We start from the raw sequence: 115,343 nt of genomic DNA on the forward strand, positions 1-115,343 counted from the left end.
TTCATAAAGTTCTGTCCAAGTCCACCGAACAGCTGTTTTACAACAATGATCGCAAAAGCACTGCCAAGGATCGGCATCCAGATCGGGATCTGGGGCGGCATGTTCAGTGCAAGCAGAAGTCCTGTTACAACTGCACTGAAATCAGTAGTTGTATTCTTTTTATGCATCAGTCGGTCATACAGCCATTCAAAAAACACACTGGATGCAACCGTCGCCAGCACTACAAGGAGTGCATGCACTCCAAAGTTCCAGATACCGAAAAGTGTTGTCGGCAGAAGTGCGATCACTACCAGCTGCATAATACGGCTGGTGGTCATTTTATCCCTGATATGGGGATTAGATGATACGTTATACATTTGTTCCATTGTTATTCCTCCCCCTATTTCTTTTTCTTGCGCTCTGCAAGAACCATTTTTCTCATAGATTTAATACTCTGAGTCAGAGGTCGTTTGGCCGGACAGATGTAACTGCAGCAGCCGCACTCGCAGCATTCCATACCATCCATTTTTTCGAAGCCTGCCATATCACCGTGTTCTGCAAGAGTTGCAAGGCGGGCCGGAACCACATGGCCCGGACAGACGCTTACACAACGTCCGCAATTGATACATGCAGTCTGGATCTGCTTCGCCTCGGAAACTGCGTCACGCTCCAGGAAAAGCAGGGAAGAAGTTGTCTTCGTACATGGAATATGAAGATCATACAGCGCAAATCCCATCATCGGTCCGCCGGAGATTGCTTTTGCGATCTTTTCCTTCAGTCCGCCTGCAGCATCTACCAGTTCAGACAGATCTGTGCCTGTAAGAACGGAAAAGTTCTTCGGTGTGCGGATTCCGTCTCCGGTAACCGTTACATTACGGCTGATGACCGGCTGTCCAAGGATCACTGCCTTATAAACAGAAGTGACGGTCTCTACGTTATCAACCACGCATCCTACGTCTGCCGGAAGCATAGTGGAATTGATCTCTCTGCCTGTTACCGCATAGATCAGTGTACGCTCACCACCCTGAGGGTATTTGGTCTTAAGCTCTTTTACTTCCATACGCTCTTTGCCTTTGATGGCTTCTTTCATCCTGGCAATACAATCCGGTTTGTTGTCCTCGATACAGATACATCCCACTGCCTTCGGGAAAGCTTTCAGGATTACTTCCAGACCACCAACAATACTTTCCGGTTCTTCCATCATCCTTCGGTAGTCACTGGTGATATAAGGCTCACATTCCGCACCGTTGACCAGGATATGATCGATCTTGTCGGGTTCCTTTGGTGAAAGCTTTACATGTGTCGGGAAACCTGCACCACCCTGACCAACAACTCCGCCTTCCTGAATCCTTTTCAGGATATCCTCCTTGGAAAGATCCGAAAGCTTTGCAGGTGCATATTCCACAGATTCGTACAGACCGTCATTCTCAATGATGATCGCATCACCCATGGCGCCTACTGCGGTCAGACGTTTCTCGATTCCCTTTACGGTTCCTGATACAGACGAGTGTATCGGTGCGGAAACAAATCCTCCTGCTTCTGCGATTTTCTGTCCTGCAAGCACATGATCACCTTTTTTTACGATCGGCTTGGCCGGAGCTCCGATGTGCTGAGAAACAAGAATTGCCAGATCTCCCTTCGGCAGATACTTCTCGACAGGACAGTTTTTTGACAAATCTTTGCCGTCATAAGGATGGATACCACCCCTGAAGGTTAAAAATGCCATAGATCTCATCTCCTCCTTTATTTTTGCAAGTACATGTACATGGTATTTCTGCGTTGCGCATATACTCTTTTTTAAAGTTGATTCTATGTTTCTGATTTTCCTTTTCTTATTTCATCCAAGACAAACAAGATCTATTTCGCTCCCATAAATCATTTCGCGAAACATTACCAGCGAACAGTAACAAAATAGCTTCTGCTTTGAGCAGGATATGTATGAAAGATTGAATCCAGACACGATCCTGTGATATACTTCGGTAGAAGATATTCACCAGCTCATAAAAAAGCTGTAATTTATGAAGCGATAATAGTCATTTTTTCACTGTCAATCCCCACATAAATCCAGTACCATTTCCTGTTTTTTATCATCAACTCTACTAATAACTATAACTCATTTCACTTTAAATTGCACTATTGAAAAGCAATTTTTTTGTGTATAATCAGATACAATCCATAAAGGAGAAAATTAACATGATCGTTAAAAAAATGCCGATTTTACAAGGGTTTCCAGACTTTGAGACTGTTAAAAAATTGACTAAAAATCATGGATTTTCAGAGCGTTTTGTACCGCTTTTCTATGATATTGAAACTACAGGACTATCACGAAATTCCACTTTTCTGTATCTGATCGGTGCTGTAGCCTACGAAGAAAACAACTGGCAGATGTACCAGTGGATGATTGAAAACGAAGAGGAAGAACCTGAACTTCTGAAAACATTTTCTGAATTCCTTCAGGATTTTTCATGTACGATCCAATATAACGGTGACAGCTTTGACCAGCCTTATCTGGATGCACGATATCAGATCCACGGACTCTCTTCCCCTTTTGCAAAGCTGCCTTCTCTGGACCTTTACCGGGAACTAAAGCCGCTCAAGGGACTTTTGAAGCTTTCACGGATGAATCAGCCTTCTATGGAATCATTTCTCGGTATCACTGAACGGAACTACTGTGATGGAGGTGCCTGCATCCGTCTTTACAAACAATTCGCTTCCGGAAAGAAACCGGAAGCGGCAGAGATCGTTATGGGACATAACCGGGAAGATCTTCTGGGACTTGGAAAAATTTTCTCCATGCTATCCTATCTTGCTCTTTTCAATGAAGATTACGAATCACTAAATTGTGAAATCCAAGACGATCAATTGGCCTTTACCATTAAAACTAATTACGATCTGCCTGTTAAATTTTCAAATCATAGTGAAGAATTCTACATAATTGGACAGAATAACTGTGTCCGTCTTCTTGTAAAGTCTCAAAATGGACGTTTAAAGCAATACTACTCCAATTATAAGGATTACGATTACATCCCTTCCGAAGACACTGCCATACCAAAAGCCTTAAGTGCCTGCATGGATAAAAAGCTCCGAAGGCCTGCCAAAAGGGACAACTGTTATACCTGGTTTCCTGTAACAGAAGCTTTTCTGCATGATCCTTTAAAACAGAAAATCTATCTGAAACACTGCCTGCCATATTATCTTTCTGTTCTTAAATAATATCTCTGTTACGCAATTCCAATCAAAAAAAGGCCGTCACAATAAATGTGACGGCCTCTGAAATTCAAAATATTCATCTGCTGTACAGCTTCTGAGAAATTACTCCTCTGTCTGCTCTGCAGAATTATCCTCGAGTGCTTTCATGCTGAGGCTGATCTTTCTGTCTTCGCCATTGAAATCAACAACCTTAGCCTCGATCTCCTGACCGATGGAAAGTACATCAGATGGTTTCGCAACGTGCTCTCTGGAGATCTGAGATACATGAAGAAGAGCATCTACTCCAGGTGCAAGCTCAACAAATGCACCGAAATCTGTCATGCGTGCAACTTTGCCCTTTACTACGTTTCCTACTGCGAAGTCCTCAGCAGCTGTAAGCCATGGGTTCTCCTCCGGGAATTTAAGGGAAAGTGCGATCTTGTCTCCGTTGATATCTTTGATAAGAACTGTAACTTTATCACCTACGTTGAATACCTTCTTCGGGTTCTCTACTCTGCCCCAGGACATCTCAGAGATGTGAAGAAGTCCGTCTGCTCCGCCGAGGTCGATGAATGCACCGAAATCTGTAACATTCTTAACAACACCCTCAACTTTATCGCCTACGTTGATCTTAGCAAGAAGCTCTTTCTGTTTCTCAGCTTTCTCAGCAAGAAGAAGCTGTTTGCGGTTACCGATGATACGGCGTCTTCTTGGGTTGAACTCTGTGATAACGAACTCGATCTCCTGATCTGCATATTTGGAAAGATCTTTCTCATATGTGTCAGATACAAGGCTTGCAGGAATGAATACTCTTGCTTCCTCAACATTGACACAAAGACCACCGTCAAGTACCTGTGTTACAGGAGCCTTCAGAACCTCCTGGTTCTCGAATGCCTCCTCAAGACGTTTGTTGCCTTTCTCTGCTGCAAGACGTTTGTAGGTAAGTGTAACCTGTCCTTCTCCGTCGTTTACTTTGAGAACCTTTGCTTCCATGGTATCGCCAGGTTTAACAACGTCTGTAAGCACAACGCTTGAATCGTTTGTGTACTCGTTCTTTGTGATGATACCGTCTGCTTTATAGCCGATATTCAGGATGATCTCATCATCTTTAACATCGATGACGGTACCCTGTACGATCTCTCCATTTCTGATTGTTTTTACGGAATCTTCCAGCATCTGTTCAAAACTTAACTCTGACATGTTCTTGAACCTCCTCAATAATTTTCTTTGGGGTGGAAGCCCCTGCTGTAATACCTACACAACTACTGCATTGGAACATTTCAGAATCCAAGTCTACAGGTGTTTGTATATAGTAAGTATTTCCACATTCCTTTTTACATATTTCAAACAGCTTTTGAGTATTGGAGCTATGTCGGCCACCTACGACCAGCATAGTGTCTACCTCTCCGGCTATCGCTTTAGCTTCTTTCTGCCGTTCTTCGGTAGCATTACAAATAGTGTTTAAAATATTTAAAATATTTAAAACATTATTATCATAACTCTTTTTGCGGAGAATTTCAACTAATTCTTGAAATTTGTTGTAATTAAATGTCGTCTGGGACACTACACATACTTCTTTTTCCGGAGAAATATTGAATTTTTCAGCATCCTCAGCATTTCTGATCACTGTATATGGTCCCTGACACCATCCGCAGATCCCCTGTACTTCCGGATGGCCCGGATCACCGATGATCACAATATGGGCACCTCTGGAGCTTTCTTTCTCAACGATCTTGTGGATCTTCAGCACAAAAGGACAGGTAACATCTACATATCCGAGACCATATTTTTTGATCGTGTTATAAACCTTGCGGCCTACTCCATGGGAACGGATCACAACAGTGCCGCCCTTCAGGCTGCAAAGATCCTTCTCACAGATCACAGCCACACCTTTTTTTTCGAGATCTGAGACAACCTCCTCATTATGGATGATCGGGCCTAGTGTATAAATCGGTGCTGCATCGGAACCGATCAGCTCATAAACACGGTCAACTGCTCTTTGTACGCCGAAACAGAAGCCGGCAGTTTCTGCAACTTTTACATTCATCCGTTCACCCTTTTTCTGTATACGGAAAGGATACTCTCAACCACTTCGTCAATTCCCATCTCAGATGAATCAACAAGAACAGCATCCTCTGCTTTTTTAAGCGGAGAAACCGCGCGGTTCATATCTCTCTCATCTCTGTCAACGATATCTTTCAGAATCTCATCCATATCGCAAGCTTCACCCTTCTCTGTAAGCTCCAGGTATCGTCTGCTGGCACGGGTCTTTGCACTTGCAGTCAGAAAGATCTTCACTTCCGCATTGGGAAGAATGGTGGTTCCGATATCTCTTCCGTCCATAACTACATTATTCTCGGCTGCAAGATTGCGTTGCAGCTTCAGAAGATGTGCACGCACCTCCGGATTTGCAGAGCTTACAGATGCCATATTTCCTACCTCTTCCTTACGGAGGAACGCAGTTACATTCTTTCCGTTAAGGATCACCTGCTGCTCACCATTCTCATAACGGATAGAGATATCCGCATCGTGACAGGCTTCAGAGATTTTTTCGTCACCGCTGATCCCTTTTTCCAGAAGATAAAGTGCCATGGCACGATACATTGCCCCTGTATCTACATAAATAAAGGACAGCTCCTTTGCCACTTTTTTTGCAATTGTGCTTTTTCCTGCACCTGCCGGTCCGTCAATTGCAATATTAATACCCATAATCAAATGCTCCCTTCCTCTTTTCTGTTATTCGATCGCCTGAGCTGCCGCATACGCTGTAGACCATGCGATCTGAAGATTATAGCCACCGGTCACTGCATCCAGATCCAGTACTTCACCTGTAAAATACAGATTTTTTATTTTTTTGGATTCCATTGTGGATGGCTGTATCTCTTTTACTGACACACCGCCTCTTGTGATGATCGCTTCCTTAAACTCTCCCATTCCCGTGATCGTAAACGGAAAAGCCTTGATCAGACGGCCAAAAGCCTGACGCTCTTCCCTGGAGATCTCATGTACCGGTTTTTCCCCGGGGATACCGCCAATTTCGATCATGATCGGAGTCAGAGAAGACGGAAAAAGAACACCGATCACATTTTTAAACTGCTTGTTATGATTTGCATCAAATTCACGCAGGATCCGGGCATCAAGCTGTTCTGCATCAAGCGCCGGCTTCAGATCCAGGAAAGCCTCCAAAGGCTCCTTTTCCAGCTTTTTGCCAATCTGGGCACTGGCGGAAAGGATCAGCGGTCCTGTCACTCCGAAATGAGTAAACATCATCTCGCCGAAATCTTTATAGAGAACTTTTTTGCCGGATTTTACTGTAAGCTCCACATTCCGAAGGGAAAGGCCCTGAAGTTTGGAAACATAATCTTCTTTTGCCACCAGTGGTACCAGTGATGGTGACTGGGAAACAACTTTATGTCCCGTCTCAGCAGCAAAACGATATCCATCTCCTGTGGAACCTGTGGACGGGTAGGAAAGCCCTCCTGTGGCAACTACCACAGTATCCGCTTCAAAAAAGGTACCGTCCGAAAGTAATACACCGGTAACTTTTTCATCCTGTGTACAAACTTCCTTTACCTCTGTATGAAGATGGATCTGCGCTCCGGCTTTTTTCAGTTCCCGCTCAAGCGCACGGATAATATCTGATGAATGATCCGATACCGGAAAAACCCGGTTTCCACGCTCTGTTTTCAGCGGCACTCCTGCCTTCTCAAAAAATTCCATCACATCTCTGCTTCCATAGGTGTAGAAAGCACTGTAAAGAAATTTGCGGTTTGACATCACTGCCGGAAAAAGTTCTTCGGTATCTGAATCATTGGTGACGTTGCACCGTCCCTTTCCGGTGATGAAAAGCTTTTTTCCGAGTTTCTCATTTTTTTCCAGTATGTGAACCTGGTGTCCTCTGCGCGCAGCATATACACCGCAGAGCATTCCGGCGGCACCGCCGCCTATGATCGCAACTTTGGACATTACCTGTTATCCTGCCTTTTTTATCTTTTTTATGCACAAAGGAGCCTGCATACAGCAAGCTCCTTTTCCTGTTTTGAAATGCATCTGCATTTCTATGTGTGCTTTATACCGGGTATGCGCCGTTCTTGGTATCTGCTACAGTCTCATCAACTTTTGTCTTCTGAGCCTGGCGATATTTAAAGAAGTCCATGGCAACCTGCGGGAACAGTGCATATGTGAGAACATCCTCATCCTGCTCCTTGTACTGTGCCATCTCGCTCTCAAGCTTATCAAGCTCATCCTCCAGAAGATCTGCCGGACGGCATGTGATCGGTTCAATATCTCCGATACATTTTTTCTGTACTTCCGGATTGAACGGTCTGGCTGTTGCGCCATACTTACCGCTTAACACGTCTTTTGTCTCTTTTGTGACAACCTTGTAACGCTCGCCCATGATCACGTTAAATACAGCCTGTGTACCAACGATCTGAGAGGACGGTGTAACAAGCGGTGGCTCACCAAGGTCTTTACGTACACGCGGAACTTCCTCAAGTACTTCGTAGAATTTATCCTCGGCATGCTGCTCTTTCAGCTGTGATGTCAGGTTGGAAAGCATTCCGCCTGGTACCTGATACAGAAGAGTCTTGATGTTTACACCAAGGTTCTTCGGATTGAGAAGACCTGTATCAAGAGCCTCATCACGCATCGGGCGGAAGTAGTCAGCGATCTCAGCGAGAAGCTGCTGATCAAATCCTGTATCATATGGTGTTCCCTTGAAGGTCTCAACCATAACCTCTGTTGCCGGCTGGGATGTTCCAAGAGCAAACGGAGACATTGCTGTGTCGATGATATCAACACCTGCCTCTACTGCCTTCATATATGTCATGGAAGCAACACCGGATGTATAGTGAGAATGAAGATCGATCGGGATCTTAACAGTCTCTTTGAGAGCCTGAACAAGCTCTGTAGCTTTGTACGGAACAAGAAGCCCTGCCATATCTTTGATACAGATGGAATCTGCCCCCATATCCTCGATACGTTTTGCAAGATCTGTCCAGTAATCAAGTGTGTAAGCATCACCAAGTGTGTAAGCCATTGCAACCTGTGCATGTGCTTTCTCCTTGTTTGCTGCTTTTACAGCTGTCTGAAGGTTACGAAGGTCATTCATACAGTCAAAGATACGGATGATATCGATACCGTTAGCTGCGGATTTCTGTACAAAATACTCTACTACATCATCTGCATATGGACGATATCCAAGGATGTTCTGTCCACGGAACAGCATCTGAAGCTTTGTGTTTTTGAAACCGTCACGAAGTTTACGAAGTCTTTCCCACGGATCCTCTTTCAGGAAACGTAAGGAAGCATCGAAAGTAGCACCGCCCCAGCACTCTACTGCATAGTAGCCGACTTTGTCAAGCTTCTCAATGATCGGAAGCATCTGCTCTGTGCTCATACGTGTAGCGATCAGGGACTGATGAGCGTCACGCAGGATCGTTTCCACAACTTTCACAGGTTTTTTCTCTATTTCTGCCATAATTATTCTCCTTACAAATTTTTATAAGACAATGGGTTAGACACCAAAGATCGCCATGAATGTACCGGCAGCAACCGCTGTACCGATAACACCAGCAACGTTCGGTCCCATCGCATGCATCAGCAGGAAGTTTGTAGGATCTGCCTCAGCACCAACCTTCTGGGATACACGGGCTGCCATAGGAACGGCAGAAACACCGGCTGATCCGATCAGAGGATTGATCTTTCCGTGAGTAACCTTGCAGAGAAGCTTACCAAGCATAACACCACCAAAAGTACCGCAGGCAAAGGCAACAAGACCAAGAACTACGATCTTCAGTGTATCTACGTTCAGGAACGCCTCAGCACTTGTGGAAGCACCTACAGATGTTCCGAGAAGGATTACTACGATGTACATAAGAGCGTTGGAAGCTGTTTCAGAAAGCTGTTTAACAACTCCGGACTCACGGAACAGGTTTCCGAGCATCAGCATACCAACAAGGGGAGCTGTTGTCGGAAGGATCAGGCAAACAACGATTGTGATAACGATCGGGAAAAGGATCTTCTCAAGTTTTGTAACAGGACGGAGCTGCGCCATTTTGATCTTACGCTCTTTCTCTGTTGTGAATGCCTTCATGATCGGAGGCTGGATGATCGGTACCAGGGACATATAGGAATATGCTGCCACTGCGATCGGTCCCATAAGAGAAGACTGTCCAAGCTTACCTGCAAGGAAAATGGAAGTCGGGCCGTCAGCACCACCAATGATAGAGATCGCTGCTGCTGCTTTACCATTAAATCCAAGGAAAATTGCAAGGAAGTATGCAAGGTAAATACCAAGCTGTGCAGCTGCTCCCATCAGGAAGCTGATCGGGTTTGCGATCAGCGGACCGAAGTCTGTCATCGCACCGACACCCAGGAAGATCAGTGAAGGAAGAATACTCCACTCATCCATTAAGTAAAAATAATGAAGAAGTCCGCCAACGCCATTGGATGAATCCTCAATGCTCAGCATAATGTCCGGATAAATATTTACCAGAAGCATACCAAAAGCGATCGGAACCAACAGCAGCGGCTCAAAACCATGTTTAATGGCAAGATATAAGAACACACATGCCACTGCGATCATCAGGTAGTTTCCCCAGGTAAGGTTGAAAAATGCTGTCTGATGGATCAGGTTTGACAGGGTATTTGTTACATAAGACATTTGTCTACCTCCTGTTTAGTTCATTGTTGCAAGAGTATCTCCATTTTCAACGGCAGCACCCTCTGCAACATCGATGCTGGCGATCGTTCCGTCCTGAGGAGCAACAACCGGGATCTCCATCTTCATGGACTCAACGATCACTACGCTGTCACCGGCTTTTACGCTCTGTCCAACAGATGCAACGATTTTTACAACTTTTCCAGGAACGGCTGCGGAAACTTTAACAGAACCTGCGCCTGCTGCCGGAGCTGCTGCCTTAGGAGCTGCTGCCGGAGCTGCCTTAGGAGCAGGAGCTGCTGCTTTTGGTGCTGCTGCAACTGGAGCTGCTGCGTTTCCGTTCTCTTCTACAGTAACTTCATATGCTGTTCCGTTAACAGTAATTGTATAACTCTTCATTTTAAAATCCTCCTAAATAATGATTATCTTTTTCTGCGGTTGACTTTGCGGATGGAACGTACTACGAATCCGTCTGTGCTTGTTTTGCCTTCAGAAGCAGCGATCGCTGCGGCGATCACGGCAATAAGCTCACCATCATCTGTCGCATCCTCAACAGCAGGCTCAGCAACTGGTGCTGCAACCGGAGCCGGTGCTGCGGCTGCCGGAGCCGGTGTGCTCTCTTTTTTCTTTCCTTCCACAAGTACGGGAATATATTTGAAAAGAGAGATCACGAAGATCAGGAATATCAGGATCACAAATACAGTTCCGAGACCCATCACTGTATTCATCGCTGCCTTCTCCATGTTCTGTGCCAGTGTATAATTCACATCAACTGTAAGAGAAGTCGGGGTTCCTGATTTATCAAATACATAAGTGAAATTCGCTTTGTTTTTCTCGAAGGATACCGGAACAACAACGGTATACTGATCATCGGAATACTCTACTGTGATATCTTTCTCATTGATATCACCTTTTTTCTCACCAAGCTCTTCTCTGGAGCCATCCCATGCACTTGCAGCACTCTGTGTGAAAGCATCCTCTGATTCCAGATATCCCTGGATATCATCCTCGGACATTGCGATGATCGCATCCGTCAGGCCCTTGGTTGTTGTGACAAGCTGACTCTTTACAGAATCATCAATCTCATCAGCAGCCCATGCAGTAGCTGTGCATCCGATCAGAAGTGCAGCTACGCAAAGAAGTGCCATGCAGACAGAAGAGATCTTTTTATAAAACTGTCTCATACGCTCACCTCACTTAGACTGTTCCATGCTTTTTGGATGGACGGTCTTCCCTTTTTGTGAACAGCATCTCAAAAGCACCGATTACATATTTTCTTGTATCTTCTGCTTTGATCACAGTATCCACATATCCTCTTGCTGCTGCAGATGCGATACCGTTCTGGAGTTCTTTGTACTCAGCTGCCTTCTCATTCAGTGTAGAAGCGTCAGCTCCCTCATACATGATCTTTGCTGCAAGGGAAGCATCCATCATACCGATCTCAGCTGTATCCCATGCATAAACCATATCTGCTCCGACAGATTTGCTGTTCATGGCAACGTATGCAGTTCCGTATGCTTTACCAATTACAACATTTACCTTCGGTACAGTCGCAGATGCAAAAGCATGTACCATCTCACCTACAGATTTAGCCATCATCTTCTCATTGCAGAGTGTAGCTTTAAATCCTGTTACATTAGTAAGAGTAAGTACCGGAATCTCAAAAGCATCACAGAATTTTACGAAGTCTGCTGCTTTTCTTGCACCTCTTGCAGAAAGAGTTCCGTCGGAAATCTCTGTCTTATTGCCATCAGCATCGTAAGATTCGCTTCTGTTTGCAACAGCGCCAACGGTAGCTCCGTTCAGACGAAGGAAGCCTGTTACGACATCCTGGCCGTAAGCTGCCTTTGTTTCAAAAAACTCACCATTATCAGCGATTCTTGAAAGTGCAATAGCTGTGTCGCCTGTGCAGCCTGCAATATCATCACATACTCTGTTCAGGTCATCTGTGCATTCCTTGAAGCTGTCATTGTCTTCATTATTCTCCGGAAGCATGCTGACCAGTGTACGGATCTGTCCAAGGATCTCCTCTTCTGTTCCGATGCCGTCAACAAGTCCTGTCTCCTCACTCTGGAACTGTGCGGAAGCTGAATCGCATTTTTCCACTCTGTTTCCTTCCAGTGCATTTGGAGTGTTTACAAACAGTCTGCCCTTCTTCTCCTCTACAAATGTAAAGTCTGTAAGAGCCGGTACAACTGCCATTCCACCGCCGCATGTTCCGAAAACAGCAGTGATCTGTGGAATAACACCGGATGCCAGTGTCTGTTTCAGATAGATCTCACCAAATGCCTCAAGTGCATCGGTAGCCTCCTGAAGACGAAGTCCCGCACAGTCTACAAGACCGATAACAGGTGCTCCAACTTTCAGAGCGAGATCATAAATTTTGGCGATCTTTTTGGCATGCATCTCACCAACTGTTCCGTTCAGTACAGATGCATCCTGGCTGTATACATACACCAGACTGCCGTCAATCACACCATATCCGGTGATCACACCGTCTGAAGGTGCTTTTTTTTCAGTCATGTTGAAATCTGTAGCTCTGGCTGTGACAGCCTGTCCGATCTCAACAAAACTGTTGGCGTCAAGCAGGGAATCGATCCTTGCAGCCGCTACGCTTTGTGTCGCATTACTCATTATACTATGCCCTCCATTTTTTTATTAATATAACCAAAAATTCAGCCGAGTATAATTGTACCTTTTTTTTGCAGAAAATTCAATACTTTTCGTCACGAACGTTAAAAAATTAACCCCTGACATATGCCAGGGGTCGCTAAATTAATGGAAATAATCCTTAAATACTTTATCCACATACCATTTATAGGTAATTCTGTCGATTTTGTCATCGGCGGTTGCAAGGCAGGAAAGGAGTTCTTTTCCGTTGAGCTTTGCATGGAGTGTACCGATCTTCTGGTTTTTCTGTATTGGTGCCGGTAGCTTATCCGGAAGCTCCGTTTCCCATGTGATCGTTTCTGTTTTTTTCAGAAGATATCTTTTCTCACGATCTTTTTCAGAAAGTACTGCGTGTATTTTCAGCATAACCTGTTTGGGAGGATATCCGGAACGATCGGACTTTTGCGGATATGGATCTTCTTTTCCCGGTGCTGCTTCTGTTACCGGGATCTCAGGCAGCTGCGGAAGCTCCGGCAGCATCACATACTGATAATTTTCCCTGCCATAGGAAAGAAGCTTCTTAGTATCGCTCCATTTATAATTTTTATTTCCGGGCCATCCGCATCCCAGAAGAGCCACGATAAATAATCGCTCGTCCTGTCGGACTGCGCAGACATAACAATATCCGGCATTTCCTGTAAATCCTGTTTTTCCTGAGATCACTCCTGTTTCCATATCCAGGAAAGCATTGGTATTATGTACCGAATAATGCTTTTTTCCTGAGATATCCGTGAAAGTATAATCTCTAGTCTGGGTAATATGGACAAATGTTGCATTTTTTATTGCATACGCCATGATCAAGGCAAGATCCCGGGCTGTTGTATGATGGATACCGCCTTCATCTTCTCCATCCAGACCATTGGGTGTAACAAAATGTGTGTCCTTACATCCCAGCTCTTTTGCTTTTTCATTCATCTTCTCTGCAAAACCTTCTACGGAGCCGCCGATATGTTCCGCGATGGCCACTGCGGAATCATTATGGCTTTTCAGCATCAGTGAATAGAGAAGATCCTCCAGATAAAACTGCTGTCCCTCCCGCATGCCAAGACGTGTCTGTGGCTGAGATGCCGCATTCCCGGAAACTTGTACGTAATCATCTCCCTTTGCCAGCTCCAGAGCAAGAATACAGGTCATTACCTTTGTGGTGCTGGCATTCGGCCGTCCTTTGTATGCTTCTTTTCCGTACAGCACACGGCCAGTCTCCCCATCCATAAGAACTGCAGAAAGTGCATATAGATTTTCGTCATCTGCCGCCTTTACCGGAAAGATCTGACAAATAATAAGGACCGCTGTCACCAGCACGACAGCGGCCATACGCCGTTTGCTCATAATGCATCACCCCGTACACTGTTCATATAACTGTTTACAGTAACTGTTATATTTAATTTTATGCGGGGATAGCATTCAGATATCACTTGTATCTATTGTCTGCCGGGATCGATCATCCGTTAAAGGTCAGATCCCATCTATCAGAAAGATGTCCTGGCCTGACTGCAAGTGCAGCAAGCTCTTCCAGCATATCCGGCGCCTTGGCAAGTGCCTCTTCCATCAGACTGTCCAGCTTAAGAAGCTCCTCCTTACAGTCGATCTCCGGCTCCGGGCTCATAAAAAATTCGGTAATAAACGCAGATCTTTTTTTTCCTACGGGGGAAAGGGCATGTTCCGAAAGGCGTCTCTTCCTTCCTCCATCATCACATACCAAAATACAGGTGAATATCTTCATCATTTTCAATGACAGATAAATGTTCCAGGTACGGATCGCCGGCAGTACCTGGTGTATCGTCCATGCACTGAGAAAACTGGCACGGATCCCATGCGACGGATAAAAACGCAATGGATCTTTGCCGGTTTCATACATCAGCATACGGTCAAATTCCTTCTCAAAGAGCGTATGTGAGATTTTCCCCTCGGCAGCTACCTGATTGACGTAAGGATGACAGGTAGAATCCAGGATATAATGACATCCGAAACCCAGCAGGTAAGCCATCAGTGCAGGATTTTTTTCCTCCCGGACCTTCGCCATGCCCTTTTCAAAGAATTCTCTTGCTTTCCGTCCATGCATCTGCACTCCGTACTGTGTCACCGGATTTTTGGATATAAAATAATAAAACAGGATATCCGGACCATGCTGTCCGTTCCGGTACAAATTTCCGTTGCTTCGGATCAGATGCTGTAATTTTGCGGAAAGTTTCCGGTAAACCCTTTTTCCAAAAAGATCATGTGCGTATGTTGTGGGCATTTTCGTCACTCCTCTTCTGTTTTCTGATCTGTCCGGCAGGTCCCGTAAACCGGCATCTGTCCGTGTTATTTGTTATACGTCCAGCTTCAGCTGGATCTCTTCCTCTGCTTCCGCCTTGAAATCCTCCAGCTGGACCGGATCCATTTCCGGAAGGTCTTCCAGCCCCTGGACACCAAAGCAGCGCAGAAATTCTTCGGTGGTTCCCAGGAGGATCGGGCGACCCGGAGCATCCAGACGTCCAAGTTCTCTCACCAGATCATAATCCATCAGTTTATTGATGGCATGATCACATTTTACCCCTCGAATCTTTTCAATCTCTGCTTTTGTAACGGGCTGTTTGTAGGCAATGATCGAAAGGGTTTCAAGCATAACGTCTGTCAGCGTGGGTTTCTTTGGCTGCGCTGCGATCCGGATAAGAGAATCATAGTATTCTTTTTTTGTACAAAGCTGAAAGGAGTTTTCGAGCTCTATGATCTGGATCCCCCGCTCTTCTTCCTGATAACGGATCATCATATTTCGAATGATATTTTCCGTTGTTGTCGGATCCTGACGGATCGCTCTGGCAATACGGGGTAATTCCACTGCTTCTCCCATTGCAAACAGGATGGCTTCGATTTCTCCTTCAATTCGTTTGATTTCCACTTATTGTCCTCATTCCTACTATATTATTCATCTGCGAACTCTGTCAGATTCTTCCATGTGTCCGGATCCGTGATAACTTCCACATGAATATCATCAAAAAGATCTTCCTGTTCTGCATGAACATGCCCCATTTTCATCAATTCCAGAATTGCCAGAAATGTCACGATCAGCTGTATTTTGGAATGCTGGTTTTCCATCAACCTGCGAAAGCTGAATTTCCGGTGAGCTTTTGCATATTCCTTCATTTCCAGCAATTTATCAGAAAGTGATATTTCCTCTTTTTCGATCCTTCCGAATTTACTTCGGATCGGGTCGATCTTATTTTCCTGTCTGCGGATCAAAGCCTGATAGATCGCACTCATCCGCTCCAGTGTCAGACCCCGGAGAAGTTCCTGGGGATCAGACGGTGGAGTATACTGCAGCACTTCTTCCGGAAGATCCTGTTTTCGGTAATAAACCCCTGCCGCATCTCCAAGCCTGTCCCGTAATTCATAGGACATATATTTGTACATCTTATATTCCAGCAGCTTCTGCACAAGCTCTGCTCTGGGGTCCTCCTCTTCTCCTTCCTCATTCACTTCTTTCGGAAGAAGCATTTTACATTTGATATCCAGAAGAGTAGCTGCCATGACAAGAAATTCACTCATGATCCCCAGATCTTCTTTTTCCATGGAATGCAGATATTCCATATACTGATCTGTGATTTCCACAATAGGAATATCATAGATATCGATCTTGTTTTTGTCGATCAGGTGAAGCAGAAGATCCAGAGGGCCTTCAAATACATTCAGCTTAACAGATAATGCCATAGGGTTTCCTCATTTCATTTTTTCGGAAGGTTTTATATCGATCACCAGCAGTTCCCTTGGATTATGGATCCGAAGGGGGATGGTATGTTCTCCAAGTCCGGCACTGACGATCATATGCTGATCCCCTTTGTGAAAGTCTCCGCAGCAAAACGGCGGGAGAAACAGATATTGAGGAGATGAAAGGCCGTAATGTTCGCTGAGACGGACAACGCCTCCGTGATAATGTCCGGACAGGATCAGATCCGCGCCCCATTCAAAATAGGTTTTTCCGTATTTTGGATTATGTGCCAGCAGGATCTGCATCCCTTTATCTTCAGGTTTTCCGACCATTTCTTCCATCACTTCTTTTTTCAGCTTCGGTGATCTTGGTTTGTGATAATATTCGATGGGAAGCTCCAATCCCCAGAAACAGAAGTGTTCTCCCTGCAGGACCATATCTTCACGTCCGTTCCTTAAAATATGCACACCGGCTTTTTTCAGTGCTCTTTCGTATTTTGCATAATATGGCCGGTATTCTTCGGAAAGGAACATTTTATATTCATGATTGCCAAGTGCATAATACACGGGAAAATCTCCGGCAAGCTCTGTCAGCAGCTTACATGCAGTTACCAGAGTATTCGTTTCTGTGCGTACAGCCATGTCGCCGGCAGAAAGGATCACGTCCGGGGCAAGTTTTCGGATCGTCTCTGTCAGCCGTATATTGTCTTTTCCGTAGGATATCCCGTGAAGATCCGCAAGAAGGATCATCCGCACGCCCTGTGGAGCATGGATCTTGTCCATATGGATCTCATATTGTTTGATTCTGAATTTTTTCATATTATTTTCCAAATCCGCAGTTCGGGAAAGTACAAACCGGACAGTTCAGACATAGTCCGCCTTCTCCCAGCGCGGCAATCTCCTCTGCCTTGATCTCATCATCTGCCATCACTCTGGGCAGGATCAGATCAAATACTGTTCTTTTTGCGTACATGACGCAGCCCGGAAGTCCAAGTACCGGTATGGATCTTCCGTTCCTCTCAAGATATGCCACAAGCAGCATAGCTCCCGGAAGTACAGGTGCTCCATAGGTTACGATCTTTGCTCCGGTATCCCGGATCCCGCCCGGAGTACGATCATCGGGATCTACACTCATTCCGCCGGTACAGATGATCAGATCTGCTCCTGCATCTGCGAAAGAAAGAATTGCCTTTGTGATCTCTTTCTTATCATCTCCCGGCATCACCTGGCCTGTCACTTCGGTCGGAAACCCGGAAAGCTTTTCCCGGAGTACCGGTGTGAAGGTATCCTGGATCAGTCCTTTTTTGATCTCACTTCCGGTTGTGACGATCCCTACTTTTTTCTGCTGGTAAGGGAGAATGTCAAAGATCGGAAGATTTCCTGCTGCCTTCTCTGCTGCATCCATTTTCTCTTTCTCGATCACAAGCGGAATGATCCTGGTTCCTGCAACCTTATCACCTTTTTTTATCGGAAAATCGCCATGTCTGGAAGCAATCATCATTTCTCCCAGAGAATTCACAGCCACAAGTGCATCTCGACGTATTTTCAGAATACCATCGATCTTTGATACCACCTCGATCTTACCTTCTTTGATCTCAGTTCCATGTACTTTGGAAGAGTTTCCGGCACAGATTTTGTAAAGGATCTCTGCAGCTTCATTTTCGTGAAGAATCCCCGGTTTTTTCTCCCACACAAAAAGGTGTTCTTTTCCTACAGAGAGCAGCAGTGGTATATCCTCTTCTTTCACTACATGCCCCTTTTTGAAAAGAACGCCTTTTTTCTCATCTTTTATGATCTGCGTGATATCATGGCACAGAATGTGTCCCACTGCATCTTCTGTTCTGATCTCTTTCATCCAAAATCCCTTCCCTGTTCTGCTATTTCTTCAATCCGTTGTATTATACATCCAGTCTGCCCTTTTTGTCAAAATATGTTGCAGGCATCACAAAAGAAATGCCTGACAGGTTCTTTCCAGCCAGTCATGGTATCCGGCCTTTTTTATTGTTTCCCCGTACAGGATATCCAGACTACCGATCTTTTTCCCATCCTGATAGTATTCCTGTGCCCCTGCTTTCTGCCCTTTTTTCACCGGCGCACTTTGTTCTTTGGGGAGGATCAACTTTTTCTTAACATTGTCAGGTTTCGTTCCATCTGTGCTGATATATCGGAATTTCCCTCTATATACAAGCGAAACCTGCTCTTTGACTCCTTTGCGGAGCTTCAGAGGTTTCAGTGGCTCCAGAGCATCATCCAGATACAATGTGCATTTAGAAAAGCCGTAATTTAAAAGAGCTGCTGCATCCCGGAATCTTGTTTTCGGGTCCGGTGCGGCCATTACTGAGGCGATCAGTGTGATCCCATTTCGTTCTGCCACAGCACTGAGACAGTATTTTGCAATACTGGTGCTGCCTGTTTTAAGTCCCATACACCCCTCATAGCTACGCAGCAGTTTATTTGTGTTGGTCAGTGTAAATTTCGAGGATCCTTTTCTGGTAACGTGTGTGATATCCTCCATCCAGACAGATGAATATGTAAGAACTTCCGGATATCTGCTGATGAGCTCCCTGCTCATAAGTGCAATGTCATAGGGAGTTGTATAATGCTCCTGTGATTCCGTCAGCCCGCAGCAATCCACAAAATGAGTGTTTTTCATTCCAAGATCCTTCGCCTTCTCGTTCATCTTCTCCACAAAGGCTTGTTCTGTTCCCGCAACATGCTCCGCCATAGCTACGCTGGCATCATTTCCGGAAGCGATCACAATACATTTGATCATGGTTTCTGCAGTCTGCTTTTCTCCTTCTTCCAGAAATACCTGAGACCCTCCCATGGATCTGGCATAAGCACTGGTGGTAATGCTATCCTCCAGATGCAGGGTTCCCTCACGGATAGCATCAAAGATCAGGATCAATGTCATGATCTTTGTAATACTGGCCGGGCTTCTTCGGGTGTCAGGATCCTTAGAATAGATCACGGTACCGGTTTCTTTTTCCATAAGGACTGCACCCGGCGCTTCGATCAGCTTCTGTGCTTTTCCACTATCTTCCGTTTCTCCCCTGACACCAACGGGTGTCAGAGCCAGGCATAAGACTAAAATACAGATTAAAAGACTTTCCGGAACACTTCTGTTCATAAGCTCACTCCTGCCGCAAACATCTCTGTTCTATTGTAAAAGCTTTCCTGAAAGATTATTCCTGAAATTCTGAAAAAGTATAGATTCCGGTCCGTATTCCTGTATCTTTCACTCTGCATCGCTTTGCTTTTTCAGTTCTTCGTCATACAGCTTAACACCTGTTTCACAATTTCCAGCAGCATATTTTCTTGCATAATTCGCTGCATCGATCGCCTCAGATGCATTGTTACATTCTTTGGTGATCAGATAAATCCCAGTGCGGACACAGAGCTCCATATCCGGATATTTCTCTTTCATCTGCCGTAAGAACTCCTGATTGGTCTTTAAAACAGATGTTTCCGGATCAACATCCATATCACATGGAGTGAAAAGGATAAAATGATCAGAGATCGCCCTGGTAAAATATACATCCATATCTGTTTTTAGAACGCCTATCACATACTCGGAAAACTGCCGCAGGATCTGATCTCCCACACGATATCCGTATTTTGCATTAATACGTTTAAATTTTTCAAAATCGGTATATATCACTGCATGTCCCGGCCCGTAACCTCCGATCAGCATTTTCTCCACATTTTCGCGAAATCTTGAAAAAGAAGACAATCCGGTAAGCTGATCCCGTCCGGATTCTGCAGCAATGCTACGATAAGCACTGTTAAATGCTTGGTTCTTGGCATAATGCGCGGAAATGATCTTGGTCACTTCTCCCAATAGCTTACGATCTTCTCTGGACCAGAGCCTTTTTTCCTGGCAGGTCACGTATGCAATGGCCCCTGTATAGCTTCCCTCACAGTACATGGCAGCACAGACTACGGTTTTTGCTCCGCACTGTAACACATTCTTTCTTCTCTGTTCCGAATATTCAGCCAGATCATTCTCCTGAATCACCACAGTACCATATTCATCATTGTGGCGAAACAATGTGATAAAATCACTTTTTGAGAAATGTATCTCATCTATCAAAAGCCTGTATTCTTCTTCCGAAACCCATTGAAAAACCCTGTTTATTTTCTGCTCTGCCACCTTGGTATGCAGGACTGTGATCCGGTTAAGCCGGAATTTCAGACCGATCACTTTCATCAGAAGTTCAATCGCTGCCTGAAAGCTGCTCATTTTTTCAAATATTTCAAATGCAGTAGAAACAATATCATTATGAAGATATCTGGCATCTATCTCAACACCCTCGTATAATTCCTGCTTTTCCTCTGTCTTATCCTCAAAACGTCTCAGATTATCACAGAAAGCATAGCGGTTTTTTCCATTTTTCTTTGCCTGGTAAAGTGCCCAGTCTGCATTTTCAAAGAGCTGCTGATATGTATATCCGGAAACATTTTCCGGAAGAAAGCAGATCCCCACACTGCAGGTTGCCAGATACGTGGTTCCCGGAAATTTAAGTTTCTGCACTTCCCGTATCAGTTTTCCTGCCTTTTTCATGATTGCTGCATGGCTGATATCCTTCAAAAGGATCACAAATTCATCGCCACCCAGACGCATGATCACATCATTAATGTCGAACAAAGCCACAAACAGCTCCGCAAAACGTTTCAGGACTTCATCACCGAACATATGTCCGTAAGTATCATTTACATTTTTAAAATAATCTACATCAAGCACCATCATCCCACATCCTGCATAGGGATTTCTAGATGCAAGGTATTCATCGATCAGTTCTTTTCCGAAAAAGCGGTTATACACTCCGGTCAGAGGATCTTTCTGGGCACGTTCCTCAAGAAATTCTTCCTGCAGCTTCTCCCTGGTGATATCTCTGGAGCTTCCTATGAAATAATGATATCCGGTATTTTTATCCTGTGCTATAAATCCCCGTACTGTCAGAAGACTCGCATTACCGTCTTTATTGATACACCGCACTTCTATCGTCCCGCCTTCCCGGGATGTCAGAAAATCCGTCAGGTACTTCCAGTCGTCTTTATAAACATTGCTGTATTTCTGTCCACTGGTCTTAAAATCCGTAATATTTTTTACAGGTCTCAGGTATTCATCCAAACGTTCATATATGTCCGTCTCCTGACAGTACTGAAAAAGCTTCAGTGTAGTATTTCGATAAATGCAAGCGTATTTTTCCAATGTATCCCGAATATCAAAAACGGGATTTTTTTCGTCTGTTTTCATCATCGACCTCCCAGAGAGTTCTTGAGTTCACAGTATTTGTAAAAAAGTATACCATATCTTTGGGTATATATGTAGTTTTTTTATTTCTTTTTACAGTTTGTTTTTTACTATATAAAATACGCAGCTAAGGGCAGGATTACTCCTGCCCCTCTGTATTTTTTTCAGGAAAATGATACGGGTATGGTATTTTTTATGCTGTCATTATGGGAATATCGATCATATCTGGATTTCTCATTTACAAAAGTCAGCGATGCATTTTTGTTTTGCATTGTCAGAGCAGCCGTACCGGAAGCAATCTTCCGGGGATCTGTACCATATGCAGGTGCAGCGCCTTTTATGATGCGGACATTCTCTGTATTTGCCCGTACATCTTTCAGATAGTAGCGTAGTACCGGTTTTTCCCAGACCGTATACTGCCCCAGCGGGATATTCCTGAGAGTGACCGATAATGTTGCATAGCCATTTTTATCGATTTCATAGCTTCCTCTGGTAAAGGTCACATAATCTTCATATCTGTGAGGATTTCCGGATAGATCCGTACCTTCTGCCACAAAGGAAAAGGTTGGATTTCCATGAGCCCAGGTAATATCCTCCTCTTTGATCTTTTTTATGATGGTGATATTTCCCAGCGGAAGTGTTACCGGAGTATTCTCTGCTTTCAGATCCACAGTATCCGTATCTGTATTTTCTTTTTTCTGGAAGATTACCTCCTTTTCGTATTTGCCTGTATAGTTTTCCGGATTTTTTGTTTCCACTACTTTGAACCTTCCCTGATTGTCATCTGTGAGCACCAGCTCTTCGGTAGAGTACCATCCGGTTTCTCCGTCAAACTTCAGGATGCTCTGCCCGCCCAGGTTATTCTGGTAAGTCTGCTTCCCTCTATTCCACTGAAGCACGGTAAATTCCGCATCTTCCAGAACTTCCCCTGTATAGATGTCTGTTTTTCTCAGACGGATCACCCCTTTATATTCCTTTTCCTTTTCATTGACAACTTCAAAGGAAAGGCGTGCATCCTTGTCTGTGATATCCACCGCTTCTTCCCAGCTTCCTGTATATCCGGGCGGAGTCTTTGTTTCCACGATCTTATATTTTCCCTCATTATCCGAAGTCTTTAAAAGTTCAACGCTTACATAAAGCTCACTTGAGCTATCATAATCCAGAAGAGTTCCTTTTTCTTTATAGGCCTTTTTGGCTGCACTGTATTCATAAAGTGTAAATTCCGCACCCTTCAGGACCTCACCGGTCTTCGCATCGATCTTACGAACCTCTATCCTTCGTTTTTCGTTCTGGTAGTTCACTGCTTCAAACAGGAATTCCTGCTTTTCTCCCGGCTTTTCCAGCGTAAAATTCTTCTGCCAGTTTCCGGTGTAATTGGGAGGAGCTTTTGTCTCACGCACACGGAATTTTCCCTGATTGTCTTCGGTATAATTAAATTTCCCGGAATTATAGGTACGTTTCTGTCCATCATAAGTCAGTTTTTTTAAGGTTACATAGCTTTTGCTTTTTTTACTCCACTGATACAGGGTGAATTCAGCTCCTGCCAGTGGATCACCGGTATTTCCGTCTTTCTTTCTGATGGATACTGTTCCGCTGATATCCATGATATCCGTTACGTTGACGGTTGTTGTCTTTCCACCGGTTACTATAAGATTTTTGATAACGGTGTTCAGCTTGTATCCGGCAGCAGTTTTCGTTTCTTTCACATAATATTTTCCGGGAACCAGTTTTGAAAAAAGGATCTCTCCACTGGCGTTTGTTGTTCCGGTTGAAACCTTCTGATCCTTACTGTACATAGTCCGGTATCCGGAGGTCAGAGCTTCTGCTGCAAACAGTCCGTACTGCGCTCCCTGGATCAGTTTTCCCGTGTTGGGTTCCTTCTTGACCAGCTTTGCATTGCCGTAAACCGATGGCTTTACTGAAAACGAAAGGCTTCCTCTTGTTCCCTGGTATACGTAAGCGCCAAAATCCTGTACTCCATCTTTTCCTGCCTGGGCACTTCCGTCAACCAGGATATAGGAAACCGGCTGAAGCAGCATTTTACAGGAAAACTTCTTTGTTGCAGATGCATTTAACGGGAAGATCAGAAAAAAGTATGCTCCATCCTTCAGGTTCAGGCTTGTTCCCGACATCAGTTTGGGATTGGTTTTGTGAGAATTATAATCCGCTGCGCTCGTCCAGTAGGCCAGCTGCCATTTTTCTGCGGCTCCTCTTGTTATGGTGATCCCGTTTCCTGCTTTTGCTCCATCTGTTACTTTCATAAGAGTACTCATCTGAAATCCGTCTTTCATACTGTCCGGAACAAAGGGAAAACCTGCAGGTCTGCTTCGGAATACACTTAACGGGATCGTCTTTCCGGATGCTGCTGCCCAAGAACCGTCTTCGGAAACATAAACGGCTGCCTTGTTTCTTGCAGGGATCGTCAATGTCTGGATCTTATCGATCAGGCGGTTTATCCCTGTATGTTCTACTTCTGCTGCTGTGGCATATCCACAGTCATTAAAATATACCTTTGACAGCGCAATATGAGTAAATACATAACGGTTCTGCCATTTTGACCAGTCTATGTGACTGCAGGAGGGGTCGTATCCGGTTCCCAGATCCCCCGGTCCTCCGTAACCAAAGTACAAAAGCTTCTGGATCACAGAATTAGTCAGTGCTTTTACTGCCTCATTCTTCAGTGTCATACTGTCCAGTCCATCCTGAGTTGCTTTCAGGCAATACAGAGGTGAAACCTTTTCCTCTCCTGTATCATCGATATAATGTACAGAACGATACGTACATCCCATACGGGTTTTATTTCCGGGACCAAGAAAATCATTGGCAGCTGTCCAGATCTCATCGCAGTAAACCCTGGTCCAGCTGTCCAGATAATACTGGGACGGGGAAAGTGCTGTAGCTGCGATAGCATCCTCTCCTTCTGAGATTACTTCCGCACTGCCAGCTTCCCGGAACTCCCCGGGAAGTGCTGCAGAAAGAGCAATGATCTCTCCGTTTTCGATATCCTGGATCAGTTCCTGATCCTCTTCACTTTCTCCTGTAAGGATTTCCGCGTTTTCTTCCGTGAATACAGTAAATCCCGGATCCTCTGTCTGCTCCGGTATCTCTGTTAGAGCTATATTTTCTCCTTCTTTTGAAACAGCTTCCGGTTCTTCTTCCGGTTCGATCAGCTCATCACTGTCCGTATTTTCAGTATTATCTTTACCTTCTTCAAAAGCTTCCTCCACCGTTTCCGGTTCAGGCAAGGCTGTCGGAACCGGCATCTCAGCCTCCCCAGGCTGATCTGTTACCGGAATATCCGGGGCCTCCTCTTCTTCCTCCGGTTCTGTCTGTTCCTGCTGCGGATCTGCTGATACCGAACTCATATCTGCTGCAGGACTGGCCGAAACCACAAGAGAAGAAGCTGTGATCATCAATGCCATCCATGCACCGATCATTCTTCTTTTCAATTTTTTCGTCCTCCTTTCCATAGCGTCAGACTGCAGGTAAGCAGCGCCATACCAGCCATCAGTGCAAACAGGATCACAGGAGATTCATCTCCGGTCTTCACTGGTGTTGTCCTTACCGAAGAACTGTTATTTCCGGAAGCTCTTTCTGTGGCTTCTTTCCTGCCATTCCGCCGTGGAACAGGGCTGGTATCTGCCGTCTCCTGATCCTCCTCCACAGAAAAGATCCATTTCACGTCTGCTGCCCGAAGAGCATATAAATTATCCAGCTCTGCCGGAACCGTAACCTCAAATCTCATGTTTCCTTTTTCTCCGCTGGAAAATTCCCCCAGGGACACGGCCTTATTGAGAGATGCAGCCAGAAGATCCCCGGAATACAGCTTTTTATCATTCATGGTGATCACCAACTTCAGCTTTTTCAGAAATTCCTGATCCTTTACCGATTTACATTCCGGTGATGTGCGGAAGAAGATCTCTGCTGCATGCTCCGTTGTATTACGGATCTCTACAGAATCATGAAAAACATCTCCCGGCATTGCTGTGGAAAATCCGGAAAAAAAGTCTTCCGGAGCCGCGATCAGTTTGTGCGCATTTCCTTCAAACTCCACCTTCAGATCCACCGGACTTTTTTTCTGAACCACAAGCCCATCGGTATCGTGGATACATCTTAAGATCTTCTGATTTCCCCAGGGTGACATGGCACGGAAATCCGGTGCAAAATTTGCCGCCTGGACAGCATCCGCCACGATAGTGATCCCCAGATTTTTATCCTGGTAGGATTCATCCCATTGGGATGGTACAGTCACACCGGTAAAAATATCCACGCTGTCTCCCTGTTCCAGCTTCCTGGTATAATAAAAATACTCTCCCTTCCGGATCCATCTCGGTGACATTCCTGTAAGATTCCTGTCATCCAGACCATCCAAACCTTCCAGATCATCTGTATAAGAGATCTTCACCCTTACCCAGCATGGCTCTGAGTGATTGGTGATCCTGGGGATCTTGGATATCTCATCTCCCGGAAGAACGATCCGGCGATCCTGATATTTCATTTCTCGGCCGTCCTTTTTTTCCAGTTCCCGAAGAGAAATATTGATATCCCCCACTGCTATGTGATTGGTCACTGTCACGGAATCTGAAAATCTGGCATAAGCAGCCGTACACGCCAGGATACTGCCTGCCACAGCAGCACCTGCCAGCAGGGCTTTAAGGTGTTTTTTCAAGCATTCCCCCTCCTTTCTGCCTGAGCAGAAACCGGATCTGAAAAATACCTCCACGCACTTTCATAATCTGAAAATCCTTCTGCCTGTACAGCTTCCTCATAAACATTGATCTCAAAATCTTTAATGCTGTCCCCATAAGTATCATCGATCTTTTGGGGATCGATCTGAAATCCGGTACACAGAGGAGTTGTTTTTTCTCCCTCGGATATTTTTTTCCGGTAGTAATAATAGCCGTCCTGACTGTTATACACCCAGTTTGCCGTATCCAAACCTGTTAATTTCACGCCTCTGCCGATATCGTCATTGGAGTAGGAAAGGGACATCCTCACATAGCAGTCTGCCTGGAACCCTTTCACACTGCCGGAAAAATTTCCGATCCGGATCTCTTTTCTGTAGGACGGACCATTCTCCATAGGCGTAGGTGTAGGATCCGGAAAATCTTCCTCGATCTCCGTTGTCACATACCCCACTGCAGCAGAATTTATCTTTTTTTCGAAGTCTGAAAAATACGCCGCAGTCCCTGTTGCGCACAGGAGCCCTGTTGTCAGGAGAAGGAAAACGGGTCTTTTTAATTTATTCATTTCGTGACACCACCGGCCTGTCCTTTATTCTGATTTACATATTTCTGGTAAGCAGCAGTTGCCTGCTCCAAAACCGTAGTCTTGTCATCCCCGGTATTGGTAGCCTGGATCGCATAAGCCCGTACCGGCATATCGATCTGCTGTGTATCTAGCTGACCTTCGATGATATTGGCAAAGGTTACTGTATCAAAAAGAGTTGTAGTCTTTGTTCCCGGCTTCAGGATGTGGTTATATGCATAGGTGTAGACCATATTCTGCCCCACTTCAGTCCGCTCCAGCTGTGTCCAGTCCTTGTTTTTGGTGAAGCTGAACAGCTCTGTTTTTGCAAGTGCATTTCTGGTGCCATCCTTGGCTACCGTGATCACATTTCGGACCGGAACAGAAACTTCCAGATAGACAAATGCTTCATTTACTCCTTTATTTGCTACATAGGGGTCCTTCCGGATCACCTGAGTAGGAACCAGATCTGTATTGTCCTCCGGTTTCCAGTTAGGCTCATCCAGGTCGATATCCACTTTTCCTACGGTAAAGCTGTTGGTTGCCGTTTCAAAATCCGTGAGATATGCAGCTGTTCCTCCGGCTGCCAGTGCAGTGATCACAGCAGCAAGTGCGATTCCTTTTACCAGTTTTCTGTTTTTCATCATGATTAAATTCCTCCCTGTATTTTTTTCTTTTTTGGGGTATATGCCAGATCAAAGAGTACTGACAGACATGCCGCTATGCAAACTGCGGCAAAAGGGATCCGGGCTTTCAGAAAATGGATCACGTAGCCCAGATAAGGCAGGTGAAAGACTACCCGCCCGATGATCTGTGACGCCTCTGCGGGAACAGGATCTTCTGTCTTGTTGGCGTCACCTTTTGTGATAAAGATATCCTTTTCTTTTTTAACCACTCTATGGGTGACAACGGTATCTCCGTTATGAAAAGTAATGATATCTCCCTTTTTCGGAGAAAACTCTCCTTCCTTTGTAAAAACCACAGCTCCGGTTGGGATCTCAGGTTCCATGGATCCGGAATAGACCACATAGGGCCGGATCCCGAAAAGTCCGGGAATAAGAAGCACCAATGCCATCACCAGCATCAGTCCCAGAACTGTGTTGCCGATACATCGAAAAAATATTTTCATTCCTGTATTCTGTTCTACATACGATATTTGATGATCACTTCCCTCTGCAGGGAAAGAAACATTGTTCGGATATCAGGAAAATTCCGGCGGAGACCTGCCCCACATAAATTGAGCCATAAAAAAGTCCTCCCTGTATAGCAGTCAATATGGAAATTCACAACATGCTCCCATCACTTAAACGCACAGATTTTGAAGTGAGGACAAGCATGATCAAAATAATAATACAGCAAAAATACTGAATGGAAATTATTCGAGCAGATATGCTCAGATGTGCAGTTCCTCTCATTACTTACAGAGGTGAAGGATTCCTGCGACATTTGTTAAAAAAGATTTGTTTCAGATGATATTATTATAGGGTCCACAGATCCGGAAGTCAATCAAATTCGTCCGACAGGATTCGACACTGGTTTCTCAGCGGGTATGTGGGTATGTCTGCCACCCTATATTTCATAAGCTGACAGACCCTGCATCCGTGCAACGCCAGATTTTTTTACAGCTGTACCAGAGAGTAAATATATTCCAATGGAAGCAGCATCAGATCACGGATTTCCCGTTCTTCCTCTTCTTTATTTCCGGAATTTACCGGCAATTCAATCCGGAAAGCCGGCTGGCGGATCATTTCTCCGTAATACTGTTCCGGCCTGCCTGTGCTCCTTCGCCCGTTCTGCGCTTCTCGTTCTATTGCAAGCTGCTCCAGCTTTCCCCTGGTACATTTTTTCAGGTGGCGTGCAAGACGGTAGCATCTCTGACCAGTGGAAAAATTCTGATCCCGCCGATAATAAACCACCTTTTTTCCATATCCGCAGAAAACCAGCAGGCCACGTCCTCCGTATTCCTGAAAGATCCGGATCAGTGCACGTGTCTCATTTTCACTGGCAGGCTGCTGATGGATCTTTTTTCTGCTGCAGAAGGTAGTAGGAAAATTCCGTGCAGTATCCATTCCTCTTGCATTTCCCTCGAATTCATCACAGGGAACATCCTGCATTTTCAGCATCTGACGGAAAATGGGATTTCGCACAGTATTGTAGCCCTTCCGGCAGATCTCATATCCATCCGGATTGACCACCGGTATGATGCAAAGCCTGGTCTGATCCAGGAGCTTTTTTACCTCATAAAGCTCGTCCACGGTCCAGTTGCATTCATATATTCTGCAAAGCTCCAGTGCCATCCTGGTAAGCCTGTCCGTCATCTGTCCATCCGTTCCGGAAAAACCGGCCACACAGAAAATACAGGCATCTCCCTGTCCGATCTCCAGCATAGGGATCATCCGGTCATCGTGGCTTTTTCCGATCACCCGAAACTGCGTAAAGCTGCTGTAACGCCTGGCTGCCTCCCACAGTGAATAATAAATTGCTTCGTAGGTTTTATCCTGTACTGTATCCATGATGTTCCCTTCCTTCCGTCTTTATACATGTTCATTATTATGTATATTATGCGAAAGAGCATAAAAAAAGAACCGGTTTAACACCGATTCCTTTTGTTTACAAAATAATTCAGGATACCGCCGCCGATGATGATCACCAGCGCAACTGCAACCACTCTTTTCGCTGCCTCCTGAGGAAGCTGGCCCTTGGAGCCAATGGAAGCCTCATAAAAGGTCAGTGTATAATCGATCTCATGAGGAGCACCCATGGCCAGTGTATCTGCAATCACTTCCATCTTATCATCCAGGACAGTTACCGGGACAGTAAAAACAGAATTTCTGCCTTCCTCGCTCTCATTGAGATATTTTTCCCCATCTACGATCATATAATCATAGTTGGAGCTGCTCCACTGGAGCCGTGCATACATCTTCCCATCCTTTACCAGCATCAATGTGGGGGAAGAAACGCTGGCCTTTCCGCTTCCGCCTTCCAGCTCCACCTGTATGGAATATTCTCCGTCCTCCAGATCTGTCTTCACTGCGTTCTCTCCACCTGCAGCCAGAACCTGTATCGGGCATAGCAGCAACATAGTCAGAAGAAGCAGCATTATTGTTCTCATCCTGTGTTTCATGGTTTTCTCTCCGTTTTTTATTTTTCCTTCGTATCACTATAGCACAACCCTCCTTTTCTGTAAAGAACATCTCTGAGTTGTTGAAATGTCTCGGGAGTTTGACAGTTGATCCAAGAAACTTATGATCTTGATGAAGAACAGATCCAGAAAGAAGAAATGTATGATGGGTTTTATGCAGTTATCACAAACCTGGAAGGTGATGTTTCATAGATCATAAGGATCAATAAACAACGTTGGGAAATCGAAGAAAACTTCCGGATCATGAAGACAGAATTCGAAGCAAGACCAATCTATATCAGAAGAGAAGATCGGATAAAAGCCCATTTCATGACTTGTTATATCAGCCTTTTACTCTACCGTCTACTGGAAAAGAAACTTGGGAATCTTTATACAGCAGACCAGATATTGGAAACATTACGCTCTATGCAAATGGCTCTGCTGAACACAGCGAGCGGATATATCCCCTCTTATACAAGAACCGAACTAACCGATGCCTTACATAAAATATTTGATTTTAGAACGGATCATGAATTCATTACTAAAGCAGATATGCGGACCCTCATCAAGAATACAAAACAGATAAAATCAAAGCAAGGATAATATAGTACATATCGCTGCAAAAAGAAAAACGGCCACAACCCCCATATTTACTGGGTTTGTAGCCGTTTTGTCACCTTACAACTGTCAAAGACGGGATCTTAACACAAACGCAAAGGCAGAACAACCAATTGCCGGAATCATCAGAATGATTGTTACTTTACCGTAAATCTGCAAAACTGCGCACAGCCTGTACTCTGTTTCTGTTCAGAGTGTACATACATTCCCACTGTACAGCCGGTAAAACCGCCTGCCGCTTCTGTACACATATGGCTGATATCCACATCCCTGATTATACATTGTGATTTTTCTTCTGTCTCAGGCCGAATCAGCCATACCTGTGCCAAGCTTTGGTCTACGCTCAATCTCAGGGTCTGCATACCTCTTTTCTCTGTTTTCTTTTCTGCAAGTATCTTCTCTGTTCCATTGATACATACTGTGACATAGATATAGCCGTCTGCCCCCACTTCTCCATATTCTGCCAGAAGATAATTCTGAGAATTCTGAAGATAGGCAATTCCGGCTCTGTCACCCTTTTCTCCTGCTTTTAACAAAAACTCCGTCTCTGCCTGAAATCTATGGTGCTTTTGTCTCACCGCAACATACGAAGGACTCCCATTATCCCCAATTGCCACAGCTTTTGCAGGAAGTTCTAAACATTCTTCCTGTTCATCTATTGTATAAGCATTCGGCTGGGGATTTCTGAGCATCATAAAATCCGGTGAAAGCTTTTTATCTGTCATATTTTTGAAACTGTAATTTCTGACTTCATTCAGTTCTCCGGGCATAGAGTTATCCTTCTCACCAGGAAGACAGATTTCCTTTTCCAGCATTCCTACTCCCGGGTTTACCACCGGCCAGTCATCCTCCCACTCTACCTTTGCCAGAAAAGTCTCTCTTCCCAGAAATGTCTTTCCGTCCACAGGTCTGCAGCCCAGAACAACCATAAACCAGTTTCCCTGTTCATCCTCAGTCAGATCGCAATGTCCTACACAGGTAATCTCCGCATTTTTTCCCAAATGTCTGTGTGTCAGGATCGGATTTGTCCCTGCATATTCATAGGGGCCAAAAATATTTTTACTCCTGGCCACCATTTCACTGTGATGCTCCTCTGTTCCACCTTCTGCATGAAAAATATAGTAATAACCATTTCTTTTATAAAGATGAGGACCCTCCGGCCAGATTGCATTTCTCTGGAATCCATATAAAACAGGATGCGCCTCCCCTTCTAGCCTGAAAGTCTGCAAATCCAGCTTCTGTATCCATATTTCGCAATCACCATTGTACCTGCCGCCACGGGAATTTTCTCTCTGCCCGATATAATAACAGGTTCCATCCTCATCAAAGAATAAGCTCGGGTCAATTCCCCTGGCATTTTCCAAAAAATGAGATTCTGACCATGGACCCTGGGGATTTTTTGCAGTTACTATAAAATTTCCGCCGCCAGATACATTGGTAGTAATCAGATAAAAAGTTCCCTTATGCCACCGAAGTGTAGGAGCATAAATCCCCTCATTATGTTCACAGTCCTGTAAGGGCATCTGGCTCTCCCGTGTCAATATATTGCCGATCTGCTCCCATTGTGCCAGATTTCTGCTGCGAAATACAGGAATTCCCGGAAAATATGCAAAAGTAGATGTAACCAGATAAAACCACTCTCCCACCCTGCATATGGACGGATCCGGATAAAAGCCACTTAAAATCGGATTTTTACAAGTTATCATTGATCATTTCCTCCCGTAAATCAAATATGAAATCTGTAGACTCTCTTATATGCTTTTCAGCAAACCCTATATCAGTGAATGCCAGATTATAAGATCTGGCACTCTCCATTTATTTTACAATATATTTTTATTTTTGATAAATTTTCTACAGAGGTACATTCTGCATTGAATATCAGATTTCTGGCTGCATTCATATAATTCACATAATCCATATTAGTGGTATACCACACATTTTCATGGTTTGAAATCTTTCTGCAGAAGCTTTCCATTTGCTCCCATGTCTGTTCCCGTTCAAACTCAAAGCTGTGTCCCCATACATAGAGAAGAGGAAGCTTCTGATAATCTGGTTTGTGCAAAAACTTTTCTGCAATTCCCCTGAATGCATCATTGTGATGACAGGACGGAGTCCACCTCATAAAATCCTCCGGAATGCGGAAATTTTCTGTAGACTCCACAGTCCTGCTGTATGCAAACCCAAGATTCTTCAGGGTATTGATGACCCTTTCGTCATATTCTCCAAATGCATAAGAACATCCTCTGATAATCCTTCCCGTTTCTCTCTCCAGACTGCATCTGTCCTGATAAAATTCCTGAACCAGTCTTTCCTGCGAAAGATGTGTGGGATACTCATGTGCAACACCATGACAGGCAATTTCATGTCCCTGATATAAGCTTTTCAGTTCTTGTGTTTTTATAAATCCTTCTGTATCCAAAGTCCCTGAGTTCAGATGAAATGTTGCTTTCAGATTATATTTATTAAAAATATCAACCAGTCTTCTATCAAAAATCTGGCCATCATCATAGCTGAATGTAACTGCCCGGTCTTTCCACTGCGGATAAAACAAGTCAAATTTCATAAGCTCAGTCTTCTTTCTCCCAGATTATCTTTACAGGTTCTGTTCCGGTAAGCTCTATACTTCTTTCATCTGGTTGGCTACAGCCTGCAAAAATCTCATATTTCCTGCCATCCTCTATGCGTTCTCCATTTTCATCTACCACTGTAAATGCCTTTTCCCAGACAGGAACCATAACTTTTCTGCGTTCTCCTGCTTTTATAAAAATTCTCTGGAATCCTCCCAGTGCAGGATTTGGAATTGCATTTTTACTGTCAAGATTTTTTACATAAACCTGAACAACTTCCTCAGTATCTGCATTACCCTTATTATATACTTCTGCCTCTACTGTTATCTTCCGTCCGCACTGTCTTACCTCTGCATTTTCTACTTTTACATTGCTGTAGGTAAGTCCATATCCAAAGGGGAACTGTGCTTTTCCTTCCATATAACGATAGGTTCTGCCTTTCATGGAATAATCTGTAAATTCCGGAAGTTCTTCAAGGCTCTCGTAAAAGGTAACCGGAAGTTTGCCGGATGGGGAGTTTTCCCCAAACAGAATTTTTGCTGCCGCTTTTCCGCCCTGACTTCCCGGATACCACAGAACCATAACTGCATCAAATTTCTCTGCTGCATAGCTCATATCAATATCACTTCCTGCCATCAGACAAAGAACCACCGGTTTTCCGGAACCAGCCATTGCTTCCATTAAATCAATCTGGGACTGAGGAAGCTTCAGGCTCTCTTTATCTCCGGATGCATAGCTGTTTCCGGTATCTCCTTCTTCACCCTCCAGTGTCTCATCCAGACCTACACAAAGAATCACCACATCACTGTTTTCTGCAACGATCTTAGCTTCCGCAAGACGATCTCTGCTGAATGCCAGAGGTTCTGTTCTGTCTCTAAACAACTCGCTTCCTACAGAACTAAGAATTCTCACATCCTCACCTACATAATCCTGGATTCCCTCCTGGATTGTAATATATCTGGATGCAGTTCCATGATAATTTCCAATCAAAGCCTTTCTGCTGTCTGCATTAGGTCCCACAATTCCGATTGTTTTGATATCCTCTTTTTTTAATGGAAGAATTCCATTATTCTTCAAAAGTACAAAACTCTTCGCTGCTGCTTTCTCTGCTGCTGCCAGATGTTCTGCTGATTCTACTTCCCTATAGGAAATATCATCATATTCACTGCCATCAAATAGCCCAAGAAGATATCTGGTAGTAAAAAGTCTTACTGCTGATTCTGTAATCCTTTCCTCTGTGACAAGCCCCTTTTCATATGCTTTCATAATATGAAGATATGTATTTCCACAGTTCAGATCGCAGCCATTATTAATGGCAAGTGCTGCAGACTCATAAGCCGTATTAGTCACCATATGATGTTCATGGAAATCTCTAATCGCCCAGCAGTCTGATACAAAATGTCCCTGGAACTTCCAGTCATCTCTCAGTTTTTTCTGCAGAGCAGGGCTTCCACAGCAGGGTTCTCCATTTGTGCGGTTATATGCTCCCATAACTGCCTCTACATCAGCCTCCTCTACCAGGCTTTCAAATGCAGGCAGATACGTTTCTTCCATATCTTTTGCAGATGCCTTTGCATCAAACTCATGTCTGATCGCTTCCGGTCCGGAATGCACTGCAAAATGCTTTGCACATGCCGCAGCTTTCATAGTTTCTCCATTACCCTGAAGAGCTTTTACAAAAGCTACTCCAAGCTCTTTGGTAAGATACGGATCTTCCCCGTAAGTTTCATGGCCTCTGCCCCATCTCGGATCACGGAAAATATTTACATTGGGGGACCAGAATGTCAGTCCTTTATAAATATCTCTGTCTTCTTCACTGGAATATGCATTGTATTTTGCACGTCCTTCTGTTGCTACAATATCTGCCATTTCAGCTACGCAATCTCTGTCAAATGTGGCAGCCATGCCAATTGCCTGCGGAAATACAGTTGCCTGTCCTGCCCTGGCTACCCCGTGAAGTCCTTCATTCCACCAATTATAAGCAGGGACACCAAGTCTCTTTATAGCCGGCGCATCATATCTTAACTGACTGGCTTTTTCTTCCAGTGTCATTTTGGATACCAGTTCCTGTGCTTTCTTTCTTGCCTCGTCTCTGTTCATACAAGCCTCCTTTTACACATTCCTTTCATACATCATCCTTTTACAGCACCTGTAGTCAGACCTTCTACAATCTGATTACTGAACAGGCAGTATACAATAACGGTAGGTGCGATTGCGATAATAATTGCTGCGAACATCTGTACATAGTTTGTGGCATATGGTCCTACGAAATATGTAAGTGTTACAGGCAGTGTTTTCTTTGCCGGATCTGAGACAAATACCATAGCCATCAGCAGCTCATTCCAGTTACCTACGAATGTCATAAGACCTGAAACAAAGAATCCTGTTCTGCAAAGGGGAAGTGCGATTCTGAAAAAGCATCCATAAATTCCACATCCGTCAATGGCTGCTGCCTCAAATAATTCTCCAGGCATAGATTTGAAAAATCCTGTCAGAAGGAAAATAGTCATCGGAAGGGAAAAGGTAATATACGGGATCATCAGACCTACTCTTGAGTTAGTCAATCCCAGCCCTGCAAAACGTACGAACAGCGGAATCAGGATACAATGTACCGGAACCATCATTCCGATCAGGAAAAATGTGTGTGCTGCTTCTGATAATTTCCAATGCATTCTTGCAATGGCAAATGCTGCCATTGCTCCAAAAAACAGACTGACTACAAGTGTGATCCCACAGACCAGTACTGAGTTTACAAGTGCAATTCCAAGCTTACCCATTGTCCATGCCTGCTGGTAATTTTCCCAGTGAAATACTTCCGGCAGGGCAAATGGAGCTGCCATTACGCCTGCATTATCTTTTAATGAAACACATAACATCCATAACAGCGGAGCCACATAAATCACAGCAAGTGCAATAAGAAATATATAAAGAATTACTGTAACAGGCTTTACCGGTTTTCTTGATTTTTTTGTCTGCATCTCTGTTACCTCCTAGCCCTCGTAAGTTTCAACTTTAATTACTTTTTTAACCAATAATGTTACGATCAGACACATAACCAGTAAGACTACAGAAATCGCACTGGCATAACCATATTTAAAATAGTTAAAACCTTCCGCATAAAGTTCTGTCGCAAGCACCTCGGTTCTGTGGTTTGGTCCACCCTGAGTCATGTTATACACAAGGTCAAAGAATTTAAGAGAACCGATACAGTTCAATGAAAGTGAAGTTACCATCATTGGTTTAATCAACGGAAGTGTAATGTAACGGAATGACTGTGTCTTTGATGCGCCGTCTATATAAGAAGCTTCATATATGTCTCTGGAAATTCCTGTGATCTGAGCCATATAAAGCATCATATTCTGTCCAACATACTGCCATAAGGCAACAAACGCAATCACCCACATGGGAAGTACAATAAAACCTTTGGAATCCATCAGCCAAAGAGGGCCTTTGATTCCGAACTGTGCCAGCAGATTATTGATACCGATCTTTGGGTTAAACATAAATGCCCATAAAAGACCTAAGGCTGCTGAGGAAAGAACGGATGGAAGATAATAAATATTTTTGAAAAGGTTTCTGCCTTTCTTAATATTGGTAAGCATAACTGCAAGACCAAGGCCGATCACCTGCTGAGTGATAGCAGAAAAGATCATAAAGAAAATAGAGTTCTTTAACGCAATTTTAAATGTAGAATCTTTAAAAAATAGATTTTTATAGTTTGCAAGTCCGGTAAATTTGGGCGGTGTCAATGCCGCATAATCGCATAAAGAATAATAAACCATCTGCACCATAGGGATAACCAGTACCAGGACAAACATGATCAGTGCCGGTGCGATAAATATGAAAATAGCCTTCTTATTACGTAAAATTTTATCCATAATTGCCTCCATTTAAAAACTGCTACGGAACTTTTTTCTTCCGCAGCAGCCATGTAAATTCTGTACTATCTATCCACAATTATTTCCAGACGTTTTCTTCATAGAAATCCTGTACTGTCTGGAAGGCTTCTTCCGGAGTCTGGTTTCCAAGGAATATATCAACCATTGCATTGTCGAAGCAGTCACCTGCTTCTACAGATGCCAGAGATTCATTGTAGAATCCAAAAGTACCAGTTGCTTTGTCCATAATATCCTGAACATATTTCAGCTGTGCAGGAGCTTTGTCATAGTCAATGTCAAGATCTTTGATGACCGGGAATTTTCCTCCTATTTCTGCTGTATATTTCTGTGCTTCTTCATCTGTAAACATCTTCATCAGCGCAATTGCTGCATCCTGATGCTCTGTTGTAGAGCTCATCATTAAGTTGTCTGTTTTAACGATCATACGGTTCGGATCATTCGCTCCGTCGATTCCAGGGAACTGGAATACACCGCATTTGCTCTGGAAATCAGGATTATTGCCATTGATCTGAGCCATAGCCCATGATCCCTGTACCAGCATTGCTGCATCTCCATTGTAGAAGTTTGCTGTAGCCTGATCATTGGAGTCACCAGCTGCTGTTTCCTGGAAATACTGAGATAACTCTTTTAATTTCTCACCTGCAGCAATACAGTTATCGTCTGTCCAGTTTGCTTTATGATCTGCGATTGCCTGAAGATCTACACCTGAACGGTCACAAAGATAACCTGCGATCATTGACAGGCACCATGAAGTTCCTGCGGAACAGGAGATTGGTGTAATACCAGCATCCTGCAGTTTCTTACATACATCGATCAGTTCATCATAGGTAGTCGGAACTTCTACTCCGGCCTTCTCAAAAAGCTCTGTGTTATAGTATACACAGGCAGCTGCGAAGTTTGTAGGAACTGCCATAATCTTTCCATCATAAGTCAGTCTGTCAAAGATTCCATCTGTAAATGTTGCGTACCAGTCTTTTTCCTGATTCTCAAGAATATCTGTCAGGTCTGCTGCTGCTCCTGCATTTACATATACATCCATGTTGGGTCCCGGGTTACAAATGTATACATCCGGTGTCTGTCCTGCTGCGATCAGGGCATTTAATTTTCCGTCATATTCTTCCAGATTTGTTGTGATCGGTGTTACATGGTATTTCCCTTCATATTCTGTATTGAAGCGATCAATAACATCTTTGTATCCTTTGGAAACCAGATCCTCTGTAGCTTCCAGGTCATCCCAGAACATCCATTTGATTTCCTCTGTGTCATCTGCATATACAGGCACTGCTACTGCCATGGTTCCCGCTACCATAGCTGCTGAAAGTAATACTGAAAGTAATCTCTTCTTGTTCATTTTTTTAATCCTCCTTTTGATTCATTACCTCGTTTCTTGATGGTTCTACTATATCAGAATGGCCTGTGATTGGCTCCATAATTCTTGTCATGTTGCTATCAATTCTTGCTATTTATCTGCTACTATTTTCTTCAATATGTCAATTTTAATAGATTTTTATATTCTTTTTTGTGTATTTTGACATATGTTTTTATTATTTCAATTTTTCCAATGTTATATATTGCCATTTACACATGTTTTTGATACATTATATACACAAACATCAAAAAGCAACATTTGCTATCAAAAGCAGTAATTAGGTGTGAAAGGAGTCCATATGATCCGAAATTTACAGGGAATTCATGAAACCGTTGATTACAAAGCAGATACCCAGATCTGTCTTTATTACAATGAGGAAGCCGAAAACTATCCGCCTCACTGGCATCCCTCATTCGAAGTGATCATGCCTGTTATTAACGACTACCGGGTTGTCTGCGGTCATAACGATTATCTTATCAAAGAAGGAGAAATTCTTGTTATATGTCCCTGTATGCTTCACGAGCTCTTTGCTCCGGATACAGGAGAAAGGATTATTTTTCAGCCCGGCCTGAACCACATCAAGCTAAAAGAGCTAGATCTGATCACACCACTCCTCAGTCCTGCCATTCTGGTCACCAAGGAAGAATATCCACAGGTCTATGAACACATCCACCGTCTTATGCTGGAAATCAAGGATGAATATATGAATTTTACCACCTATTCTGAAATTTCCATCATTGCAAAATTCCTGGAAATCCTTGTGTATATTGGCAGAAATCACAAAGCTTTTCATCAGCAGGACGGAGACCGTGATATTCACCATCAGAAAGAATATATGGAGAAATTTCTGTTTATCACCGATTATATCAGCAACCACTTTTCTGAAAACCTTACTCTGGAGGAGGTTGCCAGTCTGGCAGGGTTCAGCAAATATCACTTTGCCCGCCTTTTTAAACAATATACTAATTCCTCCTTCTACAAATTTCTGAACCAGAAAAGAATTGAATACGCAAAATCTCTTTTGCTGGATCCGGAGCTTGCTGTTACCGAAGTGGCAGTACAATCAGGCTTTTCCAGCCTGTCCGCCTTTTTACGGATGTTCAAACAATTAAACCTGTGCACTCCCACAGAATTCCGAAATATGTATGATTCACACTTCCAAAAAACACCTGCTTCCGGGAAAAAGTAATCCCGGAAGCAGGTGTCTGTATTTGCTGCTTTGCAGCAAATACACCCCAGATATTCACTGATAACTACATTTCGCAGTTTTCTGGTCAGAGGAAAGGTTCTATCTTCTCGCTGTCTTTGATACAATTTTATTTTTACAGATACCTTTTTATTTTTCCTAACCTTTCAAAAACAAGGCCTGAAAAAGCACTCCACATTTTTCTGCGGAGCGCGTTCTTAATCTCTTATGTTTTTCACACCTTGATTTCCGTTCCGTTCTGGAATGTCACCCGAACATCATCTTTACTGTAGACCGTGATGTAATCGCAGAGTGCGTACCATGCTCCCTCGTCAAAAATCTCGACCTGCTCCGGCAGGGACTGCAGCGTTTCCATAAAATTTTCCATCATCTACCGCTGCGCCTTTTTGCTTTTCTGTAAAGAACATCTCAGAATTGTTGAAATGTCTCTTCTTTTCCAGTATAATAGAGTGAAATTTGCATACAAACGAAAGGAAATGAACAGAGATGATCGAAACAAAAAATCTCACAAAAAAATTCGACAGTTTTACTGCTGTGGATTCTCTGGATCTTCGCATAGAAACCGGCGAATTTTTCGGTCTGCTGGGACCCAACGGTGCCGGAAAGACTACCACGATCAGTCTGCTTTCCACTCTGCTTCTGCCCACAGAGGGCGAAATCCTCATTGACGGGCAGACACTTGGACGCAACCGACCGGATCTGAAGCGCAAGATCAGCGTGATCACGCAGGAATATTCCATGCGCCAGGATATGAACATGGACGAGATCATGGAATATCAGGGCCGTCTTTATTTCATGCCACGAAAAGAGATCAAACGGAAAACTGAAGAGCTTCTGGATTTCTGTGGACTTCTTCCCTTCCGCAAGCGGACTGTAAGGAAGCTTTCCGGTGGTATGAAACGAAAGCTTATGGTATGCCGGGCACTTCTCACAAGTCCGGAGATCCTTCTTCTGGACGAGCCCACTGCAGGCATGGACGCGCTATCCAGACGACAGATGTGGAATCTTCTCCGTCAGCTGAACGGAAAAAATCTGACCATTCTTCTGACAACCCACTATATGGAAGAGGCACAGTCTCTCTGCAACCGGGTAGCACTTATGGATCACGGAAAGCTGGAGGAGATCAATACTCCATCGGGCCTGATCGACGGCCTGGGCAAATACACCGTAGATCAGGAAACACCGGAAGGGGCAAAAAGCCACTACTTCCACAGTCGGGAAGAGGCCATCTCTTTTCTGTCCTCTCTGGACGGACAGTGCACCCTTCGGGAGACAACTCTGGAGGATGTTTTTGTGGAGCGCGCAGGCAGGCATCTGATGCAGCGATAAGCCGGCGTCAGCCACAGTTATCTTATAATTTAACAGAATGGACGATGAATTATCATGGGAATACTTACTATTTTATGGGAAAAATGGGTGGAGTTCCGAAGGGATTTCTATAAGATCACGCTGGCGGCCATGATCGCGCCGCTGATGTATCTGATCGTTTTTGGAATGGGGATCCAGACCTCCTCACACGGAGAGCCTTATCTGAATTTCCTGATCCCGGGTGTGGTTTCACTGACTACAATGAACGGAAGCTTTAATGCTATCGCACAGAATCTGAATGTGCAGCGTCTTTACGAGAAAGCCTTTGACCAGGTTATGATATCTCCGACACCTCTGTGGCAGTTTATTGCCGGACAGATCATCGGAGGCAGTCTCCGCGGGCTTTATGCAGGAGGGATCATCCTTCTTCTGACCATGCCGATCGGAACCGGTCTTGTGTTCAACGGATGGTCATTGCTGGTGATGTTCCTCAACGGTGCTGTATTTTCAGCCATCGGTGTTGTGGTTTCTTTCCTTGCCAAAAACCATGCGGATGTACCTCGTTTTTCCAACTATATCATTATGCCAATGGCTTTTTTGTGCAACACCTTCTTCTCTACAGAGAAGATCCCGGGCTTTCTTGGGAATTTTGTAGCTGCTCTTCCACTGTCACAGACCAGTCATCTGATCCGTACCATTGCTTCCGGCGGTGGAGTCAATTACCTCAGTGTCCTGATCCTGACAGTCTATCTCATTGCATTCAGCATTGCAGCTTCCTGGTTTATCTATAAGAAAAAAAATCTGTAAATTTATCTTTACAAAAAAACACCGGCTTTCCTGTTCTTTCGGAAAACCGGTGATTTTTTTATTTGTTATGCTATTTTGGCTATTGTGCGTTTAGATGTCCTTTTTTCTTCTTCTCACGATCACATATCCACCTGCAAGAAGGGATGCCACTGCCAGTGCGGACATGGTTCCGATCGGTGAGTTATCGGCTGTTGATACTGCATTCTTAGATCTAGTTCCGTTGCCTCCATTGGAGGATGTTGCGGATGCCTCTCCTGTTATTGTTGCGTCCGGATTAGAGCCTGTCTGACCGCCGCCATATGAACCATCTGCTCCCGGAGTTCCGGTAGGTGTCAGTTTTGCAGATTTAAACTGATATACCGCAGATTCAATAGTATCTGTCTGCTGCCACTGACCACCGGTGTAGATGTATTTCTGGAAGAATACATACAGGTTGTATGTAGCGTCTTTGTTGATTCCCTTGGCGGAACCAATCTTCCATGCTGTATGCATCTGGCTTTGGGTTGGGTTTGCAGCTGTACTCCAGTAAACCGGAACCCACTTCACATCACCCTCATTTGGATCCTGATTGGTTGTTCCTGCACCGATCACAGTAAATTCATAGAACTGATTCGGATAGAACTGAATTGCCTCATCCAGTCCCTGTACTATGCTCTCTTTTACATCCGGGATGTATGCATTCGGAGTGTTAGTCGGGGTTGGATCTGCAGCTTTCGGTCTGGAATCTTCATTAAATTGTATTTTCAAATTCTTCGTCAAAACACCATTCTTATCTTTGATCTTGAAATAAAGATCAATTGGGTTGTCAGGATCTAAATCCTCAAGACCGATATTAAATTTCTTATCAGCAGTAAACGTTATCTGTTTTCCGGTAGATGTAAGATCTTTCGGAGCGTCAGACTTACCATCACTGTTACGAGAAACCCATTCATAATAACAGGTACCGCTCTTATTAGAAATAAGAGTAACACTCGCAGATGTATGGTTAATCCATGAAAAGCTAACCCATCTGACATTTGCCGGACGCTTAGCTTCATCCAATGCAATCTTCTTTGGTGTACTTACAGTTCCATCAGTTCCTTTGATGCTCACATAAACATCAATTGCATTGTTTGCATCCAAATCTTTCAAACTGATCGTGAAATCCTTATTTGCAGAAACATTTTTTCCCTTGCTCATTTTATCAGCTGACGGAGCTTTGGAACCACGTTTTACCCATTCATAATAGTACACACCTGCTTTATCAGAACGCATAGTTACAGTAGCAGATGTATGACCTTCCCATTTGGAGCTTACGTTGGAAATCTTCGCAGGTGTTTTCGCTGTTTCTTTCAAAGTAACAGTTGCAATCTTTGTTACTGCTGACTCTGATCCATCTTTCGCTACTACCTGTACATAGAGATCAATCGCATCACCTTTCAGATTTTTCAGATCAATCTTAAAATCTTTGTTTTCAGTGATCTCAATCTTGCTGTCTTTAGTTGTGCTAATGGAAGGTTTATCCTCTCCCTTTGCCACCCATTTATAATAGCATGTACCACTCTTATCGGACTGAAGAACTACTTCTGCAGTTGTTGCAGTTTTTCTCTTTGCGCTGATTTTAGTAACCTTTGGTGCTACCGGTTTCGGATTGTCTGGATTCTGTGCCTGGGTTACTGCAATCTCCTTCTTTACACCTTCACCAACAATGTTGTTACCACTTTCACTTTCTTTTACCCATATATAAAGGTCAATAGTCTTGTCTGTGACATTGGTAAGTTTCAGGGAAGTGGTTTCTCCTGCCTTAACCGTTCCACCTTCTATAGCTTTCTCGATAGTCGGAGCTTCCGCACCTTTTGCAACATATTTATAGAAATATGTACCTGCTTTATCAGATGTGAAGGTTACAGAAACAGTATTTGCTTCTTCACTTGTAGCACTATCAATAGTAACCGTTGGTTTGTTAGAAACAAGCTGACCTGTAGCTGTATTTATTCCATAGCTCTGGTCGCCTTCATAGCTCATCGCATTAACTGCTTTTTCAAATGCATCCGCAGCTAAAGATTCAGGTTTCTGGAAAACTGTATAGTCAACTACCGGATTCTCTACGGAATATCCAATATTCTGATTCTCAAATGCGCCGGCAATGATGATACTTCCAGCACTCTGATCCTGCTGTCCTAATACGATATTGGATTTTACGCTCTTATCTCCGCTTGTATAGTTCTCGATGATCTTCGGTTCGTCTGCTGCAGCATTCGTTCCTTGTTCCAGGGAAATCGTACCTGTGCTGTAAACAGCTCCACCTGTAGATACATTATCTTTGATCTCTCCACCGGTAATGATAAGCTTACCACTGTTCTTTATTGCCGCACCGGCTGATGTGGATGAATTATTAGCAAGAGTAACACCTGTAGTCATTACAAATTTTGCATTTGCATCTACAGAAATAATAGAACCTTCTGCCTGTGTTCCATCAGCTTTGGCTCCATCGATAAGAAGTTTACCAATTGTTGTAGTGCCATCTCCATCATTCTTAGTCATGGACAAAATACTACCAGGACTTACTTTAAACATATCACCAGTTACTGTTCCACGGCTGACTGTGGTTTCACTTCCCTGCACACTGAAAATTGCAATATTCTTATTCTCAGGAACCGTAATCGGCTCTGTAAGAGCAAAAGATTCACCGAGCAGGATCTTATAAGAAGAATCATAAAGATTCTCTTTCGTATCATCAATAGAACCTGTAAAATCCGGAGCCCCATTAATCGCATTCTTAAGATCTTCTGCTGTTTTTACAACGACATTTGCTGATTCTGCAGATGTTTCCGTCTGCTCCTGCTGCGCCTCTTCCGCCTGGGCCTGAGCTGCTGCTTGTGCCTCTGCTTCTGCCTGGGCCTCTGCTTCCGCCTGGGCCTGGGCTGCTGCCTGAGCTTCTGCTTCCGCCTGGGCCTGAGCTGCTGCCTGGGCTTCTGCTGCTGCCTGAGCGTCGGCTTCACTCTGTGACTGGTCATCCACAGCTGCTCCATCATCTGGTGTTTCTGTATTCTCGTCTGCAGTCGGTGCTTCTGCCTCTGTTACCGCACCGGTATCCTCAGCGGCAAACGCTGCGGCAGGTGCCATTCCAACAGTCATGGAACCTGCAAGCAGGACTGCAAAAAGCTGCTTTTTTTTCATTTATAAGTCCTCCTGTTATGAGTTAGTCTTTTTAAATCCAATTACAAAGAAGTATAGCACAACACTTCAAAAAAGTAAAGCGGACCCAAAAACCCGCTTTACTTTATTTGTGTTACGGACGTACCTGTCCATTACCATAAATGATATACTTGGTGGTGGTCAGTGCAAGGAGTCCCATTGGGCCTCTTGCATGGAGCTTCTGGGTGCTGATCCCGATCTCCGCACCGAATCCAAATTCGTTTCCATCGGTGAATCTGGTAGAAGCGTTCACATAAACTGCCGCTGCATCTACCTCATCCAGGAATTTCTGGGCATGGGTATAATCATTGGTAATGATGGCCTCCGAATGCTTTGTATTATATTTATTGATATGTGCAATGGCTTCCTCCACGGAATCCACTACCTTTACAGAAAGGATATAGTCAAGATATTCCGTTCCCCAGTCCTCTTCTGTTGCAGGAACTGATCCCGGCATCAGAGCCTTTGCCGCTTCATCTGCACGGACCTCCACATGCTTCTCCTTAAGGCGTCCGGCCAGTACCGGCAGGAAATCGTCCTTCACCTTACGGTTTACAAGAAGGGACTCGCATGCATTGCATACGCCCACACGCTGGGTCTTTGCATTGATCACAATATCCGCTGCCATCTGAAGATCTGCAGTCTCGTCCACATAGATATGGCAGTTTCCGGTTCCGGTCTCGATGACAGGGATCGTACTCTGGTTTACCACTGCTTTGATCAGTCCTCTTCCGCCACGTGGGATCAGTACATCCACATACCGGTTCAGCTTCATAAATTCCGCAGCCGTTTCTCTGGAGGTATCCTGGATCAGCTGGATAGCATCCTCGGTAATGCCGCAGGCTTTTAATGCCTCACGGATACAGTTGACAATGGCAGTATTGGAATGAATTGCGTCGCTTCCACCCTTCAGGATCACGACATTTCCGGTTTTGAAGCAGAGACCGAATGCATCTGAGGTAACATTGGGACGTGCTTCGTAAATGATGCCGATCACACCTAAGGGAACACGTTTCTGTCCGATCAGAAGTCCGTTGGGACGTTTTTTCATACCGGTAACTTCCCCGATGGGATCTTCAAGACCGGTAAGCTGACGAAGTCCGTCTGCCATTCCTTCGATCCGCTCCGGTGTCAGCATCAGACGGTCGATCAGTCCTTCCGGCATCTGATTCTTTTTGCCGTTTTCCACATCCAGGGCATTGGCCTTCAGGATCTCATCGGTATGAGCGACAAGAGCCTTTGCCACAGCTTCCAGGGTTTTATTTTTGTCATTTGTAGAAAGATTTCGAAGGACTGTCTCCGCATCTTTCGCATTCTGTCCCAATTTTTCAAGCATTTCATTCATTTCCAAATATTCCTGCCTTTCTTTCTGTCTTTACAGCAATATCTTACTGTGCATCGCGGTATATATTCTCTTCCGTCACAATGACCTGCGGACGGATATCCGTAGGCTCTGTGGGAACCTCCGGAAGGATCTGGAAGGAAAATCCTACTGCAACGCGGCAGACCTCCGGATGTTTTTCCAGAAAGCGGTCATAAAAACCGCCACCATAGCCTACCCGGTTGCAATTCACGTCAAAAGCCACCCCGGGCATGACCATCATGGCTTCTTCCCAGGAAACCGTTTCTCCGTCTTCCTTTGGCTCAGGGATCCCGAAGTAGCCGGATTCCAGCTGACTGAAATCGGTCAGTCTGTAAAATACCATATCCTTTCCGAAAACCTTTGGCACTGCCACTTCCTTGCCGTCTTTCCAGGCCTGCTCGATGATGTAGCGTGTGATCACTTCATGGTTATAATCTGCGTATGCCATGATGCGTTCTGCATTCCGGTATTCCGGAAGCTCTGTCAGGGCTTCTGTGATCCGGAGACTGTTTTCCCGGATCCAGGCATCGGTATGTTCTTTTCTGGCTTTGAAGATCTTTTTTCTAATTTCCTTTTTTTCTTCCATATTTTTCTCCAAGATTGGTGATGCTGCCATCCTTTTCTTTGATATCGATATTATTCAGATGCGCACGGAGATTTCCTTTCACTGCATCCAGATATTCTCTCCGAAGCTTCGCCTGTTCCACCTTTTCTTCCTCGGTAAGACCTACACTTTTCTGTTTATGTGCCAGTGCGTTGATCCTGTCGATCTTGATATTGTCCATCATAATGTTATTCTCCTTAAAGCAGTTTTTCGATATAATCAATGAGGAAGAATTCTTCCTTCTTGTTTCCTACAAATAATGTTCCGCAGCTCCTGCCTTCCACGATCCTGTGGATGTTGTGGAAGTCGTTTCCGTTGGCAATGACCATGTCGGCCCCTGCCGCAGTGGCGATGATCGCAGCGGTAAGCTTGGTCGCCATTCCGCCGGTGCCGACATTGCTTCCTGTGGAGGATTTGCCAAGCTTACGCATATTGTCATCCATGTTTTCTACAATGTCGATAAACTGTGCATCCGGATTGGAATTGGGATCGTCTGTAAAAAGACCATCAATATCGGACATGAGGATCAGAAGATCCGCATCGATCAGTGCAGCAACCACAGAGGAAAGGGTATCGTTGTCTCCGAATTTTACCAGGTTCTGGAATTCGTAGGAGGATACCGAGTCGTTCTCATTTACAATAGGGATCACCTTTTCTGCCAGAAGCTGCTGGAAGGTATTCTGGGCATTCCTGCGGTTGGTATTGTTGACCATGGTATTCTTGGTCATCAGGATCTGTGCCACCATCTGATTGTATTCCCCGAAAAGCTTCTGATAAATGGTCATTAGCCTGGCCTGTCCCACAGCTGCACAGGCCTGCTTTTTCTCAAGCTCTGCCGGCTTTCCCTGCATCCCCAGTGCAGCTGCACCTACCGCAATGGCTCCGGAGGATACCAGCACTACGTCTTTCCCCTGATTGTGAAGGTCGCTGAGCTCTCTGGCCAGGATCTCCAGCTTACGGAAATCCAGTCTTCCTGTTTCTGCGTGGATCAGTGATGATGATCCGATCTTGATAACAATGCGTTTCTTGTCTTTCAGTCGTTCCCTGTAATTTGCGTTCATGTTTTTTGTTTCTCCTGATACCTGTATATTAGTCTTACTGATAAGTAACGGAATCGATCCTGTCATTCTGTACGATCTCCACCCAGGTCGTACCCGGATTCAGGCGGATCTCCTGTTCATTTCCGTCGTAATAATGCGTAATCCCCCATGGAGAATCCTTCTCCCAACGGATATCGATGGCTTTGCCTCTGGTAATAAACTTGCCCTCTCCGCCGGAAATGGCATCAATATTCAGATAGCCGTTTCCATCGTAGGCCGGGCAGGATGAATACTGAAGGATGATATTGTCGCAGGTAAGCGGTTCATTATCCAGCTGATCCACATGTTCCTTGCCAAACTGGAATCTCTTATATTCCTTTGTCTCCTCATCGTATTCATACCAGGGATGATTGTCAGTAAAATTATCCAGCTTCACAAGGCTGGCTGTGATCCCATCCGGTACAGTCTCTGTACCATCTTCTGCAAAAAGATAATGTCCGGTATATTCTTCTTTATATTCCTGGCTGTATCCCATAGCATCTATGCCTGCCTGAAGATGGCTGGCATCTGTATAGGCATTGTGAGGTGCCTTCCTGTCTGTTGTGCGGAAAAAAGCCAGCTTGCCGATCTGGATCCCGTTAAGGTTATCGATCACATGCTGCTCCAGATAAGGCAGTGCATAGGCAGCCTGTCCGTAGTGAGCATAGATCGCATTAAATTCGTTGGCATAAAAGAGATAATAGTCACGGCAGCTGCGAACGGAACCGATCCGTTCCAGCTCATCGTAATCTTCGAGAATGCCCATAAGACGGGTAATATTACCTTCCACCGGCGCTTCGTAGACAACACCGGCATGTCCGATACCACTCTGGGGAGCTCCGACACTGTTGTTGCCCATCATCACGGCAACCGGTCTTCTCCGTCCAATGCTCTCCGGAACATTTTCGCCGGTGAGATAACTCTTTACCTGGGTTTCTTCCTGTTTCTCCTCATTGGGAACAAAACCTACCAGATCCTGCCCGGCTCCAAAAGCGGGAACAGTCTGGGCAATGCAGATGCATGCAACTGTGATACCTGCCAGGATACCTGTCTTTTTCATTCTCATATATTACCTCCTTTTCTTAAAGCGGAAGAGCTTTCCGCTTAGCTTTTCTGTGGGACAGCACGTGGTCATTCGCTGTACTAGCGGTTGATCCCCAGTTCCTTCAGTGCTGCTGCCTGCTTGGCTTCCATGACCTTTGCCTCATCCTCTGTCATATGATCATAGCCCAGAAGATGCAGCATACTATGTGCCACCAGGAAACAGAATTCCCTTGTCACACTATGTCCGTATTCCTCTGCCTGGGCAAAAACCTTAGGCACGGAGATCATGATATCTCCAAGAAGGAGTTCATCACTGTCCAGATCAAAATAGGACTCATCCTCTTCCACAACGGAATAATCCGCCGGTGTCTCAAAGGGGATCATAGGAAATGACAGCACATCTGTAGGAGCCTGGATATTCCGGAATTCCGTATTTACCCTCTTGATCTCCTCGTTGTCTGTCAGGACAAGATTGACCTGTCCGTCATAGGGGCATTTCTCCATTTCAAGAACCTTGTCCGCAACCTGGGATGCAAGGGCAGCATAGTCAATGCCTAACTCCTGATCTGTCTCATATTCGATATTTATGGTCATCTTCTGTACTCCTTATTTTTTACAGCATACCTGTCATCCTTCCTGGATTTGGCAGGCTTCTGTTTTTTTTCATAATCGTCATAGGCCTGTACGATCTGCTGTACAAGTGGATGACGTACAACATCCTTGCTGGTCAGCTGACAGAATCCGATGTCATCAATCTTCTTCAGCACCTTCATCGCTACATCCAGACCAGACGTGGCATCCCTGGGAAGGTCCTTCTGGGATGCATCTCCTGTGATGATCACCTTGGAACCGAAGCCGATCCTGGTCAGGAACATCTTCATCTGGGCAGGTGTGGTATTCTGTGCCTCATCCAGGATGATGAAGGCATTATCCAGTGTACGTCCCCTCATATAGGCAAGAGGGGCAACCTCGATGAGCCCCTTCTCCATGTTTTTGGCAAAGCTGTCTGCGCCCATGATCTGATACAATGCGTCATAAAGAGGACGCAGATAGGGATCGACCTTGCTCTGGAGATCGCCAGGAAGGAATCCCAGCTTCTCGCCTGCCTCAATGGCCGGTCTGGTAAGAATGATCCTGGAAACCTCCTCATTGCGAAAAGCAGTTACTGCCATAGCCATGGCAAGATAGGTTTTGCCGGTTCCGGCAGGTCCCACGCCGAACACGATCATCTTCTTACGGATCTGTTCCACATAGTCCTTCTGTCCGAGAGTCTTGGGCTTGATGGGTCTGCCCTGTATGGTATTACAGATAAAATCCTTGTCGATCTCCTCCATCACGGAGCCGATCTTCTCCATGGCAAGGGAAAGTGCGTAATTCACATTCTGCTGTGTGATGGTATTGCCTCTGCCCGCAAGTGTGTTCAGTTCCTCCACGATCGCCCTGGCCTGTGTGGCTCCCTCCTGGCTTCCCAGGATCTTAAGAGAACCGTCACGGAAGATCATGGTTACGTTCAGAGTACGTTCGATCAGCTTCAGATGCTCGTCAAACTGTCCGAAAATATTCGCCTGGCGGTCTGCCGGCACATCCACATATAATTCGATAATGCTGCTAGCCATCCTCTGGTGTCCTTTCTTTTGGCTGCATCTTTTTTTCTGTGGGGGCTTCTCTTCCGGTCCGTTCAATGACGGTAAGAGTGCCTCTGCTGACGCAGTCCTGGTGATTTATTTCTATTTTAACATTATTTTCAGATATTTGAACCCCTTTTTCTATTAATTTTTCTTCATAGGCATAAAGCCTTTGTATGGCCTGTTTTTTTGCGGCATCCTCTGTCAGCTGCTCTTTCTGTACTTCGTACTTTCCGATCGCAGCGATCCCCAGGGTAACAGGAGAACGAAAAATCCCGATACTGAAAAGAGGTTCCCGGCTGACGAGGCGTTCCTCATTTTGTTTCAGAGGAGAGGAAAAGTCCAGAAACCAGCTTCCCAGCTGAAAAAAAAGCCTTGTTTTCTTTTTACCGGACCGTACCTTTTTCTCTATGTCCAACGGAAAGGTATCGTAATAGGCAATGGTATGTCGGATGTAAATATCCGCATCTGACTGAACATATGCATAGCGGATGACCTCCTGGCTGTCATCGGTGATGTCCACGATCCCGGAAACCAGTTCCTGGCCTTTTTTTATTTCATCCCCGGCCCTGACAAGAGGAGTTCCCTGCCGTGTGACCATGGAATCGATCACACCGTCCAGAGTTGAAAACAGACTGCAGGATTTTTCTTCCGGCTCTGCTTTTTCTCCGGCAGTTCCCTCCCGGATCTCAAAACGCAGGCCCGTTCCCGAAAATCCGGCAGACACCCAGGTGATCTCCGGAAATTCTCTTCGCAGGGAAGCTGCAAGTGCACTGCAGCTGATCTTCTTTCTGGATACTCCGAAACAGACCCCCTGCTCTTTCAGAAAGCTCATCAGCTGGGGAGTGGGATTTAAAATATTTCCCCGGATCTCAACGTTCCACACTCTGCCTGACAGAAAAAAAAGGAGGCAGAAAACTGCCAGAAACCCTGCAGGGATCATTTTTCTTCTTTTACAGAAAAGCAGAAAAAACAAAGGTCCTCTTTTTTTCAGGATGTGGATATGTACCCCTGTTTTTCTCCGCAGTGGCGAGATCTGCAGAAAATCCGCTACCTTCATAGTCAGCTGAAGCTCCGTCTCACCGGTACGGATGATCCTTTTCAGATCCATTTCCCTGCCTCTGCACAGATTCACAAACCGCTGGCACTGCTGCCCCTTAACAGAAACCCGCACAAAACCTGGGATCATTACTTATTTCCCTCCTCCAGCGTAATGCTTTCGATCTGCCCGCGGATACATAGTTCAAGGGTTGTGTAGCAGGGGATCACAAGGTTTTTCCCACGGATCACAAGTCTGCCGGAAGGTGTCAGTATCAGGATCTCCTCCCTTGTATAGCTCTGGATATTCCGGTAATTTTCGATCACTGCCCGGCGTTTTCCCGTAAGTATCACCTGCACCTCCCGAAATGCCGGTTCCCCGGGAAGCTCCAGAAAAGCTGACATTTTTCTCATTAAAAAAATCCTCCGGCTTTTATCATTAATCTATGCCGGAGGATTTCTTCTTATGTATCTTTCGCTGTATCTGCTTTTTGTCTTTTATCTGCGGATCAGCACCATAGAAAACCAGAGAATGGTATTTCCACCCAGATTGTATTCCATAGCTTCCTTTTCTACGATCTCACTGACTACCACGCCATAGCTTTCCAGACATGGATGCATATGCTCCGGAAAACGGCATGGTTTTCCGTCCAGATAGGCACAGCGTTCACAGAAGTCACAGGATTCCGTGGAAAGCGTAAAGGTCTCATAGCCCTCTCCCTCCAGAAAATCACGTACCTTCTCTGTAAGCGCTTCGTGTTCCATTCTTGTGGAAAGCATCTCCTTCATGTTCATGATATCCGATACCTCCGCAACGCTGGAAAAGAAAACTGCTTTCGGATAGCTCCGGATCTTCTTTTCGCATTCTGACAGCTCTCCCACTGCCGGAGGACAGGCCCATGTGCTCCCATAACGTTCACATTCCTGTTTACAGATCGTACGCACACGTGACTGTACTTTAATATCCCCGGTATCCAGCACACGATACTCAAAAATGGGATACTGGGAAATAAACTCATCAAATTTTTCTTTTATACTGTTCATACCTTTAAGATCTCCTGTTCTCCAAAAAGGCTCATAACTGCTGCCTCATAGTCACCAAAATGCTGGGATTTTTTGATCTTTTTCAGATATCTGGCATAATTGGTAAAGCCCGGTGCCATATAACTCCACAATTCCTTCATGCGGAAAAGTACATTTCGTTCTCCTGAAAGATATTCCTGATAATCCCGGTAAAGACGGTCATGGAACTGCCGCAACTTTTTTCGGTATTCTTCCCGGTGATCCTCTCCGTCTTCTTTTTGCATAATGGCATCCAGAAGATAGGGCCTTGCGATCAGGCCTCTTCCGTACATGACGCTGTCTGCATCCGGAAATTTCTCCCGGATTTCCTGATAAGCCTCCACTGAAAAAATATCCCCGTTATATCCTAGGGGAACCTTCAGCTTTTCCCTTGCCTCCTCATACAGTCCATATCTGGGAACTCCCTTATAATGATCCTTCAGAAGGCGTGGATGGATGATCAGCTCCTTCAGCGGATATCTGCCGTAGATCTCAAGAAGCCGTTCCCAGTCTTCCTCATAATCCGTTCCCACTCTTGTTTTTATGGAGATCTCCATCCCGGTCTTTTCGAAGATCTCATCCAGAAAACGTTCCAGCTTATCCGGCTCGCCCAGGAAACCGGCACCCTTTCCCTTGGCTGTGACAGTTCCCGAGGGGCATCCCAGATTGAGATTCACTTCCCTGTGTCCGTATTCATCCCGAAAGATATGCGCTGTTTTCACAAAATCCTCCGCATTGTTGGTCAGGATCTGGGGAATCACCGGAAGATCTCCGTTGGTTTCCGGTGATACCTCTTTGATCTCCTTGCTGCTGAGACGTTTATTGGGCTTGGCAGTGATGAAGGGAGTAAAGTATTTATCCATGGGATAAAAACAGTCATGATATGCATTTCGATAGACCCAGTTGGTTACGCCCTCCATAGGTGCCAGATAATTCTTCATTGTTTATCCTCCTTCATGCGGAAATAGATCTGCTTTCTCCCTCCGCTTCCCGTGGGGATCCTGCCTGTCTCATAATTTCCCAGAGATTTGATAAAGGGGGTCAGCTTGGAATATCCGTAATTACGCACATCAAAATCCGGAAGTCGTTTCCCAAGCTGGTCGCCCAGCTGTCCGGAGGAAAGCCATCCCTCTTCGTCAGAAAATTTCTCGATGATGGCATTAATGGCCTTGCGCACCCGCTTGAGATCTTTGTTCTTCCTAGAGCCGGAGCTGCTCTGTTTGCTGCTGTTTCCGGATTTTTTAGCTTCTGCTGCAGTAGCCAGATCTTCCTTCTTCTCTTCCTCCTGTTGGTTGCGATAGAGAAGATCCAGATATTTAAACTGGTTGCATGCGGAAATAAACGGCTTCGGCGTCTTCTCCTCACCCATACCCAGGACCAGCATTCCGGATTCCCGGAGCCTTGCTGCCAGACGGGTGAAATCACTGTCCGAAGAAACAATACAATATCCATCCACATTTCCGGAATACAGAATATCCATGGCATCAATGATCATCGCTGAATCGGTGGCGTTTTTTCCGGTGGTATAGCTGTACTGCTGGATAGGGATGATGGAATCCTCCAGGAGGACATTTTTCCAGGAGGAAAGCCGTGCACTGGTCCAGTCTCCATAGATCCGTTTGTAGGTGGCTATGCCGATGTTTGCCACTTCATCCACGATGATCTTGATGTATTTGTCTGATACATTATCTGCATCGATCAGTATTGCAATTCTTAATTCGTTGTCCATAAATCCAACCTTTTCTGTTTAATCTGTGCCGTCTCCGATGCGGATCAATGCTCCAGCATGATCTTGAGGATCTCTCTGTCTGTTTCCTTCATACCGTCTTTTCCGATCTGTCCCACACAGCTGATGGTCTCTGCGGTTTCTTCCTGGAGAATTCCTGTATAAGGTGCATAAGACTGACCGTTCATAGCAAGATGATGCGCCAGGAAGGCTGCATCAAGACAGGCTGCGATCTTTGCAGCACAGGAGATCTTGGCCCCATCACAGATGATTCCCGGAATATTGGCAAGGGTATTCTCGATCGTTTTTTTGATCAGGGAAATATCTCCGCCTACCATATAGGTAATGGCAGCTCCGGCTGCACAGGAGGCCGATACCGCACCGCAGAAGGCAGACAGCTTCCCTATATATTGCTTCTGATAAACTGTGAGGAGATTGGAAAACACCAGAGCCCTGTAGAGGCTGTAATCCGGTAGCTCCATCTCTCTTGCATAGACGATCAGCGGAACAGAGCATGCAATTCCCTGATTTCCGCTTCCGGAATTGATGACAACCGGCATATCACAGCCACCCATACGTGCCTCAGAAGCCGCTGCAGTAAGACTTCTCATTCTGGTGAGCATATCGTGAGAATAATTTTCACGGATCACGCGCCCGATACCCAGGCCGTATTTTCCGGTCATTCCCTCATGAGCAATGGCCATATTGCTTCTGATCTGCGCATCCAGAAGCTCCTTTACATCGGAAAGCTCTACGGTATCTGCAAATTCCCGAATATCCTCCAGATTTAACAGGCCGCGGTCCGTCTCTTCCTTTTCTTCCACTGCTTTATCTGCATCAAGGAGGATCTCTCCGTTTTTGCTGATCCTGGTCACGTTAATATGGTCGTATTTGATCTCCAGGCTGACAGCATCTTCACCGGCATACATTTCGATGATAATGTGAAGGACTACCGGCGTGTCCAGAAGCTCCACCTTACAGATATCTGCCTCCAGAAGTTCCCGGCAGCGTGCCCTGCCCTTTTCATCGACTTTGGAAAGAACTTCCATATTCAGTGAGGCATCTCCTGCCACCGCCCCAAGGATCACACCTGCAGGAATCCCCTTTAAGCCTCCTGAATTGGGAATGATCACACAACGCACATTTTTGATGATATTTCCGGAACATTTTGCTACGATACGCTCCGGCTCTTTCCCAAGGATCTCTCTTGCTCTTGCCGCACCATAGGCCAGAGCGATCGGTTCTGTACATCCCATAGCCGGGATCATCTCCTCACGGAGGATTGCCAGATAGTTTTTATATATATTTTTGTCCACTTTTTTATTTACCTTCCCGTATTTTATGATTATTTCTTTTCCTGATATTTATGACATGCTACCATATGTCCCGGCTCCACCTGACGAAGTGCCGGGGTTTCCTGTCTGCAGCGTTCCTCACACCACGGACAGCGGTTATGGAAGCGACAGCCCCCGATAGATCTGGACTGTACTCCGGTATCCGTAACGATCTGATCCAGAGTTTTGACTCTCGGGTCCGGAACCGGAATCGAGGAGATCAGCATTTCTGTATAAGGATGCAGCGGATTGGAATAGAGCTTATCTGCATCTGCGATCTCCATGAGATTTCCAAGATAAAGCACCCCGATCTCATCACAGATCTTCTGGACCACCTGCAGCTGATGGCTGATGAACAGATAGGTCAGCCCGTATTTTTCCTGAAGATCCTGAAGCATCTGGACGATCTGGGCCTGCAGGGAAACATCCAGCGCAGAAATGGGCTCATCGCAGACTACAAATTCCGGCTGTACGGAAAGTGCTCTTGCAATGGAAATCCTCTGACGCTGTCCGCCGGAGAACTCATGAGGATACTTCAGAAGATCCTGCTCTTTAAGGCCAACCACGCGGATCAGTTCTTTTGCACGCTCCTTACGTTCTTTCTGCGTGCACATTTTATGGATCGCCATAGGCTCACAGATGATATCCTGCACTGTATGGCTTGGGTCCAGAGAGGAATAGGGATCCTGAAAAACGGACTGCATTTTTTTGCGGTATGGAAGCAGTTCTTTTTCACCCATGGCTCCGATCTCTGTTCCTTCATAAAAAATCTCACCGCCTGTGGGTTTATGATAACGTAGGATTGCCTTTCCGATGGTAGATTTTCCGCTTCCGGATTCTCCTACCAGACCGAAGGTTTTCCCCTTTTCAATCGAAAAGCTTACCTGATCCACAGCCTTCAGTATGCCCGGCTTAAAGGACAGAAGCTTCGGAGATTTCTGTTTAAAATATACTTTCAGATCTTTTACTTCAATTAAGGGCTTGCTCATCTCTTCTCCTCCCTTCTGTGACAGAATATCCTGTGTCCCTCTGAAGCCTCATAATATTTCGGAAGACAGGCTTCACAGGTTTTGTCCGCATATTTACAGCGATTCAGGAAGGGACACAGATCACCATTTCCGTCCGAAAGATCTCTCTCCAGAAACTGTTCAAAGGTACCTCCCACCCGCGGCATGCTTGCGATCAGTGCCTGTGTATAGGGATGTCCCGGATGAAGAAAGATCTCTTCTACAGTTCCCTCTTCCACCACGTAGCCACCACACATGACAGCTACCCGTTTACAGGTCTGCGCTACAACGCCCAGATCATGGGTGATCAGGATGATGCTCATATTGTTTTTTTTCTGAAGTTCCAGAAGCAGATGAAGGATCTGAGCCTGGATCGTAACGTCCAGGGCTGTGGTCGGCTCATCTGCGATCAGGATCTTCGGGTCACTGCTCATGGCCATGGCGATCATCACACGCTGGCGCATACCGCCGGAAAGCTCGTGAGGATATCTGTTCATAGCCTTTTCCGGGTCTGTGATGCCAACGGCTGTGAGAAGCTCCAGCACCCGGGCCTTTGCTTCTTTTTTGTTCATATTGGTATGGCGCCGGATCAGCTCTACCATCTTATTGCCAACAGTGTAAACCGGATTCAGTGCGGAAAGAGAATCCTGAAAGATCATGGCGATCTCACCACCGCGAATCCCACGGAGCTCTGCTTCATTTTTCTTCAGGATATCTTCTCCCCGGAACAGGATCTCACCACCCATGATCTTACAGTTGGATGGTCCGAGACGGAGAATGGATTTGGTGGTCACGCTCTTTCCGCTTCCGGACTCTCCTACGATCCCGAAAAAATCCCCCTCACCGATGGCAAAGCCTGCACCTTTTACTGCCTGTGTCTCTCCAAGGTCTGTAAAGAAAGACACCTTCAGATCTTTTACTTCCAGTAATTTTTCCATATGTAAATGTCCTCCTTACTTGGGCTCGAATACTTTTCTTAATACTTCTCCCAGATAATTGAAGCTGACGACCGTGATCAGGATCAGGATTCCGGGGAAAATAGCCAGATACGGTGCCTGCTGGATATAGCGCTGTGCATTGCTCAGCATACTTCCCCAGGAAGCCGTAGGCGGCTGGATACCCAGGCCGAAAAAGCTCAGTGCAGATTCCATCAGGATGGCATTGGCAATGTTCATGGTTGCAGCCACGATAATGGTAGGCATGATGTTAGGCAGGATATGATGTACAATGGTGGAGAATTTCTTCTGTCCGGAGATCTTTGCATAGATGACATACTCTCTCTCGTTCAGGGAAATGGTCTCGCCACGGACGATCCTGGCAATATTCATCCAGGTCAGAAAGCCGATGATCAGGACAATGTTCTGAAGTCCCGGTTTCAGGAAGGCATTCATAACGATCATGATCAGGAATGTCGGAAGGCTCATCAGCGCATCCACCAGACGCATCAGCACTGCATCCACCGTTCCTCCCACAAAACCGCTGATGGAACCGATGATCACACCAAGGGCTGTAGAAAGCACCATGGAAAGGAAGCCCACCAGAAGGGATGCTCTTCCTCCGTAAATACAGCGAGCCAGATAATCCCGTCCCATATCATCCGTACCGAAAAGGTGTGCCATGGATGGAGCATTCAGTCGCTCTGTGGCGCTGATGGCATTGGGATCTACCGGATACAAAAAGGCAAAAATGGAGATCAGTGCCAGCAGGATGATCGCTGCTGCACCTGCCACTGCAAGTTTATTTGTCTTAAAACCAAGTTTGATATTTTTCCAGATATTTTCTCTCATGTCCCTTTACCTCCTAACATCCTGCTTTGCGGATCCTCGGATCAAAGACAGCATACAGGATATCTGCCAGAAGATTTCCGAGCACCACGAGAAGCGCGGTAAACATGGTGATTCCCATGATCAGGGGATAATCATACTGCATAACAGCGGTCACTGCCAGCTGACCGATTCCCGGCCATGCAAAAACCTGCTCGGTGATAATGGCACCAGAAACCAGAGACTGAAGGCTCATTCCGAGAACTGTGATCATAGGAAGCATGGCATTTTTCAGTACATGCCGGAAAAGGATTCCAGACTCTTTCATTCCATAAGCCTTCTGCACCATAACATAATCGGAGGACATTTCCGTAATGGTACTGCTTCTTAAATACCGGATGTACTGTGAAGCATTTGCAAAGGTCAGAACTGCGCAGGGCATGACCATATGCAGGATCAGATCTCCTAAGGAACGGTTGCCGTCTGAATGCATACCGATACTTGGCAGGATATGGAGATGCACACTGAAGAGATAGATCAGCATGATACCGAACCAGAACGTAGGAATGGAGATACCTACATAACAGAACATGCTGGTGATCTTATCCAGAACACCATTCTTATTCTTTCCGGAATACAGGCCCAGTACAATGGCAATGAGAAAACCAAGCAGCATGCTGGTTCCCATGAGGATCACGGTTGCGGGAAGCCTCTCCAGCATCTGTGTCAGGACCGGTCGGTTATTCATCAGGGAATTTCCGAAATTCCCGTGAAGGATCCTTCCCAACCACAGAAAGTACTGCTCATAGACAGGCTTTGTAAGTCCCAGGCTTTCTCTCAGGTTCTGGATATATTCTTCACTCATATTTGGTTCCACATAAGTCAGGACAGGATCTCCGGGCGCTGCTTTTGTCAGTGCAAAGCAGAGAACAGAGACAATAAACAGTGTCAGAATACACTGTATCAGTCGGTTTACGATCTTCTTCAAAATGTACCTCCTTTATTTTCCCCGAAAACAGGAAATCGGCTGGCGCAAAAACGCGTCAGCCTCTTTCTGTTTCCGGTATTCATCCGCTATAAAATTATTTATTTCTCCAATGTGTAGATCTTGGAATAATCATAATAAATAGTTTTTAACAGACATTCATCAAAGCCTCCGAAATCTTTACTTACCGCATAGAAACCATTGGAATAAGCGATCGGATAGATATACATGTTATCATTGATCGTATTCTGGATCTCCTTATAAATCTCGCCACGTTTTGTCTCATCTGCAGTGCTGTTGCCCTCTTCCCACAATGCATCCAGATCTGTATCCTTGATCCTGGAATAGTTGGAACGGCTGACGGAAGAACTCATGTCTGCATAAAGGCTCGGCTCTTCTCCCAGAGTATAGAAGCTCAGTACCAGATCATAATCTGTGCACTCCGTATCCTTTGTCTTATTCTTGAAGGTAGACTCATCTGTAGGAAGAAGATTGATGGTGATTCCTACATTGGCAAGGGCAGACTGTACATACAGAGCCTCACTCTCCATTGTCTTATCTGTGGAGATATACATCAAGTTCAGAGAAAGATTTGTCTTTCCTGCTTCGGAAAGGAGCTCCTGTGCTTTAGCCGGATCATTGTCGTAGGTATTGTCCGGTTTTGTATAGTAGAGTGTATCCGGTGTAAAAATAGAATCTGCAGGCTCTGCATAATCCTCGGAAAGGAAAGCAAACTGACAGAACTCCTCTTTATTCAGTGCGTATGCAATCGCCTGACGTACCTTTACATCCTGAAGATCTTCGTTCAGCTCATTCATGAACATGGCGTTGACACGTCCGGAATTATAGGTATTGATGTTTACGTTATCGTAAGCACTGACGGTATCGTAATCATCCGCGCTGATCAGACGTGCATCCAGATCTCCGCTTGCAAGTGCCGCATTGGCGGAGCTGGAATCCTTTACGATCTTGAAGGTGATGGAATCCAGATTTACATCATCAAAATAGTCATCGAATTTTGTTACTTTATAATACTCTCCGGATTTGTATTCCTCGAACTTAAAAGGGCCACTTCCCACCGGTTCATTGTTGAGATCACTTTCTCCGATATTCTCCACGCCATCATAAATATGCTTCGGAATACAGTAAACCTGGCTCAGTCCGCCAAGAAATCCTGCGGAAGATGATCCAAGGGAAAGCTTGACTGTAAGGTCATCAACCTTCTCTGCCTCTACTGCCTTGTCATTAACGTATCCGTAAGAAGAGTACGGAACATTCTGCTTCTCATCTACCAGCACCTGCATGGTGAATACCACATCATCGGCTGTGATCGGCTGACCATCATGCCATTTCAGTCCGTCTTTGAGCTTCAGTGTGAATTCGCTGGCATCATCATTGGCTGTTACACTTTCGCAAAGTCCGTTTCCGTAATACATCTCTCCGTTCACGATCTCAAAAAACGGGCTGTACAGTGCCTGCATCATATCGAAGCTTGTCTGATCCACAACATAAAGCGGATTGATGTTCTGCGGATCTGCTGTTTCTGCAATGGTAATATTTCCGCCTTCCGCCGTGGTTCCTTCTGTTTCTGCTGCAAAAACAGTCATTCCTGACATAACAGTTGTTCCTGCCACTGCAGCTGCCAGAAGCGCTGCCAGTACTTTTTTTCTCATTTCCTGTTCCTCCTGTGTTTCAGTGAGTATTCCTCTTTTCCCACCAGTTTAATATGATATAGGTAAGATAATACTATACCATATTACCTTTGTCAAGCTGTCCCTGGCTCTTCAGAGATTTTTTTACTGCATTTCGTTAAAGCTTGTATTTATTCTACATACAGATCACACAGGCGTCAAGATAAATTTTCTGTATCTTGCCTCTGCTATATATATATTTCCTTAATTCGTCATATTTTTGATCCAGTGTCCGTAATTGCACTTCAAAAATGCAGGCACGCATTTAAAGATCTGATCTGCATTCAGGCAGCATACCACCACTGCCGGAGATGCCTTGACTACAAATGCCATAAACATGGACAGAGGGATCACGATCCACCAGGTACTGATCAGGTCCACCTTCATGGAATAAGCAATGCTTCCGCTTCCCCGGATGATACCACCGTTTGTCGGCATCTGATAGGACATTCCTACCATTACTACACTTAAGTCATTACCGAAAGCCCGAAGGCAACCCCTGCAATTTCCACACAGCGCAGTGTAGCAAGCAGGATCTGCGTCACTGCAAAGAAAAAGTAAGTAAACCGGATGATCGCCAGGTAGGAAAGACCGGCTTCAATAATCGCCTGGTCTGTTGTAAAAAGCCCCAGCAGCTGTGTTGGAAAAAGACTGGCCAGGATAAACAGCACAAGGGCAATAAAAAAGCCTGTGCGCATGGCCCAGGCACTGATCTTTCTTACCGGCTCTGTCTCTTTCTTTCCCCAGTACTGACTTCCGAATATGACAAGTCCGTCTCCCAGCGCCATAAGCAGCTGCTGAAAGACGAACTGTACCTGATTTACGGTAGTCACACCGGATAATGCAGTTTCACTGAAGGCTCCAAGCATAATGTTGTCAGCAAGATTGACGCTTAAGGTCACTACATTCTGCAACACCAACATGGAGCATAATTTCAGAAAATTACGATAAAAATTCGTCATCAATCTTTTACGATGGCAATGATATCATCTGCGTTGATCACCAGATATTTCTCACCCTCATATTTGATCTCAGTTCCTGTGTATTTTCCGTAGATCACACGGTCACCTGGCTTTACCTGTACCGGTACTTCTTTACCGTCTACGACCTTACCGCCACCTACTGCGATAACCTCTGCCTGCTGGGTTTTCTCCTTGGAGCTTTCCGGAAGTACGATGCCGGATGCGGTTTTGTCTTCTGTCTCAAAATATTTTACGATAACTCTGTCTGCAACTGGTTTTAATGCCATATTCATTTCCTTCTTTCTGTGATTATTAGCACTCTTAAGCTCCGAGTGCTACTCTTTTTTTATCATACTACATATCCGAAAATTGTCAAGATATTTGCGGATATGTAGTATGATATTATTTATGATAGGGCTCTCCGCTGATGATACGATAGCTGCGGTAGATCTGTTCCAGAAGAATCACACGCATCAGCTGATGAGGAAATGTCATCTTCGAAAAGCTTAAAGCATAGTCTGATCTCTTCAGTACTTCTTTTCCAAGACCGATAGAGCCGCCGATCACAAACTGGATATGGCTGGTCCCACGTATTCCCAGCTCGTTGATCTTCCGTGCGAAGTTCTCAGAGGTCAGCTGTTCGCCTCCGATCTCTAGAGTGATCACAAACGCATCATCCCGGATATATTTAAGAAGACGCTCCCCTTCCTTGTTCCGAATGGCATCTTCTACTGTTTCGCTGGCATTATCCGGCGTTTTTTCGTCGGACACTTCTATGATCTCCAGCTTGCAGTAACGCCCGAGGCGCTTGGAATACTCCGCAATGGCATCCCGCAGATATTTTTCCTTGATCTTCCCTACTGTCAGGATACTTATTTTCATCCGCCGTTCTCCTCCAGATAATTCTCAAATTCTTCTGCTGACATCAAAACCTTCCTTGGCTTGGTTCCTTCCTCCGGACCTACCACTCCTGCGTCACAAAGCTGATCCATGATCCTTGCCGCACGGTTAAATCCGATCTTGAACATACGCTGGAGCATACCGATGGAGGCCTTTTCCTTCTCAATGATAAATTTACCGGCTTCTGTAAAATAGACATCTCTGTCACCGCCGCCGGCTCCTCCCGGGACACCGGCTGTATTGACCTGCTTCTCGATGGAGGTATCATAAACAGCACCCTGATTTTTGTCAGAAACATATTCTACGACTGCACTGACCTCCTCATCTGAAACAAAAGCGCCCTGCAGTCTGGCCGGCTTCTGATATCCCTGAGGATAAAACAGCATATCGCCCTTGCCAAGAAGCTTCTCGGCACCGTTCATATCTAGGATCGTCCTGGAATCCACACCGGAGGATACGGAAAATGCGATCCTGGACGGCATATTGGCCTTGATCAGACCTGTGATGACATTGACCGATGGCCTCTGGGTAGCAATGATCAGATGGATACCTGCTGCACGTGCCAGCTGGGCCAGACGGCAGATCGCATCCTCAACTTCTCCCGGCGCAACCATCATAAGATCCGCAAGCTCGTCCACGATGATCACGATCTGCGGCATCTTCTCAGGTGCCTTTTCTCCCTCCGGGACCCGCATATTAGCAACCTTTTTGTTATATTCTCCAAGATTACGTACCCCATATTCCGCAAAGGCATTGTAACGACTGGTCATCTCGGAAACAGCCCAGTTCAGCGCACCGGCCGCTTTCTTCGGATCTGTGACCACCGGAATGAACAGGTGCGGGATCCCATTATATACACTGAGCTCCACCACCTTCGGATCGATCATGATCAGACGCACCTCATCCGGTGTAGCCTTATAAAGGATGCTGATGATCAGCGTATTGATGCAGACAGATTTTCCGGAGCCTGTTGCTCCGGCGATAAGAAGATGCGGCATCTTAGCAATATCTGCCACTACCGGTTTTCCTGCAATATCCTTACCTGCTGCAAAGGACAGCTTAGATTTTGCATTTTTAAACTCCTCTGACTGAAGAAGATCCCTCAGCATGACCGGGCTGTTCTCCTTGTTCGGAACCTCGATCCCCACGGCTGCCTTTCCCGGTATCGGTGCTTCGATGCGGATATCCGGTGTAGCAAGATTCAGCTTGATATCATCGGAAAGACCAACGATCTTGCTGACCTTCACACCCATTTCCGGCTGCAGCTCATAGCGGGTAACGGTAGGTCCGCAGCTCACATTGGTAACGGTTACATTGACGCCGAAATTATGCAGGGTTTCCTGAAGCTTCTGCGCTGTTTTGCGCAGATGTGCATCGGAATCTCCCTGAGATCTGCCATCTCCGCGCTTCAGAAGCTTCAGCGGCGGATACTGATATGGTTTCTTCTCCGGAGCTTCTCCCTGGCTGATCTCATGCTGGATATTTCTGATCCCATGCTCGATCTCTGTCTGAGATGACTTCGGGTTTCTGGAGGGCTGATGGGATGCCTTCTGTTCAGCTTCCGGCTGAGGATCCTCTTTTATCTCAGCGGGAGCGGCTGCCTTTCCTGTTTCCCGGGAAGCTTTTACTGCTGTCTCAGTTTTTGACGGCAGGACCTGCTGCATCTCGGGAATATCCACATCCTCGTAGCCGGCATAAGCATCCTCCTCTTCGGCTTCCTGCATTTCTCTTTCGAAATCCGGCTCCTCCGACTCTTCCCGGGCCGGTTGGGACTGTGAACGATGGATCTGGAATTCCAGCGGCTGAGCATGCTCCTCCGGTTTCTCATCAAGCCCTGGATCCTCTTCTGTCAGATCTGTATCTGCCGGAAGTACAGCCTTTTGTTCATCAAGGAAAGAAGGAAGATTAAATTCTCCTTCCCGGTTCGCCTTCACCGCAGCCTGTCTTTCTTTCTGCGATCTTCTTGTTTTTTTCTTTTGTTTTTTTGAGATATTTTCCGGATCTTTCTCTGTAAGGGCAAGTTCTTCTTCCTCCAGCTCTTCTTCCAGCCGGCGGATCTTCTCCGCTCTTTTTTCCGCACGGATCTTTCTGCGAAGCTCCTTCTGCTTTTCTCTGTCCGGCTGTCCCTCAAGATAAGCTTCTCTGCCCTCTCTTGCTGCATCTGTAAAAAAGTCCAGGATCTTATTCATAAATCCGAAGAAGGATCTCTGTGTTATGATGATCAGAGACACAAGAAGCACCAGAACGATGATCACAGTTCCGCCCACAACGCCAAAAGCGGATGCTGTGGAAATACATACTGCACCACCGAATACTCCACCGCCGGTACGGTATTCCGAACTCAGTGAATAATAATCCGAAAACGTGGTACTTGGCGTATAGCCCTCTGTGATCAGCTGAAGAAAGCCGCAGAGGAACACAAAAAATACCACGCCCGCCAGTACCTTTTTGTAGGCAAGGCGGTTGGTATTGTTCACGATCAGGAACGTAACTCCAGCAAAAAGCAGGATTGGGAAAATATATGCACAAAGTCCCATGATGCCAAAGCATACGGCACTGATGGCATTTCCTACGATCCCTCCCATACCAAATGCACTGATCATCAGGATCAGGCAGGCCGCAAACATCACAAGGATCAGGATCTCTGTCTGAAAGCGGTTACCGACAGGCTGCTGCTTCGCCGCAGGTTTTCTTTTTCTTTTTTTTGTCGTTTTTGAAGCTGCCATTGTCAGACTCCTCCCAGTTGATATCAAATATAATTCGCTGCCAGAATAAGGATTCCGGCTGCAAAAGAATAAAATGCAAAATAACGCAGTCTGACCTGATTCGAAAGCTTAAGCATAAAACGGATCACCAGATAGCCTGTGATCCCGGCCACGATCATTCCAAGAACATAAGTAAATCCCTGGCCAACAGTCATATGAACAGAAGTGAACTCTCCCATCTCCACAAAAAAAGCTCCCACCACAGCCGGAATGCTCATCAGCAGCGAATATTTCACTGCAAACTTCCGTCCGAGGCCGCAGAAAAGTCCTGCGCTCATGGTAAGTCCAAGCCTGGAAAGTCCCGGAAACACAGAAAGACCCTGGCAGATACCCATCCACATAGCATCTCCGAAGCTGGTTTCTTTTGTTCCCTTGCTGCCATTGACATTACTGTAGTCCACAACAAGGAGGATCACCCCTGTAAGAAGGATTCCGATCCCGGAAAACATGTGTGAGGATGCGCTTCGCACAACAAGTCGTTTGCACTGATATCCGATCAGGACTGTAGGAATAGTGGATACCATGATCAGGGCAGTAAGCTTCCGGTAAGTTCCGCTTATGATCTTTGCGTAGGTAAGCTCTTTCCCAGTCCTACGGTTATAGAGAAAAATATTGGCATTTCCGATCAGATCCAGTATCATTCCGATCAGCTCGATCCCGATCTTCTTGATGTCCTTCAGAAAAACAAGGATCAGAGCTATCATAGTCCCCAGATGGAGCATCACTTCAAAAAGCACACCGGAGCCTCTGGTACCGCCCAAAAGATCCTGCACTCCACAGAGATGTCCGAAGCTGCTCACCGGCAGAAATTCGGTGATTCCCTGAATGATTCCCAATATAATCGCATGTATCACTGACATAATGATATTTCCTTTTCTTAAATTTTTTCCAACACATTATAGCATAACTGAGTAAAACTTACAATCTTCACTTGGCAAAAGTTTCAAACAAATGTTCTTTTTTGATCTGCAAGAAAAAAGATCCTCCGGCTGCATCAGAAAACACAGTCGGAGGATCTGTTTATAAACAGACTTTCTGCTTATTTATTTTTCAGATATTCGTCGATACCTTTTGCACCAGCTTTACCTGCACCCATGGCAAGGATTACGGTAGCTGCACCTGTAACGGCATCACCACCGGCATATACGCCGTCCTTGGATGTCTTACCGGTTTCTTCCTCGGCAACGATACATCTTCTCTTGTTGATGTCAAGGCCCTTGGTTGTGGAAGAGATCAGCGGGTTCGGTGAAGTACCAAGAGACATGATGACAGTATCTACATCCATATCATACTCGGAACCAGGAATCTCTACCGGACGTCTTCTTCCGGATGCATCCGGCTCACCAAGCTCCATCTTGACAACCTTCATACCGTTTACGTGGCCGTTCTCATCAACGAGGATCTCCTTCGGATTTGTAAGAAGATCAAAGATGATGCCCTCTTCCTTAGCGTGATGAACTTCCTCTGCTCGTGCAGGAAGCTCTGCCTCACTTCTTCTGTATACGATATGTACCTCAGCACCAAGTCTCAGCGCTGTTCTTGCAGCATCCATGGCAACGTTACCACCGCCGACAACTGCAACCTTTTTGCCTGCTGCGATCGGTGTATCATAGGAATCATCGAATGCTTTCATGAGGTTGCTTCTTGTCAGGTACTCGTTTGCAGAGAATACACCGCTTGCATTCTCACCCGGGATACCCATGAACATCGGAAGTCCTGCACCGGAACCGATGAATACAGCCTCAAAGCCCTCATCCTCGATCAGCTGATCGATGGTAGTGGATTTACCGATGACAACGTTTGTCTCGAATTTAACGCCAAGCTCTTTGACCTTCTCGATCTCTTTCTTAACAACCTTCTGCTTCGGAAGACGGAACTCCGGAATACCGTAAACAAGAACACCGCCAAGCTCATGAAGAGCCTCGAATACAGTGACATCGTATCCTGCCTTTGCAAGGTCACCTGCACAGGTAAGTCCGGATGGACCGGAACCAATCACTGCAACCTTATGTCCGTTCTTAACCTCTGCTCCTGCAGGTTTGATATCATGCTCCAGAGCATAGTCTGCAACGAATCTCTCCAGCTTACCGATAGAAACAGCCTCGCCCTTCTTACCGCGGATACACTGTCCCTCACACTGGGATTCCTGCGGACATACACGACCACAGATAGCCGGAAGTGCGGAAGATAAACCGATCACCTTGTAAGCCTCTTCCATGTTGCCTTCTTTGATGTGCTCGATAAATCCCGGAATATTGATGGATACCGGACATCCCTCTACACATTTCGGTTTCTTACAGCCAAGGCATCTCTGTGCCTCTTCCATTGCTTCTTCCTGATTATATCCAAGACATACTTCCTCGAAGTTTGTCGCACGTACCTTCGGATCCTGCTCTCTTACAGGAACTTTTTTTAACATTTTTGCATCTGCCATTAGTTGTCACCTCCGCAATGTCCGCATCCACCGTGGTGGGTATCGCCTTCCTGAAGCTTCAGTAATGCACGGCCCTCCTGGGTCTTATACATCTGGCTTCTCTTCATAGCCTGATCGAAATCAACGAGATGTCCGTCGAACTCCGGTCCGTCTACGCAGGCAAATTTGATCTCATCACCGACCTGGAGACGACAAGCGCCGCACATACCGGTTCCGTCAACCATGATCGGGTTCATGCTGACAATTGTGTGGATACCAAGCTTCTTGGTAAGAAGACAGACAAATTTCATCATAATCATCGGTCCGATCGCTACACAGACGTCATAATGCTTGCCCTCGTTTGTCACAAGATCCTCAAGAGTCTTTGTTACCATACCGGAACGGCCATAGGAACCGTCATCTGTTGTAACATAAAGATTGGAAACAGCGCCAAGCTCTTTCTCAAGGATAACCATATCCTTAGTCTTGGAACCAAGGATAACATCCGCTGTGATGCCGTGCTCATGGAGCCATTTAACCTGCGGATAAACAGGTGCGGTACCGACACCACCGGCTACGAATACCATTTTTTTCTTCTTAAGTTCTTCGATATCCTCATGAACGAACTCAGACGGACATCCCAGAGGTCCTACGAAATCACGGAATGAATCTCCCGCCTTCAGTGCGGACATCTTAATGGTAGATGCTCCGATCTCCTGGAATACGATGGTAACTGTACCGGCCTCGCGATCGTAATCGCAGATGGTAAGCGGGATCCTCTCTCCCTTTTCGTCAAGTTTCACAATGATAAATTGTCCTGGCAGACAGTGGCTTGCCACACGTGGTGCATGCACAACCATAAGATGGATCTTAGCTGCCAGCGTTTCAGCTTTTAAAACCTTATACATGGTCTTCCTCCTCGCGCAAATTATAAACCTTTATTAATAATACGCTAAAAATCAGCATATGACAAGAGTAGATTTACAATTTCTGTCAAATTTCTTTACCACAGCACAGCGCAACCATGTTAGTCTTATGCAACTAGCATCATCAAAAGCCACATACAAAACTGGTTATTTCTGTGTTTTTTTCCTTTCGATAAGAGTATACAATCGGTCCAGTGCCTCCCGGATCCCTCCTACTTCATCGATGAGTCCTTCCTTTACCGCTTCCTCACCCTCCAGCATAGTCCCCACATCTTTTACAAGCTGAGAGGTATCCAGCATCAGCTCCTCCATCCGTTCTGCCGTGATATGTGAATGTCCGGATACAAAGGCAATGATCCGGTCCTGGATCTTTTCCATATTGCGGTAGGACTGCGCCACACCGATGAACATTCCGTTCTGGCGCACCGGATGGACCACCATGGTAGCACTTGGCACGATAAAGGAATAATCTGCTGATACCGCCATGGGTACACCTATGGAATGTCCCCCGCCCAGCACCAGGGAAACCGTAGGGATACTCAGAGACGCGATCATCTCCGCAATGGCAAGCCCTGCCTCCACATCTCCTCCTACCGTATTTAAAAGGATCAGAAGCCCCTCGATCTCCTCATCGTCCTCAATGAGAGCCAGCTTTGGCAGTACATGCTCATACTTGGTTGTTTTGCTGTGAGACGGCGCGGATTCATGACCTTCGATTTCCCCGATCACCGTCAGAAGCTCCACTTTATGCTTCCGGGAATTTCCATCGAGCACTGCCTGCCCGGTTTCCCGGATCTGTTCGTTCTGGCTCGCTTCCCGGTCCAGTTCCTTCTGTTTTCTCTCTTCGCTCTGTTTTTCCATAAAAAAATACCTCCGGAATCTGAAATTCTGGAGGTATTATATGCAAAATATTACTTTCTATTCAGAGATCATTCGTCCCAGTTTGTCCATACGTCAGTAACGTCGTCGTCATCATCAAGAAGATCCAGTGTTCTGTGAAGATCCTTGATAGCCTGATCATCCGTCAGCTCCACATAGGTCTGCGGGATCATGGCGATCTGTGCTTCTACAAGCGGGATTCCGGCTTTCTCAAGAGCCTCACGTACAGCACTGAAATCGTCCGGTGCTGTGATGATCTCAAAGCTGTCCTCTTCCTCGTTGAAGTCCTCAGCACCTGCATCCAGAGCTGTCATCATCAGCTCGTCCGCATCCATCTCGCCGCACTCATCCTCAAGCTCTTCCTTATCGATGATGATCTGGCCCTTCTGGTCGAACATAAAGGATACGCATCCCTGTGTTCCGATGCTTCCGTTACCCTTGGTAAACGCGTTACGTACATTACCTGCAGTACGGTTCTTGTTATCTGTAAGAGTCTCTACGATAATAGCAACACCGTTCGGACCATATCCCTCATATACAGCCTTCTCGTAGCTGTCTGCAGAATCCGCACCTGCTGCCTTCTTGATTCCACGATCGATCGTATCGTTCGGCATGTTGTTCGCTTTTGCTTTTGCGATGACATCACGAAGCTTGCTGTTGTTTGCAGGATCCGGGCCGCCGGCCTTTACTGCCATAACGATCTCACGGCCGATGACTGTGAAGATCTTACCCTTCTTGGCATCATTTTTCTCTTTCTTATGTTTGATGTTGGCAAATTTTGAATGTCCTGACATGGTATCTTCCTCTCCTTGTTACCGTATATTTTCTTTCGTGCCCTGCTCATTTTGGGTACCGTTTTACATAATTGCAACTCGGTTTAATATAGCACTTATAAAAGATTTCGTCAAGAATCAGAAAACAAACCGGTCAAAATTCCTCATGTTCCCCTAAAAAGTCAGTTCCAGACTGATCTCAAGCGCATGATTCACCTTATCAAGCATAGCACTGTCCAGATGACACACCTTATCCTTCAGACGCCGCTTGTCGATGGTGCGGAGCTGTTCCAGAAGGATCACGGAATCCTTTTCGATCCCGTAGGCGGATGCATCGATCTCAATATGTGTCGGCAGCTTTGCCTTATTCATTTTTGATGTAATTGCCGCACAGATTACTGTGGGACTGTGACGGTTGCCCACATCGTTCTGGATGATCAGCACCGGACGGATGCCGCCCTGTTCACTGCCCACTACAGGTCTTAAGTCCGCGTAAAAAATATCCCCTCTTTTTATAACCACACAATTCACACTCCGATTCTGGTCCGGCTTATTTGCAAGCCGTATTCCTTTTTACAGATAAGTATTTCCACAATTTCTTTGTGTATACCATGCGTGGTACTTTTTTACCGGCCTTATGTCTGACCCGGCGTTTTCCGGATCCGGGTATTTACGGATCTACTGGAAAAAGCTCTCCTCTTCTCCGCATTCCTTACCGTCTTTGATATAAACCCGCGGAACACGTTTACTGATCCCGCAGACAAATTCATAGGAAAATCTTCCAGAAAGATCTCCCAGTGTTTCCACACTGATAAATTCCTCTCCATCTCTTCCCATCAGGGTGACCTCGTCCCCGGCCTTCACCTCCGGGATATCTGTGACATCAACCATAAACTGATCCATGCAGACCCGTCCGAGGATCGGAGCTTTTTTGCCCCGGATCAGGACCCAGCCCTTATTGGAAAGCTGTCTCGGATAGCCATCTGCATAACCTACGGGGATCGTTGCCATTCTGGTAAAGCGTTCTGTAACAAACGTTCCTCCATAGCTTACCGCTGTTCCACGTTCCACATTTTTCACATAGGATACATGACTTTTCAGCTCCATTGCAGGTGTCAGCTTCACAATATCACGTTCTACCTCCTCTGACGGATAAATACCGTAAATGGTGATACCGGCACGAACGACATTGAGATTTGCTTCCGGAACACGGATGATACCTGCACTGTTGGAGCAGTGACGTACCGGAATATGAACACCTCTTTTTTCCAGAAGCTCTGCAAAACGGAGATAACGGTCCAGCTGCACCAGTGCAGGAGAACGGTCGGTCTCATCCGCCCTGGCAAAATGGGTAAACATTCCCTCGATCACCAGATTCGGGATTTTTGAGATTTTTTCGATCTTTATCGCATTTTCCGGAATATCCGCATATCCGATCCTTGTCATTCCCGTATCCAGAGCCAGATGAATATGTACATTTTTTCCAATGCGTGCACCTGCTTTTGCATATTCTGCTGCTGTATTAAGATCCGATATGGTGATCCGGATATCATTGGCTGCAAGCTCCTCATAATATTCCTCAAATACAAGGCCAAGGATCAGGACAGGCTTGGTGATCCCTGCATGCCGAAGCTCCAGTGCCTCCTCTGCAGTAGCTGTTGCAAATCCCCAGATATAGTCATAGTCCTGGATCAGACGGGCAATAGCTCTGGCACCATGACCATAACCGTCTGCCTTGATCACAGCGATGATCTTTGTCCCTTCTTTGACATTTTTATGCATTTCCTCAAAATTGTGGGCAATGGCATCCAGTGATACCAGTGCTTTTACTCTCTCGTATTTTTTCATAATCCCGACTCCTCTTCACCTATAGCTAATGCCTTGGGCAGATATTCTATGATATCTCCTGCCAGCATACTGCGCATTCCTTTTTCAGCGGCTGCAAGATCACCGCAAAGTCCGTGAAGATAAACACCTAACGCGGCCTTTAAAACCATGGGAGGCTGTTCCTCCGTTTTCAGATACATACATAACACTGCTGCCAGGATCCCGGAAAGCACATCTCCGCTTCCTGCAGTTGCCATTCCGGAATTACCGGAAAGATTCAGATACATCTGGCCTTTCTCATCTGCGATCACCGTACATGCATCCTTCAATACGCACACAGAGCCTGTTTTCGCAGCACATTTCAGTGCAGTATCTGCGATCTCATGCTGGATCTCCTGGATCGTTCTGCCACTGAGCCGGCTCATTTCTCCGATATGCGGTGTCAGGACTACATGCTCTCCCAGATACTGATACCACTGTGGATGTGCAGCCAGAAGGTTCAGGCCGTCCGCATCCAGGATCAGCGGCTTTTTCTCCCGGGCAGCCGCCGTGAGAAACCACTGTTCTCTCTCACGGCTGGCCACTGATGTTCCAAGTCCCGGTCCGATCACGATCATATCACACCAGGATAGAAGCTGTTCATTGGATTCCTGATCAAAGCGGCTGCAGACCATAGCCTCCGGAAGGAGTATCTGCAGTGGGATCCTGTTGGCTTCCACAGTCTGGATCTTTACCATTCCCGCACCGGCACGAAGTGCTGCACTGGCGCTTAAATAAGCGGCTCCGCACATTCCCTCACTTCCGGTCACAAAGAGCACTTTTCCGAAGGTACCCTTGTTTCCGCCGGGATCACGTTCCGGAAACAGCTTCAGATCTTTATTTTCCAGACAGGCGGCAGATGCAGTCACAGCTTCCTGCTCATAGATCCCGATATCGGCGGTAACGATCCTTCCTGCATACAGTCTTCCCGGATAAAAGCAAAGGCCTCTTTTCCGGTAGGCAAATGTGACAGTCAGATCGGCGCTGAAGGCAATTCCCATTTCCAGGCCAGTATCTCCGTTCACTCCTGACGGGATGTCAACTGCGATCTTTTTGGCCCTCGCACTGTTCATCTCATGGATGATATCAGCATAATGCCCCTCGATCGGACGCGTCAGGCCTACCCCAAACACGGCATCTACTATAGTAGTATATTCACTCCACTGCGGGTTATTCACCTCCGGGACACGATAACCGGAAGCGATCTTATACTGAAGAGCTGTCTCTCTGGTCATTTTATCTTTGTTTCCGACCATATAAAACTCTACCCGGATTCCCTTCAGATGGAACAATCTGGCAACAGCGATACCGTCACCGCCATTATTTCCGCTTCCGCAAACTACCAGGATCCTTTCGTCCTTCTGGAGATACTTTTCTGTTTCCTCTACCACCTTCAGTGCTGCCCGCTCCATCAGAACCTCGGAGGGAACTCCGATCTCACGGATCGTTGTGGAGTCCAGATCCTTCATTTCTTTGCAGGTAACAAGCTTCTTCATTCTGTCTTCTGCCTCCCCTCTATCATAGAGAAAGCTGCCGTTTCCGGCAGCTTAACAATTCTTACTTATCCACATGTTCCTGCCTGTATTTACTGAGATTATAAGACAGTGTCATCAGACTCTCGGAAAGATGAACGTTCTCTACGATCACATCATCCGGTGTCTCAAGATCGAGATGTGCAAAATTCCAGATTGCCTTGATCCCGTTCTCCACCAGGATATCTGCCATTTCCTTGGCTTTATTCTTGGGAAGTGTCAGAATCGCGATCTCCACGTTATTCTCTCTCAGGAAAAACGGAAGCTCACTGAGCATCTGGATCTCAAGTCCACGGACTGCGATGCCCTCAAGCACAGGATTTACGTCAAAGATACCAACCAGCCTGAAGCCACGCTTCTCAAAATCCACATAATTGGCAAGTGCCTGTCCCAGATTACCAGCACCCAGGATGATCATCGGATGAACGGTATCCAGTCCCAGGATCTTACCGATCTCTGTATAAAGATAATGTACATTATAGCCATACCCCTGCTGCCCAAAACCGCCGAAATTATTAAGATCCTGACGGATCTGAGAAGCTGTGGTATGCATCTTCTTACTTAACTCATTGGAAGAAATACGTTCTACATTGTCTTCCATCAGCTCTCCTAAGTAGCGGTAATAGCGTGGCAGACGCTTAATCACCGCTTTCGAGATTTGTTTTGTCTCCACGATAGTTTTCCTCCTTACCTTACACTAGGTTAATTATAACGAATTGACATTTTCCTGTCAATTAAAGTTGTCTATTCTGTACAAATTTCTTTATAATTTTTCTAATAATTGATTTTTTCTTTGAAATCCCGGCAGTTTCCGTTATAATAGGTGGAGGATTTTTCCCTGTTCAGGCATAAACAGGGGTGATTCTTTATACAGGAGGACAGTTTTTATGATTTTATCATGTCAGAATATATGCAAGGCCTTTGGCGAAAAAGTAATTTTAAATGATGCATCCTTTCACATTGAAGATCGTGAAAAGGCTGCTCTGATCGGATGCAACGGTGCAGGAAAGACCACACTGCTGCGGATCATCATGCAGGAGCTTTCTGCTGATTCCGGTACCGTGGTGCTTGCCCGGGATAAAAATATCGGCTATCTTGCCCAGTACCAAGATATCCACGGACATCATACCATCTACGAGGAGCTTCTTACCACAAAGCAGCACATCATCGATATGGAACGCCGTATCCGCAATATGGAACAGGAAATGAACACGGTGACCGGTGATGAGCTGAACCGTCTGATGGAAACCTATACCCGCCTGACCCATCAGTTTGAGCTGGAGAACGGATACGCTTACAAAAGTGAGCTGACCGGTGTCTTAAAGGGTCTCGGCTTCACGGAGGAAGATTATGACAAGCAGATCGAAACTCTTTCCGGCGGTCAGAAAACACGCGTGGCGCTGGGCAAGATGCTTCTTTCCAAGCCGGATATCCTGCTTCTGGATGAGCCAACCAATCACCTGGATATGGAAAGCATCTCCTGGCTGGAAACTTATCTTCTGAATTATCCGGGAGCTGTTTTTATCGTCTCCCATGACCGTTATTTTCTGGATAAGGTGGTCACCAAGGTCATTGAGATCGAAGCCGGACAGACCCGCGTATACAGCGGCAACTACTCTGCCTATGCTCTCAAGAAGGCTCAGCTTCGTGACGCACAGTACAAGGCATACTTAAATCAGCAGCGGGATATCAAGCATCAGGAAGCCGTTATCGCCAAGCTGAAATCCTTTAACCGTGAAAAATCCATCAAGCGTGCGGAAAGCCGTGAAAAAATGCTGGACCGTGTACAGAGGATCGAAAAGCCTCTTGAGCTCCAGGACCGGATGCGTATCTCGCTGGAACCACGGGTGTTAAGCGGAAACGATGTGCTCCACGTGGAAGCGCTTTCCAAGGCCTTTCCGGGACAGACCCTGTTCTCCGATATCTCCTTTGATATCAAACGCGGCGAGCGTGTGGCACTGATCGGAAACAACGGAACCGGAAAGACCACCATGCTGAAGATCATCAACGGTCTTATTGAGGCAGATGCCGGCAAATTTTCCCTTGGTTCCAAGGTGCAGATCGGTTATTACGATCAGGAACATCATGTTCTGCATATGGACAAGACAATTTTCCAGGAGATCTCCGATACTTATCCGACTCTCACAGAGACCGAGATCCGAAATATGCTTGCCGCATTTCTCTTTACCGGAGATGATGTTTTCAAGGAGATCTCCGCACTTTCCGGTGGAGAAAGAGGCCGTGTTTCCCTTGCAAAGCTGATGCTTTCCGAAGCCAACTTCCTGATCCTTGACGAGCCTACCAACCATCTGGATATTGCCTCCAAGGAGATCCTGGAGGAAGCACTGGTCAGCTACACCGGCACAGTCCTTTATGTATCCCATGACCGTTACTTTATCAATCAGACTGCGACCAGGATCATGGAGCTGACAAACCAGGCAGTGGTAAATTACATCGGTGATTATGATTACTATCTGGAAAAGAAGGAGGAGCTGACCAGTACCTATGCACCGGGAAGCACTTCTCCGGAGTCACCTGCCGAAGAAAAATCGGTTTCCGAGAACAAGCTTTCCTGGCAGCAGATGAAGGAAGAACAGGCAAAGAAACGAAAACGGGAAGCCGAGCTGAAAAAAGTCGAAGCCCGTATCGAAGAGCTGGAAACAAGAGACAGCGAGATCGACGAAACCATGGTCCTTCCGGATGTCTGCACCAATGTAGCGGAATGTACAAAGCTGAGCCGCGAAAAAGCAGCCATCGCTGAAGAACTGGAAGAGCTTTATGAAAAATGGGAAGAGCTGGCCTGACGGTCAGCTCTTTTTTATCCCCTTATGTTTTTATGGAAGCAGCATGCCGAGATGCTGTTCAAAGCATACACCATCGTTACGGTCTGTTCCTTCCTCCACCGCATCCCGGATCGATGCCGAGATAAAATCCACGGCCAGCTCTGCACAGGTTTTCATGGAATATCTTTTTACCAGCCCTGCACTGAGCACGGATGCAAAAAGATCTCCTGTCCCGGAATAGCTTCCGCCGGATTTCTCTGCAAATACCCAGGAGCTGTTTCCGTTTTCCAGGACAAGATTCCCCATTTTCAGAGGCTGCCCCTCCTCCCTGTGATCCACTCCGGTGATCACAACGGCAGGAAGTGAAAATTTCCGGGCAAGTCCGCACCCGATCTCCCGGATCTCTTCCATCCGCCGGGCCTCTGATACCTTTTGCAGTTTATTCCAGATCTCCTCCATTTTTTCTTTTCCGTAGAGAAGAAGGAGGGCTTCCGTAAGGTTCGGTGTGATCACATAGGAACGGCGTGTCAGTTCGCAGAACCGGCTGCGGAGCTCTTCTGTATAGATCGGATAAACCGCGCCGTCATCCCCCATCACCGGATCTGTAAGGATCAGAGTATCCTTTCCTGCAAACGCGTCCATAAATTTCAGAATCCTGTCTGCCTGCTTATCATCAGAAAGAAATCCTGTATAGATCCCATCCGGGAAAAATCCTCTTTTTTTCCACTGCTCCATATATGGTTCCATATGCTCTGTGAAATCCTCACAGAAATAACTTTCATAACCGGTCTGGTTGCTTAAAACAGCGGTGGGAAGTGGACACGCCTGGACTCCCATCACCGAGATCACCGGGATCGCTGCTGTCAGTGAACATTTCCCCAGCCCGGAAAGATCATTGATCACTGCTATTTTTTTCATGGTAATTCTCCAGTCTTGAGTTTTTTTCTGTAATATTATAGAATGAACTGTCAGGTTTACGCAATCATTTTTGGAAGGAAATCATCATACTTATGTTAAATATATCTGCAGAACACAAAAAAGAACACCTTTATCTGGAGGTTTATCACTATTACCGGAAGCTGATCCTGGAAGGCCGTCTCCTTCCCGGAAGCAAAATGCCCTCCCTTCGCAAATGCGCCCAGGAGCTGAAGCTGAGCCGTACCACCATCGAAAATGCCTATCTTCTGCTGGCAGCAGACGGCTATATCATCGCTAGGGCACAAAGCGGCTATTATGTCACCGGCATTGCTTCCAAGCAGCATCTGCTCACCCCCGAAAAACAGGATAAGGATATCACGCCCTGCCTTTATGATTTTGCTTCTTCCGGTGTTGACCGGGAAAGCTTCCGTTTTGATCTGTGGCAGCGTTACATCAAAAGTGCCCTCCGCCAGGGCGACCGTATGCTTTCTTATGGCGAACCCCAGGGCGAAAGCGATTTCCGGGAGGTTCTCGCAGACTATATCCGGGAACGCAGAAATGTGATCTGCTCCCCGGATGACATTGTAGTAGGGGCCGGTCTCCAGCCCCTTCTCCAGATCCTCTGCCCTCTGATCCATGAACGGAAAACCGTTTCGTTCCCCACACCGTCCTTCACCACATGCAGCACCATCTTTCAGGATTACGGCTTTGATGTCCATTACCGGGACAAAAGCTGCGATGTGATCTATGTTTCTCCTGCTCACATGACGAAATGGGGCGAGATCATGCCGGTAAAACGACGCCTGGAGCTGATCCGTCATGCAGAGATCAATGACCATCTGATCATTGAGGATGATTTCGAAAACGAATTTGTTTATTTCCAGAAGCCGACGCCTTCACTTTTCGGTCTTGCAGGTGGTGAAAACGTTGTCTATATCGGTTCCTTTTCCAGGCTGCTGCTGCCCTCCATCCGTGTCAGCTTCATGGTACTGCCGCGCTCTCTCCGGGAAAAATATACAAAAAAAGCAGCCTTTTATAATCAGACTGCTTCCAAGGCAGAACAGATCGCGCTCTGCCAGTTTATCCGCGACGGGCATCTGGCTTCCCAGACAAGAAAGCTCCGCCGCCTTTATTCCCAGAAGCTGAAGGCTCTTTCCCAGGCTGTCCGGGAAACCTTCGGCCAGGACTGCCAGATCCAAACAGGAGCCGCAGGAACCAGCCTTGCCCTTACTCTTCCCTGTTCTCTCACAGGCAGTGAACTGACAGACAGAGCCCGGAACCGTGGTCTGGGACTGGAGGTTCTCAGAGAAAACGGAGCCGAGGTCACCCTGGTCCTCTCCTGCTCCTCCATTCCATCCAAGGATTTTCTGCCTGCCTGTCAGCTTCTGAAGGAGGTTACCGGCTCCTAATCTCTCCGGTTATCGATCATGTAGAGCAGGGCATTTACAATGCACGCAGCAATGTTGCTTCCACCCTTGCGTCCTTTTGCCACAATATAAGGCACATCTGCGTGCATGATCAGCTCCTTGGACTGCACAACATTCACAAAGCCTACCGGCACACCGATGATCAGCTCAGGAGAAAGCTTTCCGTTCTCAATAAGCTCATAAAGACGTACCAGTGCGGTAGGTGCGTTTCCAATGGCAAAGATCAGCTTTTTATCCATCTCTGCGGCCTTGTCCATGCTGGCTGTGGCTCTGGTAGTCCCGTTCTTTTTTGCAAGGGCAGCCACATCCTCATCGGACATGAAGCAGTAAGCCTCACCGCCGTAGCGGGCAAGTGCACGCTTGTTGATCCCGGCCTTTGCCATCTGGGTATCTGTGACGATGCAGGCACCGTTGCGGATGGCGTCCATGGCCATCTCCACTGCCCCCTCCGAGAAGCAGAGATTTTTTGCATAATCAAAATCTGCGCTTGTGTGGATGCAGCGTTTTACGATCAGCTCTGTTCCCGGGATCAGGGGAGTATCCCCCAGCTCTTCTGTGATGATCTCAAAGCTTCTTTTTTCGATCTCCATGGGTTTTACATTTTCAAGCTCAACTTTCATTTCTATTCTTCCTCCGTAATCCCGTTTTCCAGTATCTCATAGATTTTTTTCATATCCAGATGCTTCCGCAGCTCTGCAGCCAGGATATCATACTGCTGTTCCTTAAATGCCGCAAAATCCACGCCTGTCATATTTTCCACATCAATACCTTTTTTCTCGCCGATCACGCGGATGATCGCCTCTGCAGATGCTTCCTTATCGAAAACACCGTGGATATAGGTTCCGCACACATTTCCCGCAAAAGCACCCTCTTCTTTTTTCTTACCGCTGACGCTGTCTGTGATCTTCGTGGCTGTTCCTGCATTCTCCTTCAGGATGCTTTCGCCCATATGGATCTCATAGCCCTCGATCTCCGCACCGGAAAGAGGAGCAAACACACCGGACAGCTGACCGAAATGCCCCTGCACCCTGGTCCTGGTTTTCTTTTCGGCAAATACCGTTTCCATGGGAAGAAGTCCCATTCCTTTCATGGAACCGCCATTTTCAACTCCATGAGGATCGCTTAAGGTCTCGCCCAGCATCTGATAGCCGCCGCAGACACCAAAGATCAGCTTGCCTCTGGAGGCTTCCTTGAGAACCGCTGCCTCCATTCCGCTTTCCCGCATCCAGATCAGATCACTCATAGTGTTCTTGGTTCCAGGAAGGATGATCATGTCCGGAGAGTGAAGATCTCTCGGGTGTTTTACATAGCGGAGAGAAACTCCGGGAATGCTCTCAAAAGGATTAAAATCCGTAAAGTTGGAAATCCTTGGTGTACGGATCACCGCGATATCAATGACACCGGCTTCCTGCTTCCGGTCAAAACGCTCCGTCAGGCTGTCCTCATCCTCCACCTGGATATCCAGATAAGGCGCCACACCCACCACCGGGATCCCGCTTCTTTCCTCAAGCATAACAACACCAGGGTCCAGAATAGTCTTATCTCCGCGGAATTTGTTGATGATCAGACCCTTTACCATAGCCTTCTCATCGTCCTCCAGAAGCTCCACTGTACCGATCAGCTGGGCAAAAACACCTCCACGGTCAATATCACCCACAAGAAGGACCGGTGCCTTGGCCATCTTTGCCATACCCATATTTACAATATCCTCGTCCTTGAGATTGATCTCGGCAGGGCTTCCCGCACCTTCGATGACAATGATATCGTTTTCCGCTGCAAGAGCGTTGTATGCCTTCATCACATCCGGAACCAGGGTCTTCTTATATTTGAAATAATCCCTGGCACTCATGGTTCCAAGAACTTCTCCGTTTACGATCACCTGGGAGCCTACATCATTGGTAGGCTTCAGAAGAATCGGATTCATCAGGACAGACGGCCTGATCCCGGCTGCCTCTGCCTGCATGACCTGGGCCCGCCCCATCTCAAGACCATCCTCTGTAATAAAGGAATTCAGTGCCATATTTTGTGATTTAAAAGGAGCCACACGATATCCATCCTGCTTAAAGATCCTGCAAAGTCCCGCAGCCAGCAGGCTTTTTCCGGCATTGGACATGGTTCCCTGCACCATTATTGCTTTTGCCATAATATACCTCCCTCAAGTACTTCGATCAGTTTTACATTTTCTTCATGGCGCTTTACCGCGATCCGGTAATACTCCTTTGTAAGTCCCGGATAATTGCTGCAGTCACGGATCAGGATCCGCTTCCGCAGACAGAAGTCAAAGAGCTCCTCCGGTCCTTTAAAGAAAATATAATTTGCTTCCGACGGAAATACTTTATACCCAATGCGGACCAGCTCATCCTTCAGCCACTGTGCCTCCCGAAAAACAAGCTGTCTTCCCTCCTCTACATATTCCGTCTCTGTAAGTGCCTGGAGCCCGGCTGCCTGGGCCATGGTGGAAACATTCCATGGCTGAACGCAGAGCTCCATCCTTTCCATCAGCTTTCTGTCAGAACAGAGGCCATAGCCCAGCCGCACACCGGCCATGGCATATCTTTTTGTAAATGCCTTCAGGATAAAAAGATTATTGAACCCGGAAAGAGAATGCTTCAGAGAATACTCTTCCGGTTCCTTTACAAAATCGAGGAAACATTCATCTACCACCAGCAGGATATCCAGCTTTCTGCATTTTTCCAGGATCCTTTTCAGAAGCCTATGGGGGATCAGCATGCCGGTAGGATTGTTGGGGTTACATAAGAAAGCCATATCCAGTCCCTTATGGAGGATATCCAGATAGGCTTCACTGAGCACAAAACCGTCATTTTCCGTCAGCATGTAATATTCCAGCTCACAGCCAGTACTGGCCAGAGCCTGTCCGTATTCCGCAAAAGTAGGCGCCGGGATCAGAGCCCGCTTTGGCTTTACTGCGTGACAGAGCGTAAAGATCACTTCTGCTGCTCCGTTACCGCATATTACCTCTTCCGCTTTTACCCCTTCCGATTCTGCGATCCTTTCCCTGAGAACGCCGCATCCCACCTGGGGATACTGTGCAATATGATCCAGACTGTGGATAATGGCCTGCTTCACACTTTCCGGTGTTCCCAAAGGATTCAGATTTGCCGAAAAATCCAGGCAGTCTTTATGTTTATATACGTCTCCTCCATGTATGTGTTTTGTCATTGGTCATTCTCCTGTCTGTATTTATTGTTACCTTAATAACCCGAACCGGACCCCCGCACTGAGCAGTCCAAATACAACCACACCCAGTATGGATGCCGCGTACATCAGCCGGTTAGCCCTTTTGATATCCTCCGGCTCCACCGGGCGGATCGGATCCCCGATCGTGGGTTTTTCATATAATTTCCCGAAATAATATGCATTTCCCGCAAGCTGTACATCCAGCGCTCCGGCCATGGCAGCCTCTGTCTGAGCAGAGTTGGGGCTTGCATGATTTCTCCGGTCACGTTTGTAGATCTTTGCCGCATTTTTTGTATCCATTCCTGTAAAAACAGTTCCTGCCACCATCAGCCATCCGGAGATCCTGGCAGGGATATAATTGGCCACATCATCCAGCTTTGCCGCAATACGGCCGAAATAAAGATATTTGTCATTTTTATATCCAAGCATGGAATCCATGGTATTGATACCCTTGTACAAAAACATCAGCGGCACTCCGCCGATAGCCATATAAAACATGGGGGCGATCACGCCGTCGGATGCATTTTCCGCAACGGTTTCCACGGCAGCCTTTGTCACGCCGGTTTCCGTAAGCTCTCTGGTATCACGGCCTACGATCATGGACACCGCATAGCGTGCCTCGTCCAGAGTCCCGTTTTTCAGCCGGTCATAAACCTTCATACTCTCATCCTTCAGGGAACGGGTGGCAAGAAGCTGATAGCACCAGAAAACCTCCAGCACAAATCCGGCCACCGGCAGATACCGGTAAAGATAATAAAGCACCAGAAGCGGCACCCCGCCGCTGAACAGACAGACAAGCACTACGATCAGAAAGCCTCCTGTCAGCTCACCGCCGTGATTTTTCGGAAAAATCTTCCGGATCACCTTTTCCAGCACTGCAATCAGATTGCCGATGACACAGATCGGATGATAAAGCCATCTGGGATCTCCGATCAGAAGATCCAGCACAAATCCTATGACCAGTGCAGGAAGACTATATTTCAGCATCTTTTTTCTGCCTCCGTTCTTTCTTATATTCCAGTGCGTTCTTCAGAAAGCGTGCCGGAACCCTGGGATTTCCGTAATAATAAAGATGCGGAAATCCTGCCATCAGCCTGCCCCGGTCATGGATACAATCCCATCCTCTTTTAGATGCCGGCTTTGCCGCATGAAAATCCTCTCCGCAATCTGTGGAATCAAAATAATGGAATTCATGAGCCGGGATCTCACCAAGTCCGGTATCCTGTTTTTCCGTAAGGGTGATATAGCCGAACCGGTTCAGCTTCGGTGTGCGGTAAGCCCTTCCAGGGATCACCCCGCAGACTCTGCGCTGCTTTCCTTCCATATCCTCCATCTCCTGATGAAGATACATGAATCCGCCACATTCTGCCAGACAGGGCATTCCGTCCAGGATAACTTCCCGGATCCGGGTGCACATTTCCTGATTTTCTTCCAGCGCCTCCCCGTTTAATTCCGGGTAACCGCCGCTTAAAAGAAGCCCGTCCAGATCCTCCGGAAGCTCTCTGTCATGAATGGGGGAAAAACGTACCAGCTCCGCTCCCATCTGCTCCAGAAGATTTAAATTATCCGCATAGAAAAAGCAGAAGGCTTCATCATCCGCCACACCGATCCGCACCTTTTCCTCTGTACGGTATCCGAAGGCAGTATCCTTCTGTATCAGCATTTCCGTCTCCGGTGCCGCAAGCTCCGGTGCTTCCCCTGCAAGCTCCAGGATCCCATCGATATCCAGGGTTTTCTCCAGTACCTCGGAAAGCTTCTGCAGACGGCTTTTCAGCTCCGGGATCTCCTCCGGAAGCACCAGCCCCAGATGACGGCTTTCGATCACACAGTCCTCCACCTTCGGAACATACCCCAGTACCTTTACGGAAAGCTCCTCTTCCAGAAGCTTTTTCATTCTGGGATACAGCATGGGAGACATCTGATTAAAGATCACGCCGCAGATATGGCTGTCCTTTTTGTATTCCAGAAAGCCCTTTACATAGGCAGCCAGGGAAACACTCATGCCACGGCTGTTTACGATCAGGATCACTGGTGTATCTGTGGTGGAGGCCAGATCATAGGCGCTGGCTCTGGAGGTGATCCCTCCTACACCGTCATAGTACCCCATGACTCCCTCCATCACTGCGATCTCACAGTCCGATGCGTTCTTTGCCAGAAGATACCGGGTCCTGTCTCCATCTGTAAAAAACGTATCCAGGTTTCGGGATCTTGTACCGATCACACGGCTGTGGAACATGGGATCTATGTAATCCGGGCCACATTTAAAAGAAGCTACCTTAAGGCCACGGTTCACCAGCGCCTGAAGAAGCCCGCAGGTAATCAGGGTTTTTCCGCTTCCGCTGGCACCTGCCGCAAGAAGTATTCTCGGGATCTTCACCTAAATCTCCTCCCCTCTTCCGCTGCAGGAAATGATATAGATCGGATTCTCACCCATCATCATATGATACCTTCCGATAGATTTTGATCTTGCCGCAGACAGCTGTACGATATCCACATCTGTCAGGCTGAAATCTCGTATGGCATTCATGGCTTCCGTCACGGTCTCCAGAGTGATACAGTTGATCACGATCCGTACTTCCGGATTTTTGTCCAGAAGAAGCCGGATGATCTCATTCATATTTCCGGAAGACCCGCCGATAAAAGCATGTGTCGGAACAGGCAGCTCCACCATAGCTTCCGGTGCAGTACCCGGTACGATCTCCAGATTATCTGCGGCAAATTTCCGCTTGTTCTCCTTAAGAAGAGCAAGGGCATCCTCCTTTTTCTCGACGGCATAGACCTGCCCCTTCCAGGCACGCAGCGCCATCTCAACGGAAACCGAGCCTGTGCCCGCTCCCACATCATAGCAGACAGAATCCTCCTGAAGACGAAGCTTGGACAGAGAAACCGTACGCACCTCTTCCTTTGTCATAGGCGCCTTTCCACGGAGAAATTCCTCATCACAGATCCCGTGAACTGCGGGCAAAGGTACTGCCTTTTCATTGCACGCAGTTACCACGCTTAATGCATCTCCCCGGTATTCTGTAAGATCTGCTGCCCTGGCATGAAAGATCTTTTCATTTTCGTAGGAAAGATTTTCGCCCACATAAAGGGTCACATCACCCATTCCATACGCAACCAGTCTGGAAGCCAGCCGGGCTACCCCATCCTCTGTTCCCAGAATGGAAAAAACCTTGGGGTTATGTCGGATCAGTGAGATCAGATTGCAGTCTCTTCCATGAGCGCTGACGATCCTGGCATCATCCCAGGAAAGACCGATCTTCGCCATAAAATAAACAACAGAAGAAATCCCACAGATCACCTGGACATCGCCATCCAGAAGATCCATCAGCTTCCTTGCGCCGCTGTAGAAGCCCACATCTCCGGAAAGGGCAATGGCAACGGTACGGTACTGCGGATGTGCCTTGATATACTCCACGATCTTATCACTGCGGTACTCATGGAGAATCATCTGCCCCGGCCTCTGTACGGCATCTGTCATACGCTTTGCACCGATCAGAAGCTCCGCCTCATCAAAGGCCTTCTTTCCTTCCAAAGTCAAGGTTTTTTCCGCACCCATGCCGATGCCTACAAGAGAAACCCTCTGTGACAGGGTAAGGCCGAACAGCTTTGCCAGAAATACCCTTGCTTCCGGCAGGGACAGCCCCTCCTCCTGCAATGGTCTTCCGATAATCACAGGTGTGACGCCGCAGCGCTGACAAGCCTCCATCTTTTCCGGGAATCCACCAGCCAGACCGGTATCCTTGGTGACCAGATAGCTGCACTGAAACTGTCGAAGCATGGCTTCGTTGATCTCTGTAGAAAATGGCCCCTGCATACCGATGAGATGCTTTCCTTCGATCCCCAGCTCCGCACAGGAGCTGATCACGGAAGGGATGGACAGCACCCGGGCAAAAAGCCTCTCCTGGTAATCCGGGATCACTGTAAATTTAGACAGCTCCTTGCTTCCTGTGGTAAGAAAAATGTTCCCCTCTGTACCGGAAAGAAGCTCTGCCGCCTTCTCCGTGCTTTCCACATAGATGGCTTCCCTGTTCTTCTCCCCCTCCGGGCGAAGGACACGCTGATAGCGAATGCTTCCGTTCTCACAGGCAGTCCGGATATTTTTTGTCACCTCTGCTGCATAGGGATGAGTGGCGTCCAGAACGATCTCCGGCGCTTCCCTTTGGAAAAGCTCCTCCATATCTTCGGTTTTCAGCCTTCCGGCGCTAACATGGAGAAATTCATTTTCCTTCAGAAGGGAGCCGCCATATTCCGTGGCTGCACAGGCATAGACCGGAACATGATTTTCCGCAAGGAACTCACAGAGTGCATAGCCCTCGGTGGTTCCTGCAAAAACAATGGCTTTATACATTCTTATATCCCCTTGGTGTTACCATCTTGCCGTTTACATTCTTAGTCTGTGAATTTCCCACAAATACGGTAGTAAACATATCCACTTCTGTATCACGGAGTTCCTTCAGTGTCATAACCTGTGCAGTCTCGCCGTCACGTGCGATCTGGGCAACCGTGCCGCAGACAGTATCCGGGGACTTGTATTTCATCATCAGATCACAAGCCTTCTGAAGATAATCCTTACGTTTTCTGCTGGACGGATTGTAAAGGCATACCACAAAATCCGCCTGTGCTGCTGCCAGAAGCCTTGCCTCGATCTTCTCCCACGGAGTCAGAAGATCACTTAAGCTGATCAGGCAGAAGTCATGGATCAGCGGTGCACCCAGCACTGCGGCGCCGCCTGTGGCTGCTGTCACACCTGGGATAATGGTCAGCTCCACATCCGGATAGTTTTCTCCCACCTCATACATCAGACCTGCCATGCCATAGACACCGGCGTCACCACTGCAGATCATGGAAACGTTTTTTCCTTTTTTTGCCTCGTCAAAAGCAAGTACACAGCGGTCTACCTCTTTTTTCATCGGTGTGGTCATGAACTCTTTGCCTGCAAAATACTCCTTTACAAGATCCACATACACCGTGTAACCGATGATCACATCACTTTCATTTAATGCACGGATCGCTCTTCCAGTCATCTGGTCATACGCACCCGGGCCAATTCCTACAACATAAATCTTACTCAAAACGTATCCTCCGATTTCCGGCTGCAAGGGCGGTGGTCACACCGTCCCGGCCTGTTTTTTTTCTGATCAGTGTACCCTGTCCGCAACCCAGAACCGCGCTTCTCTCACAGACATTCTCTACACCTGTTATCTTTTTTACAAATTGTGACGGGGTAAATTCACCCTGCACTGCCTTCAGCTCTTCCTCTGTAAAGGTCAGAAACGGAAGTTGCCAGGCTTCTGCCAGAGAAAGAAGTCCCACCTCTTCCTTCTTCAGATCGATACTGGCAATAGCTCTCAGTGATTCTCTGTAAACATCCGATTCCTTCAGACATTCCTCTGCCGCCTTCTGGATAGAGGCTGCATCCTTTCCCCTGCGGCAGCCCATTCCCAGAACTGCAGCAGGCGGCACCACATGGACTGTATTTTTAAAGGGCAGGCAACCTCTGTGGATCGTCACCGCAATACCTGTTTCCGGTGCCTCCCCGGCTGTCTCACCCTCCTCCGGATCCACTGCAGCTGAGGGCCTTCCGTCTTTCCCGCAAAGCACCAGACCCTCCGGCAGCTCTCCATCCCATGGAAACTCACTGTAAAAGCCAACGCTCTCTCCTGCAAGAAGGGCCGCAGAAGCCTCCTTTGCAGCCTTCATATGAAAAATAGCACAGCCATTCTTTTTTGCAAAAACATCCACTGCAAAACGGCTGTGAAGATCTGTGGCTGTTGTCACAACCGGCACCGCCTTAAGATATCCGGCACAGCGAAGAGCCAGCTCATTGGCTCCGCCCAGATGTCCGGAAAGAAGAGCAATGACAAATTTTCCGCATTCATCGATCACCAGCACAGCCGGATCCGTCTTTTTTCCGGCAATGTAAGGTGCGATACTGCGCACTGCGATCCCGCAGGCACCAACAAAGATCACGCCCTCTTTTCCTGTCCGGAACTGTTCCCCTGCCCACTGGGAGGTGGAAACAGAGATCGGATCCGGAAGGTACCGGCTCTTTTTTGCAAGGGTGACACTCTCACCCTCCTTTTCCAGAGCCCTCTGAAGCCTTTCCCCTGTCTCCAGCCCTGTCATACTGAAGCAAATGATGGAAATGTTCATATTTTATTTCGTAGCCTCACGGAACTCTGTGGTAAAGCCCGGATCATACAGCTTGGATCTGTCATAGCTTGCAGCATTGACCGCATCACCTACCAGCATAAGCGCTGTTTTTGTGATCTTGTTCTCTTTTGCTGTCTGGGCCAGAGTACCCACTGTACAGATAAACTTCTTCTCATCGGGCCAGGTTGCCTTGTAGACGATGGCAGCCGGTGTATCCTCACGATATCCGCCCTCCACCAGTCTGCGGCTCAGCTCCTCCAGCATACCTGTACTGAGGAAAATAACCATAGTCGCATTATGAGCGGCAAAGGACTGAATGCTCTCTTTTGCCGGCACCGGTGTCCTTCCTTCCATTCTTGTGATGATCACACTCTGGGAAATATCCGGAAGTGTATACTCCAGGTTCAGTGCAGATGCAGCTCCGCAGAAGGCACTGACACCCGGGCAGGAATCATAGGCGATCCCCTTTTCATCCAGGATATCCATCTGCTCACGGATCGCACCATAGATACATGGATCGCCGGTGTGGAGACGAACGGTCATCTTACCCTCAGCCTCTGCTCTCTCCATAACAGAGATCACTTCCTCAAGGGTCATCTTTGCACTGTTATGGATGGTGCACACATCCTTGGAATACTCCAGAAGTTGGGGATTTACAAGAGATCCCGCATAGATGATCACATCTGCCTCTTCCAGATACTGTTTACCTCTTACTGTGATAAGATCCGGTGCTCCCGGACCTGCTCCTACAAAATGTACCATAATCTATTCCTCTCTTCTGTCTTTGTTTTCTTTGATAATGATCAGGGAATAATATCCTGCATCCTCAGGGATCTCCTCCACGGTCCGGTAGATCTTTTCATCCGGCATTCCGCAGTTTTCGATCATCATGGCCTCTGCCCCCTGGGAAAGAAGCTCCGCCTTCACATCCTTCATCTTCTTTCCGGCCTTCATAAGGACCTTGGTACCGGAAAGCTTCAGCGCATCCTCGATCTGATAGGAAGCCGGGATCACGTGAAGAGGCTCTGCCTTCTCCACAAGTCCGGTGTTCAGACGGGCGGAAACTGCACAGAAGGATGTGATGCCACAGACGATCTCCGTCTCATATCCCTGAGCCACAAGTCTGTGATGGATATAGAGATATGTGGAATACACGGTAGGATCTCCCAGTGTGAGAAATACCACATCTTTCCCCTGGTCCAGGACAGCCTTGACTTTATCTGCTCCTGCATCGTGATAGCTCTTCAGCACCTCCGGATCCTTGGACATTGGAAAAGGAACTGCAAGAAGCTCCTTCTTTCCAAGCTCCGGATAAGCCCCCTCCACGATCTTAAACGCTACCGTATCCTCCGGAACCTGTCCCGGAAGTGCGATCACCTCTGCCTCCTTTACAAGACGAAGTGCTTTTAAGGTAAGAAGCTCCGGATCTCCCGGTCCTACACCTACACCATATAATTTACCTGCCATATTTCTTTCCTCCTAACTATATTTTCCAGACAGGATAAAACCTGTCTGTTATTTATATCAAATTTTGTCCTGAAATTAAAAAAATTCCATCCGGACTGGGGTTTCCTGTCATGAAATATCATCCACCCCGACTGCCTGCTCCTGTATCTTATGGATCAGCTCCTCTGCATCCCGGGTCTGCCCCAGCAGTCCGTATACATTGGAAAACACCACAGCACCCAGAAGGATCTGCTCATAGGATCTGTGGTCCAGATAAAACTGGATCTTCTCCATGACCACAGCCATAGTCTCTTTCAGGATACCATAGCTGTCAAGAACAGCCAGCGCCTCATCGGTAGTCCCCGCCTCCAGGATCTCTCTGGCACATTCCAGAGAGCCCCCTGCACGGATGGCACTTGCACAGAGAACCTCCATCCTTCCGTCAGCACAGTGGGAATGGGTATTCATGATCCCGGCGGCAACTTTTACAAACTTACCGATATGAGCCACAAAAAGAATGCCTTTTACGCCCATATCAATGGCCATGTCAATGGTCTCTCCTACATAATTGCTGCACTTGATATTGTTCTCAAAGGGAATGGACATATGCTCCCTGAGATAATCCGCACCGTAATTCCCCGGTGTCACCAGGATAAAATCTTCTCCCTGGCAGAAATGCTGCTTCATCTCCACATGGATGCTTTCGATCAGAGCCTTCTCACTCATGGGCTCTACGATCCCGCTGGTTCCAAGTATGGAGATCCCGCCAAGAATGCCAAGACGGGGATTAAAGGTTTTCTTCGCGATCTCCTCCCCCTGGGGGACGGATACGGTAAGCTTCAGACCGCCCTCGTAGTCATATTCCTGGGCCGCCTCTTCGGCTTCCCGCAGGATCATGGCTCTGGGAACCGGATTGATGGCCGCCTCGCCCACTTTCTGGGAAAGTCCCGGTTTGGTGACACGACCTACCCCGATCCCTCCGTCCAGGATGATCTGAGGCCGGGATTTCTCTGTTTTCCGCTGCTGCCCGGCCTGTTCTGACGCTGAAATAGAAAACTTCTCCGCTTTTACATAGACCAGGATCCCGTTGGTGGTATCCGGATCATCACCTGCATCCTTCTGCACAGCACAGGAGACATAGGTTTCGCCCCGGGTAATATCGTGAAGCTGTAATGTGAGAGTGATCCCCTTTGGGGTATCAAGCTCTACCTCGGAAAGAGTCTCTCCCGAAAGCAGCATCCGGACTGCACCCCTGGCTGCCCCAGCTGCACAGGAGCCTGTTGTGTAACCGTAACGGAGGCGCTTGTTGTTTTTTATGACATACTGATCTTCCAGTCCGTTCTTCATATATACGACGCCCTCCTTTTTAAATCACCTTGTGCTCCAGCCATTTGCGGCTGTGGAAACGCCAGGTAAAAATAATCCCACGAACAGTCCAGTCTGCAAACATTCCGATCCAGACACCCATAGGCCCGAAGCCCAGGACACGGATCAGGAAAACACAGAGACAGAACCTGCATGCCCACATGGTACAGCAGGAGGTGATCATGGAAAACTTCACATCACCGGCTGCACGAAGACCATACCCCGGCACGAACGCCATTGTCCATACCACAGGCTTTACGATGGTGATCCATGTGATCATGTGGATGCACATTTCCGCACTGGTACTCTCCATTCCGCCAAGGATCGTTACCGGTCTGACCAAAACATACACAATCAGACAGCTTACGATAATAACTACCTCTGCAATGACGCAGAGTTTTTTTATGTAATAGACCGCCTCATCCTTGCGGCCGGCACCAAGACACTGGCCTACGATGGTCATCAGACCCACACCTACTCCGATGGCCGCGATACCATTCAGGTTCTCAAGGATATTGGTCATTGCCTGCGCTGCGATGGCTGCTGTTCCCAGTGTGGAAACCGTAGACTGGATGGCAAGCTTTCCAAGCTGAAACATACTGTTCTCAATTCCCGAAGGGATCCCAAGTCCCAGGATACGTCCGATCATACTCCAGTCCGGGCGGATCTTCAGGTAATCCCTCACAACGACAGGCTGACGATCCTTACGCAGCTGCCAGAGAACAACCACTGCACAGAAAATACGGGAAACCAGTGTGGAGATCGCCGCTCCTGCAACACCAAGGTGGAAAACCCAGATCAGAACCGCATTTCCGCCAATGTTCATGATATTGGAGATCATGGAGATGGTCATAGGCCCCTTGGTATTCTCCTGGGCACGAAAGATCGAAGCCGCAGAATCATAAGCCGCAATAAAGGGGAATGACAGTGCCGTGAAAAAGAAATAAATTTCCGATGCACGCATAACATCCGCATCCACCGCACCAAAGATCAGCCTCAAAAGCGGCTTCTGAAAAATCAGACAGACTGCAGACACCACTACAGAGATCGCTGTGATGATAAAAAGCACCTGCCTGGCAGACATGTTCGCCTTCTCATAATTCCTCTGTCCGATATACTGGGCGCAGACAATGGCGCCTCCCGCTGCCAGCGCCGAAAAAGCCTGGATCAGAAGCACATTGATGGAATCCACCAGCGATACCGCAGAAAGAGCCGCAGATCCCACATTGCTGACCATCATGGTATCTGCGGTTCCCATTATCGAATTCAAAATCTGTTCCAGCACTACCGGCACCAGAAGATTACGGATCATCCGGTTGGTAAACATATGCTGCTGTTCCATTGTTACATCCTCCGCCTCACTTATTTATGACCTGACAAAGCAGAAAAAAACGTCTGTATTTTATCAATCACACTTTCTCTGACATTATACCCTTTTCCCGCTCTTTTTCCAATATATTTTCTGTGTTTTTTGTACAAACTGCAAAATGCCGCAGGCGCGAAACCTGCGGCAGTCTTTGTATTTTGTGTTTTTTTATTATACAATTATGTTCCAAAGTCACTCTTTTTCATATTTTTCAATTAAACATTGATGTTCCTTGCTGGTTTTATCATAGTTAATCCCAACAAGCAGGATTTCACCTGTGTAATCCAGAATTGAAGAAGGATATTTTTTATCTTTAATCTGCCTCACGGCAGTCTGGGCATTTTGATTCCACTTCAGCTCTACGATCAACGCCGGATAAGAAGAACAGTACTCTATCTTCGGGATAAACACGAAATCAGCAAATCCACGGCCTGTCGGCAATTCCCGGACAGGTTTAAAATAGTACTGCATTGCACTTAAATATGCAATTGCCAAAACACTGCTCAACGAGTTCTCATTGTTATATTGAATGGAAGACGCATACTCGTTGTGGATTTTTTCAATCTGAGCAGCAACTTCTACTCCATCCATGTCCAACGTAGCATCAAGTAAATGTTCTGAATTTTTCTGGAATTCCAACATCTCATTCCACTGCTTACTTCCAACAGCAGCTGTAAGTTCTTGTCGAATCTCTTCGTTCGGCACAAAGGCAGTCTTTAATTTAGGGTTATATCCAAAATAGCCCAGGTGAATCATGTAGGTTAACACATCATCCTTACTTTTGATGCTTACCGTATCGTTCTTAAAGGTTGCTGTGTTTACTTTAACCTCTGCACCAGAGATCATTTCAATAATAGCTGTTTTCAAACCACCATAATTCATGTTGATCAGCGGAACAATGGCATCATAAGAAGCTGTTTCTGACCAATAGCTCTTAAATTCACCTCGAAGCATCACGCCGACAACTGCTCGTGGATTATAAACCTGATGACCATTCAGCAGATATCCATCATACCAACGCTTTACCTCATCGAAATCCTGATGATATTCTTCTGCCAGTTTCTGCACTTCATTCTCAGTAAAACCAACATACGGCGCGAGACTGCCTGGGCTCAGCATAGAAAACTCATCAAAATTATTCAGAGCTGACTGTGTTTTTTCCTTCTTTATGGGAAGAATACCTGTAAGGTACGCCAGTTGAATATACTTTGTAGGTTCTATTCCTTTGAACATTCCTCGCAGGAAATTTATATAATCTTCCTGTGCTTTTTTATTGGCCGCCTCATCACGAATCAGTACATCCCATTCATCAATGATAACAACAAACTTCTGTCCCACCTTATCTTTGATTCTTGAAAGTGCATCCGGCAAGCCAGATACTTCAAGTGGCAGAACATCCGGATAAACTTCCCGCAATTCATCCAGAACCGCCTCCGTGACATGCTTCACTATATTATCCGCATCATCACAGTTTGCCAGAAACCACTGAATATCGATATGGATCACATCATACTTGTTAAGATGCTTTTTGAAGTCGGCCTCCCTGCTTATCTGCAATCCAGAAAACATCTGCTCAGAATCTGCGCCTTTGCTATAATACGCAGCCAACATATTAGCTGCATAAGATTTTCCGAACCGGCGCGGCCGACTATTGCAGATATAAGCATTTGTTGTATCAAGAACACTGTTTGTGTACTCGATCAGGCCAGTCTTATCCACATATATTCTGGAGTTAAGAGCAACCTGAAATGCACTGTTGTCCGGGTTCACAAATCTTCCCATGCTATTCAGACTCCTTTCTGAAGCTGTTCCTCAAGCACGAGGTTACAACTCACCTGTTTTATTTTGATTTTATCATTTCATAGAGCAAATAACAAGTTGATGGCTGTTTTACTTTGTGCAACATATGCAAATCCCACTCGAACAGTACGCTCTTTCCCGGTTCTGTCAACCATTATTTCATTTTGATCTCGCTGTTATACGAACATCTGCTGATCCTTCTTCTGTTGTGGCATTCCTCCACCGCTTCATCGCTCTGTACCTCCGCTGCCGTTCAGCTCCAACACTGATCTTATCTGCCGGTGCTGTACCTGGAAAATACACACCCTTTTTGTACGGAAGATATGAGGTAACAGAGGACCTGGACAGGCCAAGAGCATTTGCAGTTGAAAGGACAGCAGCTTTATAATCCTGTGTTTTTCTGAAATCATCAAAGGTCTCCTGCACCTTCTCCGCCACATCCGATACATACACACCGGCCGTGATAAGCAGCTTCCGAACCTTGATCGGATTCAGCCCCAGCTCATCTGCAATGGCCTGCAAAGACATCCCGGCATCATAAAGCACAACAGCCGGATTCATCAGCTCCTTAAGAATCTTCCCGGCATCATACTCCGGCTTAGATTTCCTGCGGCCACCGCCAGGCTTTCTTGGTTTATACGCTCTTTTCTCACCCATAGATCACAAAACCAGCTCATACATTTTGAAGGTCATCTCGCCGCCATCTGTCAGAACATACAGTTCCTTCTTATCAATACTGTTATGCAGCATTTCATCAGAAGGATGGATACCCTTCTTCCAATGTGGAAACGATGGATCATCCTGCTCCTGATCGATTAGCTCCCAGTACAGAGATTTAATATTGTCAAAATCATCTTTTACTGCCTTACGAAATATCATTTGCTCCATTTCCTCTTACTCATGCAGCTCCAGCGGCAGTCCGTCCGGGTCATGAAAAAATGTCATCTTCTTGCCGGTAAAATCATCCACACGGATCGGCTCACATTCGATTCCGACCTCCGCCAGCTCTTTCACCGTCTGCTCCACACTCTCCACACAGAAAGCAAGATGACGCAGACCACAAGCCTCCGGACGGCTCACCCGCTTCGGTGGATTTGGTTCTGCAAAAATCTCCAGCTCCGTGTGTTCATCGACACACAGATCCAGCTTCCAGTCCCTGCGCTCCGGACGGTAGTTTTCTCTGATAACGGAGAAGCCAAGCTTGTTTACGTAGAAATCCTTGGCGGTTTCGTAGTCAGATACGATGATTGCAATATGATGTATTTTGGATAAGTTCATTTTTCTCACGCTCCATTTCTTTTATTTCCGTTACAAACTATACATCAACCTTCAAAAATTACCGTGTGAACTTCTGGAGTTCAGTTTGTCCACACGGCATATCATCAAAACTTGATCACTTTCGGCTCATGAGTGAAAGAACTAATGGTAGCCACACCATTCTTGAAGTAGAACACCTCAGTGTTTCCATCATCTGCGGCATACATCTTCTTCAGTGCCGGATAAGCATCCAGCATAGATTCTCTCGCCTCAATGCGGTCATCCTCTACCAGTTCTCCGGCAACGCGAATCCACTCGCCGCCTTTGAATGCACACAACTCTGCTTTCGGATTGGCATGCAGCTGCTTGGAAACATCCTTCTTCTTGCCAGTCTGAATATACAGCTTACCATCAAAAATATGTGCCGTGCCAAACGGACGCACTCTCGGCTGGTCGCCTTCGACCGTTGCCAAGTAATATGTTTCAGCTTCTTTTAAGAACTTTACAATCTCTTCCATTTAATTCTTTCCTTTCCCACACGGTCGTGTGTGTTTTATAGCTTTATGGTTTTATTTCAGTTTTTCGAGGATCTCGTCCGCGCTCATGCCGCTGGCTAATAATCTCTTAACCACACTCTCAGCTTCAGCCTTCTTAGCTTCTTCAGCGGCCTTAGCATCTGCCTTGGCCTTCTTCGATTCCAGGGATGCCACTTCTTTTTCGGCCTTCTTCAGAGCAGTCTTCTTCTCTTTCAGTGTGTTCTTCTGCTCTTCAATCGCTTTCTGGATGGATGCGATCTCGGTATTCAGAGACGCAATAGTCTCCTGCTTCTCTGCAATTTGAGATGCATAGTCTTTGGTGATATTGGTTTTGGGACGGTTTTTGCTGCCTTTCGTTCTGGGCATAGGTGATGACCTCTTTCCTTTTGTAGTTGTTTAAGTATAGCACAGTGTTGAGTATAGGAGCAATCTTATGGCAGTATAATTCCTTTAGACAGAAGATATGCCTTAAAAGCACCATACAATACAGGAATTCCAGCTGTCGCACCAGCCACCGCAATATCTCCGCCCTTATCTTTAACATATTCCCAAAGAGGATGTGTCTCGTCTATCTCTTTCTTTATCAAGTTCATCAGTTCTTTTTCAACCTGAACTCCATCCTCGCCAGAAGCAAAAATATCCTGCAGTATTTCTAGCTGTTTTTGACCGGTTTCCAATTGTTTTTGCAATGTTTCATTTGCTTTTTCCAGCAATTCAATATGTGACGATTGCTGGTCAATCATCTTTTCCAAACGTTCATTAGTCACATCTGTATTATGTGCTGTGCGCTCCATTGCTTCTTGCATCCGTTTTCTATTCTGATATGCTTGCTCGCCCACTTCTTGAGCCTGACGCATCATACGGTCCTGTTCTGCTGCAATACTTTCTGCAATCATTCTTTGCGGTTGTATACTAGCATTAAATTTTGAAATCATGTCAGGCGTAAGTGGGGTTCCAAATTTGAAATCATCTGCCATTAATCTTCTCCTATATATGTAAACATCCTTGTAATAATCTATTAGCGGGGTCCAGAGGTACGGCCTCTAGGTGTAGTTTCGTTTATTAGCGCTTTATTCTTCGCTTAGCTGTTTTGTTCATGTAAGTGTTGGCTACGAACCCCAAATACACCCGTAGGGAATCCCATCTGAACCCACATATACGTTACAATCAGACTGTTCATCACAGCACCTCCATCAATCTCAATGTCTTTGACAAATCCTTTGGTTTCGAATTTTAACTTCATGCAACTCAGCCAAGTTCCAAATAAAACAATAAGCGACAAATTTATTCTTCACATCTTCGCCAATCATAATAGATCGTTGCCTGCTGCTCACCACGAAGAGGTGTGTGATTATTACGAGCAGCGTAGGGAACTTCCGCTCCCAGTATATCACAATTTCAACTCTTTTTACAGACACTTTCTTGCCTTCATCACCGCACAATACATCAATCCGCCGATCACTCCGCCGACTGTGTTATAGAAGATGTCTGATAGCTGGAACGTTCCCAAGCGAAGCAATAACTGTAGCATCTCAATGCTTATCGAAAAGATAAATGCAATTTTCCAACTTTGCCATAAAATCTTCTTCCAGCTGTTTCCAATCTTCTCTCCGAATGTCCACATTACTACAACAGAAAATGGCATCATCATGATTACGTTCTCGATGCACTCGGTGGTCAGCTTCTGTTCACCGTTCACTGTCTCCCAGATGCCCCAGCCACCCATGACATCGGATAAAGGATTCATCCACAGCTGACGGTTTAACAGGGTTCGGAACAGAATAAGTGAGGTCACAAAAGCTAAGAAAAACAGCTTCCGAAAGAACACACTCTCCTTAAATTTCTGATACCAGGTCACCACGGCACTCTTCCAGCCTTTTCCTGCTCCAATAGATTCATAAGCATATAGATAGAAAAACATAGCTAGGAAAGAAAGAAGGAGTGAGAATCCAAACGGCTCATAGAGAGCAGTCAGGATGTTTGTGATGATCTTTCCGAGTAAATCAATCGTTTCTTTCATCGCAGTTTACAGATCACTGAACAAGTCAGCCTTGTACACGCCGTTCTCCAACATCTTCTTAAAGCTGTCCTTTACTGCTGCGACATCTTCGTGATAGGTCATACCATACCAGGTATCGTTGGTCTTTAGAACCTTCACAGACATCTTGCCCTGCTCCAGCAGTTCACCGATGAAGATTGGGATCAGATACTCTGCTTTCAGAGGATTGCCCGGTACTTCCTTCTCGAAGAACTCCTTGAAACCATTTTCCAGCACATCCAGAAAATCAAGAGTCAAGCCCCACATATTCATGGAGACCAGAGAATTCACATCAATCACTTTTCCGTCTGCTTCTGCCCCAGTTGCAGTCTTCACGATATTCTTTGTTTCCACAACCTCAGTCAGATTATTCTGGTCGTCCATCTTGCAGATACCACGAGTCACACCGCCATTATCAGACAAAGTGTTCTTCAGCACAAAACCTGCCATACAGGACTTGCCGCCATTCACCAGATACTCATGGACGGTCTTGAAGCCTTCTTTGCCATAGTAATCATCTGCATTAATCACGATGAACGGGGTATCAATCATATTTTTAGCAGCAAGCACGGCCTGACCGGTTCCCCACGGCTTTGTCCTGCCTGCCGGCAGAGTTCTCGGGATATCATTGATATCTTGGAAAGCATAGTCAACAGTTACATTATGAGAAGAGCAAATGGAGGCAATGCGATCACCGATTACCTCTTTGAACTCTTTCTCGATATCCTTGCGGATGATAAATACTACATGATCGAAGCCTGCCTCAATCGCATCATGGATTGAGTAGTCCATAATGATATGGCCAGCATCATCCACCGGCTCCAACTGCTTGATTCCTGTTCCGAAGCGGCTACCGATACCAGCAGCCATGATAAGTAATGTTGTTTTCATAATTTTTACTCCATTCACACATTCATGTTGCCATTGGCCCAAATAATGTTCTTAACAATTTACAGTTCTTGAATTTTCCTGTATTCAAAACATAAGCTAATATATTTGTCACAATACAACAAAAAGCAAAGCCTACCCATCCGTACATTTCCTTATTTACTGTGATATTAAGTACGAAGAAAACAATCATATGTGTATAATACATAATCGTACTTGTGCGTCTAAAATAAATTCCATTTCCGGTGGCCTTAACCGAAATAACAAGTAAGAAAAACGTTATGCACATAATCATTTTTATCGGGAGAAAAGAAGTAAATGCTACTATCAAGTACGATGCAATAAATATGGCTAATAAATAAATTCTACCAATATGATATTCGCTTTTAGCAATTAGATTACCCAATAAAATATAATATACGCCTGAGAAAATGCGTCCTTTTCTTATGGTCTTCCCAACCAATAAAGAAAATGTCACAACCACATTATTAGTCGTATTGAGATTAACTATATAATCTGTAGCAAAGTGCATAAACACACAAAAGAAAATAATAATAATACTATAAAAATTAAATTTCTTTGTTTCTTTTTGACTTTCCACCAATAATTTGAGAATTGTTAAGCCATATACTGCCGACAAAAGGTACCATAAAGGCCATGAATAATAATTTTCTCCTTGAAAAAACACATTTCTAATAAACTGAACAAATGATTTTACAAATCCATCTCCGGCCTTGTAGAATCCCAAAATCGTCAATGGCAAATATACAATCGTCCAGATAACATAATATCTTATTACTTTCTTCTGTTGTCTTTCTACTAACACATCATCAAATTCTTTTTTGTTTTGAATTTTTCTTCCAATCAAGTAACCAGTTGAGAGAAAAAAGAAAGGTACTGCAATAGAAACAGCTACTTCATACAATATGTAAATAATGTTGTTATCAATACCCTTTAAAGGAGTCGTATGAATCGCTATAACACAAAATGCCATTATATATTTCATCACATCTATTGCATATAAGTCTCTGCTCTGCTCTGCTCTGCTCTGCTCTGCTCTGCTCTGCTCTGCTCTGCTCTGCTCTGCTCTGCTCTGCTCTGCTCTGCTCTGCTCTCAAGATTATGTCCTCACTCATGTCTATAGTCAACTGCAATTATTCCACATTAAGTGGATAATTTTTAATCGTGGTCCCATGCTATTTCTTTGAGAATTTCAACGGTATGTCTTAATCCTTCATCTACAGAAAAAGTATCTTTGTATCCCAATTTTTTCAATTTACTATTATCTAATGCTGAATTCCTCATAGGGTTGAAAGCCTTCACTTCATCTTCAGTTGGCTCAGTTGCGGTCAAAGTAACCGAGCCTGCATCTGCATATATTTCTGCCATCTTCTTAATTGTTATGACATCATCATGTCCAACATTATATGCTTGGCCTTTTTCACCCTTCATCAAAGCAGTCAAAATCTGAATGGCACAATCTACCGAGTAGCAGTATGATCTTTTTTGTAATCCACTGCTTTTCATTTCAAGTTTTTCACCATGCGCCGCTTTAAAAGCAAAATCTGATGAAATTCTCCGATCATTTCTTTTGGCCGAAGGCCCATATATATGACCCGGTCTTACAATTATTGTATCAACATTATACTCAGAGGAGTATGCTTTACACATCATTTCTGCTGCTCTTTTTGCAATTACATAAGAGGATCGTATGCTATCTATATCTACTTCGCCATATATTCCCTCTACAAAAGGTTTTTCTGTCCTTTTTTTACCATATACTTCACTTGATGAAACATAAAGCAATCTACCAGAATTTCTGCCTTTTAGATATTTAAGCAAGACCTGAACACCATTAAGGTTAGATAAAAGTGTTTCTACTGGCATCGAAGTATAAAGATCAGGGCTAGCAAGTCCTGCACCATGAATTATATAATCTGGATTAAATGAAAAGTCGAAATCAGAAAGAGCATCGTAATGAACATATTTTACTGCGTCGATACCACCAAACCTTTCCCCAAAATGTTGTTCACTTCTCGCACCCACATAAATTGTTGCATTACACCCAATAAGTAGCACATCAACAATCGCAGAGCAAATTAAGCCAAGTCCTCCAGTAATAAAAATACTTTTATTATTCAATTCACTTATATCTGTATTTGAAATTGCTTTTTTTAAATCATCTCTATACCTCTTGGATTCTAAAAGTCTCATTTGTCTCTCCCTTACTTTTTAATCCAGTCATCATTCTTTGCGCTCAGCAATGCCTTAAAAATTTCAATATCCTCAACTGTAGTAATCTTAATATTTTTTTCTGATCCTTTAGAAAAATAAGTAGTGTAACCGTACTTTTGCATCAATGAGCACGATGCCGCCATATTACTAACGCCATCAGCAATAGCTCTTTTGTGTGTATCCCAAAGTTCATTAAATCTATAAGAGTGCGGTGTTTGAGTTCTCCACAATTCATCTCTATTTAGTGCTGCATTAGATTCAATACCATCCTTGGATACAAATACAACTTCTGTGGTTGGAATAACTGTAACTGCAGACCCATACTTTTCTTGTTTAACAAGATTATCCGTAATGACATCTTGAGGAAGCATCGGTCTATTTCCATCATGGATAATCACTACAATGTCATCTGTTGATTCATTATCCTGCTTAATTGCCTTTAATCCATTGTATATCGACTCTTGACCAGTCGCTCCGCCTGTTACAATCCTTTTGAGTTTAGTAATATTAAACTGTTTTGCATATGCTTCCAGCACAGCACTCCATCCATCAAGACAAGAAACATATATTTCATCAATACTGGGATGTTGCTGAAATGCTTCTAATGTATAAATGATTATAGGCTTATTCTCCACTGTAATGAACTGTTTGGGTAAATCTTGGTGTGTTCTCGTTCCTGTACCACCAGCTGTTAAGATTGCAATAATAGACATATTTCTTCCTTTCAATTATATAAAAATAGATACACTGAATACACAGCAGTACCTCATAGTTGTTAAACCATATGATTTAGTATCCAATCACATACACGCTTTGACGAATGGCCATCACAATATGTTGGATATTTGGAATAAAAAGAGCTAATATTGTCTTTATATTCTTTTTCATCATATTTCTGAATCACATTGATCAATTCATTATTACTTGTTGCAAATGGAAATGGAAACTCATAAAACTCTGGAATGAATCCCCTTTTCTCTTCGTACTCCTTGTAGTCCAATGCACACACAAAAGCTGGTTTATCAAGCATTGAAAAATCAAACAATGTCGAAGAATAATCAGAAATAACAGCATCACAAACCAAAGCCAAATCCTGCATATTAGGATAATCAGTACCATCTAAAATATTTTCTGAAAAACGAATTTTTTCCTTTTGAAATGCTACATTAGGATGAAGTCTAATAATTATTTTCGTTTTTTTCTTCATTCTAATTTCAAACGCTTTAATAACTCTTTCAAAATCGATATTATAGCCTTCCGTTGAAAAATCATCCCTAAAAGTGGGTGCATAAAGCACATAATAAATCTGACTATTGATAAAAAGTGTATTCTTTAAGCAGTCAATTTTAGACGAATTATTTTTATCTCTTTCTATTACATCATTTTGGGGAAAACCAAATCGCAAGATTTCAGTATCAGGATTTAACCAAAATGCACGCAAATATATCTGCTCTTGCAAATAATTATCCGCAATAATTGCGTCTGTAATCGAACCATCATACTTTGCCTCTTTAACATATTCTTTTGGAAGTAGATTTTCTGCATCCTTTTCTATTCTTTTAGCTCCCATACTTCCATGCCATGTTTGCAGATAAATCTGCTCAGTTCTTTTCTTGATTGGATGATAGTGTCTAACATTATCAACCCAAATTTGCGCGGTAGCACGTTCAAACAATCCTCTAATTGACTCATTATCAACCAGCCTAATATTATTGGGAAATAGCTTTCTTTCTTCATCAGGCATGAAATTATCAACAAGCCAAATCATATCAAGACCTTTAACATTAGACACCGAAATGGCTTCCGCAATATATTTGGGATTTCCTCCATAGCCTTTTCCACAAAAGTTATCAAATACAATTTTATTCTTTGCTATTGGTAAAATTCTAAATAAATTTTTTAAAGCCGGGAGTGCAACCACATTATATAGTTTTTTCTTAATCTTAATTATTACTTTATTTTTCATATTTTCTTCCAAGCCTATTTAAAATTGGTTCAACAATTGTTTTTGCTAGTTCTTTGTTACTGTAGGCACACCACAAAAATAGGAAAAATAGGATCAAAATATTAACCCACATTCCTCTCATATAATATCCTATAGATACCACAATAAGAGCTATACTCGCCTGAATAAGAAATTCTTTCGGGTATACCAGCTTCATAAATTTCTTTACATTCTTTGTTCTTACGCAGACAATAACAACATAAGAGATAAGTGTAGACATTGATGCCGCATAGAGCCCAATAAATTTAATAAACACAAAATTCACTATAAAATTAACAACCGCACCAATTACCGTTGTTTTTCCAATTATTCCAGATTCTTTGTATGCGGTGAATATTCCGCCCAACAATGAACAAATCGAATTAAAGAAAATAGCAATAAGAAGAATATATACGTGTGCATATGCAGAATGGTACGCTTCACCAATTAGTATATTGAAAAAGAGGCTCATACAGCATATAATTCCAATGCATATGCACGCAAATAAACGAATGCTCTTCTCGAACATACTATTTATAAACTCATCCTGTTTCTTATCACCAACACTTCTTGACAACGATTCAATCCACGCAATGTTATATACGTTAAATATTGTTGTATATATAGATGGAATTTTATTTGCTGCCGCATAAATTCCATTTCCGCTTGCACCAATAAAATAACGAATCAACAGACGATCAGATGTATTCGCAATCCACCAGGATATCGCATTGGGAATCAACGGAAGGCTGTACTTTAACATTTTCTTTAGTTCTTGAAGTGAAAATGTCGAAAGTTTCAGGTACCTCCATAATTTTTGTTTGCAAATTCCAAATACGGCAGCAATTAAGGCGGCTATCGTCGATGCAATTAAAATGGAATCGCCTTTCATTCCCATAAAAAGAATCATGACAACATTAGAGATAAGCGAAACTACTGTCATGATAAAACTCATGATTGAATAGGTTCCATTATTGCCGAATCCTCTTATAATGTTTTGAACGATTTCTAATAAAGCCGAAGATGCAAAGTTTAATATAAACAGTTCACAATACTGAATATTAAATTTAAAATTTAAAATCCATACAACAAATGAAAATAGAATAACATTTACAGATTCAACGAAAATTCCTGTTGTAATTACAGTAGTTTTTTCTAAATCTTCCTTCTTCTCAATAATAAATCGAAATACTGCAGAACAAAGCTGTAATGTAACAAATGGCATGGCAAAAAGTGCTACCGTTTGCAATACATCTACTGTGCCATAATCCTCCGTCGTAAGAACTGCGGTATACAATGGCAGCAGAAAAAACGAAAAGACTTTAGATGCCAACGTGCCAATTGCTAATATACCTGTATTTTTTATCAGTGATTTTTCTCTATCTTTTACTTCCATTTAATCTCCACCAAATTAGTATATGAAAATTCAAGCACTAATCTCTGCAGAATCATTTTTAGATTCTAGGTCATTAACCAGCAACAAATATACAACAAAGAAGCATAAATTGAAGTTTTCTGCAGATAACATATTGTCAAAAAAATTAATAAATAAGTATAGGCTTGCTATTGCAAAATACCGCCAACCATTTTCCTCATTTTTATCTTTAATAAAACGATTTACACGAAGTAAGAAAAAATTAACAAGATAATAAAGCATCGGAAGGCATCCCCAACCAATATAAGCTCTAAGGATATCATTGTGGATATTTGTCGCAGCTGTGACATGCATCTCACGCATTGTTTTCGTTGCACTCATAATATTATCCGTATATGCAATTCCTCTTCCCCAGTAGAAAGGACTTATTTCATATGTACTCGAAAAGTAATTCCAAAAAGTAAGACGAGACATATCATTGATCCCATATTTATACAATAGTGCTTCAAAAACACCAGTCTTAATCAATATCAAATATCCAAAAGCCGCAGCAATATAAAAGGAAAAAATGATTTTTAATAAAGTCAGTCTTTTTTCCTTAAATTTGTGGAAAAGAAAATATACCAACAACGTAACTGCCAGTCCAAGATATAGTGCCCGTTTATCGCCAAAAAAGATACCAAGCATTAAGATCAAACAAATTTTAGTTTTAAATTTCTTGTCATACTTATCACTCAGTAAGTAGTATAGGAAAAACAATCCCATACAATATGTTAAATTATGTACTTCCAGAGATATGCCATTTACTTTATTGTTAGAAAAATGCAAAAGGATTCCAAATCCGCCATAATAAATATATCTAATAAAAACGGTTGAATACGAAATTAGGCCACTTATAATTAACAATCTTGGTGTATCATTTCTAAACTTTCTGACTGAATAATAGGCTGTCAAAAAAGGAACCACATAATAAAAACACCTCATGATAGATTGTTTCCAATCGCTCGGGTTTGTTGTATGATATACTGCAATGGATGTGTACACCGAAATCATAGTAATAACAATCATCGGCGTACAAAAAGCATTAAACTCATTTATTGATTTAACTCTTATTTTTCCAAATCCTTTGTCAGCCACAAACATATAGAATAATCCCAGCATAGCCAAGGGGATTTGTAATGCTCGTGCCGAATTAGAATAGAATATGCTGTGTGTAACATTCAGAACAAAAATCATGTAAATCACAAAAATTATTTTGCTTCGATTAATCTGTATTTTCATTGCTTAATATCCAACCTCCTTTCTTCATAAAAAACTAGAATAGCTTGCAGCAGGAATTAGATAGAACAAAGTGTAAAAAACACGTTTTTTTGTTCCCAGATTTGCATTCTTATTATAGCGTTTGTAATCTCTTCGGAAATTCCGAATAATTTTTTTCCTCTCAATTTTGTAGTTTTCAAAGGTATTTCTATTTTTTTCCATTTCGCTATACATAATCACATAATTTCTAAAGTGCGCATTTATAGCCAACTCAAACAAATGGGTTTCTCCGACCTTCTCAAAAAAATGACAGGCCTCTCGCGTCGCATCTATCATTACAAGTCTTTTTATATTAAACGAACTTGTCATTATGCTTGCTTCTCGTTGCCTATAGAAGTATTCACTTGCGTTACAGAATACAATTTTGGGGGCTGCGTATATCAGTTTGTAGGTTGTAAACGTATCTTCATGAATCTTTCCAACCGGATATTCAATCTTATTCTCCTTAAATAATGCTGTTCGATACAGCTTTCCCCAGGCAACGAATTCCATGCCGTGTTTTTGTGGATGATACATTTCCTCAAGACATTTTACATTATCAAACACTTCTATATTTGTTTCTTCCTTTTCTATGCCTGTATCATCAATCACGGCTTTGTAATCACAAATACTAATATCTGCTCCCACACTTGTCGCCGATGAATAGAGCTTCTCAAGAAAGTTAATCCCCACATAATCGTCGGAATCTATAAAGGTTATCCATTCGCCTGTTGCGATTTTTAATCCTTCATTTCGAGCGTCAGATAATCCACCATTTTGTTTATGAATTACTTTTATTCTTGAATCTTTATTTTTATATTTATCACAAATCTGTGAGCATTTGTCTGGAGATCCATCATCTACCAAAATTAATTCTATATTTTTATATGATTGTTCTATTATGCTATCTATGCATTTCACAAGGTATTTTTCCACTCTGTATATCGGAACAACCACTGTAATTAATTCTTCCTCCATGCAATGCCTCTCCTTTTCTACTTTTCCTTAAAGGTCTTATAGGTTCAATATGCGCTTACCTGCTTCAAGCATTCTTTTCATAAATGCACCTATGCCCTCTTCTTTCAACACAATCCATGCATCATAGACTTTCAAGCCATATTTTCCACATTTCGTATAAATATTCATTCTTTTCTGAACTTGCTTTTTTTTCAGCCTCAGTTGTCCAGCTTCCGGCGTAATGATGAATTGAATATGTATTTTTCTTTGTCTCTGCTGTTCCATCGCTCAGCAACATAGGGCAAAAGTAATCTGAAGAAAAAATCTTTACATCTCCCAAATCTTGAGTTTGATCCACTCTCTTAAGCCCAAACATTTCCAAAACATCTGTCGTAATTACCGGACAAGGCGTAAGATCTAACGTTTCATCCTCATTAGTAAATTGTCGCGTCAAATAACTTTCAAGATTTGCTTTAATAACCGGATTTCCTTTTTCTCCACCAAATCCAAGTCCTGTTGCCACAAGACGACCTCTTTCAAACCCCTTAAAAGCATGTTCTATTAATAAATCATCAAGACTTTTTACAAGTTCGACATCTGTATCCAAATAGATTCCGCCTTCAGAATACACAATGTCCAAACGTGCAACGTCTGACACAAATGCCCATTTCTTCTTTTCGTATGCCTCACGGCAAAAAGGATACTTTTCAAAATTATAGTTACTCTCATCCCACCGTTTTATTTGGTAATCTGGGCAAAATTCCTTCCAACTTTGAATACATCTTTCCACATACTCTGGGAGTTCATTGCCACCAAACCAGCAATAATGAATCACTTTAGGTATCATGTTAACCTTCCTTTTTGCAGAAAGGTTACAGTTGCTACTTCAGTGAAACAAAACTATGATTCGATGTAGTTTCTTTTTTATCGCATCCTTAAATTTCCTAGATGGGCTATGCCACGATGCCGAAAAATGATGAACACAACATGTCTCACTCACAATTTCAGTTTTTCCTGTATATCCATTGTATGCCGTAAAATACCAAGACGGATATATAGTCAAATCACCAATTGCCTGTACCTTATCTGCCAACTCAATATTATACTTTTTCTTTATGAGATCGGCCAAAATCTGCGTATTAGACATACTTGCACTTTGAGATGAGAAGCTGTTATTCTGATAATATTCCAACATCTCATAACAGATTTCATGTTTCGGCGCAAATGCAAGAAATCCCGTTCCTATCGTTTTATATTCGTCTTCAACGCCAAGAATTGCCGACTTTCCTTTTAATAGAGATGTAAAATCTTTTATCACTTCGACATCAGTGTCGAGATACACCCCCCCACATTCATATAAAGCATGGATTCGAGCAACATCGCTTACAAAAGCCATCTTGCCAGCCTGTATAGCTTCTTTTGCGTAACTGTACTGATCAATCGGGAAGTTACTTTCATCCCATTTCATCACTTTATAATCCGGAAAATTTTTCTTCCATGTTTCAACATATTTTTTATACTGTTCCGGCAACGGTTTTCCACCGAACCAACAGTAATGAATAATGTGCGGTATCTCCTTCATCGTTTTTCCTCACTCTGTTTTCGCTATGTTTTTTATCACCCTCGTCGGACTCCCAACCGCTACGCAATAGTCCGGCACATCTTTAGTAACCACTGAATTGGCCCCAATAACGCAATACTTCCCAATTTTCACATTGCCTACTATCACTGCATTGATTCCAATGTAAGAACCTTCTCCAATGGAAACTCTCTGACCTCTTTGTACAATTCCTTGATCAATCACCGGAATCTTTATGTTGCGGTATTCATGATCACAATCAGTTATGTACACATTTGGCGACAGGAGAACTTTTTCCCCAATTTCCAAGGAGTTGGCAATGGAAATTCTGCATCGTTCACCGATTTCAGAGCCCTTGCCGATTCTTACCGTCCCCCCGACCAGATTTGGGCAAAAGGTCGTACGGTCACACCATCTTCTAATACAATATTACTTTTTCCTTTTAAAGTGCAATTCTTTCCGATGTAGATGTTTTTCCCTGCTTGGACTTAAAATCGCTTTGCTTGTATTTTTCCAAGTAAACCTTTTACTGCCGCTTTTATCATTACTTCGTCTCCATCTGCTGTGCAATATCAGCATCCACGATTTCCTCGCCGGTCTTATGCTTCAGCTGCTCTTTGGATGCTTCACTCAGGCCATTGTTGATCACGCAGTTCATATCGCAGGTGCTGCACTTGTCCAGATCCTCTTTGGTGACTTTGCCATCCCGGTAGTCACGACAGATCTTCAGCTCGTACATACTGTATGGATGCTTGGTAAACAGCGCCTTGAACTTGTGAACCAAAACCCAAGTGGCGGGCTTCCAGATATACTTGTGCATAGCCGGGCTGACAGAACCAATCATCCAGCAGTCACGGTCGCAGCAACGAACCTTTGCACGAACCTTCTCTGCTTCCGGGCTATTCCACAGTTCATCCCAAGACTGATTGTTTAGGTTGCCCATGACCTCTTTATCCTTGGTGCCATTGCAAGGCATGACATCGCCATACGGGTCAATGAAGAAGGTATCAAAACTCATATCGCAAGGCAGCAGACGCTTCTGGCCATAGATGTAGTTGATTAGACCGTGGTTAAAGTAGGCACGGAACCATTTCTTCGGGCTGTTGCTGCGGAGCAATTCATTGACCAGATTCTCAAAGTTTTTTGCAACCATCGGACGATCGTGGATGATATTCTTAGCCTCAACAAAGTAGAAGCTGTTGTGCAGAGAGGCGGTAGCAAACTCCATGCCCATCTCGTCGGAGATCTTGTACAGAGGAACAAGGTCAGGAGCATTCTTGTCTTGAACGGTCATACCGAAACCGACATCCTTCATGCCCATCTCACACAGTTTCTTCAGCGTGCCATAACCACGCTGGTAGCCATTCTGCAGGCCGCGAATCTCGTTGTTGGTCTGCTCCAGACCTTCGATAGAGATACGAATACCGATCTGAGGGAACTCTTTGCACAGGTCAACGATACGGTCAGTGAAGAAACCGTTGGTCGAAATAACGATACGGTCAGACTTCTTGTACAGTTCGCGCACGATATCCTTCAGGTCGGTACGGATGAACGGCTCGCCACCGGTAATATTGGTGAAATACATCTTCGGCAGTTTCTTGATGGTCTCGATGCTGATTTCCTCTTCCGGCTTGGAAGGTGCTTTATATCGGTTGCACATAGAGCAACGAGCGTTGCAACGGTAAGTGACGATGACAGTACCATTTAATTTCTTTTCTTCAGACATGATTAACTCTCCTATTGTTTACTCTCTCTTTTAAGAATGTTTCGACTTTATTTAAGAACCACTTGGCACATACCGAGAACACAACTGAACCGCAGATGACTGCAACAGCTGTGAAAATATATGCGAGCAGACCGTTTCCAAATAGATGAACAAGGTGCAATTTTTCAAGCACACGATAAATTACCATGTGGCACAGGTAAATCTCGAAGCAGATACCACCGAGGAACTTGGCGACTGGATTGACCAGTACCCCCCGATTGCATCCGAGGGTATAGACCAGTGCTACCACACAGAAGAACAATATTGTGAGCGTAGAACCACCTAATGTAAAATACGCAACTGTGGCAATTAGCAGAATTGCTCCGGCGATGACCTTGTACTTTGATGCAAACTTGGCCAGTTTCTTCCGATAGAGGAAAATCAGGCCCCCGGCGATAAAATAGATTGCACAGTACAGAATGTTTGTCCTTGCACTAAAATTCACTGCCACTCTATCTGCAATGTGGCTTTCATCAAAGAAATATGTACTGCACACAAAGTTATAGATTGCAGCGCAGATAAATGCCAACTATGCGCGTTTCTTGTTTTCCAGCAGGAAGCAGAAAAATGGAAACAGCAAGTAAAACGCAAAAATCACTGCCAGCGTCCAACTCACACCTATAACCGATATATTCATATTCGGCAAGAGTCCTTGACAGAGTGTCAGGTTTACAAAAACCTCATACAGCGCACTTTTACTAGGTGACATTACGAAGTCCAGCACACAGAGCAATGCGAAATATGGCCAGATCTTGCTGTACCGTTTTTTGTAAAAATCCGCCACACCGATTTCCTGATCCTTGAATTTCTGGTAATAGCCACAGCACATACCAAAACCGCTGACCATCATAAAAAGGAAAACGAGGTTTGTGAAAGATGGTATCAGTTTCTGAAACACAAACCCGTTCAATCCGAACTTGCCATTTGCCAAAATGTGCATCAGTGCAATTCCTAATATGGCATATGCCTTCAGACCATCTATTCCTTCATATCTTTCTTTCATCCCGCAAGCATCCCCCTCAATGTCTTTGCATATTTTTCCTCTGAACACTCACTTTCAAGGAAACTCTTAAACTTTGCCGCACTAACATCAGCTTCTTCTCTATTCTGCAAATAGTACTGGATTTTATTTTTCCAATCTTCAATATCCCTTCCACACAAAGCACCTCTGCCATCGGCGAAATACTCCTGTGTAGTTACCGTATCCGACGTAATCGCCATTTTCCCATTGGCGGCTGCCTGATAAAAAGCAATCAATCCAGCCGGTGCTTCCGTATCCAACGGTGTAACTACCAACTGTGACTGACACATGAACTCAAGGAATTCCTGCTCAGGAATATCAGACTTCACCACCATATTTTTGCCAAAGTTCTCTTTGTACTCTTCATACTTATCCTTCGGCATAACACAGTTGAATGTAACTTCCGGCATCGCCTGTGCAATTCTAATCAAAAACTCCCAGTCGCGACCGTTCTGGCCGTCGCAGAACACGGTATTCGGATTAACTTTTCCTTCATATTCAATGCTATAACCACCATGATAGGTGTCATGCAGCAGCGTGTACCTCTTATGGATTCCGAGCATTTCATTCAAATGCTCACCGTACTTCTTGGAAGTCACAGTTGCCTGAACCTTTCTCGATTTCAGCATTGGCTTATATAAAAACTTTGCCAGCTTATTTTTTGCAGTTGCTTTATCTTTGAGCAGGATATTTAGCGCAATAATCTTTCTATTTTTGAACTGTACTTTACACAAACACCAGCACAAAACTGCCATGAAGTCGTACCAGCATATGATAGTGTCACCCTCCGTCGACTGCTTGATCATATCCTTGCAAGCTGCCAGCATTTCTTTGGTGGAATTACATTTCTGTGGAGGATAAATCTGCCGAATCTCGGCTGTTTCATAGCCGTTCAGAAATGTCATATTCTGTTTATCCGCTGGGTTATCGAATAACATATAAATCGCCATATCGTTCCTCTGTTTCCAAAGAAAACGACATGACCACTTATCCTCTCAGATCGTCAGACACTTTTTGACCATCTGTGATAAACAAGCATACTGGGCAATGCTGCACACACAGCCAATCCCTTGTATGGAGCCTTTGCTATAAGTTGCTTTTCTCCTGCAAATTTTCCATAAACAAGGTATTGAACCGCACCCTTCAATCGGTATTTCAGCTTCAGTTTAGGCCGCATGAACTCCTTTGCTCGTTCCATACAGCCGTATGGTGAGCGAATATTGTTTTTTCTTCTGTTCTTCGTCAGTCCGTCCTCCAAGTAGTTGCCTACATAGATTGCTCGATTTATATGAACCATCTGGTATTTCATGGCCATCCGAATCCACACGAGATCCTCTCCCAGAAACTTTTCATTTCTGTACTCTGGAAACGGAAACTCTTTCAGACATCTTGTATAAAAGACTTCTGCCTTGTCTGCCTGCGTATCGTCCGCGTTGATTCGACATTCAATGTATGTTCCCACTTTCTCATCCGGCTCAAATGGCTTTCCATTGATGTTTCCGTCCGGGAATCTTCTCAGGAAGGAATAACCACACAGGTCTTTTCTCTCCTTATATTTTTTGTGGTACTGAAGAGTCGTTTCGATTGCGTCCGGCACAAGCGTATCATCAGAATCAACAATAAAGGTCAGTTCCGAGGTTATCTGTTTCACACCAACATTCAGTGCCGTGTGCTTGCCACCGTTTTCTTTGTATATGTACCGCATCGGAAATTCGGCTTTTTTCCGCATCTCCTCTGCTATTTTTTTAGTGTCATCTGTACTTCCATCGTCAACCAGAAGCCATTCAAAATCCTTTATAGTCTGCTTCTGTAATGACTGATATAGGTTATTCAGTGACCCCCCCCGATTAAATGTGGGGGTCAGCACTGTTACAATCATCGTTCTCCCTCCTGTAACTTACTGATACACCTTCATAATTTTCTCGTAATACTCATCAATGGTATCGAAGCTGATGTCCTTACAGTTCGCACTGTACTCCGCACACCGCTTCTTATCACCCCAGAGCTTCTCGATCTTCTTCTTCAGATCTTCAGCATTTCCGCTTTCAAACAGCTCACCAGTCTTGCCAACCTGAATCAACTCCGGGATGCCACCAATGTTCGCACCCAGCACCGGTGTGCCATACATCTGGGATTCCATTACGGAGAACGGACAGTTCTCATACCACTCGGACGGGTAGATAGAGAAGCGTGCCTCACGGATAAGCTTTTCCAGTGCCTCGCCTTTCTGGAAGCCAACATTCTTGATGTTCTTAATACCATTTACCGTCTCTTCCAGAGGACCGATGCCGGCGAAGATAAACTGCACATCCGGCAGTTCTTTACAGACCTTGATGAGCGTGCCGATACCCTTCTCCTCCGAGAAGCGGCCGAAGTAGAGGACGTAATCCTTCTTCGGAGTCTCTTTCCACTCCACCTTATCGATGAAGTTGTGCATTGCCACGGTCTTTGTTGCAAACAGCGGGTTGCTGTCCATCTTGCTCTTCATGAACTCGGAGCAACAGATCATGGTGTCAATGTACTTATAGGTACCTTTCCACTTCCAGAACTCCGCTTCCATCATGCCGATGGCTGACTTCGCCGTTGAGCCGTGGATGCACTTGTCTTTCATACAGTTCACGAAATGGCCGCCGAGGCACTTCTCACAGTTCTGGTGAGTATTCGGATTGTTCAGCATGTGGTTCGGGCAGACCAGCTGGTAGTCATGTGCCGTGAAGATGATTTTACAATCTCTTCCGGTCTCCTTACGCCACTTCACGATTTCCAGAATGATGGAAGGTGTCAGCTGGTAGTTAAAATTGTTCAGGTGACAAACATCCGGCTTGAAGTCATCTAGTACTAGTCTTAATTTTTCTCTTGTTTCCTTGCTGTAGATAGTTTTGATCGGGTAGGTCAGTTTGCTCAGTTTGCTGCCACCGTGGAAGTCCATATCAGATGTATAAGCATTGACACGGTTACCCACGCAGCGGCCTTCGTGCTCCATACCGAAGTACTGAACCTCGTGTCCGTGCTGCTCCAGTGCCTCACCCAATTTGAATATATACGTCTCACTTCCGCCGTTTCGGTGCAGAAATTTATTCAAAATCAGCGTCCTCACGTTGTATTTCTCCTTAATTCTATGTTCTATTTCACTACCTCTGTTCAGATGAAGCACTTCCAATGTGTTGTTCATAAACCAGAGTGCTCCATACAAACACAGGTAGTGATACTGAAAGTTCTTATGATAAAATCATCTGCTGTTACTGAACCTAGGTAGCGAGATAAAAACTGCTCTCGCAGCTCCACCCATCTCTCAAAAAATGCCGTAAATACGCCATTTTTCCGGTGTTTTCACTATGTACATCTCACTACCTGCGTTCGGTTAGAGGAGGTTATTTATTATCAATACTTTCATCAATTACTCTCTCCTATACAACTTCATCGTTTCTTCTACAACATCATTCCAGTTGTATTTCTCACAGATAAAGTCAGTTGCCTTCAGCTTCATCTTTATAACCTTTTCAGAATGGTCACTGGCATCTTGTATTTTTTTTCTAAGGTCATTTACATCCGATTTATTGAAGACCAAAGCTTTATCTTCTACAACCTCTGCACACTCTGGAATGTCTGAAACCAAACAGCAATTTCCATAACTCATGGCTTCCAACAGACTTAAAGGCATTCCTTCCAAATCGGAAGGTAACGTGTAAATATAGGCATTGCTGTACAACTCATCCAACATCCGCCCCTGAACAAATCCAGTAAAGATAATCCTTTCATCGTCTCTTGCCAACTCGTTCAATTCTTTCATAAAAGAATCTGTGTCACTGGAACCACCAGCGATAACCAGTTTTTTATCTGTCTTAAC

General features: G+C 45.1%; 108 protein-coding genes and 3 pseudogenes (2 of these 111 running past the window's edge). 7 read left to right on the forward strand and 104 right to left on the reverse strand.

The genetic code is table 11. The features are described 5' to 3' along the window. Both CCC70_RS14555 and rsxC read right to left on the reverse strand, forming a co-directional pair. Window positions 1-365, reverse strand: partial view of an RnfABCDGE type electron transport complex subunit D gene (locus CCC70_RS14555; protein WP_021650508.1) — the start only. 613 nt of this gene lie to the left of the window's left edge; 365 of the gene's 978 nt are visible here — the first part of the coding sequence; its start codon is at window positions 363-365; the stop codon falls past the left edge of the window. Between the two features lie 14 nt (window positions 366-379). Then, window positions 380-1,705: an electron transport complex subunit RsxC gene (gene rsxC, locus CCC70_RS14560; RefSeq protein ID WP_021650509.1), complete on the reverse strand. Its 1,326-nt coding sequence runs from the start codon at window positions 1,703-1,705 to the stop codon at window positions 380-382. 467 nt (window positions 1,706-2,172) lie between these two features. Here rsxC and CCC70_RS14565 point away from each other — a divergent pair, with 467 nt between their 5' ends. Beyond that, window positions 2,173-3,192: a ribonuclease H-like domain-containing protein gene (locus CCC70_RS14565; RefSeq protein WP_287085151.1), complete on the forward strand. Its 1,020-nt coding sequence runs from the start codon at window positions 2,173-2,175 to the stop codon at window positions 3,190-3,192. A 99-nt stretch (window positions 3,193-3,291) separates the two neighbouring features. Here the strand turns inward: CCC70_RS14565 and rpsA are convergent, their stop codons facing one another. The 24 genes from rpsA to CCC70_RS14685 all read right to left on the reverse strand — a co-directional run bounded on the left by rpsA (window position 3,292) and on the right by CCC70_RS14685 (window position 29,817). Next, a complete protein-coding gene (gene rpsA / locus CCC70_RS14570) occupies window positions 3,292-4,368 on the reverse strand; it encodes a 30S ribosomal protein S1 (RefSeq protein WP_015524876.1) in 1,077 nt (358 codons plus the stop codon). After that, window positions 4,349-5,215, reverse strand: coding sequence for a 4-hydroxy-3-methylbut-2-enyl diphosphate reductase (gene ispH, locus CCC70_RS14575; protein ID WP_287085152.1), 867 nt, complete (start codon window positions 5,213-5,215; stop codon window positions 4,349-4,351). Before ispH ends, rpsA begins: the two co-directional genes overlap by 20 nt. Next, window positions 5,212-5,877 carry a (d)CMP kinase gene (cmk, locus tag CCC70_RS14580; RefSeq protein ID WP_015524874.1) on the reverse strand — a complete coding sequence of 222 codons (666 nt, stop codon included), beginning with the start codon at window positions 5,875-5,877 and terminating at the stop codon, window positions 5,212-5,214. Before cmk ends, ispH begins: the two co-directional genes overlap by 4 nt. Before the next feature lie 27 nt (window positions 5,878-5,904). Next, a complete protein-coding gene (locus CCC70_RS14585) occupies window positions 5,905-7,134 on the reverse strand; it encodes an NAD(P)/FAD-dependent oxidoreductase (protein WP_287085153.1) in 1,230 nt (409 codons plus the stop codon). 103 nt (window positions 7,135-7,237) lie between these two features. Then, entirely contained in the window at window positions 7,238-8,650 is a 1,413-nt protein-coding gene (locus CCC70_RS14590; RefSeq protein ID WP_015524872.1) for an oxaloacetate decarboxylase subunit alpha, read from the reverse strand. 36 nt (window positions 8,651-8,686) lie between these two features. Beyond that, window positions 8,687-9,835 (reverse strand): sodium ion-translocating decarboxylase subunit beta, encoded by a 1,149-nt coding sequence (locus CCC70_RS14595; RefSeq protein ID WP_015524871.1) that lies wholly within the window; start codon window positions 9,833-9,835, stop codon window positions 8,687-8,689. A 15-nt stretch (window positions 9,836-9,850) separates the two neighbouring features. Further along, window positions 9,851-10,231, reverse strand: coding sequence for a biotin/lipoyl-containing protein (locus tag CCC70_RS14600; protein ID WP_015524870.1), 381 nt, complete (start codon window positions 10,229-10,231; stop codon window positions 9,851-9,853). A 23-nt stretch (window positions 10,232-10,254) separates the two neighbouring features. After that, window positions 10,255-11,016, reverse strand: coding sequence for an OadG family transporter subunit (locus CCC70_RS14605; protein ID WP_270652623.1), 762 nt, complete (start codon window positions 11,014-11,016; stop codon window positions 10,255-10,257). 13 nt (window positions 11,017-11,029) lie between these two features. Next, entirely contained in the window at window positions 11,030-12,466 is a 1,437-nt protein-coding gene (locus CCC70_RS14610) for an acyl-CoA carboxylase subunit beta (RefSeq protein WP_022426761.1), read from the reverse strand. Window positions 12,467-12,607: 141 nt separating this feature from the next. Further along, window positions 12,608-13,831, reverse strand: a complete 1,224-nt coding sequence (locus tag CCC70_RS14615; RefSeq protein WP_287085154.1) for a D-alanyl-D-alanine carboxypeptidase family protein — start codon at window positions 13,829-13,831, stop codon at window positions 12,608-12,610. A gap of 112 nt (window positions 13,832-13,943) precedes the next feature. After that, on the reverse strand, window positions 13,944-14,741 hold the full coding sequence (locus CCC70_RS14620; protein ID WP_287085155.1) for a zinc dependent phospholipase C family protein: 798 nt from the start codon (window positions 14,739-14,741) through the stop codon (window positions 13,944-13,946). A gap of 72 nt (window positions 14,742-14,813) precedes the next feature. Next, on the reverse strand, window positions 14,814-15,383 hold the full coding sequence (gene scpB / locus CCC70_RS14625; protein ID WP_022426764.1) for an SMC-Scp complex subunit ScpB: 570 nt from the start codon (window positions 15,381-15,383) through the stop codon (window positions 14,814-14,816). A 23-nt stretch (window positions 15,384-15,406) separates the two neighbouring features. Next, window positions 15,407-16,192, reverse strand: coding sequence for a segregation and condensation protein A (locus tag CCC70_RS14630; protein ID WP_015524863.1), 786 nt, complete (start codon window positions 16,190-16,192; stop codon window positions 15,407-15,409). Between the two features lie 9 nt (window positions 16,193-16,201). After that, on the reverse strand, window positions 16,202-17,008 hold the full coding sequence (locus tag CCC70_RS14635) for a metallophosphoesterase (RefSeq protein ID WP_287085156.1): 807 nt from the start codon (window positions 17,006-17,008) through the stop codon (window positions 16,202-16,204). A 1-nt stretch (window position 17,009) separates the two neighbouring features. Continuing rightward, window positions 17,010-18,044 carry a molybdopterin-binding protein gene (locus CCC70_RS14640; protein ID WP_270390703.1) on the reverse strand — a complete coding sequence of 345 codons (1,035 nt, stop codon included), beginning with the start codon at window positions 18,042-18,044 and terminating at the stop codon, window positions 17,010-17,012. 87 nt (window positions 18,045-18,131) lie between these two features. Continuing rightward, window positions 18,132-19,319, reverse strand: a complete 1,188-nt coding sequence (locus CCC70_RS14645) for a D-alanyl-D-alanine carboxypeptidase family protein (protein ID WP_287085157.1) — start codon at window positions 19,317-19,319, stop codon at window positions 18,132-18,134. 108 nt (window positions 19,320-19,427) lie between these two features. After that, on the reverse strand, window positions 19,428-21,449 hold the full coding sequence (locus CCC70_RS14650; RefSeq protein ID WP_287085158.1) for a GGDEF domain-containing protein: 2,022 nt from the start codon (window positions 21,447-21,449) through the stop codon (window positions 19,428-19,430). 161 nt (window positions 21,450-21,610) lie between these two features. Next, a complete protein-coding gene (locus tag CCC70_RS14655; RefSeq protein WP_287085159.1) occupies window positions 21,611-24,895 on the reverse strand; it encodes a SpaA isopeptide-forming pilin-related protein in 3,285 nt (1,094 codons plus the stop codon). Beyond that, window positions 24,892-26,115 carry a hypothetical protein gene (locus tag CCC70_RS14660; protein ID WP_186582484.1) on the reverse strand — a complete coding sequence of 408 codons (1,224 nt, stop codon included), beginning with the start codon at window positions 26,113-26,115 and terminating at the stop codon, window positions 24,892-24,894. The genes CCC70_RS14655 and CCC70_RS14660 overlap by 4 nt, the downstream gene beginning before the upstream one ends. Next, on the reverse strand, window positions 26,112-26,696 hold the full coding sequence (locus CCC70_RS14665; RefSeq protein ID WP_186582483.1) for a hypothetical protein: 585 nt from the start codon (window positions 26,694-26,696) through the stop codon (window positions 26,112-26,114). The genes CCC70_RS14660 and CCC70_RS14665 overlap by 4 nt, the downstream gene beginning before the upstream one ends. Next, window positions 26,693-27,340, reverse strand: a complete 648-nt coding sequence (locus tag CCC70_RS14670) for a TasA family protein (protein ID WP_015524856.1) — start codon at window positions 27,338-27,340, stop codon at window positions 26,693-26,695. The genes CCC70_RS14665 and CCC70_RS14670 overlap by 4 nt, the downstream gene beginning before the upstream one ends. Window positions 27,341-27,342: 2 nt before the next feature. Then, window positions 27,343-27,822, reverse strand: coding sequence for a signal peptidase I (locus CCC70_RS14675; protein WP_021650528.1), 480 nt, complete (start codon window positions 27,820-27,822; stop codon window positions 27,343-27,345). Between the two features lie 490 nt (window positions 27,823-28,312). Next, complete coding sequence (locus tag CCC70_RS14680) at window positions 28,313-29,206, reverse strand: M14 family zinc carboxypeptidase (RefSeq protein ID WP_015524854.1); 894 nt, start codon at window positions 29,204-29,206, stop codon at window positions 28,313-28,315. 77 nt (window positions 29,207-29,283) lie between these two features. Continuing rightward, window positions 29,284-29,817, reverse strand: coding sequence for a hypothetical protein (locus tag CCC70_RS14685; protein WP_287085160.1), 534 nt, complete (start codon window positions 29,815-29,817; stop codon window positions 29,284-29,286). A gap of 120 nt (window positions 29,818-29,937) precedes the next feature. Between CCC70_RS14685 and CCC70_RS14690 the strand changes: the two are divergent. Continuing rightward, window positions 29,938-30,417: pseudogene (locus CCC70_RS14690) on the forward strand (IS1634 family transposase); the annotation flags it as partial. A gap of 152 nt (window positions 30,418-30,569) precedes the next feature. Here the strand turns inward: CCC70_RS14690 and CCC70_RS14695 are convergent. The 6 genes from CCC70_RS14695 to CCC70_RS14720 all read right to left on the reverse strand — a co-directional run bounded on the left by CCC70_RS14695 (window position 30,570) and on the right by CCC70_RS14720 (window position 38,249). Next, window positions 30,570-32,138, reverse strand: coding sequence for a glycoside hydrolase family 43 protein (locus CCC70_RS14695; protein WP_270389793.1), 1,569 nt, complete (start codon window positions 32,136-32,138; stop codon window positions 30,570-30,572). 86 nt (window positions 32,139-32,224) lie between these two features. Continuing rightward, window positions 32,225-32,995, reverse strand: a complete 771-nt coding sequence (locus CCC70_RS14700) for a polysaccharide deacetylase family protein (protein WP_287085161.1) — start codon at window positions 32,993-32,995, stop codon at window positions 32,225-32,227. A gap of 4 nt (window positions 32,996-32,999) precedes the next feature. Beyond that, the gene (locus tag CCC70_RS14705) at window positions 33,000-35,099 is read right to left on the reverse strand and encodes a glycoside hydrolase family 3 C-terminal domain-containing protein (protein WP_287085162.1); all 2,100 of its coding nucleotides are present in this window, start codon (window positions 35,097-35,099) and stop codon (window positions 33,000-33,002) included. Between the two features lie 32 nt (window positions 35,100-35,131). Continuing rightward, window positions 35,132-35,977, reverse strand: coding sequence for a carbohydrate ABC transporter permease (locus CCC70_RS14710; RefSeq protein ID WP_119240729.1), 846 nt, complete (start codon window positions 35,975-35,977; stop codon window positions 35,132-35,134). A gap of 12 nt (window positions 35,978-35,989) precedes the next feature. Further along, window positions 35,990-36,877 (reverse strand): carbohydrate ABC transporter permease, encoded by an 888-nt coding sequence (locus CCC70_RS14715; protein WP_119240730.1) that lies wholly within the window; start codon window positions 36,875-36,877, stop codon window positions 35,990-35,992. 79 nt (window positions 36,878-36,956) lie between these two features. Further along, entirely contained in the window at window positions 36,957-38,249 is a 1,293-nt protein-coding gene (locus tag CCC70_RS14720) for an ABC transporter substrate-binding protein (protein ID WP_119240731.1), read from the reverse strand. Window positions 38,250-38,565: 316 nt separating this feature from the next. On the opposite strand from CCC70_RS14720, the gene CCC70_RS14725 reads away from it, so the two are divergent. Continuing rightward, complete coding sequence (locus tag CCC70_RS14725; protein WP_118513450.1) at window positions 38,566-39,456, forward strand: helix-turn-helix transcriptional regulator; 891 nt, start codon at window positions 38,566-38,568, stop codon at window positions 39,454-39,456. A 232-nt stretch (window positions 39,457-39,688) separates the two neighbouring features. On the opposite strand, the gene CCC70_RS14730 is transcribed toward CCC70_RS14725, so the two are convergent. Further along, window positions 39,689-39,844, reverse strand: coding sequence for a hypothetical protein (locus CCC70_RS14730; RefSeq protein ID WP_173722276.1), 156 nt, complete (start codon window positions 39,842-39,844; stop codon window positions 39,689-39,691). Window positions 39,845-39,960: 116 nt separating this feature from the next. Between CCC70_RS14730 and CCC70_RS14735 the strand changes: the two genes are divergently transcribed. Then, complete coding sequence (locus CCC70_RS14735) at window positions 39,961-40,803, forward strand: ABC transporter ATP-binding protein (RefSeq protein ID WP_021650530.1); 843 nt, start codon at window positions 39,961-39,963, stop codon at window positions 40,801-40,803. Between the two features lie 54 nt (window positions 40,804-40,857). Then, window positions 40,858-41,589 (forward strand): ABC transporter permease, encoded by a 732-nt coding sequence (locus tag CCC70_RS14740; protein ID WP_021650531.1) that lies wholly within the window; start codon window positions 40,858-40,860, stop codon window positions 41,587-41,589. 90 nt (window positions 41,590-41,679) lie between these two features. Here CCC70_RS14740 and CCC70_RS14745 read toward each other — a convergent pair whose 3' ends face one another. The 33 genes from CCC70_RS14745 to CCC70_RS14900 all read right to left on the reverse strand — a co-directional run bounded on the left by CCC70_RS14745 (window position 41,680) and on the right by CCC70_RS14900 (window position 74,776). Beyond that, complete coding sequence (locus CCC70_RS14745) at window positions 41,680-44,748, reverse strand: hypothetical protein (protein ID WP_278603544.1); 3,069 nt, start codon at window positions 44,746-44,748, stop codon at window positions 41,680-41,682. Between the two features lie 112 nt (window positions 44,749-44,860). After that, window positions 44,861-46,111 (reverse strand): glutamate-5-semialdehyde dehydrogenase, encoded by a 1,251-nt coding sequence (locus tag CCC70_RS14750; RefSeq protein WP_278603545.1) that lies wholly within the window; start codon window positions 46,109-46,111, stop codon window positions 44,861-44,863. Window positions 46,112-46,154: 43 nt separating this feature from the next. Continuing rightward, the gene (locus CCC70_RS14755) at window positions 46,155-46,715 is read right to left on the reverse strand and encodes a 5-formyltetrahydrofolate cyclo-ligase (protein WP_278603546.1); all 561 of its coding nucleotides are present in this window, start codon (window positions 46,713-46,715) and stop codon (window positions 46,155-46,157) included. Continuing rightward, window positions 46,693-46,914, reverse strand: a complete 222-nt coding sequence (locus tag CCC70_RS14760) for a DUF896 domain-containing protein (RefSeq protein ID WP_044960849.1) — start codon at window positions 46,912-46,914, stop codon at window positions 46,693-46,695. Before CCC70_RS14760 ends, CCC70_RS14755 begins: the two co-directional genes overlap by 23 nt. A 16-nt stretch (window positions 46,915-46,930) precedes the next feature. Beyond that, the gene (gene proB, locus CCC70_RS14765) at window positions 46,931-47,794 is read right to left on the reverse strand and encodes a glutamate 5-kinase (protein WP_059086874.1); all 864 of its coding nucleotides are present in this window, start codon (window positions 47,792-47,794) and stop codon (window positions 46,931-46,933) included. A 34-nt stretch (window positions 47,795-47,828) separates the two neighbouring features. Beyond that, window positions 47,829-48,878, reverse strand: a complete 1,050-nt coding sequence (locus CCC70_RS14770; RefSeq protein ID WP_278603547.1) for a DUF3048 domain-containing protein — start codon at window positions 48,876-48,878, stop codon at window positions 47,829-47,831. Between the two features lie 77 nt (window positions 48,879-48,955). Further along, window positions 48,956-49,450: an rRNA maturation RNase YbeY gene (gene ybeY / locus CCC70_RS14775; RefSeq protein ID WP_015524845.1), complete on the reverse strand. Its 495-nt coding sequence runs from the start codon at window positions 49,448-49,450 to the stop codon at window positions 48,956-48,958. Further along, entirely contained in the window at window positions 49,447-50,472 is a 1,026-nt protein-coding gene (locus CCC70_RS14780; RefSeq protein WP_022426778.1) for a PhoH family protein, read from the reverse strand. Before CCC70_RS14780 ends, ybeY begins: the two co-directional genes overlap by 4 nt. After that, window positions 50,465-51,670, reverse strand: a complete 1,206-nt coding sequence (locus CCC70_RS14785) for a sporulation protein YqfD (protein WP_278603548.1) — start codon at window positions 51,668-51,670, stop codon at window positions 50,465-50,467. Before CCC70_RS14785 ends, CCC70_RS14780 begins: the two co-directional genes overlap by 8 nt. Next, window positions 51,670-51,933, reverse strand: a complete 264-nt coding sequence (locus tag CCC70_RS14790; protein ID WP_021650540.1) for a YabP/YqfC family sporulation protein — start codon at window positions 51,931-51,933, stop codon at window positions 51,670-51,672. The genes CCC70_RS14785 and CCC70_RS14790 overlap by 1 nt, the downstream gene beginning before the upstream one ends. A gap of 84 nt (window positions 51,934-52,017) precedes the next feature. Further along, window positions 52,018-52,563 (reverse strand): DUF2284 domain-containing protein, encoded by a 546-nt coding sequence (locus CCC70_RS14795; protein WP_015524841.1) that lies wholly within the window; start codon window positions 52,561-52,563, stop codon window positions 52,018-52,020. Then, window positions 52,560-53,522, reverse strand: a complete 963-nt coding sequence (locus CCC70_RS14800; RefSeq protein WP_021650541.1) for a tRNA dihydrouridine synthase — start codon at window positions 53,520-53,522, stop codon at window positions 52,560-52,562. Before CCC70_RS14800 ends, CCC70_RS14795 begins: the two co-directional genes overlap by 4 nt. Next, entirely contained in the window at window positions 53,519-54,310 is a 792-nt protein-coding gene (locus CCC70_RS14805; protein WP_118368851.1) for an NYN domain-containing protein, read from the reverse strand. The genes CCC70_RS14800 and CCC70_RS14805 overlap by 4 nt, the downstream gene beginning before the upstream one ends. 44 nt (window positions 54,311-54,354) lie before the next feature. Next, window positions 54,355-55,575 (reverse strand): L-cysteine desulfidase family protein, encoded by a 1,221-nt coding sequence (locus CCC70_RS14810; RefSeq protein ID WP_044960854.1) that lies wholly within the window; start codon window positions 55,573-55,575, stop codon window positions 54,355-54,357. Between the two features lie 77 nt (window positions 55,576-55,652). Beyond that, a complete protein-coding gene (locus tag CCC70_RS14815; protein ID WP_287085163.1) occupies window positions 55,653-56,630 on the reverse strand; it encodes an ABC transporter ATP-binding protein in 978 nt (325 codons plus the stop codon). After that, the gene (locus CCC70_RS14820; RefSeq protein ID WP_287085164.1) at window positions 56,627-57,586 is read right to left on the reverse strand and encodes an ABC transporter ATP-binding protein; all 960 of its coding nucleotides are present in this window, start codon (window positions 57,584-57,586) and stop codon (window positions 56,627-56,629) included. The genes CCC70_RS14815 and CCC70_RS14820 overlap by 4 nt, the downstream gene beginning before the upstream one ends. Before the next feature lie 15 nt (window positions 57,587-57,601). Next, window positions 57,602-58,435 carry an ABC transporter permease gene (locus CCC70_RS14825; protein WP_015524834.1) on the reverse strand — a complete coding sequence of 278 codons (834 nt, stop codon included), beginning with the start codon at window positions 58,433-58,435 and terminating at the stop codon, window positions 57,602-57,604. A gap of 13 nt (window positions 58,436-58,448) precedes the next feature. Next, window positions 58,449-59,399, reverse strand: a complete 951-nt coding sequence (locus tag CCC70_RS14830; RefSeq protein ID WP_021650547.1) for an ABC transporter permease — start codon at window positions 59,397-59,399, stop codon at window positions 58,449-58,451. Between the two features lie 98 nt (window positions 59,400-59,497). Next, entirely contained in the window at window positions 59,498-61,069 is a 1,572-nt protein-coding gene (locus CCC70_RS14835) for an ABC transporter substrate-binding protein (RefSeq protein ID WP_287085165.1), read from the reverse strand. A 222-nt stretch (window positions 61,070-61,291) separates the two neighbouring features. Continuing rightward, complete coding sequence (locus tag CCC70_RS16425) at window positions 61,292-61,525, reverse strand: hypothetical protein (RefSeq protein WP_330577233.1); 234 nt, start codon at window positions 61,523-61,525, stop codon at window positions 61,292-61,294. A gap of 29 nt (window positions 61,526-61,554) precedes the next feature. Continuing rightward, the gene (locus CCC70_RS16430; protein ID WP_330577234.1) at window positions 61,555-62,010 is read right to left on the reverse strand and encodes an MATE family efflux transporter; all 456 of its coding nucleotides are present in this window, start codon (window positions 62,008-62,010) and stop codon (window positions 61,555-61,557) included. A 38-nt stretch (window positions 62,011-62,048) separates the two neighbouring features. Next, window positions 62,049-62,336: a co-chaperone GroES gene (gene groES / locus CCC70_RS14845; RefSeq protein ID WP_015524829.1), complete on the reverse strand. Its 288-nt coding sequence runs from the start codon at window positions 62,334-62,336 to the stop codon at window positions 62,049-62,051. A gap of 115 nt (window positions 62,337-62,451) precedes the next feature. Further along, window positions 62,452-62,931 (reverse strand): 23S rRNA (pseudouridine(1915)-N(3))-methyltransferase RlmH, encoded by a 480-nt coding sequence (rlmH, locus tag CCC70_RS14850; protein ID WP_021650552.1) that lies wholly within the window; start codon window positions 62,929-62,931, stop codon window positions 62,452-62,454. Beyond that, window positions 62,928-65,675, reverse strand: coding sequence for an FtsK/SpoIIIE family DNA translocase (locus tag CCC70_RS14855; RefSeq protein ID WP_237971248.1), 2,748 nt, complete (start codon window positions 65,673-65,675; stop codon window positions 62,928-62,930). The genes rlmH and CCC70_RS14855 overlap by 4 nt, the downstream gene beginning before the upstream one ends. 23 nt (window positions 65,676-65,698) lie before the next feature. Further along, window positions 65,699-66,574, reverse strand: a complete 876-nt coding sequence (locus tag CCC70_RS14860) for an undecaprenyl-diphosphate phosphatase (protein ID WP_015524826.1) — start codon at window positions 66,572-66,574, stop codon at window positions 65,699-65,701. A gap of 179 nt (window positions 66,575-66,753) precedes the next feature. Beyond that, window positions 66,754-68,148, reverse strand: coding sequence for an NADPH-dependent glutamate synthase (gltA, locus tag CCC70_RS14865; RefSeq protein ID WP_021650554.1), 1,395 nt, complete (start codon window positions 68,146-68,148; stop codon window positions 66,754-66,756). After that, the gene (locus tag CCC70_RS14870) at window positions 68,148-69,035 is read right to left on the reverse strand and encodes a sulfide/dihydroorotate dehydrogenase-like FAD/NAD-binding protein (RefSeq protein ID WP_015524825.1); all 888 of its coding nucleotides are present in this window, start codon (window positions 69,033-69,035) and stop codon (window positions 68,148-68,150) included. Before CCC70_RS14870 ends, gltA begins: the two co-directional genes overlap by 1 nt. A gap of 165 nt (window positions 69,036-69,200) precedes the next feature. Continuing rightward, window positions 69,201-69,914, reverse strand: a complete 714-nt coding sequence (locus CCC70_RS14875) for a ClpP family protease (RefSeq protein WP_015524824.1) — start codon at window positions 69,912-69,914, stop codon at window positions 69,201-69,203. A gap of 68 nt (window positions 69,915-69,982) precedes the next feature. Continuing rightward, complete coding sequence (locus tag CCC70_RS14880; protein WP_015524823.1) at window positions 69,983-70,726, reverse strand: YebC/PmpR family DNA-binding transcriptional regulator; 744 nt, start codon at window positions 70,724-70,726, stop codon at window positions 69,983-69,985. A gap of 153 nt (window positions 70,727-70,879) precedes the next feature. Further along, entirely contained in the window at window positions 70,880-71,227 is a 348-nt protein-coding gene (locus tag CCC70_RS14885; RefSeq protein ID WP_021650556.1) for a type II toxin-antitoxin system PemK/MazF family toxin, read from the reverse strand. A gap of 156 nt (window positions 71,228-71,383) precedes the next feature. Beyond that, on the reverse strand, window positions 71,384-72,553 hold the full coding sequence (gene alr / locus CCC70_RS14890; RefSeq protein ID WP_110102265.1) for an alanine racemase: 1,170 nt from the start codon (window positions 72,551-72,553) through the stop codon (window positions 71,384-71,386). Beyond that, window positions 72,550-74,067, reverse strand: coding sequence for an NAD(P)H-hydrate dehydratase (locus CCC70_RS14895; protein ID WP_278603552.1), 1,518 nt, complete (start codon window positions 74,065-74,067; stop codon window positions 72,550-72,552). Before CCC70_RS14895 ends, alr begins: the two co-directional genes overlap by 4 nt. 61 nt (window positions 74,068-74,128) lie before the next feature. After that, window positions 74,129-74,776 carry a redox-sensing transcriptional repressor Rex gene (locus CCC70_RS14900; RefSeq protein ID WP_021650558.1) on the reverse strand — a complete coding sequence of 216 codons (648 nt, stop codon included), beginning with the start codon at window positions 74,774-74,776 and terminating at the stop codon, window positions 74,129-74,131. 214 nt (window positions 74,777-74,990) lie between these two features. Between CCC70_RS14900 and CCC70_RS14905 the strand changes: the two genes are divergently transcribed. Continuing rightward, entirely contained in the window at window positions 74,991-76,907 is a 1,917-nt protein-coding gene (locus tag CCC70_RS14905; RefSeq protein WP_270390742.1) for an ABC-F family ATP-binding cassette domain-containing protein, read from the forward strand. 30 nt (window positions 76,908-76,937) lie between these two features. Here the strand turns inward: CCC70_RS14905 and CCC70_RS14910 are convergent, their stop codons facing one another. Next, window positions 76,938-77,804, reverse strand: a complete 867-nt coding sequence (locus CCC70_RS14910; RefSeq protein ID WP_021650560.1) for a pyridoxamine kinase — start codon at window positions 77,802-77,804, stop codon at window positions 76,938-76,940. A gap of 92 nt (window positions 77,805-77,896) precedes the next feature. Here CCC70_RS14910 and pdxR point away from each other — a divergent pair, with 92 nt between their 5' ends. Further along, complete coding sequence (pdxR, locus tag CCC70_RS14915) at window positions 77,897-79,213, forward strand: MocR-like pyridoxine biosynthesis transcription factor PdxR (RefSeq protein ID WP_114002416.1); 1,317 nt, start codon at window positions 77,897-77,899, stop codon at window positions 79,211-79,213. Here the strand turns inward: pdxR and CCC70_RS14920 are convergent. From CCC70_RS14920 to CCC70_RS15095, 37 genes and pseudogenes are all read right to left on the reverse strand, one after another. Next, window positions 79,210-79,851, reverse strand: a complete 642-nt coding sequence (locus CCC70_RS14920) for a precorrin-8X methylmutase (RefSeq protein ID WP_015524817.1) — start codon at window positions 79,849-79,851, stop codon at window positions 79,210-79,212. The two genes, pdxR and CCC70_RS14920, sit on opposite strands and share 4 nt — an antisense overlap. Window positions 79,852-79,853: 2 nt before the next feature. Next, entirely contained in the window at window positions 79,854-81,374 is a 1,521-nt protein-coding gene (locus tag CCC70_RS14925) for a cobyric acid synthase (RefSeq protein WP_287085166.1), read from the reverse strand. After that, window positions 81,359-82,411 carry a threonine-phosphate decarboxylase CobD gene (gene cobD / locus CCC70_RS14930; RefSeq protein WP_287085167.1) on the reverse strand — a complete coding sequence of 351 codons (1,053 nt, stop codon included), beginning with the start codon at window positions 82,409-82,411 and terminating at the stop codon, window positions 81,359-81,361. Before cobD ends, CCC70_RS14925 begins: the two co-directional genes overlap by 16 nt. 27 nt (window positions 82,412-82,438) lie before the next feature. Then, complete coding sequence (gene cbiB, locus CCC70_RS14935) at window positions 82,439-83,416, reverse strand: adenosylcobinamide-phosphate synthase CbiB (protein WP_287085168.1); 978 nt, start codon at window positions 83,414-83,416, stop codon at window positions 82,439-82,441. Then, complete coding sequence (locus tag CCC70_RS14940; protein ID WP_022426796.1) at window positions 83,403-84,806, reverse strand: cobyrinate a,c-diamide synthase; 1,404 nt, start codon at window positions 84,804-84,806, stop codon at window positions 83,403-83,405. Before CCC70_RS14940 ends, cbiB begins: the two co-directional genes overlap by 14 nt. After that, window positions 84,807-86,780, reverse strand: a complete 1,974-nt coding sequence (gene cobK / locus CCC70_RS14945; RefSeq protein ID WP_287085169.1) for a precorrin-6A reductase — start codon at window positions 86,778-86,780, stop codon at window positions 84,807-84,809. Then, window positions 86,773-87,504, reverse strand: a complete 732-nt coding sequence (gene cobJ / locus CCC70_RS14950) for a precorrin-3B C(17)-methyltransferase (protein WP_237971255.1) — start codon at window positions 87,502-87,504, stop codon at window positions 86,773-86,775. The genes cobK and cobJ overlap by 8 nt, the downstream gene beginning before the upstream one ends. Continuing rightward, entirely contained in the window at window positions 87,497-88,585 is a 1,089-nt protein-coding gene (locus tag CCC70_RS14955; protein WP_287085170.1) for a cobalt-precorrin 5A hydrolase, read from the reverse strand. Before CCC70_RS14955 ends, cobJ begins: the two co-directional genes overlap by 8 nt. A 3-nt stretch (window positions 88,586-88,588) precedes the next feature. Next, window positions 88,589-89,347, reverse strand: coding sequence for a precorrin-4 C(11)-methyltransferase (gene cobM / locus CCC70_RS14960; protein ID WP_114002410.1), 759 nt, complete (start codon window positions 89,345-89,347; stop codon window positions 88,589-88,591). A gap of 3 nt (window positions 89,348-89,350) precedes the next feature. Continuing rightward, window positions 89,351-90,052, reverse strand: a complete 702-nt coding sequence (gene cobI / locus CCC70_RS14965) for a precorrin-2 C(20)-methyltransferase (protein ID WP_015524809.1) — start codon at window positions 90,050-90,052, stop codon at window positions 89,351-89,353. Window positions 90,053-90,160: 108 nt separating this feature from the next. After that, window positions 90,161-91,378 carry a cobalt-precorrin-5B (C(1))-methyltransferase CbiD gene (gene cbiD, locus CCC70_RS14970; RefSeq protein WP_287085171.1) on the reverse strand — a complete coding sequence of 406 codons (1,218 nt, stop codon included), beginning with the start codon at window positions 91,376-91,378 and terminating at the stop codon, window positions 90,161-90,163. 19 nt (window positions 91,379-91,397) lie between these two features. Beyond that, entirely contained in the window at window positions 91,398-92,738 is a 1,341-nt protein-coding gene (locus tag CCC70_RS14975; protein ID WP_287085172.1) for an MATE family efflux transporter, read from the reverse strand. Window positions 92,739-92,954: 216 nt separating this feature from the next. After that, on the reverse strand, window positions 92,955-94,544 hold the full coding sequence (locus CCC70_RS14980; RefSeq protein WP_287085173.1) for an AAA family ATPase: 1,590 nt from the start codon (window positions 94,542-94,544) through the stop codon (window positions 92,955-92,957). A 177-nt stretch (window positions 94,545-94,721) separates the two neighbouring features. Next, a complete protein-coding gene (locus CCC70_RS14985) occupies window positions 94,722-95,219 on the reverse strand; it encodes a hypothetical protein (RefSeq protein WP_287085174.1) in 498 nt (165 codons plus the stop codon). Window positions 95,220-95,222: 3 nt separating this feature from the next. Then, window positions 95,223-95,441 carry a hypothetical protein gene (locus CCC70_RS14990; RefSeq protein WP_287085175.1) on the reverse strand — a complete coding sequence of 73 codons (219 nt, stop codon included), beginning with the start codon at window positions 95,439-95,441 and terminating at the stop codon, window positions 95,223-95,225. A gap of 15 nt (window positions 95,442-95,456) precedes the next feature. Continuing rightward, window positions 95,457-95,840 carry an SMU1112c/YaeR family gloxylase I-like metalloprotein gene (gene gloA2, locus CCC70_RS14995; protein ID WP_287085176.1) on the reverse strand — a complete coding sequence of 128 codons (384 nt, stop codon included), beginning with the start codon at window positions 95,838-95,840 and terminating at the stop codon, window positions 95,457-95,459. Window positions 95,841-95,944: 104 nt separating this feature from the next. After that, window positions 95,945-96,337, reverse strand: a complete 393-nt coding sequence (locus CCC70_RS15000) for a pyridoxamine 5'-phosphate oxidase family protein (protein WP_287085177.1) — start codon at window positions 96,335-96,337, stop codon at window positions 95,945-95,947. 51 nt (window positions 96,338-96,388) lie between these two features. After that, window positions 96,389-96,727: pseudogene (locus CCC70_RS15005) on the reverse strand (hypothetical protein); the annotation flags it as partial. Between the two features lie 59 nt (window positions 96,728-96,786). Continuing rightward, window positions 96,787-97,332, reverse strand: coding sequence for a hypothetical protein (locus tag CCC70_RS15010; RefSeq protein WP_287085179.1), 546 nt, complete (start codon window positions 97,330-97,332; stop codon window positions 96,787-96,789). Window positions 97,333-97,763: 431 nt separating this feature from the next. Further along, a complete protein-coding gene (locus CCC70_RS15015; protein ID WP_287085180.1) occupies window positions 97,764-98,375 on the reverse strand; it encodes a VanZ family protein in 612 nt (203 codons plus the stop codon). 6 nt (window positions 98,376-98,381) lie between these two features. Beyond that, entirely contained in the window at window positions 98,382-99,284 is a 903-nt protein-coding gene (locus tag CCC70_RS15020; RefSeq protein ID WP_287085181.1) for a sugar phosphate nucleotidyltransferase, read from the reverse strand. A gap of 22 nt (window positions 99,285-99,306) precedes the next feature. Then, window positions 99,307-100,290, reverse strand: coding sequence for an acyltransferase family protein (locus CCC70_RS15025; protein WP_330577235.1), 984 nt, complete (start codon window positions 100,288-100,290; stop codon window positions 99,307-99,309). Between the two features lie 170 nt (window positions 100,291-100,460). Further along, a complete protein-coding gene (locus tag CCC70_RS15030; RefSeq protein WP_287085183.1) occupies window positions 100,461-101,495 on the reverse strand; it encodes an NAD-dependent epimerase/dehydratase family protein in 1,035 nt (344 codons plus the stop codon). An 11-nt stretch (window positions 101,496-101,506) separates the two neighbouring features. Continuing rightward, window positions 101,507-102,229 (reverse strand): IspD/TarI family cytidylyltransferase, encoded by a 723-nt coding sequence (locus tag CCC70_RS15035; protein ID WP_287085184.1) that lies wholly within the window; start codon window positions 102,227-102,229, stop codon window positions 101,507-101,509. A gap of 62 nt (window positions 102,230-102,291) precedes the next feature. Continuing rightward, window positions 102,292-103,482, reverse strand: coding sequence for a CDP-glycerol glycerophosphotransferase family protein (locus tag CCC70_RS15040; RefSeq protein WP_287085185.1), 1,191 nt, complete (start codon window positions 103,480-103,482; stop codon window positions 102,292-102,294). Further along, entirely contained in the window at window positions 103,472-104,896 is a 1,425-nt protein-coding gene (locus CCC70_RS15045; RefSeq protein WP_287085186.1) for a lipopolysaccharide biosynthesis protein, read from the reverse strand. Before CCC70_RS15045 ends, CCC70_RS15040 begins: the two co-directional genes overlap by 11 nt. 30 nt (window positions 104,897-104,926) lie before the next feature. Further along, on the reverse strand, window positions 104,927-106,156 hold the full coding sequence (locus tag CCC70_RS15050) for an O-antigen ligase family protein (RefSeq protein WP_287085187.1): 1,230 nt from the start codon (window positions 106,154-106,156) through the stop codon (window positions 104,927-104,929). A 24-nt stretch (window positions 106,157-106,180) separates the two neighbouring features. Next, entirely contained in the window at window positions 106,181-107,152 is a 972-nt protein-coding gene (locus CCC70_RS15055) for a glycosyltransferase family 2 protein (protein ID WP_287085188.1), read from the reverse strand. A gap of 121 nt (window positions 107,153-107,273) precedes the next feature. Beyond that, a complete protein-coding gene (locus tag CCC70_RS15060; protein WP_287085189.1) occupies window positions 107,274-107,978 on the reverse strand; it encodes a glycosyltransferase family 32 protein in 705 nt (234 codons plus the stop codon). A 39-nt stretch (window positions 107,979-108,017) separates the two neighbouring features. Then, the gene (locus CCC70_RS15065; protein WP_287085190.1) at window positions 108,018-108,713 is read right to left on the reverse strand and encodes a glycosyltransferase family 32 protein; all 696 of its coding nucleotides are present in this window, start codon (window positions 108,711-108,713) and stop codon (window positions 108,018-108,020) included. A 9-nt stretch (window positions 108,714-108,722) separates the two neighbouring features. Further along, entirely contained in the window at window positions 108,723-108,983 is a 261-nt protein-coding gene (locus tag CCC70_RS16770) for an acyltransferase (protein ID WP_442859738.1), read from the reverse strand. A gap of 271 nt (window positions 108,984-109,254) precedes the next feature. Beyond that, on the reverse strand, window positions 109,255-110,436 hold the full coding sequence (locus CCC70_RS15070; protein WP_287085191.1) for a radical SAM protein: 1,182 nt from the start codon (window positions 110,434-110,436) through the stop codon (window positions 109,255-109,257). Continuing rightward, window positions 110,429-111,478 (reverse strand): annotated as a pseudogene (locus CCC70_RS15075) (acyltransferase family protein). Before CCC70_RS15075 ends, CCC70_RS15070 begins: the two are co-directional and overlap by 8 nt. After that, complete coding sequence (locus tag CCC70_RS15080; RefSeq protein ID WP_287085192.1) at window positions 111,475-112,446, reverse strand: glycosyltransferase; 972 nt, start codon at window positions 112,444-112,446, stop codon at window positions 111,475-111,477. The pseudogene CCC70_RS15075 and the gene CCC70_RS15080 overlap by 4 nt, the downstream one beginning before the upstream one ends. A 53-nt stretch (window positions 112,447-112,499) precedes the next feature. Continuing rightward, window positions 112,500-113,375, reverse strand: a complete 876-nt coding sequence (locus CCC70_RS15085; protein ID WP_287085193.1) for a glycosyltransferase family 2 protein — start codon at window positions 113,373-113,375, stop codon at window positions 112,500-112,502. 18 nt (window positions 113,376-113,393) lie between these two features. Further along, window positions 113,394-114,593 (reverse strand): glycosyltransferase family 4 protein, encoded by a 1,200-nt coding sequence (locus CCC70_RS15090; RefSeq protein ID WP_287085249.1) that lies wholly within the window; start codon window positions 114,591-114,593, stop codon window positions 113,394-113,396. 300 nt (window positions 114,594-114,893) lie between these two features. Then, window positions 114,894-115,343, reverse strand: partial view of a glycosyltransferase family 4 protein gene (locus CCC70_RS15095; RefSeq protein WP_287085250.1) — the 3' portion only. The gene runs 660 nt beyond the window's last position; only the last 450 of its 1,110 coding nucleotides appear in the window; its start codon lies beyond the right edge, outside the window; the stop codon is at window positions 114,894-114,896.

The sequence above is a fragment of the Blautia sp. LMAG:89 genome (genome assembly GCF_008679485.1).
GTDB classification, from domain to species: domain Bacteria; phylum Bacillota; class Clostridia; order Lachnospirales; family Lachnospiraceae; genus Blautia_A; species Blautia_A fusiformis.

Excerpts from the sequence above, each read along its gene's own strand:
- CCC70_RS15070 (WP_287085191.1), bottom strand. The coding sequence starts at position 110,436 with ATGTCTGAAGAAAAGAAATTAAATGGTACTGTCATCGTCACTTACCGT.
- CCC70_RS14600 (WP_015524870.1), bottom strand. The coding sequence starts at position 10,231 with ATGAAGAGTTATACAATTACTGTTAACGGAACAGCATATGAAGTTACT.
- CCC70_RS14635 (WP_287085156.1), bottom strand. The coding sequence starts at position 17,008 with ATGAAAAAATTCAGAATCAAACAATATGAGATCCATATGGACAAGATC.
- CCC70_RS14715 (WP_119240730.1), bottom strand. The coding sequence starts at position 36,877 with ATGGATAAAATTTTACGTAATAAGAAGGCTATTTTCATATTTATCGCA.
- CCC70_RS14565 (WP_287085151.1), top strand. The coding sequence starts at position 2,173 with ATGATCGTTAAAAAAATGCCGATTTTACAAGGGTTTCCAGACTTTGAG.
- CCC70_RS14645 (WP_287085157.1), bottom strand. The coding sequence starts at position 19,319 with ATGAACAGAAGTGTTCCGGAAAGTCTTTTAATCTGTATTTTAGTCTTA.
- CCC70_RS15035 (WP_287085184.1), bottom strand. The coding sequence starts at position 102,229 with ATGTCTATTATTGCAATCTTAACAGCTGGTGGTACAGGAACGAGAACA.
- CCC70_RS14605 (WP_270652623.1), bottom strand. The coding sequence starts at position 11,016 with ATGAGACAGTTTTATAAAAAGATCTCTTCTGTCTGCATGGCACTTCTT.
- pdxR (WP_114002416.1), top strand. The coding sequence starts at position 77,897 with ATGTTAAATATATCTGCAGAACACAAAAAAGAACACCTTTATCTGGAG.
- CCC70_RS14705 (WP_287085162.1), bottom strand. The coding sequence starts at position 35,099 with ATGAACAGAGACGAGGCAAGAAAGAAAGCACAGGAACTGGTATCCAAA.
- gloA2 (WP_287085176.1), bottom strand. The coding sequence starts at position 95,840 with ATGAACTTATCCAAAATACATCATATTGCAATCATCGTATCTGACTAC.
- CCC70_RS14825 (WP_015524834.1), bottom strand. The coding sequence starts at position 58,435 with ATGAGAGAAAATATCTGGAAAAATATCAAACTTGGTTTTAAGACAAAT.
- CCC70_RS14585 (WP_287085153.1), bottom strand. The coding sequence starts at position 7,134 with ATGTCCAAAGTTGCGATCATAGGCGGCGGTGCCGCCGGAATGCTCTGC.
- cobK (WP_287085169.1), bottom strand. The coding sequence starts at position 86,780 with ATGTATAAAGCCATTGTTTTTGCAGGAACCACCGAGGGCTATGCACTC.
- CCC70_RS15055 (WP_287085188.1), bottom strand. The coding sequence starts at position 107,152 with ATGGAGGAAGAATTAATTACAGTGGTTGTTCCGATATACAGAGTGGAA.
- CCC70_RS16425 (WP_330577233.1), bottom strand. The coding sequence starts at position 61,525 with ATGCCGACAAACGGTGGTATCATCCGGGGAAGCGGAAGCATTGCTTAT.
- CCC70_RS14750 (WP_278603545.1), bottom strand. The coding sequence starts at position 46,111 with ATGAATGAAATGCTTGAAAAATTGGGACAGAATGCGAAAGATGCGGAG.
- CCC70_RS14790 (WP_021650540.1), bottom strand. The coding sequence starts at position 51,933 with ATGAGAAAAATGTCAGCTTTTCTGGAGCTTCCCGGGGAACCGGCATTT.
- cmk (WP_015524874.1), bottom strand. The coding sequence starts at position 5,877 with ATGGGTATTAATATTGCAATTGACGGACCGGCAGGTGCAGGAAAAAGC.
- CCC70_RS14590 (WP_015524872.1), bottom strand. The coding sequence starts at position 8,650 with ATGGCAGAAATAGAGAAAAAACCTGTGAAAGTTGTGGAAACGATCCTG.
- CCC70_RS14910 (WP_021650560.1), bottom strand. The coding sequence starts at position 77,804 with ATGAAAAAAATAGCAGTGATCAATGATCTTTCCGGGCTGGGGAAATGT.
- cbiB (WP_287085168.1), bottom strand. The coding sequence starts at position 83,416 with ATGCTGAAATATAGTCTTCCTGCACTGGTCATAGGATTTGTGCTGGAT.
- CCC70_RS14835 (WP_287085165.1), bottom strand. The coding sequence starts at position 61,069 with ATGAGAAAAAAAGTACTGGCAGCGCTTCTGGCAGCTGCAGTGGCAGGA.
- CCC70_RS14620 (WP_287085155.1), bottom strand. The coding sequence starts at position 14,741 with ATGCCCACAACATACGCACATGATCTTTTTGGAAAAAGGGTTTACCGG.
- cbiD (WP_287085171.1), bottom strand. The coding sequence starts at position 91,378 with ATGAAGAACGGACTGGAAGATCAGTATGTCATAAAAAACAACAAGCGC.
- CCC70_RS14985 (WP_287085174.1), bottom strand. The coding sequence starts at position 95,219 with ATGGGTGAGAAAAGAGCGTATAAACCAAGAAAGCCTGGCGGTGGCCGC.
- groES (WP_015524829.1), bottom strand. The coding sequence starts at position 62,336 with ATGGCATTAAAACCAGTTGCAGACAGAGTTATCGTAAAATATTTTGAG.
- CCC70_RS14990 (WP_287085175.1), bottom strand. The coding sequence starts at position 95,441 with ATGATATTTCGTAAGGCAGTAAAAGATGATTTTGACAATATTAAATCT.
- CCC70_RS14700 (WP_287085161.1), bottom strand. The coding sequence starts at position 32,995 with ATGAAATTTGACTTGTTTTATCCGCAGTGGAAAGACCGGGCAGTTACA.
- CCC70_RS14680 (WP_015524854.1), bottom strand. The coding sequence starts at position 29,206 with ATGGATACAGTACAGGATAAAACCTACGAAGCAATTTATTATTCACTG.
- CCC70_RS14630 (WP_015524863.1), bottom strand. The coding sequence starts at position 16,192 with ATGGCATTATCTGTTAAGCTGAATGTATTTGAAGGCCCTCTGGATCTT.
- CCC70_RS14730 (WP_173722276.1), bottom strand. The coding sequence starts at position 39,844 with ATGATGGAAAATTTTATGGAAACGCTGCAGTCCCTGCCGGAGCAGGTC.
- CCC70_RS14780 (WP_022426778.1), bottom strand. The coding sequence starts at position 50,472 with ATGGCTAGCAGCATTATCGAATTATATGTGGATGTGCCGGCAGACCGC.
- CCC70_RS14905 (WP_270390742.1), top strand. The coding sequence starts at position 74,991 with ATGATTTTATCATGTCAGAATATATGCAAGGCCTTTGGCGAAAAAGTA.
- CCC70_RS14695 (WP_270389793.1), bottom strand. The coding sequence starts at position 32,138 with ATGATAACTTGTAAAAATCCGATTTTAAGTGGCTTTTATCCGGATCCG.
- CCC70_RS14920 (WP_015524817.1), bottom strand. The coding sequence starts at position 79,851 with ATGAAAGTTGAGCTTGAAAATGTAAAACCCATGGAGATCGAAAAAAGA.
- CCC70_RS14670 (WP_015524856.1), bottom strand. The coding sequence starts at position 27,340 with ATGATGAAAAACAGAAAACTGGTAAAAGGAATCGCACTTGCTGCTGTG.
- ybeY (WP_015524845.1), bottom strand. The coding sequence starts at position 49,450 with ATGACCATAAATATCGAATATGAGACAGATCAGGAGTTAGGCATTGAC.
- CCC70_RS14770 (WP_278603547.1), bottom strand. The coding sequence starts at position 48,878 with ATGAGAATGAAAAAGACAGGTATCCTGGCAGGTATCACAGTTGCATGC.
- CCC70_RS14895 (WP_278603552.1), bottom strand. The coding sequence starts at position 74,067 with ATGAAGAAGCTTGTTACCTGCAAAGAAATGAAGGATCTGGACTCCACA.
- CCC70_RS14735 (WP_021650530.1), top strand. The coding sequence starts at position 39,961 with ATGATCGAAACAAAAAATCTCACAAAAAAATTCGACAGTTTTACTGCT.
- CCC70_RS16430 (WP_330577234.1), bottom strand. The coding sequence starts at position 62,010 with ATGTTGGTGTTGCAGAATGTAGTGACCTTAAGCGTCAATCTTGCTGAC.
- CCC70_RS14870 (WP_015524825.1), bottom strand. The coding sequence starts at position 69,035 with ATGTATAAGGTTTTAAAAGCTGAAACGCTGGCAGCTAAGATCCATCTT.
- CCC70_RS14805 (WP_118368851.1), bottom strand. The coding sequence starts at position 54,310 with ATGGACAACGAATTAAGAATTGCAATACTGATCGATGCAGATAATGTA.
- CCC70_RS14595 (WP_015524871.1), bottom strand. The coding sequence starts at position 9,835 with ATGTCTTATGTAACAAATACCCTGTCAAACCTGATCCATCAGACAGCA.
- CCC70_RS14880 (WP_015524823.1), bottom strand. The coding sequence starts at position 70,726 with ATGTCAGGACATTCAAAATTTGCCAACATCAAACATAAGAAAGAGAAA.
- CCC70_RS14795 (WP_015524841.1), bottom strand. The coding sequence starts at position 52,563 with ATGAACAGTATAAAAGAAAAATTTGATGAGTTTATTTCCCAGTATCCC.
- CCC70_RS15045 (WP_287085186.1), bottom strand. The coding sequence starts at position 104,896 with ATGGAAGTAAAAGATAGAGAAAAATCACTGATAAAAAATACAGGTATA.
- gltA (WP_021650554.1), bottom strand. The coding sequence starts at position 68,148 with ATGGCAGATGCAAAAATGTTAAAAAAAGTTCCTGTAAGAGAGCAGGAT.
- rsxC (WP_021650509.1), bottom strand. The coding sequence starts at position 1,705 with ATGGCATTTTTAACCTTCAGGGGTGGTATCCATCCTTATGACGGCAAA.
- CCC70_RS15030 (WP_287085183.1), bottom strand. The coding sequence starts at position 101,495 with ATGAGACTTTTAGAATCCAAGAGGTATAGAGATGATTTAAAAAAAGCA.
- cobM (WP_114002410.1), bottom strand. The coding sequence starts at position 89,347 with ATGGTACATTTTGTAGGAGCAGGTCCGGGAGCACCGGATCTTATCACA.
- CCC70_RS14925 (WP_287085166.1), bottom strand. The coding sequence starts at position 81,374 with ATGGCAAAAGCAATAATGGTGCAGGGAACCATGTCCAATGCCGGAAAA.
- CCC70_RS14820 (WP_287085164.1), bottom strand. The coding sequence starts at position 57,586 with ATGGAAAAATTACTGGAAGTAAAAGATCTGAAGGTGTCTTTCTTTACA.
- cobD (WP_287085167.1), bottom strand. The coding sequence starts at position 82,411 with ATGACAAAACACATACATGGAGGAGACGTATATAAACATAAAGACTGC.
- CCC70_RS14800 (WP_021650541.1), bottom strand. The coding sequence starts at position 53,522 with ATGAAGAATTATCTGGCACCTATGGAGGGCGTAACCAACTGGGTCTAT.
- CCC70_RS14785 (WP_278603548.1), bottom strand. The coding sequence starts at position 51,670 with ATGATCCCAGGTTTTGTGCGGGTTTCTGTTAAGGGGCAGCAGTGCCAG.
- CCC70_RS15060 (WP_287085189.1), bottom strand. The coding sequence starts at position 107,978 with ATGATACCTAAAGTGATTCATTATTGCTGGTTTGGTGGCAATGAACTC.
- rpsA (WP_015524876.1), bottom strand. The coding sequence starts at position 4,368 with ATGTCAGAGTTAAGTTTTGAACAGATGCTGGAAGATTCCGTAAAAACA.
- CCC70_RS14675 (WP_021650528.1), bottom strand. The coding sequence starts at position 27,822 with ATGAAAATATTTTTTCGATGTATCGGCAACACAGTTCTGGGACTGATG.
- CCC70_RS15080 (WP_287085192.1), bottom strand. The coding sequence starts at position 112,446 with ATGGCGATTTATATGTTATTCGATAACCCAGCGGATAAACAGAATATG.
- CCC70_RS14955 (WP_287085170.1), bottom strand. The coding sequence starts at position 88,585 with ATGAACATTTCCATCATTTGCTTCAGTATGACAGGGCTGGAGACAGGG.
- CCC70_RS14650 (WP_287085158.1), bottom strand. The coding sequence starts at position 21,449 with ATGAAAACAGACGAAAAAAATCCCGTTTTTGATATTCGGGATACATTG.
- alr (WP_110102265.1), bottom strand. The coding sequence starts at position 72,553 with ATGAAAAAATACGAGAGAGTAAAAGCACTGGTATCACTGGATGCCATT.
- CCC70_RS14725 (WP_118513450.1), top strand. The coding sequence starts at position 38,566 with ATGATCCGAAATTTACAGGGAATTCATGAAACCGTTGATTACAAAGCA.
- CCC70_RS15015 (WP_287085180.1), bottom strand. The coding sequence starts at position 98,375 with ATGAAAGAAACGATTGATTTACTCGGAAAGATCATCACAAACATCCTG.
- CCC70_RS14615 (WP_287085154.1), bottom strand. The coding sequence starts at position 13,831 with ATGAGCAAACGGCGTATGGCCGCTGTCGTGCTGGTGACAGCGGTCCTT.
- CCC70_RS14720 (WP_119240731.1), bottom strand. The coding sequence starts at position 38,249 with ATGAACAAGAAGAGATTACTTTCAGTATTACTTTCAGCAGCTATGGTA.
- CCC70_RS15020 (WP_287085181.1), bottom strand. The coding sequence starts at position 99,284 with ATGAAAACAACATTACTTATCATGGCTGCTGGTATCGGTAGCCGCTTC.
- CCC70_RS15050 (WP_287085187.1), bottom strand. The coding sequence starts at position 106,156 with ATGAAAATACAGATTAATCGAAGCAAAATAATTTTTGTGATTTACATG.
- cobI (WP_015524809.1), bottom strand. The coding sequence starts at position 90,052 with ATGGCAGGTAAATTATATGGTGTAGGTGTAGGACCGGGAGATCCGGAG.
- CCC70_RS14710 (WP_119240729.1), bottom strand. The coding sequence starts at position 35,977 with ATGCAGACAAAAAAATCAAGAAAACCGGTAAAGCCTGTTACAGTAATT.
- CCC70_RS15040 (WP_287085185.1), bottom strand. The coding sequence starts at position 103,482 with ATGAAAAATAAAGTAATAATTAAGATTAAGAAAAAACTATATAATGTG.
- CCC70_RS14875 (WP_015524824.1), bottom strand. The coding sequence starts at position 69,914 with ATGGAAAAACAGAGCGAAGAGAGAAAACAGAAGGAACTGGACCGGGAA.
- CCC70_RS14640 (WP_270390703.1), bottom strand. The coding sequence starts at position 18,044 with ATGAAAGAGATCAGAACAGAAGATGCAGTGGGACACATTCTGTGCCAT.
- ispH (WP_287085152.1), bottom strand. The coding sequence starts at position 5,215 with ATGAATGTAAAAGTTGCAGAAACTGCCGGCTTCTGTTTCGGCGTACAA.
- CCC70_RS14665 (WP_186582483.1), bottom strand. The coding sequence starts at position 26,696 with ATGAATAAATTAAAAAGACCCGTTTTCCTTCTCCTGACAACAGGGCTC.
- CCC70_RS15000 (WP_287085177.1), bottom strand. The coding sequence starts at position 96,337 with ATGGAAGAGATTGTAAAGTTCTTAAAAGAAGCTGAAACATATTACTTG.
- CCC70_RS14610 (WP_022426761.1), bottom strand. The coding sequence starts at position 12,466 with ATGAGTAATGCGACACAAAGCGTAGCGGCTGCAAGGATCGATTCCCTG.
- CCC70_RS15065 (WP_287085190.1), bottom strand. The coding sequence starts at position 108,713 with ATGAAGGAGATACCGCACATTATTCATTACTGTTGGTTCGGTGGAAAA.
- CCC70_RS14685 (WP_287085160.1), bottom strand. The coding sequence starts at position 29,817 with ATGAAACACAGGATGAGAACAATAATGCTGCTTCTTCTGACTATGTTG.
- CCC70_RS14980 (WP_287085173.1), bottom strand. The coding sequence starts at position 94,544 with ATGGGAAGATTTGTGAACCCGGACAACAGTGCATTTCAGGTTGCTCTT.
- CCC70_RS14860 (WP_015524826.1), bottom strand. The coding sequence starts at position 66,574 with ATGTCAGTGATACATGCGATTATATTGGGAATCATTCAGGGAATCACC.
- CCC70_RS14740 (WP_021650531.1), top strand. The coding sequence starts at position 40,858 with ATGGGAATACTTACTATTTTATGGGAAAAATGGGTGGAGTTCCGAAGG.
- CCC70_RS14755 (WP_278603546.1), bottom strand. The coding sequence starts at position 46,715 with ATGGAAGAAAAAAAGGAAATTAGAAAAAAGATCTTCAAAGCCAGAAAA.
- proB (WP_059086874.1), bottom strand. The coding sequence starts at position 47,794 with ATGAACGCAAATTACAGGGAACGACTGAAAGACAAGAAACGCATTGTT.
- CCC70_RS14855 (WP_237971248.1), bottom strand. The coding sequence starts at position 65,675 with ATGGCAGCTTCAAAAACGACAAAAAAAAGAAAAAGAAAACCTGCGGCG.
- CCC70_RS14745 (WP_278603544.1), bottom strand. The coding sequence starts at position 44,748 with ATGAAAAAAAAGCAGCTTTTTGCAGTCCTGCTTGCAGGTTCCATGACT.
- CCC70_RS15085 (WP_287085193.1), bottom strand. The coding sequence starts at position 113,375 with ATGATTGTAACAGTGCTGACCCCCACATTTAATCGGGGGGGGTCACTG.
- CCC70_RS15010 (WP_287085179.1), bottom strand. The coding sequence starts at position 97,332 with ATGGCAGATGATTTCAAATTTGGAACCCCACTTACGCCTGACATGATT.
- rlmH (WP_021650552.1), bottom strand. The coding sequence starts at position 62,931 with ATGAAAATAAGTATCCTGACAGTAGGGAAGATCAAGGAAAAATATCTG.
- CCC70_RS14815 (WP_287085163.1), bottom strand. The coding sequence starts at position 56,630 with ATGAGCAAGCCCTTAATTGAAGTAAAAGATCTGAAAGTATATTTTAAA.
- CCC70_RS14760 (WP_044960849.1), bottom strand. The coding sequence starts at position 46,914 with ATGGACAATATCAAGATCGACAGGATCAACGCACTGGCACATAAACAG.
- CCC70_RS14975 (WP_287085172.1), bottom strand. The coding sequence starts at position 92,738 with ATGGAACAGCAGCATATGTTTACCAACCGGATGATCCGTAATCTTCTG.
- CCC70_RS14810 (WP_044960854.1), bottom strand. The coding sequence starts at position 55,575 with ATGATCCCGGCTATGGGATGTACAGAACCGATCGCTCTGGCCTATGGT.